The following is a 115,343-nucleotide window of genomic DNA, read 5'->3' on the forward strand; positions in this document are numbered from 1 at the left end:
TTTTTTCATCACCAACGGTAGCAACTACCTTTGATTTATTCATTGCTACGGCACCAATAGCTACTGCAGCAATAATGACAACGGCTGCAATAATCATAATTATTTTGTTTTTAGACATGGTTAAACTCCTTTTCCATTTCTCATTACTTACCTAAACTTAAACTTTTGCGCCTTGGTAACGGTTTAAGTTCAATTAAAGGTCTTGCAATAGTAGATACGTATTTACTCGACAACAACCACGCCACTCCACAAGCTCCAATTAGAAGGATACTGTATCCTTGTACACTTTCTATCCAGTCTCCAAAAGAAGATAGGCGAATATATTTAATCAGAAACCCATGTAGCAAATATACATAAAAGGTTTGAGCACCTCGAGATGTAAAGGACATCGTTTGTGTAGGGATCAAAGCTAGAAAGGAAATAGTCATTGCTAAGCTGATGCTATAAAATAGCGCACGAATGGTCATTCCCTCTAATTGATTTACACCTAAAGAGGCATAAGATTTTGAACCAAATAGCCACTCTTTCTCAAAATCCGGTACTATATACTGGATCCATAGAGCAATAATCAGCAAAGTGCCTCCAGCTACTTTCTTACAAGAAACAGACGTCAACTTTTTAAAATGTTCTTTTTTCATATAAAACCCTGCTAAGAAGAAGGGAAAGAACACAAAGGTTCTAGAAAGGCTTAACGTTGTTTCCAGCGGTTCACATAAGCCAATCATAATTCCTAAAACTGCCGCCACGGCTAAAGGATATTTGATTTTTGTAAAAATGAACAACATGGCGTTCCAACAAAATAAACTCAACAAAAACCATAGTGACCAAGCTGGCTGAAACACTGAAACTTCGAATGACGATTCATCATACAGCTTATAATCATATACCGCATAGATAAGTTGAAAAATAATATAAGGAAGTAATACTTTCTTCGCCATCTTCCACATGTATCCTTTTTTTCGGTATCCCTTTGCAAAATAGCCGCTTATTAAAATAAACGCTGGCATATGAAAGGTGTAAATAAATATGTATAACGTTCGTAGCCACTGTTCATCATTGATGAAGGGAGTTAACAAATGGCCAAACACTACTAATACAATTAAGATAAACTTTACGTTATCAAAATACGCATCCCGCTTAGCCATTTTACCTCCTCCTTTCTTTCGCGTTCTACGAATCTGTACGACGTGCTGCTGCGAATATCTTTTCTTTACATTCCTTACTATACATAGTAAAAATGAAAAAACAGTGAAAACCTTGCTTATTTCTATTTTTAAATAAGGCGCGGCTAAATAAGTTTGACAAATGGCTCCTCTTTCTCTACTATATAGATACGCACCCTATCCAATTCAATTTCGCTTGTTGCGGGACACTTAACCAGTACGGATGGATAGGGTGTTTTTGTATGCAAAAAAAGCAGAAGACCTAGGTCTTCTGCTTTTTATTTTGCTATAGGCTGATTTTCGTTTTTTCCGTTTGCTTTTTTACTTTTTAAATAATAAAACAAGTAACAAAAAAGGACAAACGGGATACCGCAGTATAATGCAATGCGCTGACTCTTATCAAAAGCCAGTCCTACACAAGCAGCAAAACATAACACGAATGCTAAAATAGGAACGAGAGGATATAAAGGTGCTTTGTAAACAAGCTTTGATACATCATTCCCTTCTTTAATATAGCGTTTTCTGAACATAAAATGAGAAGCTGCAATAGCCATCCATACAGCTACCACCGCAAATCCAGAAATAGAAACTAATACTAAGTAAACAGTTGTTGGTGCAACTACGCTTGACAGCAAGGACAGACATGCCACTCCCATGCTGATAAGTAACGAATTAAATGGAACTCCTTTAGACGTTACTTTCCCTAACCAAGTGCTGACCATTTTTTGATCAGATAATGACCATAGCATTCTCGAACATGCATATAATCCTGCATTAGCATTTGATAATAAAGCTGTTAAAATAACCAAGTTCATAATATCTGCCGCGTAAGGAATACCTATTTGATCAAATACCGTCACAAAAGGACTTTCTAACACTCCTGCTTGTTTCCATGAAATCAACCCAGATAGTACAAACATGGCGCCAATAAAGAAGAAGAACGTACGCCAAATAATATTTTTAATTGCTCGAGGTATGTTCTTTTCCGGATCCTCTGTTTCTCCTGCTGTAATACCAATTAATTCTGTTCCCGAAAAAGCAAAGCTAACGGAAACCATTGTAATTAATACAGGCATAAGTCCATTTGGAAATAAACCGCCCTCTCCTGTAAAGTGAGAAAGCATCGGCGCTTTTTCATGACCGCCAAGAGGAATGAATCCAAACATCGCTGCTGCGCCTAAAATAATAAATACAATAATCGTTAATACTTTAATACTTGAAAACCAAAATTCTGTTTCGCCGAAAAAACGTACAGATGTTGCATTTAAACCAAATAATAAAAGAGCAAACAGCGCGCTCCATATCCAAACCGAAACGTCAGGAAACCATCTTTGCATAAGCAATCCAGACGCTGTAAACTCCGAACCTACAGATACCACCCAAGTCAGCCAGTAGAGCCAACCAACCGCAAAACCAGTTCCCGGCCCGATAAACTTTGTAGCGTATACTTGAAATGATCCTGACACAGGCATTGCTACGCTTAGTTCCCCTAGACATATCATGACTAAATACATAATTAATCCACCGATTAAATAAGCAAGGAGTGTTCCCCCAGGACCTGCTGCATTAATTGTATAGCCTGAATTAAGAAACAGCCCCGTACCGATCACACCGCCAAGGGAAATCATAAATAAATGACGGCTTTTCATTTTTCTTTGTAACTGATTCATAGATGTTGTATTCTCACCCATTATGTACCTCCTTTTTATAGTAAACTCATCTAAAAACTTGGTTTTTTTACATATTCTCTATAGTCTCTTCTCTACAGGAGTAGGCTCTATTTCTTTGATATGTACGAATTTTGTATATTGTATACAATATACACTTCTTAAATCTTTTTACGATTATATCATTTTTCAGATTTTTTACAACAATGAATAGTAAAAAATATTTCAATAATTCTATTTTTTATATTCTAACTAAGATTAGACGAAGTGATATGATATGATTATTTTTACACCTGTACGTTCTTTCTTGCTATTTTTATACTCTTTCATCACCATGACATGAAGAGAAAGAACGGCTGATGCGATATTTATTTTAGGGGGAAACAATGAACAAGGGGCCTATGATTTATCATTCATTAAAAGATCATGTATATAACTACATAGCAAGTCAAATTCAAGACGGTACACTGCTGCCTAACGACAAAATAAATGAAGCCAGCATTTGTTCTCAGCTGAATGTCAGCCGAACGCCTGTAAGAGAAGCGCTTATTAAATTGGCTTCAGACAACCTATTAGAATACAGACCGCGCAGAGGGTTTACTGTAAAGAAAATTGATACACAAAAAAAACTAGAAGTATTTGAAATCGTCGGTGCTTTAGATGGTTTGGCAGCTGCCCTGTCGATTGATCACTTAACGGAAGAAGATTTTGCGAAGATGGATGAGCTTATTAAAAAAATCGATGTTTCGATCGAATTAGAAAATTATCAGGATTATCAAAAATATCAAACGTATTTTCATCGAGTCTATTTGAACCGATGCGGTAATGTGACCTTAAAAGAACAGCTTATATCTTTACAAGACGGATTCATCAGACAAACGTACTTTAGCGATGACAATAAAGAGCTGTACGCCATTTTGCATGTAATGAATGAACATCACCGCCATATTCTAAAACTTCTGAAGCAGAAAAAAAAGGCGGATATTCAGCTTTACCTTCAAAATGTCCACTGGAAAATCGAATATCCGGAAATGATTTGATCAAAAAAAAGCTCGAGACATAACTAAATCAATTTAATAAACAGCTAGAAGCACCGAAATACATCAAACCTACGTTTATCATACCCATGAAAAAATCCGAACGAAGTTGATTCTTCATTAAGAATCTCAATTCATCGTTCGGATTTTTCTTTAACTAAAACACTTTTGTCCCAACCTCTTTTATTTTGCTATAGCAGAACGCTGCTTTTCTTCTTTTACGTACCAAATGAATTTCCCTGTATATCCGTAAATAATCGCCAAAATAATAGAGACAAAACTGAGCCACATAAACGGCAGATAAGCGAATGTAGAAATCCCAAGCGTTGTAGCCAGAAATACACCATTGTCCGTCCACGGAACCATTCCAGAAGTTAAGGTTCCTCCTACTTCTGAGTTACGGGCAAGCACCAGACGCTGTATTCTTAACTTATCATAACTTTTCTCCATAATTTTCGGTGTTAAAATTAATGAAACATACATCGCACACCCAAATATATTCCCTAATAACCCAACGAAAATAGTAGAAGCCGTAACGTTTCCTGAATTGACAAGAATTTTTTCAAATTTAGATAGCAGGACTTCTAAGACGCCGAGCTCATCTAATAACCCGCCAAATCCTAGTCCAAAAATAATGACAATAATAGAACCGACCATGCTTAAAATTCCGCCACGATTTAAAAGCTCACTTAAAAATGTGTTGTCTGTATTAATTTTAAACCCTTCATAAGCCGTATTAAATGCGCCAGCCACATCCATATGTTGAAAGACAACTGCCCATATAATTCCTAATAATGAACCAATCGCAATTGCTGGAAGAGAAGGTTTCTTTAATGCTAAAAGGACAATGACAGCCAAAGCCGGAATTAGCATCCACCCGCTGATATGGAATGTATCCAACAGCGAAGATTTTAATTCTTCTACCCGTCCAGCATCAAAATCTTTTCCTCCATACATAAACCCTGTTACCGTAAATAATACTGCCGTAATGAGGTAAGCAGGAATATCCAACACTAACATTGCTTTTACGTGATCAATAACATTCACTCGAGCCATTGACGCAGATAAAATGGTACTGTCAGAAAGAGGAGAAAGCTTGTCTCCAAAATAAGCTCCTGAAATCACAGCTCCCGCTACTAAAGGAAGCGGCATACCTAAGCCTTGTCCGATTCCCATCATCGCGATTCCGGCTGTACCAACCGTTCCCCAAGATGTTCCTGTTGAAATCGAAGTAATAGAGCAAATGATAAGTGTAGCAAGTAAAAAGAATGTTGGATTAATAAACTCTAATCCAAAATAAATAAGAGAAGGAACAACTCCTCCGGCAATCCATGTTCCAATTAACGTACCGACGGCTAATAAAATTAAAATAGCTTCTAAGCCGTTTGATATTCCTCTTGTAATGGCCCCTTGCAGGTGATTATACGTATACCCAAGTCGTACTCCTAGCGCCATAACAATAAACCATGAAATAAATAAAGCGAGCTGAATAGGTAAATCAAAAACAGTTGCAAATGAAATAACAACAGCTAAAAATAAAGCAAGCACAATCATTATTTCCCACATAGATGGTAAACGGGTTGTGTTCAAACTAGCTCCTCCTAAACTGGTATGTAGATTCTGGAATGTGGTATCGTTTAAGAGCAAAACGTCCTTATTTTTTAATTGTTCCTCTTACTGCTCCAACGTATGTATTTCTATGAGTGCTTAAACAATAAACTGCATCTTTTTAAGAACATAAAATAAGGATACTCGCATAAACAATAAGCCATTTTTCTTTTATCCAGTGGTCATAATACCATAAGAGTGTGCTTTCTTACAAGGCTCATTATAAAGCGCTTTCTGTTTGTTTATACATTTTAATATATAAATATATTTTCATTTATTTTATTCAGCGAAAAGAGGAAAGTAACATGAAAGAATATGCAACGTTTGCGGGAGGATGCTTTTGGTGCATGGTCGCTCCTTTTGATCAGCTTACAGGAATCCTCAGTATCCGCTCGGGCTACGCTAGAGATGAACAAATCAGTTCTGAAGCTTCTGCTCTTGTAAAAAAGGAAAACGAGTACGTAGAGGCCGTGCAAATTGTATGGGATCCCTCTCACATTACGTTTGAAGAGCTGCTTAACCTGTATTGGCAGCAAATTGACCCTACGGATTCCGCGGGACAGTTTTCAGACCGCGGACCCTCGTATCGAGCCATTATTTTTTATCATAACGAAAAGCAAAAAGAAGCGGCTCTCGATTCTAAAAGAAAGCTCGCCCAAAGCGAACGTTTTAAGAACCCTATCGTCACACCTATTTTACCTTTTTCTTCTTTTTACGAAGCACAAGAGCAGCAGCAGGATTATTATCGAAAAAATGCATTTCACTATAAATTATACAAAGAAGGCTCGGGGCGAACTGATTTTCTGACGCAGCATTGGCCCAAGGACCGCTCTTACCTTAAAAAGATTCTAACGCCTATGCAATATTTTGTTACGCAGGAAAACGGAACCGAACCACCTTTTACGAATTTATATTGGAATAACAAAAAACAAGGAATTTACGTTGACCTTCTAACTGGAGAAGCACTGTTCAAAACGTCAGATCAGCTTCCTTCTCATACAGGCTGGCCCATTTTTAAGCGCCCTATCTTGTACGGAAACATAAAAAGAGTGCCGGCGCAGCATTCAACAGCGCTAAAAAGCAAAGAAGGAAATAACTATCTGGGTTTACTTTTAACAGAAGAAAACAGCGAATACTATCAAGTAAATTCGGCGGCTCTGCGCTTTATTCCAAAAGAGAAGCTTAAAGAAGAAGGCTATGAAGATTTTTTAATTTTGTTTTGATACCTATACTTTTTTAAAAGGGTAAAAATAAGCGGTTACTTTCTTTGCGTAGTGTACAGTTAAATCATGATGGTCCGCCGGACGCAAAAAAGGCTGAGTGATAGAATCATCTCTTATTTCACACTCTCCTTTTTGCAGTTCCCAAGGGTCATGATAAAGATCTCCTCTGTAGACATTTCCTTGATGAGTGGTAAATAAGCAGTAGCGCTCTGTAAGCCAATGAGCTAGCTCTCCTTTTTTACTGTGATAGGAGGGAGAAGTACCTCTATATGTAAGCTTTACTCGCTCTTTTTTTGAGTCTTTGTGCGTTCGAACTGACTGAAAAGAAATATAGTTCTGAGTCTTGCTGAATGTCATAGCAGCGTGGTAATAAGGCAAGTGAAAAAAGTGACGAGCAACCCATACTCCTAGTGGGTTGCTTGCGTCTAAGCTAAAAAAATAAACGCCTTTTTCCCTTTTATATGTAACGTATGTACGCACATTTAGCTCATATAACCTTGAAAAGACGGGCACGGCGGGCGTCCCTTTAAATCGAATGTCTGTCATCGTAAAAGGCACAAGGGCAATCCACGCTTGACCATTATAGGTGTCAGGCTCTAACTGATTCGGCAATAAAGAAGCCAGAAACGCTGGATCTACAGGCCAATGAATAAACAGTAAATCTTTCCACGTTTGCTTCATTATCCAATTGTTTTTCACTTCTTGTTCTCTCCTTTTTCTAGATGTTCTTTTCCATCAATTCAGCGGCTGCCGATTTCCCTGACAAATATGCGCTCTCTAACCGTGAGTGATTCGTCTTATCTTCCCTTCTTAAAAAAGCATCTCCTGCCACCAGTAGCGACGGCATAATTTCGGTAAAGGGCTGATGAAGAACTTGTTCAACCTCTGCATAGCGCCATTTTTTTAACTGAATGCTTTTAATATAATTTGCACCTACCGATTCTTTTATTTCATTTTTTATCGCTCGCAGCAACTCATGTTCAGGTTCATCAAAATGTTTTTCTGACCAGTCTTTATTCATATATACGCTAAGAACAGGCGTCTTTGATATTCCTTTTTGCTCATGATTAACGATTCTTTGGATTGTGCCAGATGGATTCGTGAGTTGACCATGATCACCATACAGCATCTCAGTGTAAAGCTCCACGATAGCAACCAAGCAGGGACTGAATTTCAGTGTGTTAAGGATAGATCGGTCCGCCTGTAACCTACTGTCATTAAGCACCTCAATAACCTGAGGAGACGGAGGTGTAAGAATGATATCAGTCGCTTCGAAAATCTCATTTTCTTCTGTATAAAGCTGATACCTCCCGTTTTGAAAATCAATGGTTTGAACTTTTCGATTCATATATACACATAGATCTTTTGCTAAATATTTAGCTAACGCATTCATGCCATTAATACTTTGATAACGAGGGTGATGGTCACCAAACCACTTCTTAACTTCTCTATCTCCTATCCATTTATTTACGGCTTGCTGAAATTCATCGGATCTCACTGTAAAAAATTGAGCTCCGTGATCTGCTTTTCCATCCCCTACTCTTCGGGTAGCCATTCGTCCCCCTACACTTTTACTCTTATCAAGAAGAAAGACCTCTATTCCTGCTTTTTGTAATTCAGCCGCTGCTGTAAGGCCCGCCATTCCAGCACCTACTACTCCTACTCGTCTCATTTTTTCCTCCTTATTTAACGCATTTACTTACAGTATAAAAAAAGCGGAATGATTGAGCTAATTTAAACTGTCTTTTTCATTTACCTTCGCTCCTGCTTGTCTCAAAAAAGTAGTCTACGATTCCTTTCAGCTGAGTATACTTGTTGTATACAAATATATCTTTACCTGCTAGCACGTCTATAGATAGGAGGACTGTCATATGATGCTCTATGATATTAAGCACAAAGTATATTACGAAGTATTTAATACAGCTCGCCCTAAAATGAAGGACTCTCACCAAGGCCGAAGCTGGGGATATGTTTATAAGAATCTCAATGGACAACCTACAAAGTTTTGGATTGACTTTACGCACGGTCGTTTTATGTACTTTCAAGTTGAAAACAAGTGGTATCGGGTGCAATATTTGCAGTCCAATGATAAGAAAAAAACAGCGGATGTCTTTAAAGGGGCTCTCATTGACTTGATTTTAGATGGAATGGATCTCAAGTTAGTACGAGGAAACTTTGAAAAGAGAAGACTCTTAGCTTTATAACACATAGAAAAACAGCCGTAAAAGCAGGACTGCTTTTACGGCTGTTTAATTGTACGAGGAGTAATCAATATTTCAACCCTTCTATTTTTCGCTTGCCCCTCTGCTGTATTGTTAGATGTCACCGGTTTGAACTCTCCAAATCCTTTTGCACTGAACATGCTTGGATTAAGCTTATCGTTTTTTAAGATAACTTTCATAAAGTTAACTGCTCTCATCACGCTTAACTCCCAGTTGGATTCAAAACCAGCGTTGCGAATGGGTACGTTATCAGTATGACCGCTAATAATGATATTACGAGGAGGATCAATCACCAAAAGTTCTGAAATATCATTGGCGATTTTTGTATCTTCACTTCGAACCTGTGCTCTTCCCGAATCAAACAATACATTATCTCGAATGGAAATTAAGAGACCTTCATCAGTTAGCGAAGTCTGTAATTGATTTGTTAAGTTTTTCTTTTGAATATACGCATTAATTTTAGATTGAATTTGCTGAAGCTCTTCTTGATCAGCTTCTCGTATGGTTTGCTCCTTTTGTTCACTCGTTAAAGATTGTGAAGAAGCAGGAGACTGATTAGGAGCTGTCTCCACTTCATTTGTTTTTTCCGTACTTTTAGCTGCAGGGGTGTTTGAAGGCTGAATCGCTTCTTCAGATTCCTCCAGAGATTGAAATTCCATCACGCCCGTTCCTCCAACAAACGCTTCATTAAATGCGCGAGAAAGGTTCTTAAATTTTTGCGCATCCACTGAGCTCATTGCAAACAATACAATGAATAAAGCAAGTAAAAGTGTAAGCAAATCTGAGTAAGGAAGCAGCCAGCTTTCGTCAACATGGTCCTCTTCATGCTTTCGTTTTCTGCGTCTACTCATTTATGCCCACTTCACTTTCTTGAAGAAGCTTTTTACGTTCCGCTGTGGGCAAATAAGAAGCCAGCTTTTGCTCAATTACTTTTGGTGTTTCTCCTTCTAGGAGTGAAAGCACTCCTTCGATCATCATATACTTTACCTTTACTTCATGTTTCGATTTACGCTTTAGTTTATTTGCAAACGGATGCCATAGTACATACCCAGTAAAAATACCAAGAAGCGTAGCAACAAACGCTGCGCTGATTGCATGTCCTAGCGTATCTGTATCTTCCATGTTCCCAAGCGCAGCAATTAACCCTATAACAGCTCCAAGTACACCCAGAGTTGGAGCATATGTACCAGCTAAAGCGAAAATACTTGCACCTGTTTGATGTCTTTCTTCCATAGCATCAATTTCTTCAGACAACACGTCTCGTATATAATCCGCACTTTGACCATCAATAGCTAAATTCAAACCATTTTTTAAGAAAGGGTCATCTACATCAATAATTTGGGCTTCAAGTGATAGTAACCCTTCTTTTCGAACAACTTGTCCCCACTCAGAAAACATGGATACTAAATCAACGGGCTGCAGCATTTTTTGTTCTTTAAACAGGACACCAAACAGTTTTGGGACTCTCTTGATTTCATTTGAAGGAAATGCAATCACTACTGCTCCGACGGTTCCGACAATAATAATTAAAATAGCAGCCGGATTTCCTAACACGGATGGATTAACCCCTTTGAAAAACATGCCTACAATAAGAGAGGCTATTCCTAAAATCAGTCCAATAAAAGATGTTTTATCCATATGTAATTCTCCTATCCTTAACTTCCTGTTCTTTCTTTTTGTGTATTTTATCCTCATCTTTTATTTCGACTATTTCATAAAATTTTTAAGCTTTTTATGAATCATATTTACAATTACAGCTTTTCTCTATTATAAAAACACTTTTTTCAACTTTTCATACAGAATATCTGAAGGTCCAGCTATAATCGCTACAATTTGATTTTCCACATAAATAGCAGCCGTCATCTTATTGTCTATATCAGCTAAAATGGCAAACCCGACGTTAATGTTCAAGTTTATTCACCCCTGTAACGTTCTTGTTTATTCAACATATAAAAAGAACAATCTTACCATTTATTTTTCAGTGTTTTATTGACATTTGTAAATTTTATATTAAGATTATGTAAATGAGTTGACAAAATGAAGGTGATATTATGCTATTAGAAAAATACTGTAAAGACACTGATTTAATGATTATCCAGTTTACAATCGAACTAACAAAAGACATTCACGCTAAAATCTCCGCACGTACTTTATTTTATGAAGAACAGGTGATACGTTATGCTGAAAAAAGAATACGTTCTTTCTTACACCCTCTTTCCCTTAAACATACGCTAAAATTTGTCTATCAATCTGAAATACTACAAACTGTTCTATTCAAATTAAAACCAACTTTTGAGCAGCAGCATGTACTGCGCTGTATTTCATCTTAAAAAGGAGTTTCCTTTAGCGGAAACTCCTTTTTGATTTGATTCTACGATATAGACGATATGCTTTTCTGATAACGTTTAAAAGCGGATATGGCAAGCGGATATGGTACTTATCAATAAACGGATAAAAGGTGTAATAAGCTTTTACAAGGTCTGTCCATTTTTTATCAATACCTTCCTTATAAAAGTCAGAAATATCCACTACATACCCTCTTCCATCTTTCATCATGACATTTTTGCCATGCACATCATAAGGGTTTAACCCCTGGCTTCTTGCATAGTCCAAAGCTTTGTTCACATCTTTTATGACTTGTTCTGGAATCTTTATTCCCCGCTGTACGGCATCATACAAGGTAACGCCTGTAAGTCTTTTTAAAATCAAGTACGTCTTTCCCTCATGGAAAAGTTGAGAATAAGCTGGGTGAACGCCCAGCTTTCTATACACTTGCGCTTCTTTTTTTACACCATAAACGTCTCTTCCGTATACTTTTACCACAAATTCAGGATAATTCTCGTGCGTAAACACACCGGCATAGTTTCCTTTACCAATAAGTACCCACTCTTTTGTTTTGTTCGTAACTTCAACTGGATCGTAGTCACTTTCACTTTGAATCATAACTTGCGTTAGTAATGATGTTTCAACTAGCGACACTAACTGTTTAATTGTTTTATCCATAGTCCCCTCTAAAAATCCTTCAGTAATCTCTATCAAATATTACCCTATGATAAATCTCAATGCAGGATGTGTCAATAAATTGACAGCCTGATATAAAGAGGGAAAGTATTTCCGTTCATTCAAGACTGCGTGTGAACTTTGTGGACATTCACATTCAGTTCTTCTTTCATATTCAACATCACGCCCGCCATCGGAGCAATAGACTCGGGCTTAGTCAGTTGAAATAAAAAGCGCTTTGTCATTTCTGACAGAAAAATAGTTACTATTTCAGTGATATAGTCCATGCCTCTTTCCGCTTGATGCTCAATCCCAAGCGGCATATACATATAGCTTGGGACATCAATGGACCCTCCTTTTTCAAAACGGTCAGGTAAAAATTCACTTGGCTCTAAAAAATAATCTTCATGGCGATGCATCATATAAGGGCTAATTAACATAATCTCCCCTTTTTTAATGCTGTAACCATCTATTTGTATATCTTCACGTGCTTGACGCCCAAATAGCCAAAGAGGCGGATACAGCCTCATGCTTTCAGCAATTATTTTGCGCATATAGGTCAGATTTTTGGTTGAAAGTGATTCACCGCTAGCATAGGCCTGAATTTCTTTATGCAGCTGAAGGTGCTCCCTAGTATTTTGAGACAGTAAATGAATAGACCAGCTGCATACGTGCGTAATCATTTCATACATCGAAAGGAATATAGCGTTTAGCTGTTCATATATTTCTCTTTCATCGATGTCTTCCCCGTGAGAATTTAATACATACTGTAGTAAATCATTTCCTTCAGTTTTGTTTTGAACACGCATTTGAACGCGTTCAAAAAGGAGTTGTTCTAGCTGCTCATCTGAGTCAGGCTGGTGCAAAGGTAGACGAATATAAATTTTTCCTAACTTTTCTTTTTTTCTCATAAGCGCTTGAACATAGTGAATTTTGTCTTTATCCTCAATCGAAATGCCAAATACAAGTTGAAGGAGTACAGCTACGACTATCTGTCTGATGTCTTTTACTATCATTCGAAGCTGCCCTTCTTCCCACGTTTCCATATGCTTTTCAATTATTTTTGCGATTGCTTCCTTATTATAAGTTAGATGTTGTTTAAGTTGTGAGGGCTGAATGGGGCTCATGTATAATGCTTCATCTGTCCATAACATTTCTTCACCTAGCAGCGTTTTAAACATATGCGTTAGTTTAATTTTTTGAAATGCCTTGCTGTTTGTAATGACTACATCTTTAATAAGTTGAGGGTCTCTCGTTACATAAAAGCGTTTGTGCGCAACTCTAAATGTTGCAATTTCTCCATACTGAGTCAAGTTTTCCAAAAAACCCAGTGGGTTCTCTCTAAACTTTTGCAGGTGACCGGTAAGCTTATACGACGAGGGGCCCTGTATAACCGGCAATGTTATCACTCCTTTTCTAAAAATGCGGGACTTAAACAAATAAAAGAGTAGTCCACTAAAGACTACTCTTTTTCACACAAAGATATGCTATTGATTTTCACAAAAAATCTTACTTCTTATTCCATATTGATCCATACACTTTTAACTTCAGTGTAATTATCAAGCGCATAGCTTCCCATTTCACGACCAATTCCCGACTGTTTATAACCTCCAAACGGGCTTGCTGCATCAAATACGTTGTAACAGTTCACCCAAACTGTACCCGCTTTAATACCATGAGCAATATAGTGTGCTTTCTTTAAATCCTGTGTCCAGACGCCTGCTGCTAGACCATATGCTGTATCATTTGCTTTGGCAATCAAATCATCAAGATCGTCAAATGGCATAGCAGCTACAACCGGACCGAAGATTTCTTCACGAGCAATCGTCATCGAATGATCAACATCTGCAAAGATAGTCGGTTCTACGAAATAGCCTTGATCAAACGGTATGTTTCCTCCTGCGAGTACTTCCGCTCCTTCTTCAATTCCTTTATCAATATAGGTTTTCACTCGTTTTTGCTGCTGCGCAGATACAAGCGGACCCATTGTTGTCTCATCAGCTAATCCATTTCCTTGTTTAATAGATTTCGTTTGAGAAACTAAATCAGCTACGACATTATCATATAAGCTTTTTTGGACATACAGACGACTTCCAGCACAACATACTTGTCCCTGGTTAAACATAATACCTGAAAGCGCACCAGGAACAGCTTTTGTTAAGTCTGCATCCGGGAGGATGATGTTTGGTGATTTTCCTCCAAGCTCTAACGTCACACGCTTTAAAGAGTCGCTAGCTTGTTTCATAATTGCTTTTCCGACAGCAGTAGATCCCGTAAAAGCAATTTTATCGACAAGATCATGATGAACAAGCGGTTCACCTGCTGTTTTCCCGTAGCCTGGCACAATGTTTAGCACGCCTTTTGGGAACCCTGCTTCATCGGCTAGTCGAGCTAAGTAAAGTGCAGAAAGCGGCGTTTGCTCGGCTGGCTTGAGCACAATTGTACATCCAGTTGCCAAAGCGGCTCCGAGCTTCCAAGCTGCCATTAAAAGCGGGAAGTTCCACGGAATAATTTGGCCAACAACTCCTACTGGTTCATATCTCGTATAGTTAAAATACGCTCCTTGCACAGGAATAGTTTGTCCAACCATTTTAGTCGACCACCCAGCAAAGTAGCGGAAATGTTCAATTGCTAATGGAATGTCTGCATTTGACGTTTCACGAATTGGTTTTCCGTTATCAAGCGTTTCAAGCTGCGCAAGTTCCAATTGATGTGTTTCCATTAAATCAGCTAATTTATAAATGAGTCGACTTCTTTCAGCTGCTGACATCTTTGTCCAAGGTCCATGATCAAAGGCTTCTCTAGCCGCTCTGACGGCACGATCAATATCCTCTGGATTTGCTTCAGCTACATCTGCCAACTTTTCACCCGTTGCTGGATTTACTGTTTCAAACGTTTTTCCTGAAACAGAGTCTACCCATTCGCCGTTAATGTATAGCTGTTTAACTCCTTTTAAAAACTCCACTACTTTCGGACTCATTTCAACTTTTTTCGCTCCAAGATTTTGCATCAAATACATACCTCCCCACGAATTTTGAAAACGCTAACAATGAATATTTTACCATGTTATCTAGTAAAATCAACAATTTCGCATACAATATTCTGAATTTTTCTGCATGTATTCTAGCTACCTAAAACTTATCTTACTAGTACAAATGTCGAAAGAGGCGAAACGTTTACTGTATTTCCTTTCACCGTACGGAGCGTTTTTGTTCCTGCCTGCTCGCCAACAAGTAATCTCCACGTTCTGTTAGAAGGCAAATGAACCGTTTGAGCTTGTTTATTTGCATTATGAATCACCATTATTTCGTTTGCTTTATCTTTGTTGGCTTTAGCATTTAACGTATAGCCTACTACGTTTGCTGGTGCATCAACAAAGCGTAAATTTTGATGAATAGCCTGTGCACTCGTCATTCTAAATGACGAATATTGCTTTCGAAGCGCAATAAGTCCTTTCATGTAATCTACTTCTTGGCTGAAAGCTGCTCGGCGTTTCCAATCTAGCTGATTGACAGAATCGGGTGACTGATAGCTGTTATGGTCTCCGCCTTTTGTTCTCATAAACTCTTGACCTGCATGTATAAAGTTCATTCCTTGAGATGTTAAAATAATAGAAGAAGCAAGCTTGTGCATTTGCTTTTTCGTTTGCTCGGTGTCAGCAGGGTTCGTCAGCTGAAGTTTATCCCATAACGTATGATTATCGTGCGCTTCTACATACGTAACAACTTGATCTGGATCTTCATACGTGGCAGTTGAACGATCATAATCAATTCCAGCTGCTATACTTTGCTGTATGAGCTTTTCTTGTCCCAGTTTTCCATTGACAAATCCGGTGTCACGATCAAAAAATACGCTGCCTTTAAGACCATCTCGCATACCGTCATTAAAGTGAGCGATGCGATTCATGTCCTGAGCGTTTTTCTGGTTAGCTTTGAGCTTAGCGTCAAGCTCGGTTCCTAGATCCCAGCCCTCTCCTAAGACGATAATGGAAGGATCAATTTCATCTAACTTCTTTCTCACTTCATTCATTGTTTTTGTATCGTGAATCCCCATTAAATCAAAACGAAACCCGTCAATATGGTACTCTTTTGCCCAATAAGCCACAGAATCTACAATAAACTTCCGAACCATCTTCCGTTCAGAAGCCGTGTCGTTTCCAACACCTGTTCCGTTGGATAGAGTTCCATCTTCTTTATAACGGAAGTAGTAGCCTGGAACTAGTTTATCAAAGCTATGCTCACTCACTGCATACACATGATTATAGACAACGTCCATTACCATACGAAGCTGCTTGTCATGAAGCGTTTGAATCATTTGTTTAAGCTCAATGATTCTCGTCTTAGGATTATATGGGTTTGTGGAATAGGAACCTTCTGGGACGTTATAATTTTTTGGATCGTACCCCCAGTTAAACTGCGGCTCATTTAATTTCGTTTCATCCACCGTGCGATAATCGTAAATAGGCAGGAACTGAACGTGCGTCACACCTAAATCTTTAATATGACTGAGTCCTGTTTTTACTCCATTTGGTCCTTTCGTATTCCACTCCGCTACGCCTAAATATTTTCCTTTATTTTTGATACCGCTCTCTTTTTGAGACGATAAATCTCGTACGTGCAGTTCATAGATAATCGCATCTTCTGGATTTTTAAATTTCGGCTTATCTGTACTCCACTTTCTCGGATTTGTCTTAGCCAAATCTACGACAACTCCGCGATCTCCATTCACCGTTGTTGCTCGTACATATGGATCAACCGCTTCGTTCCAGCTGTTCCCAATTTTTACTTTGTACGTGTAAATTAGTTCATCTTGATTTCCTTTTAACTCCGCTTTCCACGTTCCTTTTTCACTTTTATTCATAGAAATTTCTTTTACAGCTTTGGAATTCCATGACGAATAAATCACTAGCTTTGCTTCGCTTGCGGTTGGAGCCCACACGCGAAAATTTGTTTGTTTCTTAGAATACGTGTTTCCTAAATCGTTTCCGCTATATGCATACTTTTCGTCAAATTCTTTCGTGCGAACGACATTTCCATTGACTACCTCAGCTGAGCCTTAGCCTTTTTGCTTAACTCTATACGTTTTTGTAACGTCCAAAGGCTGTTTTGTTATGATTTTAACTTTAGTAGTAGTAGTAGCGTCTTCTCTCTCTTTATAAGGTATCACTTTCTCAATTTGAGCTCCGTCAATTTCAATGTCTCCTAAACTCTTAGAAGAGTCAAACGGCACGTTTGTTTCTAAGGTAATTTGGTTAAATGTATCCATCGTCGCTTTCGTGATTTTCCGAGTGATATCTACTCCAGCTCTATCATAATAAATTTGATTTTGTCCTTGAACAATCCATACTTCTACATTCCCACCTTTATCAACCTTGGTAATAAAGCGGTCTCCTCCGTCTTTATTTTCCCAATCGCTGTCACTAGTAGAATGGCGTACAATAAAACCAATTTTGTCAAATAAATTACCACTTCCACTGTTAATGGCGTAGGTCGCCCTCTTCCCAAAATTCGTGTCTTCCGTAAATTCGATTTGCTTCCCTTCTTTTTCATCACCTGGCCATGTCCAAATATTCCACCCGCTGTAATCTCCGTCGTACCGGTGATAATTTAAGGTAACGTTTACTTTATCGAACTTCGGTAAATCTCGGTATTCACCGTCAGGAGGAGACGTATATGTATGTTCATCTCCACTTTTCACCCATACTTCTCCTTCACCGTTCTCCACCGAAACGAAGCGGTCTCCTCCATCTTTTTCCCACGACTCTGTTCGAACAATAAAACCTACTTTGTCATAAGTACCGGGTAATTCAACTTCCGCTACTTTTCCAAATTGATCTTCCCCTGTAAACGCGTAAGGCTTCCCTTCTCCTCCTTCGGGAAAAACCCATAATCCCCATTCCTTTGTATCATTTGGAGCAGGCTGATAGTGAATCATGATTTTAGTTGAGTCTGCTGCAGATGCAAACGATTGCATAAATGGGCTAAAAAAAGAGCTTACTAGTAAGAGTAAAGCCATCAGTACCATTGTATATTTAGTCCAACTACGTTTCAATGAAAACCCTCCCGTAAAATAAAGTACGTACACATTTTTCACTATAACCTTTTTTGGAAGCGTTATCATAAGTATTTTTTCCTATTTTATGCGGTTGAAGAAAAAAAATCCATAGTTAACAATGTTAACTATGGATGCCTTATCTCGTTTACACTTCTGCTGTTTCAGGCGAGATGGTTTGATCGTTGTATACGTTTGTATCTAGCTCTTTTGTCAGTTTACTAGTTACGACTCCGGCTGTCATGCTTCCACTTACATTAAGTGCCGTACGTCCCATATCAATCAATGGTTCTACTGAAATTAATAACCCGGCTAGCGCTACGGGCAAATTCATAGAAGATAATACAAGTAAAGCGGCAAATGTCGCTCCTCCGCCAACCCCTGCTACGCCAAACGAACTAATTGCTACAATGGCAATCAACGTGAAAATAAATGAAGGTGTTAAAGGATTAATACCTACCGTTGGTGCAATCATAACAGCTAACATAGCTGGATATATTCCAGCGCATCCGTTTTGACCAATTGTAAGACCAAATGAACCTGCAAAATTCGCAATTCCTTCTGGAACCCCTAACTGTCTTGTTTGTGTGTTAACATTCAAAGGTAATGCTCCAGCACTTGTACGGGAAGTAAAGGCAAACGCCAATACAGGAAATACTTTCTTAACATATGTGATCGGATTTACACCGATGATTGTTAGAATAACTAAGTGAACAATAAACATAGCTGCCAATGCGACATATGATGCTACAACAAATTTTCCAAGTTTAACAATTGCATCAATATCACTCGTTGCTACTGTTTTGGTCATAATTGCAAGTACCCCATAAGGAGTTAAACGAAGAATTAGCGTCACTACACGCATGACAATTGCATAAAGCATATCAATAATTTTTGAAAATAACGCCGCTTCCTCAGCCTTTTTACGTTTCACGCCTAAATACGCAATTCCAACAAATGCCGCAAAGATGACAACGCCAATCGTAGAAGTTGAGCGTGCGCCTGTTAAATCAAGAAACGGGTTAGCAGGTAATAATTCTACTACTTGCTGCGGGATTGTTTTTGCTTCTAAACTAGATAAATTGCTTTCTAAGTCCTCTCCGCGCTGAAGTTCCGCTTCCCCTTTTGTGATTTGGACAGATTCTAAATTAAAGCTCGTTGTTGTAAAAATACCAATTGCAGCTGCTATCGCTGTTGTAACAAGCAAAATCCCAATAATTAAACTACTAATCTTTCCAATATTGCTCGTCAATTTTAAGCGAGTGAATGCCGCTACAATCGATACAAATACAAGCGGCATGACAATCATTTGCAGAAACTTCACATATCCGCTTCCTACAATGCTAAACCAATCGGCGGTCGTTATCGTTACTTCATGAGTCGGACCATACACCCACTGAAGAGCAAAGCCAAAAATAATTCCTAGTCCAAGCGCTGTAAACACACGCTTTGAAAATGATACATGTTTTTTCTGCATCATAAACAGCCCCGCAAGCAATGCCAGCATAATAAGGATGTTTAGAATGACCAATAAGTTATTCATAGATGTTCCCCCCGTAATTTTTCCATAAATTATGTCTCTATTACTTATAATATAACAATACCAATAAGTCAACTAGGTTTTATACTTTTCCTGAAGACAGTTTTTTTGAATAATTTCGACAAAACAAAAAAGCTAAGGATTTTCCTTAGCTTTCTATTTTACGCTTGTTGCTCCGTTACCAGAGATGGCCTTTCTTTCATCAGACCGGATGTACTACAATTCATATATAGGATTACATTTCATATAATTCATTTAGCCATTTTACAAACAAATGTCTAGGTAATTCTAGTTCGTGAAGCTCGACATATTGAATATCAGATAGCGTCGTTCCTCTAGCCATATAAAAGTACCACTGCCAGCCAATATCTTTAGCAATGGCATAGGATTTAGCTAGATCTTGCCTATTATCTGTCTGCTGCATATCATTCATCCACTGTGTTTCATCCGCTTCATACTCATAATAATGGAGAGTATATTTATCACACCAATACGCAAGGTCTTGATGAGAAAACGGATTTTCTCCGTCACATACTTGAAGCAATAGCATTCTTAAATTTTCCGGTGTATACGGTAATATAATTTTTTGATCTGCACGTCTCATTTTGCTACCTTCCTGACATGTTCGTTTCTTTTATTACATCATGTACGGCTGCGTTTAGCAATAAGAAATGGATGACGTTTTCATTACTTTTCGTTTACAACATTTCAATTGCTTGCAAAAACCGCCGTATCTTCGACATACAGAGGCAGTCGGATTTTAACAATCGTCCCTTTGTTCTGCTCACTCTTAATCTGCAGGGTACCGTGATGATCATGAATAATTTTGGAGCTGATTGTTAACCCAAGCCCCATTCCTTTTTCTTTTAAAGTAAAAAACGGTTCTCCTATATGTTCTAGACGGTCTTTAGAAATTCCTACTCCCTCATCTCTAACTTCTATAAAAATATGATTATCCTGCGCTGTTTTGATTGTAATGTAAATATTCCCAGGCTTATCCATTGCCTCAATTGCGTTTTTAAAAACATTAAGTAATACTTGAATAAGGTGATTCTTATTTCCATACACACTAGCGTTATTTGTTTGTTCATCGTATAAGAAGTCAATGTTTTTCAATAAAGCTTCATGGGAAGTTAAACTCATTACATACTTAACCGCTTCTGTAAGAGAAAACACGCGAAAATGCTCACTTTCAGGTTTTGACAAAAGGAGCATTTCACTAACAATACCATTAATTCGTTCCAGCTCATCAAGCATGATGTTAGCATACCCTACCGCGGATCGGTCTGTTTCTTTCATGAGCTGAACAAACCCTTTAATACTCGTAAGCGGATTTCTAATTTCATGGGCAATTCCAGCAGCTAATTCGCCTACTACAGAAAGCTTTTCCTTTTTTATCAGAAGCGCTTCTGCAAGCTTTTGCTGAGTGATATCCCGTCCAATTGTAATAAGAGCTTTTCTTGAGCCATCATCAAAAAACACAGGTACTTTAATAACATCAAATGTTTTGACCTCGCCGTTTGGTATTTCAAACGCTTCTTCCGTACGTACCTTTTCCTTTTTCCTCCAAGCTTCTTCATCCGATGAAATACAGTGTAAGAAAGCGGCTTGAAAGAAAGGCACAAGCTCCCCAAGTTCTGCATCGGTTTTACCCCTGTAATCAATACCCTTTAAATGATAAAGTTCTCTTCCAAAATCATTGACAGCCACCCATTTGCCAGTCCCATCTTTAAAACAAATAAAATCTGGCATTGAATTTATTAATGTAGCAAGCTGATATTGTTCATCAGACACCTGGGTATGAACCGAACGCATGTGAAGTAAATAAAACGTGCCAGCCGTTACGCCCACTAGTAAGCTATCTTTTATCAAACTGCTAAGAGCATATGCTCCTTTAAAAAATGCCATTGTTTGAAAGACGATGTACACCCCTACAAGCAGAAGACCCGCTACGGCCGCTGCTTTTCGTACACCCTCCCTATTTTTTATCAATATTTCCCACCAGCCTTTGTTTTTTACGTGAATACTCTCTATGTTTCATCAATTAAGTTCTGAATATTCTTCTTACTTTTAAACTAGTTTACCTTATTTTTTTATTCTTATCTAATACCTTTTTTTATTACTTTTGACACAGTTTCTTTTATCTTCTTTATTTGTTTCCGCATTTTCCTTTTATTTGAATTATTTTCTCTATTAAAATAGGAATTTAGATACGGAATATCATGGAACATTTAGGTAATAATACTCTTTTTTGTATTTTCTTAATATTGTAAATTCGAATAGTACCAACTACATCGATAAATTTAGGGGGATTTTAATGAGAAAAACCGTGATTTCTTTGGCTGTAGCAACAAGTTTGACTTTATCTTTTACAAGTGTACAAGCTTCTACTTCTGCAAATGCTTCTCACCATCAAAGTTCTGAACAAAAAGTATTAAAAAAAATCAATGCTGAGAAAATTTATCAAGACATTGCGTATCTCTCAAAAAAACCTCGTGTGGCAGGAACTGAAGCTGAACTCGAAGCTGCTACATTTGTTCAAAAGCGTTTGTCTAAACTAGGCTATGAGAGCGAAGTGGAGCCTTTTACCTTTACCGGTTACACACCAGCAGCTAGTTTTTCACTAAGCGTAAACGGTATCAGCTACTCTCCAACAACTTTTACTTATAGCACCAATGGAAATGTCACAGCTGAAATTGTCGATGGAGGGCTCGGTACAAAAGATAATTTAGCAAACAAAGATGTGACAGGTAAAATTGTATTAGTTCAGCGAGGCACTGTTACTTTTGGTGAAAAAGTATTAAATGCTGCTGAAAAAGGGGCTGCAGCCGTCATTATTTTTAATAATACAGACGGTGAGCTAAACGGAACGCTTGGCGGCGCTAATGATAACTACATTCCATCTCTTGCTGTTACCAAAGAAGCAGGTGAAAAGATTCTTACTTCTATTCAAAAAGGCGAAAAGCCTTCAGGTACAGTAAAAATTGAAGGAGCTGTCGTAAGTGAGCGAACATCTTATAATGTAACCGCTACTAAACCTTCTACTTTTAAGAAAAAAGGAACAAATGATATTATTGTAATAGGTGCTCATCATGATTCTGTGGCCGGAGCACCTGGGGCAAATGACGATGCTTCTGGAACAGCAATGGTGCTTGAATTAGCTCGCGTATTTAAAACTCTTCCTACTGATACAGAACTGCGATTTGTTACATTTGGAGCTGAAGAAGTAGGCTTACTAGGATCCGAGCATTATGTTGGTGAGCTCTCTGAAGATGAGAAAAATCGTATTGTTGGAATGTTTAATTTAGACATGGTAGGAAGTCGAGATGCAGGAGATTTGGTGATGAATACAGCTGATGGAACACCAAATCTTGTCACAGAATTAGCTCAAGCTTCAAGTACAAGATTAAATGGATCACCTACGCCATTCCAAGCTGGCGGCCGCAGTGATCACGTTCCTTTTGCAGAGGCAGGAATACCGGCTGCTCTATTTATTCACAGTCCGTCTGAACCTTGGTATCATACGCCTGAAGATACCCTTGATAAAATAAGCAAAGAAAAACTTCAAGATGTGGCTGAGATTGTTGGAACAGCTATTTACGATCGTTCCCGTCCCGACCAACAAGGTCCTTCCGTTAAAAAGAAAGCAACATTTAAAGCACCTCATCTTTATTACGAGCAAGATGTCAAATAAGAATCTATCCCTGTTATTCATACATGACCAAAAAAGAGATGTTTATGCATCTCTTTTTTTGATAAGCAGATTTCTCAAGGTTTTAAATTCGTTATGCTACAATTATTATAGAGGAACCTCACTTATTGCTTACATAAAAATTTTGACCAAAAGAGGTGTATTTTTTGGATTTTACGGTAGACCATTCAATTCTTTTATTATCTATTCTCCTTGTCATAGGGGTACTTACTGCCAAGTTCTCTACTCGCCTTGGCGTCCCTTCGCTTGTACTCTTTATTATTGTAGGAATGGTTGTTAGCCACTACATCTACTTTGACAATGCTCTTTTAACACAAGGATTCGGAATATTAGCGCTTATCATTATTCTTTTTGATGGGGGCGTGCAGACCAAATGGAAAGATGTCAAACGCGTTGTTCGCCCTTCCGTTTCATTAGCTACTTTCGGAGTCCTCATTACGACAGTTTTAACGGGTGTACTTGCCAAATATATTTTGGGCGTTACTTGGCTTGAAGGCTTTTTATTTGGGGCAATCGTTGGCTCTACAGATGCTGCAGCCGTGTTCTCTGTACTAGGGACACAGAACATCCGCCAAAAACTAAACTCCACGCTAGAAGCAGAATCTGGTTCCAATGATCCGATGGCCATTTTCTTAACCGTTTCTATTATTGAATTAATTCAACATCCAGACTCTCCTATCCTCTCATTAATCCTTAATTTCTTTTGGCAAATGGGAATCGGGCTGATACTTGGTTTAGTACTTGGAAAAGCATCCGTTTGGATTATTAATCGAATTAATTTGGATTCTTCAGGGCTTTACCCTGTGCTTACATTGTCATTGGCCGCCTTAACCTATGGAATTTCCACATTTGTAGACGCAAGCGGTCTACTTGCTGTATACGTAATGGCAGTGGTAGTAGGAAATGCAGATCTAACTTATCGTCACACAATTGTCCGCTTTAACGAAGGTTTTGCATGGATGATGCAAATTTTAATGTTTATTTTACTCGGCCTTCTTGTCTTTCCTAATCAACTGCTAGATATCATTTGGCAGGGTATACTGTTATCTCTTTTACTTATGTTTGTCGCTCGTCCACTCGGCGTATTTCTTTCGATGATGTTTGCTAAATACTCATCTCAAGAAAAACTGTTTATTTCTTGGGCCGGCTTAAAAGGAGCTGTTCCAATTGTATTGGCTACCTATCCTATGATGGCAGGTTTGGAGAACAGCACGCTGATTTTTAACGTCGTTTTCTTTGTTGTCTTAACTTCCGCTCTTCTTCAAGGAGCAACAATCGCTCCTTTAGCCAAATTTCTAAACCTTTCTCAAGGTGAAAAAGAGACGGTTCCTCACAGTCTCGAGCTTGTTTCGATGGGCAAAACCAAAAATGAAATGATTGAGTTGAAGCTCGTGGAACATGCAGATATATCAGGAAAATCGCTTGAAGAACTTCACCTCCCTGAAGACATTTTAGTGACTGCTGTTATTCGAGATGATAAATTACTTACACCTAGAGGAAATACACAAATTTTTGCAGGTGATACATTATATATTCTTATTTCGAAGAAAAAACGAGATAAAGTAAAAGCATTTTTCCAAAAAAATACGTCTGATGGAGATGAAAGAGAAGGAAAAACCAGTTAAAAAATTGGCTAAAGCTTTTACTAGAAAAACAGCACCCGCTTATTGAACGGTGTGCTGTTTTTGCTGCTGCATCAAATAAAGAGATTTATAATTGGGGTGATGTTTTAAAAGTTCTGACACCGTTACAAATTTATACCCCTCTTCCTTTAACTTTGGTAAAATTTGTTTTAATGCTTCAATGGTTTGGGTTCGATCTCCTCCAGTATCATGAAACAATACAATATCTCCTGACCTGGCATGGTTAAGCACTTGACTTACAATTTTACCTACGCCTGGATTTCTCCAATCAAATGTATCTTGATGCCAAGACCAAAGAATAATAGTATACTGCTGATTTTTAGCAGCTTTTACTACCTGATCGTCATAATAGCCAGTAGGTGGACGAAACAGGTACGGTTTTATTCCTGTAATAGCTTGTATACGTTCATCCGCTTTTTCAATTTCCTGTTCAATTCTTTCTACTTCCTGGCCCCTTACTTTCAAATGGCTATATGTATGATTAGCAAGTTCATGACCTTCACGAACTTCTCTTTGAGCAAGCTTGGGAAAAGACGTTATTCGATCGCCCACTACAAAAAAAGTTGCTTTGGCACCGTACTCTTGCAATAAATTCAAAATGGTCGGCGTATATTTAGGATCTGGTCCATCATCAAATGTAAGCGCAATTAACTTCTCATCTTTCATGGGAACTTCCCACACGATATCTCCTGTTTTTTCATAATAAAATCTGCTCTTCTTTGCAGCATCCGCCTGAATACCATAGAAATTAATGGAAACAATAATGATAATTGACAAGCACCATTTCACTCAATGACCTCCTTTTTTGTCTAGGTGTGATTCATGCGTATTGTCAATAAACGCTTTAATACCAACTGCAAATAATCGTTCATCACCCAAACACACGCGCTGTTGACGGCGATTAGCTGCAGAAGTTGATTTACGGTTTTTCATAGTCTTCTCTCCATTACTAATTGATTGTGTTTTTAGCTTTACCAAAAAGTCAAAAATAAACCTACAGCTTCTAACATGACGAAAACATTTTTATATAGTAATTACACGCTGTCTAGCGTTTTGAATAGGAGATATATACATGAGAAAATTTTATTTAGCGCTTCTGTTAATGATAAGCGGAACCATGGTTATACTGCCTTCTGTTAAAGCAATCAGTGAAAGCAACCAGAAACATCAGCAGCTCACCGTAAGCGAACAAGGATATTCTCTTTCATTGCCCGGTGAATATACGATTCAAAAAGAAGAAGAGGGAAAAGATATTCTTTTTTCAACCAAGACTCCCTATACGTGGATGCGAATTGAAGTCCTTTCCGAGAAAGAAAGTACAAGTAAATCATATCTAGATCGTTCAAAAGAATTGTTTGATGACCAGTTTGGAAAATCGTTAAAAATTTCTTCTACATCCCTATTTATTCAACCCGTTGGGTTTGCATCTACATCCGGGAGTAAAAAAGAAACGGCAAAGCTATATGTACTAAGAGAAACAAAAGGGCACCCTGCTTTAAAAATCACGATGGTTACGGCTAGAAATTCTGATGATGAAAAAAAGTTAATTTCAATTGTTAACTCAGTAAAAACGCATGAATGAAAATAGATAAGGAAGCCAGCTATGAAAAAAAAGATATTTCTTGTTTGTTTTATATGTTTGATGAGTGGCTGCTCAACTGCTTTTCGTGAAGAGCTTATCAACACACAAGAAGAAACTCCAAGAGAACGCTTGCCACAGCAAAACTTCACCTATCTTTACAAGGGAAGCAGCAGAACAGATGTGGGTTATCTTAAAAGAAGCAGTAATCAAAAATATACGCTTTACGTACTAGAAGGATACGAGTTTACAGAAGAAGAGCCCCGGAAAGATGTCATTTACAATAAAAAAAATGATGCTTTGTGGATGCGGATTGAAGTGTTTCCCTCAAATAAAAGTGTAGAGGAGCTTAAGAAAGAAACAAAAGACATTTTAAGAGCTGGCTTTTCGGAAGTGGCTTTCCTTGACACGCACCTCATTCACCATAGCTTAGAGATAGAAGCTGCGTACAAAGCTTCCGATGATAAAAGTAACGCATACGGTTTTCTTGTTCGAAAGCAAAATCAACACCCTACTTTCCGGTTAACGATCTTTGCTCCTAAATCCGAAAGGGATTTAACTCCGTTTTTAGAAATGGCGAGAACGCTTCAAAATGCATAAAACAGAGAAAAAGCCGGTTTACAAAGTGTGTAAACCGGCTTTTTCTTTATTTCATATCTAATAGTTTAGTTTTTAAATCTTTTTCCATTTGATATAGCTCTGATTCTGCCTCCGTACGCTTCGTACGTCCTTCTTCTTGTATCTTTAGTACTTCTTCTAACGTAGTAATCAAATCAGACTGCGTTTTTTTCAATGTTTCGATATCAACAATCCCCGCCTCATTTTCACGAGCTACTTCAATCGTATTCTGCTTGAGCAGCTCTGAATTTTTAGTAAGCAAGTCGTTTGTTGTCTTAGATACTTGCTTTTGGGCTTCCATTGCTTTCTTTTGGCGTAATAAAGTGGTTGCGATTACTACTTGATTTTTCCAAAGGGGAATAGCTGTTAAAATAGAACTTTGAATTTTTTCAACAAGGGTCTGATTGACTTCTTGAATTAATCGAATCTGCGGTGCACTTTGAATGGCAATTTGACGGCTCAGTTTTAAATCATGCACTCGTTTTTCTAGCCTATTAATAAACTGATTCAAATCATTGACCTCCTGAGCCATCAAGTAGTCATTTTTTTGAGAAGCTGTTTGCTGAAGCTGGGGCAGCGTTTCATTCTGCAGCCCCACTAACTTGTATTCTGCCGCTGCGATGTAGACGTTAAGCGCCTCGTAAAACTGTTTATTTTTATCATATAAGCTATCTAACATTGTAATGTCTCGATACAGCATTTGTTTTGATCGCTCTAACTTATCTGCGATTTTATCAATTTCAACATTAATGCTTTGATATTTTGTTAATAAATTTTGAATCGGCCTAGAGACTCCTGAAAACAATCGACCGATGACTCCCTTTTTCTTTACAGAAAAGTCATCAGGATTCACTTGGCGAATCTTACTCATCAAATCTCCTATAACGTCTCCTACTGGTCCCGTATCTTTCGTTTGAACATGCTGTAGTACAGATTGAGAAAACTGAGATAGTTCTGACTGAGCTGCCACCCCGTACTGTAAGATAGCCTGCTGATTTTTATAATCAATTTGATTTGCGATTTTCTGTGCTTTTTCCTGATATTCCGGCGTCAAATCATCGTATGTGCTTCTTTTTGCAGCGCGAGAATCCGGTTGTAACTGCGGGGTAGGCGACGCAAAAGGATCATCAAGCAGCGCATCTAACGATTGATTTTGATTATATTCTTTCATCATAAAATCCCATCCTTTGCATTTACATTACTTTGTGCGATTAGTAGCTGTCGGTATATACGGCTGCTCTTCTTCAAATGCTTGTTTTAGCACTTTAAGCTCTACATCTAATGTCAGCTTATCTTGTGAAAGGGCATTTGTTAATAAATGCTCATACTTCCCTGATAACCCGCGCAGCATGTCTTCCGCTTCATGAAGACTTTCTTTTACTTCTATGCTTTTCGTTGGTTTTGATAATAAAAACATATACCTTTCAATGACGGTAACCGTTGATTGTAAATAGTTTGTAAAAAAGGGCTGAACATCTTTATATCGTGCGGGCTCTTTTTCTACCATTTCAATGATGCTTTTGCCTACTTTGTATAGTTTAGAAAGTTCTGTCCACATATGAACAGACCGAATTTTAAAACGATAGCTTCCAATGGTTCTTAATTGCTTTCTTGCCTCTTTTACTTGATGACGAACGTATGCAATTTCTTCTCTATACGGATTTTGATAATGACGTCGAACACTGCTTATAATAAAAAGCAGGCTCATCACGACCATTACTCCTATACTAATGCCAAAGGATTGAATCATCGTGGTACTGAATCCGAAATAGCTGACCGGAACGGCTACTGCTCCTGTTACCCAAATGGCAAGAATCTTTTTTATGATTCGAACGACTTTCATCGCTTTCACTCCTATCTTAAATGTGACCGAACTTTTAAACGTATACATATTATACCATTGTCTTCCCATCTCTTAAAACGATTACTGTTATAATTTATATACGGATAAATCCCTTAAAGGTTTCACAAAACAAAAAAACAGGCAGCTTTTAAAGCTGCCTGTTTTTTATTGATCTTCGCGCTTGTTGTAATCATACTTCGAGCGTTCAATTGGTTTGAACCCTTCTGGTGTATGAAAGCGGAGTAAGTCTCCGTAAACAAGTTTATCTGATAGTTCTAGCTTTTTCTTAACTAGATCATCATACTTATCATACTGTTTCGCTTCCTTATCTGAAAGCTGCTTGCCCGTTGCGTTGTCATACACTTTCTGATCAACTTTTGTTACCTTCGGTGTAACAAAGTCACCGTTACGGAAAGGTACAACTTGCTGATGTTCTTTTGATAATAAGTCTGTACCAAAGTCAATATAGTCTTTTGTATCAAGACCTAATAAATGCATCACTGTTGGACGAACATCTACATCTCCACCATACGTATGATTTACGCCGCCTTTAAGGCCTGGTGAAGTAATAAATAATGGTACGCGCTGCAGTTGAGCTTGTTCAAAATCATTGATGTTTTTACCCATTACTTTGCCCATTGCACGCTTATGGTTTTCAGAAATACCGTAGTGGTCACCGTACATCACAACCATCGTATTGTCTGCTAAACCAGAGGCCTGTAAATCCTCAAAGAACTGCTTGATTGATTCATCTAAATAACGAGCCGTTTGGAAGTATTGGTCAACTGACTTATCTCCCGTATTGTGAGGCCCAATCGTTTGGTCTTCCTTATCTAGTGGATAAGGGAAGTGGTTTGATAACGTAATGAACTTCGCGCTAAATGGCTGCTTTAAGCCTTTTAGGTACGGCATTGATTCTTTAAAGAAAGGTTTATCTTTTAAACCATAGTTCAGCGTATCTTCGTCTGACATATTGTAATAAGCTGAATCAAAGAATTTTTCTACACCCATTGATTTATACATCTCATCACGATTCCAGAACGATTTTCCATTTCCGTGGAACACAGATGTTGTATAGCCTTGCTGATCTAGAATACCAGATAGCGACTGATAGGTGTTATTTGCTTTTGTTGTAAATACAGAACCTTGAGGTAAGCCGAATAATGAGTTCTCCATCATGAATTCAGCATCTGACGTTTTACCTTGCCCTGTTTGATGGAAGAAGTTATCGAAATACATTGTGTTCTGATCTTTTAATAGTGAATTTAAGAATGGCGTTACTTCTTCACCATTTAACTTATAACCAATCATAAATGACTGAAGTGACTCTAATGATATATAGATAACGTTTTTGCCTTTTGCTTGACCAAAATATTCTTTGTTCGGCTCAGCATACGTTGCTTTTGCATAGTTCTCTACCTCAGCCACATCACTGCTATCTGCTAGCGCGCGCTGTGCTGAAGATTTCGAGCTCTGGATGATGTCATAGATCGTATAGTTATACGTTCCTAAATATTTTACTAAATAGTTGCGGTCAAATGTTCTTGTTAATAGTTGAGGACGATCCATTTCCGCTAGTGCGATGTTGGCACTTAAGAATAAAATCCCTGATAAAAATACACCTGTCACAGTACGTCGACTAATTGTTGCTGGTAAGTCAACTTTTTTCCATAATACTAAAACTAAAAGAATAAAGAAATCTGTGAAGTATAAAATATCAGTTGGGCTAATTAAAGCCATAGCACTGCCGCCTAATTGACCAAAGTTGTTTGACTGAGTCAATACAGGGACAGTAATAAAATCATTAAAGAAGCGATAGTATACTACATTTGCGTAAAGGATGAATGAAAGTAAAAAATTCATTCCAAGCAGCGCTCGTACTTTTCCGCGCCCTTTAAATAGTAATGCAATGGCAAAAAAGAAAATTGCCGAACCAATTGGGTTTATGAAAAGTAAGAACTTTTGCATAAAATTATCTAGCCCTAAGTTAAATTCGATACGATAAACGGTATACGTTTTAATCCAAAACAACAAAACTGCAATTAGAAATAACGGCAGCTGTTTCGAAAAAATATTTTTACCGTTTGTCATGAGCTGTTTCATATTCCCACCTCTGTCTCTATTGAAATTTAAGCTCACTTTTATTTTTATAGTAAATGTAAAAAGAAATCTCCCTTACAAAAAATGTAAGAGAGCTAATCTGTTCTTTCACATTTTAACTCTTTAAAAAAAATTGTCAACACCGCTACGTATAATTTTCACCAAACGTGAGAAAATAACTACTTTCTTATTCCCAGCTCTATCGGCTTTCAAACACAAATGTATCCTGCTCTTTTTTCTTCTAACTATTTAATACGGACAGCTTCTCTTTAGGTTTCACTATTTTATATTTATTTTTTATTTTGTCCACTATACATATAAATTTAACACTTGCCTTAGTTTTCCTTCTACTTTACAAGAGAATGCATAAAAGCACTTGTGAATATTTGTTATATCAACACCTCATATTTTCTTTTCTTTCTACAGTAAACCACATATTTTGAGTTATTTCTTTCTTTAAATATGAAAAAAATGTGTCAATTTGCATCGAAAATTTTTATTTTTTTACCTTTTTGTTTATAATATAAATTATAAATATTATTTGAAATTTCAGATCTCTTTCATATCTGATCTAGAAAGTGCATTTTTTATATAAAATTGGAATGAGTGCAGGCTATGCAAACTTGTATACTTGGAAGTTTAAACGTCTTACATTTTTATAAAGGAGAAAAAATGAAAGAATGTATTGTTTTCATTACAAATATTATTAATGTATTGCACGATGGATTAATTTATATTTTTTATTTACTAGGATTTTCTCTTTCAGATAAAGAACTTCACTTCTGGATTATTGGCATTATTGGACTGCTCACGTTTTTAAGCGTTTATATGATCTTCAAATTATTGTCAAAATGGAAATTTAGTATTACAGCTATTTCTTTTATCTATACCCTTACCGTTATGCTTGTCTTAGTTTTTGCCATTGAAATTCAGCAAGGAATTACTACTCGAGGCAACATGGAATTTGATGATGCCATAGCAGGCTTATGGGGATTTTTAGTCTTTTTTAGTATTTATATCGCCTTTGCTTCTTTTTTTCTTTTATCCAAGAAATTATTGTCTTCGAATAAGGAGAAAAAAATAAAAAACGAGGCTCCTACTCGGAGCCAAAGGCACGTTAATTAATTTCGTTTGAGTTTCAAAACGACTTGATGAATCCGTATTCGATTATATCGTTGAACTAAAATAAACGGTACGTTTGCAATAATGGCATAAATAACCATCCAAACACCTATAAAAGGAGAGTTCCATATAAAAAAAAGAATAGAAGGAAGTATGCTGATCCAGTGAGTTAACTCTGCTCGATTTGTTTCAATTAAAAAAAGCTGTGCATATTCCTTCGTTCTGCTCTCCCATTTCTTTTTATAAAACCCCCGTTTAAATAGCTTTCCTGCATCAGGAAGCCACGTTTTCCATCGGTGTACCCCGAATTTTTTATATATTCCAACTGTTTCCCAGCTGTGAACCTTAAACAGCGCAAGGTCCTTTTTTAAATAAAAGTCAGAAATTTTTGTACACCTGTGGGCGATGAACATGTGAATCACAAACCATGCCATGATATTAATTAAGAGCTGAGCACCTGTCATTTTATCACTTTTTTCTTTTTTTCTTCCTCTATAGATATGCTGCGTTCTTTCCATTTAACTTGCTTTCTCACCGCTGTTTGGATGAAAGACCATACGAATAGACCCAGAAAAAACAGCACATGAATAGGAAATAAGCACAAAGAAAAAAAAGTAAACGAACCTATTTTTCTTAAGCTATTAAATAAGAGACTTACATAGCAAACATAACTGCTAATTGCCAAGCCTGCATGTTGATTCCATAGAGTAGGTAAAAAAAGGACATAATTAATCATGCTAGTAAGCCATAAACTTACTAGAAATAAATAAATGGCTTCCGTTTTCCCCGCACCTGAAGCAAAACTTTTACTCCACCCTCTTATAAGGCTTTTCATACCATTTGGATACATGCGCATGGAAAGAGCTCCTTGTCCACTCATACACGTAATAAATTCACCTTGTTTGTTCATTTTCTCAACCAGTGCCATATTTTCAACCACTTCTTTTTTTATCCCTTCGTGGCCGCCGCTTTGAAAGTAGGAGGCTGCGCTGCAAAGCAAGCACTGCCCGAAACCGACAGAAGGACTTTTCCAATTTTTAAAGGGGTGAAAAGCGCCAATCGATGCAAACGTAACATAGTGAAATAGAGCTGAAAACATTTCATAAGGCCTCTTAACAAGATGGTAAGGATGAACCGACAGCACACCCCCTTGCTGTTGATAGTAGAAAAATACTTTTTCAATTCCGTCTTTCTCTACTGTAATATCAGCATCTAAAAACAAAAACAACGAGCCTTTTGCTTCTCTTGCTCCATTCCAGCATGCCCATGACTTTCCTAGCCATCCAGCTGGAAGTGCCCCCGGGTGCACTACTTTTACGCCGAATGCTTTGGCTACCCGCTCAGTATTATCTGTTGAGTTGTCATCTACAACAATCACTTCAAAGTCAGCGTCCTGTAACTGGAGTGACTGCAATAAAAAGGTAAGGTTTCTTTCTTCATTTCTAGCTGGAATAATAACGGACAAACATGACATATCGTTTCTTACTATTTTTACACGTTTAAATGTAGGGATAGTGATGACAAGCGTACCTGTCAAGACAAGAGCAACCAGTAAAAAAGACATCCCTTTCTCCTTTCCTTCACGTATGAAAATTAGCGAACTGGACAAAATAAAAAGTTGTAAACCTATTTTTATTTTGCGTGAAGTCATTTTATACACATTGTTGACAACTCGCTTTTGTTTTATAAGGAGGAAAAAGATGAAAAAGAAAGTAATTGTTGTAGGCGCAGGTTTAGGTGGTCTGTCAGCTGCTATTCGTCTGTCAGCTGATGGATACGATGTAACAGTCGTTGAAAAAGGCGAGCGAATTGGCGGTAAGTTAAATATTCGCAGCGGCAAAGGATTTTCTTTCGATACAGGGCCTTCTATTTTAACAATGCCGTGGGTGCTAGAGCAGCTGTTTGAAAGTGCAGGCCGCAATATCCATGACTACTTAACAATAGAACGAATTGAGCCTCAGTGGAGAACTTTTTTCCAAGATGGAACACAAATTGATTTGACCAGTGACCTCCCCCGTATGCTTCAGCAGCTGCAAGAGCTTGCTCCAGAAGACATTGAAGGTTTTTTTGACTATTTATCTTATGCAAATAAAATGTACGAATCGAACTTAAAAAGTTTTTATAAAAAAAGTTTATCTGGACTGCATGATTTACGAACGATGCACACGGTAAAAGAACTGCTCCAAATGGATCCAATGAGATCTATGGATGCTACTACACGCAAATATTTTTCAAATCAACATCTGCGTCAATTGTTTAATTTTTTAATTATGTACATCGGTTCTTCTCCTTATCATGCACCGGCCGTATTAACACAGCTTGCTCACGTTCAGCTAGGATTGGGTATTTATTACGTAAAAGGCGGAATGTATAAAATTGCTGAAGCAATGGATAAGCTCCTTCAAGAACTTGACGTCACTGTGCATCTAAATATGCCAGTAAAAGAAATTACGACAAGCGGAGAAAAAGCAACTGGAGTTACACTGGAAAACGGTGAAAGCCTATCAGCGGATATTGTGGTATCTAATTTAGAAGCAATTCCAACTTACCGCTATTTATTAAAAAATCATGTGCAAGCAGCTAAGCAAACTCAGCAGCTTGCAAAATTTGAACCTACTGTTTCTGGCCTTGTTCTTTTATTAGGGGTTAACAAACAGTACAAGCAGCTTCAACATCATAATTTCTTCTTCTCAAAGGATCAGAAAGAAGAGTTTGATACAATCTTTAACAAAGGTCAACTAGCCATGGATCCGACAATTTACATTGGCGTATCGTCTAAATCAGACCCTACGCAAGCTCCTGAAGGAAAAGAAAACCTGTTCGTTCTGACTCATGTACCTGCTTTAAAAGAAGGAGACGACTGGGCTGCATTAAAAGACCGCTATCGTGATGTCGTATTGAAAAAACTTGAGGCAATGGGGTTGGAAGGATTACGTTCAAGCATTGAGTTTGAATATACGTTCACTCCTAATGATATCCAAGAACTTTACGGTGCTAATGGCGGGTCCATTTATGGCATAGCAACTGACCGCAAGAAAAATGGAGGTTTTAAAATCCCAGCAAGAAGTCAGCTTCTTTCTAACCTTTATTTTGTAGGCGGCTCTACACACCCTGGAGGCGGCGTGCCAATGGTGACATTATCAGGTCAGCTTACAGCCGACGCAATTAATGAAGATTTTCAGATTCCGCGTATGCAAAAAAAAGATATTGGATAATGAAAAAGTGCAGGAAATTCCTGCACTTTTTTTTAAAAGTTCATTTTGGACTGTCCGCCGTCTACGTTTAACGTCGCACCTACTATCCATGAAGCTCTGGAAGATGCTAAAAAAACAACGGCGTTTGCCACTTCTTCTGGCTCTCCAAAGCGCCCTGCTGGTATTTCATTTTCAACAAACTGCTTGATCTTATCCGGATTTTCCTCCATTCTCTTTTTCCAATTACCCGTCTCGTGCAAAATGCTTCCCGGCGCAACTCCGTTTACACGAATTCCTTTAGAAATCATTTCATCTGCAAACGACTTTGTAAAGCTGATGAGCGCTGCTTTTGCATTATTGTATGTGACTTTCCCTCCACTTTCCCTTCCAAAAATAGACGTAACATTTACGATTGCCGCATCTTTTGTCATATGCGCCGCTGCTAGCTTGCTCAAATGGACGGCTGAAAAGTAGTTTAGCTCCATCGCTTCTTTGAAAAGGGATAAATCTGTTTCCATTGCCTTGCTTCCATTACTTCCTCCAGCGTTATTAATTAAAATATCAATGCTTCCGAAGTCTTTAATGAACTTCTCAATTAACGCAACTCTGTCCGCTTCGTTTGTTAGATCTGCTGTATATGTACGTACGTTTTCTAATTCTGACTGTGCAAGCTGTAATGCTTCCTCTCCTCTTGCGGCGATTCCAACGTTTGCTCCTTCTTGAATAAACAAAGCAGCTATAGCTTTCCCAATTCCTTTTGACCCACCGGTAATGAGTACATTTTTACTTTGCAACTGTAAATCCACACGTATCCCTCCACGTTAAATGATAATTACTATACTTTCTATCATAACTCACTGCATGTCAAAATTAAAATCATATACTGTTACTGTTTTACCTTTTTATTCCTTTTAAATCGCTGCGTTTTATGGATACGTTCTTTGAATTTATTGTCAGAACTCTTAGCAAAAACAAGCCTTTGCGTGATATAATGCTTTTTGGTGTAAATGTTTTCAAATTGGGGGTTTTTTAATGCAACAAACGTTTTCAACGTCTCAAAAAGTTAAGCAGTTCGTTTTTATTTTATTTCCGATATTGGTTACCCAGTTTGGAATGTTTTCAATGACTTTTTTTGATACGATGATGTCAGGAAGAGTTAGTGCAGATGACTTGGCAGGGGTAGCAATTGGTTCGAGCTTATGGGTGCCTGTTTTTACAGGGCTAAGCGGAATTTTAATGTCTATTACGCCAATTGTTGCACAGCTTGTCGGAGCTAATCAAAAGAAAAAAGTTCCGTTCTCTGTCATCCAAGGGCTTTACGTCTCCATTTTAATGGCTGCCGTTATCATTTTAATCGGCTTTTTTGTTGTTGATCCTATTTTAAAAGGAATGAATTTAGAAGCAAACGTGATGCGCATTGCCAAACAGTATTTAGTTGCTTTATCTTTTGGTATTATTCCGCTTTTTATTTATACGGTTTTACGAAACTTCATTGATGCTTTAGGGCAAACTCGTACGTCTATGCTTATCACCATTTTAGGGCTTCCGATTAATGTGGCTTTAAACTATGTATTAATCTTCGGTAAGCTGGGCTTCCCTCACTTGGGTGGAGTAGGCTCTGGTTATGCAACGACCATCACATATTGGTGCATACTTGTCATATCAATTTTCATTATTCATAAAAAAGAGCCTTTTTCTAGCTTCGGTTTATTTAAAAAATTTCACCGTATCTCTTTTTCTGCTTGGAAAGAAATATTAAAAATTGGTTTACCTATCGGTTTTTCCGTATTTTTCGAAACAAGTATTTTTTCAGCCGTCACGCTGTTTATGAGCTCGTATAATACCATTACGATCGCTTCTCACCAGGCTGCTATTAATTTTGCCTCATTTCTCTATATGATTCCACTGAGTATTTCTATGGCTTTAACAATTGTTGTAGGGTTTGAAGCGGGTGCTAAACGGAATCAGGATGCACGAAGCTATAGCAGAATTGGTATAACAATTGCTGTTGGCATGGCCTTTGTGTGCGCAGGTCTTTTATTTACTCTTCGAGAATCAGTAGCATCTTTATATACAAAAGATGCAGATGTGCTTGTATTAACTTCTCACTTTTTGATTTATGCAATTTTCTTTCAGCTTTCTGATGCTCTTCAAGCTCCTATTCAAGGCGCTCTGCGAGGATATAAGGATGTAAATGTTACCTTTTTAATGTCCTTGGTATCTTATTGGGTAATTGGTCTACCTTTAGGTATTGTTTTAGCAAAATACACCGATTTGCAGGCGTTTGGCTATTGGGTTGGACTAATTGCGGGGCTCGCTGCAGGAGCTACAGGACTTGCGTATCGTTTGATAAAAATACAAAAAAAGCAGCTGCTAGAGGAGAATAAACCTTCTCGAACGGCTTAATCAAAAAAAGAACGTTCTCAAAAGAACGTTCTTTTTGGGTTAAAGATGGATTGATATTCTTCCTTATACATACTAAGACTTAAAACTTCTTATTTATTTAAGGTACGCTCTAACTCTTGTAAAAGCTGTTCCGCACCTTTTTTACTTAACACAACGTTCCCATTCCCAAAGGTTAAGTTTTCACGCGTAATTTCCCCAGTTACTAAGCAAGCACCATACGGGCTATACTTTTGTAAAATAATAATATCTTCATCAACATATATTTCTACTGGATCACCTGTGTTGATATTTAGAATACGACGCAATTCAATAGGAATTACTACGCGACCCAATTCATCTACTTTTCTTACAATTCCTGTAGACTTCATAAAATCCATTCCTTTCATAGTAAACAAATAATATCTTCTCGATACAAATCTAGTCAAATTCGTCAGAGTTGCTAAAACCAAAATGCTTGAATGATGGTCTGATAACGGTTTATAAGTTCTTAAAATATGGCAAATAACGTATTAAATAGATTTATATACACTTTGTATCATATCAATTCGTACACTATTTATGAATAGTGCATAATCTTTAAAATCGAATTCATCCATATATGTTAAAAGTGTGTATTTTATCCATAATATAACTATATATCCATCTTTTACACTACTTTGTACCCATTTTATAACTTTTATTCCGACATAAGACGACAAAATCAGCTATAGAAAAAACGTGTCTTTTCTAACTAAAGACACGTTCATTTGGACCCGAAGTTGTCACGAATAGCTTTTTGAATCATAGCTTCACACCGCTCCAGCTCTACTTTTAATTGTTTTTTATATAATTTAGCTTTCTCTTCTCCCTCATTTGTAAATGTATAATAAACCACTTCTTGAAGCTTCATTCCTTCTTTTTTACGCTTCACCTGTTTGAGAACACCGTCTTCAATCAAGTCATGAAGAGCTTTGTATACCTCAGAATGATTAGGTTTGAACCCAAAAGGGCGAAATTCATCTCTCAACACATCTAATAACCGAAGGCCATACAGACGCTCTTGCTCCGTCATTGTAATCATATATAATTTTAAGAAAGCACGTTGTTTTAATAGAAAACCACTGGATGTACGCTTTTCTCTCATCTCAACTTCCCCCTTCACATACTTGCTTTCATTCAGAATAATAGAAAGCTCTATACGTAATTATACTTTTTTTATTCTACATAATCCTTCTTTTTCACTCAAAATCTCTTTTTTTCCTCACATTTTTTCACTTATTTACGCATTTTTCTCATTCTTTGTAAGCAGGCATTGAATTTTCTTTTTTTCATATATATAGAAGGAATTTACGTGAATATAAGGAGGGGTTCCTTTGAGTAAAAAATATGAAGAGATTGATTGGGGTTCAATTCAGCATAAGGTAGAAGATATGCTTGGAAATCACTTTTGGAGCGATTTAAATCACATCTTGCCAAAACGATTTCCAAACGTTGATTTATATGAAACCGATAAAGAAGGCATTATCGTCGTTGAAGTTCCTGGACTACATTCCACTAACGACATTCAAATTAAGTTGGACGCAAATATATTAACAGTTGAAGGGAATGTTCCTTATGCTTATGAAGCATCTAAACAAAAGTTAAAGCTGAACGAACGCCATACAGGCGTATTTTCTCGCACGGTCAAACTTCCTTTTCACTACACAGACGAACCAGTTCGTGCTAAGTACAAAAATGGTTTATTGGAAATTCGACTGAATAAGATAGAAAATGATCAAACCATTGCTATACAGTTTGAAGATGATTAACTGCACGTAACAAAAACCCTTCTGTTAACAGAAGGGTTTTTGTTAGAGCGCTGAACTTAACACAACGTTTCCTTTTGGCGTCTTATTATTCGCATTCGGTTCTAAAGTAATGGCCATAACATCCCACTTTTCAGTCTGTTCTTTTTGGCTCATCGTATAGACCACTGTCCCATTTCCATTTTTATCTGTTACAAAAGCACCTGCCGGATGAGGCTTATCACCTTTTATGAGCCATACCTGATAGACTTCATTCCCCTTTACGTTTTTCAAGTTATTCGCTTGAATGACCACATTTAAATTTCCACCTTTTTTCGTAAGAGATGCTGTTGCTTCGCCAGAAACATTCGGCTCTGCCTGCAGCTTCATCGTTTTCTCAGATGTAAGAGGTTCATTTTGAGGAGCAACCGAAACATTTGGTTCTTGTTTGCCTTTGTCTCCATCTTTCAACAGAAAGTAGCTGTTTCCTGCAAGGGATAAAAGAAGTGCCGCAGCTAATCCAATAATGACGGATTTTTTATTTGATTTCTTAGACGCAGCATATTGTTTTTCATTTTTTAAAGCTATTGGTTCTCTCTTTGTCTCACCTTGATCTTCTTCGAATACATTCGCAAGTATTCGCTGTTTCATTTCTGGAGGAGGAGATTGTTCTGGTGTCAAATACGTTAGATCTCCAAGAACTTCCTCTAGTTCTTTTAGTTCATCTTGACAGCTTTGACAGTTTTTTAAGTGCATTTCAAACTCTTTTTTCTCATGGGAAGTCAACTGATCATTATAGTAATCAATGACTCCTTATTATATAATCAAACTATCTTTGAATTTGGATCACTTTGACATCTTTTAAACGTACCTTTGTTTTTCAAAAATGACAAGTAATTATACTTTTTTTATGGAATAGGAGCGAAATTGTTCAATGAAACATTTGATTCTTTTTGATGGCATATGTAATTTATGTAATGGCAGTGTTCAATTTATTATTAAACATGATGAACAAGCTTTGTTTTCTTTCGCTTCTCTTCAATCAGATTTCGGAAAGCAGCAGCTAGCTTCTCACGGCTTACTTCCTGAGCAATTACAATTAGATAGTATTGTATATATCCATGGAAAACAAAGATATATAAAATCAACGGCTGCTTTAAAAATTGCCAAGCGCTTAGATGGACCCGTTAAATTTTTATATGCACTTATTATCATTCCTGCGCCTATTCGAGATATAGTGTACAACTGGATCGCTCGCAACCGATATAAGTGGTTTGGCAAACTGCAGCACTGCATGCTCCCAACTCCTGATACGAAAAAGCGATTTGTCGATAACTAAAAAAGCTTGTCACATAGAGAAAAAACAGTTCCAAAGAGGCATATTTTTATGTTAAGAAAGTCTATTCATTAAAAAATCCGAACTGATTCAACATTCTAATGAAAGAATGCTGAACTATAGTTCGGATTTTTTAGCTAACATATGGTTGTACGAGCTTTTTTAGCTTTCACCCATTGCTTTTTTATTCGTTGCTTCAATTGCCTGCTTCATTATTAAGGCAAAGTCTTGTTCTTTCATCACTTTTAACCCTTCGGCAGTAGCGCCGCCTGGAGTTGTTACTTGCTCTCTTAAAGACGCAGGATCTTTGGTTTCTTGCAGCATTTGTACAGAGCCATACATCATTTGAATAACTAAATCTTTGGCTGTTTTTTCGTCCACACCGTAAGCAGCAGTTGCATCAATTAACGATTCTGCAAAATAATATAAAAACGCCGGTGCACTGCCAGTTACAGCCGTTAGCTCATGTACTTCTTTCTCTGAACACTCATGCGCTTCACCAATTCCTTTTAAAATCATTTGAAGCACTTCTTTATGCTCTTTTGTGGCAGAAGTTCCAAGTGTATACAGAGACATCGATTGTCCAATCATAGCAGCTGTATTAGGCATAATCCAAGCGACAGGCGTATCCTGCGGAAGATGACTTTCTAAGTAACTCGGACCAATTCCTGCAGCTAACGTTACAACAAATTGTTGATTTAAATGAGTCGAAAGTTCCTTAAGCACGGAAGGATGGGCCTGGGGAGGCATCGCTAAAATAATAACATCCGAATTGTCAACTTCTTGGCGCCAATTTTGCGTCGTTTGTACGCCGTACGTTTTTTCAACACGCTGTAATCGCTCAATGTCTCCATTGTTTGACATCACCACTGCCTCAATACTGTCGGCGCTGCTCGTAACCAAACCAGCCGCTACCGCTTCAGCCATTCGTCCTGCTCCAATAAATAAAATTCGCTGTTTTTTCATCTGTTACTCCCAGTTATATGTCCAGAATTCTTCTCTTGTTAATAAACGTTCCATTTGCGGATAGTCAGATAAGCGGTCGAAGTTAATTGCGTTCATCATTCCTTCTGTTTGAGAACGATGGGCTCTTAACGCTTCAATTTTTTTATCTTTCATCGCTGTTACATCAAAAATAACATCTGGTTCTCCAATATGTTCAATACGATCTTTTGAAAACGCATGACACCAAACAACCGGACGCTTTTCTTTTGGCATACGTTTTACCGCTTGAATCGTAGCTGCTCCCGTAGCATTATGATCAGGGTGTACCGCAAAGCCAGGGTAATGCGTTAAAATGTGAGTCGGCTTTACATCGTTAATGATTTCTTCAATTTTATCTGCAAAAACATCAATATCAAGAAATTCTAGCGTTTTATCACGAAGCCCTAGCATACGCAAGTCTTGAATATCTAAAACGTTCGCTAAATCTAAAAGTTCTTTTTTTCGGATTTGAGGTAGAGTTTCACGGTTAGCAAACAGCGGTCTACCCATGTTTCGTCCCATTTCACCTAGCGTAACACAAGCATATGTAACGGGCGTTCCTTTTTGTCTAGCTTGCGTGATCATTCCTGCTGCTCCATATGCTTCATCGTCAGGGTGCGGAAATACAATTAATAATCTTTCTTCCATGGTCTATTCTCCTCTCTTTTCTGTTATGAAAACGGATGTTCACTTAATTGAAGGGCAACTGCTAAACGACCTTCAAAGTCATGCCCAGCTAAAAGAAGTCTGCCTTCTTCATCGATTTCCCAATCTGTTAATCCCTCTGCATAAATCCATCCTAAATCAATTTGAAGACCTACACGATAAGGCCCTTCTCCCGTTATCTTTCCGTTTGAAATAGTGACTTTACCATTGCGAATAAAAGCCCCAACTGTCATTACTTTTTCATTTACGTGTGAAGCATATGCACCGTTTGTCGTTTCAAGGTGTACATATACGTCTTTATTTAAAAATGTTTGTATTTTTTTTTGAACTGTTTCTTTATGAATTGGTTGCACGCTTGTTACTCCTTTCTCATGTTCATAAATTGTATTGTACTAAAAATCAGGAGCGAATCCTAATGTTTAGTTCTAGACTTTGAATTTCTTTATTCCATCGTTCATAATCATACATAAATGTTAATTCTTCCCAACACAACATACTGATTTCTTGAATATCTATAATAATCTCAGCGAGTTCACGACTAAGCATACCTAGTTCTTTTCCTTCTGCCAGCTTTTTTTTATAACGATTAAAAGCTGGATCTAATTGTTCAATTTGTGCATAAATTTCATGGATAGAGCCATATTGTTGAATAAGAGGCAGTGCGGCTTTTTCTCCTACCCCTGGAACGCCCGGAATATTATCAGATTTGTCACCAAGCAATGCTTTTACGTCCACCCATTGACGAGGATGAATATTATATTCTTCTTGAAAGTGCTTAAAGCCATAAACAAGATCGCCAACCTGCTTTTTGGCAATAATTTGCGAAATATGTTGATCCAGGAGCTGAAACAAGTCTCGGTCGTTGCTATAGATGTACCCTGGACTTTGTTTTTCCTTACTCCACTTGCTTGCAAGTGCTCCAATTAAATCATCTGCTTCATAAGAAGACAATGACATTTGATAAATGCCTACTGTGTCAAAAAATTGCTTTAACGTTTCGTACTGCTGAATCAGTGGATCAGGCAGCTCTGCTCTTGTTTGCTTATATAGGGCGTATGTATCTTTACGTTTTGTATCCTCGCGCTTAACATCCCAAGCGACGAAAATATGGCTTGGCTCATATTGGTGAATCAATGCATGCATTTTTTGAATTGTTACTCTCAGGGCATTCGTAAATTGGCCCTTGCTGTTTCTGGTCAAGGCTGCTTCATCTCTGCCATAAGAAGTAGCAAAATAACAGCGGCTTAATAAATTAAATCCATCAATTACTAATAGTGTTTCGTTCACATAGTCACGTCCTTTGAAAACTTTGCTCCTTTAGCTTTTAGAGCAAACATACTATAGCACTTGTTCTTTGCACGCGTCAATGAAGTGCAAAGAGCTCAAAACGCGCCCATTTTTTTCTCTCAATGTAAATGTAGTATAAAGATGTTAAATTGTTGTTATGATTTATTCGTTTGACTTTTAGAACTTTTGACTATCCTATAAAATGAGGATGAAAGATCAATCCTACAAATGAAGGTGAAAAAAGTGAATAAAAACACGATGATTAAAACATTAAAAGTTATATCTGTTGTGTCGCTTCTCGCTTTGTTATTTATCATTGCTTATGACCGTTCCATGTCTACATCCATGATTATTTTGTTCAGTTCGCTCATTTTCTTTGTATTTGTACTTAGCAACTTTTTTTTCGATCGCAAGCCGTGGGGATTAAAAGGCCTTCAATTATATATATCACTGATGTTATTCATCATTGCCATTTTTGAAATGCATCAAGTTGTCAGTTCACTTTGCGTTATTTCCATTATGGCTCTACCAAAAGTTATTGACGAATTAGCTTAAGTGTGAATGATAAATGATAAAATCCATGATCACAATGATCATGGATTTTATTACGTTTTGAGTAATTTTTCAGAGATGCGAAGAGCTTCTTCTATGCCAAATTTACGCACTAAACTGATGGCTTCCTTTATTTCTCGCTTTTTTAAATCATGAGTCGGATTTAAATTTAACAACACTTGAATAACAACTAAATCTCGCATCGTAAACATCGTATTCTTTTTCATATCTCGCTGAAATGTATACTGTTCTTTTAAGAGCCGGTCACTTATTGCTAACACTTTCGGCTCCGGAAGATGTAGCTGCGCTCCTGCTTCTTGACAAGACCACAATTTTTTCACTCGATCTTCAGCATTCATATTTGCGACTCGTGCATATGTAATATCGCTGTTTTCTTGACGAATCTCTATCTCTTTTAACGTTGGCTTTAGAACAGTTTTTCGCTTGGAGACTTTTTTCTTATCAACTCCCGTATCCCTGAGGACTCTGCCGTGAACGGTGTAAATGTCGTATTCATTTTCTCTTTTTACATCTTGTTTATTGTATTTTGGAAAATAACCATTTACAAGCATCGTTCTCAGCATATCTAATTCTTTTTTTAATCCATGAACTTCAATATATCCAACGGCATGAATTTCTTTGTGGAATTTTTTTGTGTTGCTAACACCTTTTCCTGCAACGTGAGCTCTTACTCTTTCTGATAGAGAACCCGTCGTAGTTCCGATATACAAAAGCCTTCCGGGTTCATCAAAGAAAAAATAAATGCCAGGAGCGGAAGGCAATTGTCCCATTTCTGCTGTACTTAGCAGCTTTTGCAATACTTGCATGACTGCTAAATCAATTTTTGCTGTCATTATTTTTGATAACCTTTTAACATTTCTTCATATACTTTTAGATGCGTATGTACAGTTTGAAGAAGCGGTACGTGTATAGACGATTTTTCAGCTAACTTCAGCAAATATCCTTGAAGATGGTCTCCTTCAATTTGAGAGCTTTTTTCCATGTCACGCTGCATCGATGACTTCATGTCATACGTCATTTTGTCCATCGTATTCATATGCTGTTCAATGATTCCTTCGGCTAATGGTGCATCGTAGGCCATCATAATATTTTCAACTTCTTTAAAAAGCTCTTGCACAAATTGACGCCCGCCTTTTGCCGCTAAAACTGGGCCAACAGGTGCGCGCATAAGAGTAGTCATGCCTGACATAACCGTAATAAACAAGTACTTATGCCACATATCCTGTTCAATATATGAACTTTTCACAAACGAAGCTTTTGTACCACTGAACGCTTGCTCAATCAGTTGTAATCGTTCTGTGTCCTTCTGCTTAAATTCACCAAATACAAGTCTGTGCACAGGACTCGTCTGGACGACATCTCCATCTTGGTTTAAAGTAGTTTCAATAAAGCACAGCCCTCCAATGACTTTCTCTTCCCCAAAAGCTTCCTGCAGTGGAGCGACGTGAGCCATACCGTTTAACAAAGGTATTACAACTGTCTGATTCCCTACAAAAGGACGGACATCCTCAATTGCTTGTGTAAGATGATAAGCCTTCGTTGTAAATAAAATAACATCATAAGGTCCTTTTACCTCAGATTTTGTAATAGCTTGTACAGGTGAAGTGAAGTCACCGTGTGCGCTTTTAATCACAAGTCCGTTTTGTTCCAGCTCTTTTTTTCTGCGTTCTCTGACAAGGAAAGTAACATCTTCCCCTTTTTCCACGAGCCTGCCTCCAAAATAACCGCCAACGCCGCCTGCGCCTAAAACTAATATTCGCATAACTTTTGCTCCCCTTTTCTTTTTCTTTTATTGTAGCACAGCTAGTTTGAAATTTTACAATATTCTTATTTCGTTGTTTTTTGAGTTTTCTACAAAAGATAGCCATAGCGCTTTTAAAGTTGTTATAATGAATACAAAAAAGCATAAAAGTTTATGTTTAGACATTTCCCCCCTCTTGGATACACTATTTACCAATCCATAATCGGAAAAATTCCGATTTAAACAATGTTATTTACATAGGAGAGACTCAAATGAAAACAGAAATCTACATTTTATCTGGATTTTTAGGCAGTGGAAAAACAACGTTGCTTAAACAGCTGCTTCAGCAAGAAAAAGATCGTAATCGCAATATTGCTGTTGTGATGAATGAACTTGGCCAAGTTTCGATTGATTCAAATGAAGTAGAAGAAGACACGCCGTTAAAAGAATTGCTAAACGGCTGCGTGTGCTGTACTATTCAAGGTCAATTTGAAACGCAGCTTCATTCACTTTTACAGGAGAACACATTGGATGCTATCTATATAGAAACAACGGGAGTTGCCCATCCAATTGAAGTACTAGATGCTTGTATGTCTCCTCTTTTTGCGCATCAAGTTACGATTAAAAGTATTATCACCACACTTGACGCAACAAGATGGAAAGAACGTGGTTCCTTAAGCATTCAACTTCAAAAACTTCTTCAAGAACAAGTAAAACACGGGGATGTAATTTTATTAAATAAAACGGACATGCTTTCTGAGTCAGAAAAGTCTTCCCTGCTTTTTGAGATTCAATCCATTAACGCTAGTGCAAGGACGTTATTAACGACATTTTCCCGCGTGAAGCTTGATGTGATTCAAAAAGCTCAGCTGTCTCAAAAACAGCCGCACCATAAGGCTCATGTTGAAGATCATCTTCATTTGAAGACATTTGTATATGAGTTTACAAAAAAAGTGGATCTTGAATTATTTGAAAATTGGCTGCGCCAAATGCCAGATACCATTTATCGCATTAAAGGCTATATGCGCTTTACTCATTCGAACGATACGTATTCGTTTCAATATTCATACGGCATGCCTCTATATATGAAAGAAATGATGAAGCTGCCCACCACTCTTGTCTTTATAGGGGAAAACCTCAATCACGCTAAGATGAAACAAGAATTATTTAATCTTGAACAGCAATCTCATTAAAAATCCCGCTCTAGGCGGGATTTTTTTATTACTTATAAACAGGCATTTTGTACTCTGCGCAAAATTTCATATGCACGATTTCCGGCTAACTCTGTCAATTCTTCAAATTTTTCATCTCTTTTCAAATCGAGTTCAATAATTTCTTTCGCCAGCTCAATAATCTCTTCTTTTTTTAATTGTTGCACAGCCATATAAAACGCCCTTCCCTTTTAGAATTTATGTATATTCTCACATTTATTTTCTATTCATCATTTTGAAAGCAAGTGATTAACCACAAGGCTTTATCCTGTATGGTTAACCACTTGGGATCGAGTTAATCATTAGTTTATAGGACTCTTTTCCCTATTTCATTATTTATGTCACTTTTTCTCACATAGTAATTCAAAAACATAACACAAATATGTTAGAATATATTACATGTTATTTTTTTGTATTTTTTTCCTTTGTAACAATAATATACTACTACGTACTCAGGGGTGAGGGAGATTGTCTACGAATGAAGCGTCATATCGAGATAAGAAAGTCATGTCTATTGGGATTGTAAAAGAATTAACTGGTTTATCAGAAAGGCAAATTCGCTATTACGAAAAAAGAAGCCTGCTCTTTCCGGACCGAACCAATACGGGTATTCGGAAATATTCGTTTTCAGATGTCGAACGATTAATGGATATTGCTGATCGTATAGAAGAAGGAGTTCAAACGAGTGAAATACGAACAGAACTGGCTAAAAAAGATGAGGCGAGAAAAATGAAAGAAGTAAAAAACCAAATGCTTCAAGGTCAGTTGAACGCTCATTTCAAGCGGAAGCTATAAAGTATACATACGGTGACGTTTCCGTCTCCGTTTTTATTTCTTTACGGCAGACAAAAAAGCGCATATCTAAAGATATCCGCTTTTTTGTCTGTTAAGCTGAACGCCCTTTAAAAAACTTCGGCTGATGAGAACTCATGAATTTAGTTTTAGATAAAATGAACATAACCGATCCGCCCCAAATGAACAAAAAGGCAATCATCTCCACGCTAGAAAACGGTTCGTGATAGACAAACACTCCTAATAAAAGCGTCATGGTAGGAGCGATGTACTGTAAAAAACCGACCATCGATAGCGGAATAAGAGGGGCCCCTTTAGCGAAATACAATAGTGGCATAGCTGTAGCAACACCGCCTCCAATTAAAAGAGCGCTCAGATCAAGCGACTCAAGGGAAAAACTTGAAGATCCTTTCACTAAAAGAAAAATAAAATAAATAACCGCAATAGGTGCAACCATCATCGTTTCAATCGTTAATCCTACTTTTGCTTCTAATTGAATGGTCTTTTTTACAAGACCGTACAAACCAAAGCTAAACGCTAAGCTTAATGATACCCATGGGATATGCCCGTATGTAACTGTCATAACGATAACACCTATAGCAGCCAATCCAACAGAAGCACCCTGCCAAAAATTAAGCTTCTCTTTTAAAACGACTATACCAAGCAAAATGCTGACGAGCGGATTGATGTAGTAACCTAAACTTGTTTCAATAATATGATTATGGTTAACCGCCCAAATGTAAACGAACCAGTTGATACTGATAAGCACTGAAGCCACAAATAAAATGACCGCTTGTTTCGTATTACGAAATAATAAACCAAGCGTCTTCTTTAAAGCACTCATTTGCTTGGTCACAAGCAAAAGTAAAAGCATAAAAACAAATGACCATATGATACGGTGAGCGAGTATTTCATTCGCATTCACTTCGCCAAGAAGCTTCCAGTAAAGCGGAAAAAGCCCCCACATAACGTAAGCGCTGGCTGTATAAACAATACCCGCTCGTTTAGAATCTTGATTCATTTCTCAACCTCTTTTCTTTATCTCTCTGTCTCTTATCATTATAGATGCATTTACCTCTTTTTTATAGCTTTATTTTTACTATCGAAACAGCTCATAAAAAAACGATCGCTTTTAGCTCGACCGTTTTTTATACCTTATTTTTTAGGCTGTTTAAATACTTTGGCACTGCGAATATACTCTACATCCTGTACATTTTCTCGCGCGTTAGCGATTCGAGCCGCAGCAAAGAAATAATCAGATAAACGATTTAAATACTGAAGCACCGCCACATTAATTTTATGCTCACGCTGCACGCCAACAACAAGCCGTTCTGCGCGGCGCGTAATCGTCCGGCAAATATGAAGCGTTGTCGCTGCAGGTGTGCCTCCAGGTAAAATAAAACGCTCAATGGCCGGCGCTTCTGACATATAGACATCAATGCGTTTTTCAAGTACTGATATCATGTCGTTTGTTACTTTGTACGGATGATCATCTTTTGCAAATGCTAAATCACTTCCACAGTCAAAAAGCTCATGTTGAATCGTAATTAGCTCTTCTTTTACATCTTTTAATGTTGTTTCATCCAGCTGATAAATCGCTTGACCTACAAAGCCATTTAGCTCATCAATCGTACCGTACGCTTCCACTCGAATATCATCTTTATTTACTCTTCCTCCAATTAAGCTTGTCTGCCCTTTGTCCCCTGTTTTTGTGTAAATGTTCATTGTATTTCCTCCTTCAATCGATTAGCAATTCCGTACCAAATGTGATCTACTTTCCGGGCATGTGCTGCTAAATACTGATACGAATACCCGCATTCATCTCTCCACTGCCGCTCTGTTGCATCTAAAGGAACAATCCCTTTGCCGACTTCAGTTCCAATCACTACTAACTGTTCCCATACACCGCTGTCTCTCCACTTCTGTATTAACTTTTTAATAACAAGGTGCGGAGACTCCAGCTCGCTATGTATTAATTCCTTAACATAGTGCTCAAATCCTTCTAGCACAATGTAACTTTCTTCGAACTCAAACGCTGGTAAAACAGGGTCTTCATACAAACAATGCCATTTTATCGACTCACTGGCATAATGCTGCTTCACCCATTTTCTTTTGCCGGTAAATGCACCGCCGAATACGAAATGCATGCTCTTCTCTCCTTTGCCTGTTTGTATGTACATGTTACTGAAAAACCTTCTCCGTAAGAAAAAGAAACATCCCAAAGCGACGCTGTCTGTTTAAAATGGGATGCAAGTAAACGCAGTGGTCCGCCGTGTGAAACAATAGCAATGTGATGCAATTGCTGACTGGCCGCCAAATCCACCGCTTCTTCCCACGCTTCCCAAACTCGGTTTGAAAAACCTGAGAAGCTTTCACCATTCGGAGGCGTATGTTCTGTCCAGTGGTCAATCCAATCTCTATACGCCTGTATGCTTTTTAAATCTTCATACGTCTTCTCTTCCCAATCTCCAAAATGCAGCTCACGCCAATTTTTACTTTTAACCACCTGAGATTTAGGAAAAACAACTGAACTTGTTTCTAGCGCTCTTTTTAAGTCACTGGAAATAACGAGCTGAGGTTCTAGAAAAAGCTCTTTTAATTCATTTTTCCCTTCGGTACTTAAAGGCGGATCACTCCACCCTATATATTTTTTCTGTTGATTTTCAATCGTCATGCCGTGACGAATACATGTGATAACCAAAGAATTATCCATAAAAACGTTTCTCCTCCTTCAATGGTTGCCCCTATAACATCTCCTGTTACGCCCCCAAACTGGGAACGATAAAAGCGTATCCACAGCCATAAAAAACCGGCAAAGAAAAGAATAATGAATTTATTCTCTATAAAAACAGCGAAAATAGCAACTAAGAATAGGCTCATGACGATAAATGCATAAGTAGACCGTTTGTTGACTCCTTTTTGAAAATAAGCAGCAAGACCCGTATCTTTAGCCGGCTTATCTCTCATCAATAAGAAAGCTGCTCCAATTCTTGGAAGTGTAAAGACAACTAAGCATGTCCAAATTGATAAAGAAGAAAGAGACGCTAATTCATATATCGCACTAAAACGCAGCAGCAGGAGAACCATAAGAGAAAGAATAGCAAAAGACCCAACGTGCGGATCACTTAAAATCTGCAGTTTTTTTTCCTTTGACTGATGAGAAAAATACGCATCGCTTACGTCCATCCAGCCGTCTAAATGAAGACCACCCGTTAAGATAAGCGGTAAAAGCAAAACTAAAATACTATCAACAATCGTAGTAATAGGTGAAGATTGAAGCAGCTGTAAAAAGCTATAAAACATCAAGCCTAGTAACATACCAATCCACGGCAGCACAAAAAGTGAGCGAGCCGTTCTTTTTTCAGTCCATTGAACAGTTTTAGCTAGCGGTAAAATTGTAAAAAACTGGAGAGAAATTCGTAGTATGGCTATCCATTCTTTCATATATCTACACATTCCTTTCCTTTTTTAAAACGATAAATTCCCGCTTCTACACAAATAGCCACATCTGCTTTTTCTACAATATACTGATGTAATTTTCCTAACATCTTCATATAGCTATATGTCGGCTCTTCTAATACGCCCGCTTCAAACAGTTCATTAGATACTAGCACAACCGTCTGAGACTGCGCAAACAGCTTATCGAGCGCTTGTATCATATGACGAAAAACCTCTTGTTTGCCCTCTTTTGTTTGCCACCTTTTTTCTGTTAAAAAAAGCTCATTGGCAAGCCAGTTCGTGACACAATCCAAAAGTATAGCATCATCACTTTGAAGATTTGGCAGAATTTGTTGTAAATCTACAGACTGTTCGATCGTTACCCAAGGCGTATTCGCTGCTTGGCGTTCTGTTTGATGAAGCTGAATGCGTTTTTTCATTTCCTTATCTGTTTGCCGACTTGTGGCAATATAAACAGCGCGCTTTGTACAAAAGGTTTGAATCATGTTCTCTGCTGCACGTGATTTGCCGCTTCGAACGCCTCCGCTAATAAAGATGATCATATTCCGTCGAGTCCTTGCTTGATTACGTTAAGTAAATAGTCATTTTCTTCTTTCGTTTTCACAGCCAAACGGATATAGCGTCCATTTAAAAATGGGAAGTTTTCAGTATGCCGGGCTACCACACCGTGGCTTGCTAAATAGCCAAGCCATTCACGCGTTTTAATAGGAGGCGGAACGCTGCAAAGATAATAGTTTGTTTGAGAAGGAGAAACCAAAAGCCCCCATTCCTCTAGTTGACTCAAGATTCGTTTTCGTTCTTGTTTAATATAATGTACGGTGTTTTTCACAAAGTCTTTTTCATCTAAACATATCATCCCTACTTGCTGCGACAATCCATTTACACTCCAAGGAGGCTGCTTTTTAGACATCTCGCTAATGATTTTTTCATTTGCCAAAATATAGCCAAGGCGAAGCCCGGCAATATTAAACATCTTTGTCATAGAACGCACAATAATGATATGTTCATAATCCAGAATAAGAGAATCAAATGAAGGCTGATGTTCGACAAAATCAATAAATGCCTCATCAATCATTAAGTATGTACCATGATGAGCAGCAGCTTTTACTACTTTCATCCATTCCTCATGACTATACATAACGCCTGTTGGGTTGTTTGGGTGACAAATCCAAAGTACTTTTATATCCGGAAGGATGCTCATAATTAACTCTATATCCCAGCTCCAGCCATTTTCTTCAGCTAAAGGAACGTATGTCACTTCACATCCATAAGCTTTACTTGCCTGTTCATATTCAACGAAAGTCGGCTGTACAATCCCTACTTTCTCTTTTGAAAATAAAGAAGCAATAAGAAAAAACGCTTCAGCAGCACCATTTGTAGGAAGCACTTGAGCAGTTGAAACGCGATGGTCAGCTGCTAGTTTATTTTTCAGATCTGTTACTTGAGGGTCAGGATAGCTAAACGCAGCATCCTTGAATTCGTTCCACTTTTCGTGAAGCGCAGGGGGAGCCCCTAAAGGATTTGTGTTCACACTAAAATCTTTTATATGTGACAAATTCTCGGCCCCTATTGCTTTTAAAAAGACATCGGGGTTAGCTCCATGTGTAGGTAATAACACTAATAACTCCTCCTAACAAAAGATATAATAACCAAGTAGCATAGACCGTCCTTTTCATAATGAAAACAGCTTGTTCAATATGAACGGCTTGCAGAGGAATGAGTGGTTCGCCCATTTTTGCACGATTAGATTCTATGCCTTTATATGTATTAAGCCCGCCGAGTTGAATACCTAAAAGCGCAGCCACTGCGCTTTCCCCGTATCCGCTATTTGGACTTGGATGCTTTTTAGCATCGCGCTTAATCAAACTCGTTACATGCCAAAGAGAATATTGGCTTTTTGCTACATTAACAGCGGTCATCACCACTGCAGTTAACCGACTTGGAATATAGTTTAATACGTCATCGGTTTTTGCACTAAAATAGCCGAACAGAAAGTAGCGGTCATTTTTGTACCCAACCATTGAATCACATGTGTTAATAGCTCGATAAAAAAAGGCTAGGGCTCCTCCCCCTATAAATGCATAAAAAAGCGGAGCTGTAATACCATCACTTGTATTTTCAGCCACGGTCTCTACCGTCGCTCTGGCAATTTCTCCTTCTGACAAACGATCTGTATCTCGTCCCACAATCATGCTTACTTCATATCTAGCTTTCTCCATATCTCCTAGCTGAAGCGGCTTTTGTACCTTATAAGCAGCTTCGCTTAAAGAACGAGTGGATATAGTAGTCGCAATCATTACACCCTCTACTAAAACACCTAGCATAAAATGAACTCCGTACAAAGCATGGAGGAATAAGAAAGGAACAACTCCTGCTAGCACAGCCATACTTATCACAAGAAGCAATCCTTTGAATCGTTTTCCAGCACCTTTATTTAATCTGGAATCCATCCAATAAATCCACTTGCCAAACCAGCGAACGGGATGCGGCCAATTTTCGGGGTCGCCTATAATTCGGTCAATTACTAAAGCAATCGTCATAGCCGTCATATGTGCAATTATCGCTTGTGTAATACTCATTTCTTCACCTCTTTCCCTTAAGTCCCTGCTCTAAGCTTATTTTCACCAGCTTGGCTACCGCTTGACCTAAAGCGGTCATAGAGCCTGCATATTCATATAATGGCCCTTGCTGAGACGCTGCAACTGAGATGCTGTCCGTAGATGTTCCTGTAGCAATCGTCTTTGTAGCTGGATCTATGATACCCAGCTGTGACAGCGTTTTTGTTTTGGCTTCTGTGGCCGCAATAAAAAGCTGTAAAAACGCAGCATCCGTAAGCGTACCTTCAACGAAAAAAAACATATTAATTGTACCGGGAGAGGAATAGAACGGGACAGCTTCGTCAGCTGTAATATCTACTGCGTTTCCTACTCCAGCCGTTATCACGGAAGCTACTCTTACTCCGTAGCCTTCATAACAGTAAATCGCTCTTTCTTTTAACCAAACGGCTGTCATCAACCCTACGATTTGTTCATGGCGCACATTTTCTTTCATCAAATATTGCTCATACTCTAAAGAAGGAGTGTCTGAATAATAGTCTTTATGAACAAATCGATTGTAAAAGGTGTCCGTTTCCGTAATGCCTGTTCCTAAAACCCCTGAGCTGTATGTTTTACAAGAAGTCTCGGTTTTCATGATTAAAAGCTCAGGCCGTTCTTCGATTTTAAGATGTGAAAAGGGACCAATCCCCTTTTCAATTCGAACTGGAATATGGTCCCTCTTTTTATTTATTGTACACCTCAGGGTATACTGCTTTTGCTAAGTCCTCTAAGCCATCTACAATACGAGGTCCTAAGCGGTTGATTTTGTTTTGATCAACCTTCTCGATGTTACCCTCTTTTACAGCAGTCATGCTGCTCCAAGCGGGACGCTTCATAATCTCATTTTTGTCTGCATCATACGTTGCGATAATAACGTCAGGGTTTAACTTAACAACTTGCTCTTCAGAAAACTTAACCCAACCCTTTTCACTAGCCGCTACGTTATCAGCACCGATCATAGTAAGCATTTCGTTCATGAACGTACCTTTTCCTGTTGTATAAATCTCAGGAGCTCCTGATACTTCTATCCATACTTTTTTACGATCTTCTTTTGAAATCGTTTTTGCTTTTTTCTCAATTGAAGCTACTTTTTCTTTCATGTCTTTAATTGTTTGATTAGCTTCTTTTGTTTTACCCGTTAATTTACCGATTTGCGTAATAGAATCATAAACCGTATCAAACGTTGTTGAATCTTTTACAACAAATACCGGAATACCCGCACTTTCAATTTGTTTAAATACTTCATCCGAAACGCCCATACTTGAAGCGTGTGCCAGCACTAAATCAGGATTTAAAGCAATAACTTTTTCTGCATTAACGTTCATATCTCCCACCTGCGCTTTTTTCTTTACGCTTTTAGGATAATCATCGTTGCTTGTGACACCGACTAATGCTTTTTCAAGGCCAAGGGCATATACAATCTCCGTATTACTTGGCATTAATGAAACAATTTTCTTAGGCTGTTTTTTCAACGTAATTTCTTTATCACGCGCGTCTTTTACCTTCACTGGAAACGCAGCTTGTGACGTTTGTGCTGTATCTTGCTTCGTTTTTTTATCACTGTTGCTTTGGCTGCCTGCACCGCATGCAGCAAGTACGATGACTAACAGAGCAATAATGGAATACGAAAGCCATTTTTTCATCTAAATACTCCCCCTATATATTGTTCATTGTGAATACGAAACCTCCACGTTAAAGAAAAAGCAAATGATCATGCAAAAAGTAGCGCTATCCCGTTTTTTCCGCTTTGACTATGTATACTGCTCGCCGGCAGCTTCAAAATAAAAAAGCTTTACTTTCAATTGAAAGCAAAGCAGGTAACGTCAAGATAAGCAGGAAAAGAATCCGTTCACTATACTTGATATGTATGTTCATTACCCTGCTTCACCCTTCCTCGAAGGTTTCACAGCTAACAATAAGGCAGGTCTCCTGACTTACGCACAAAGCGCTTACAGTGGCGGGACCGCGCTGGTTTTTCACCAGACTTCCCTTTTCACTCAATCTTTAAATTGAGACCTTATTGCTCTACGATTATTCACTTGTCCTAGTATACCCCACTCATGGAAAAATGGAAATAGTCATTCTCACAAAAAAAGCTGCGAGAATGCTCTCGCAGCTTAAGGAATTAAAGAGTTGCTAAAAATTCACGGACCGCTTCAGGCGTTTTAGCATTTGCACTGTGCAGGTGCGCAATTTTTTCACCGTTTTTATATACAAGAAGAGAAGGAATACCCATTACATTGTTTTCAGCAGAAAGTTCTTCAAACTCATCCTTGTCAATTTTAAACCATGCTTTATCTGTATTTTCGTCAACGATTTCATCAATGAACATATCCAAACGTTTGCAATCAGGACACCACGTTGTCGTAAAAATCCCAACGCTTAGTGTTTCATTCTTAATTTGTTCGCGAAATTGTTTTTCTTCCGTAAATTGTTTCATTGTGTTACCTCCAGCGTCTATTCGTTCCTTCCTACAATTCTATAGCAAGAAGTCTGACTTCATTATAAACGATTTTTTTATCGTTGTGCTAATGTTTCAGCTTATTTAGACTATAACGGTTTTAGACGTAAAAAAATGCTAGCTTAAAAAAGCTAACATTTCGAAATTGTAGAATGTTGTGTCTATTATCAGCTGAACCACTTAGGCGGCATGTTTCGGTTCCAATAAATTTTCCCTAAATCATAATGCTTTTGAAAATTATCTGCAGCCGCATGATAGTGAAAATTAAACCAATATCCATCTTTTGGAGGATTTTCACGCCGTACATGAAACCGTATTAAGTCCTGACCGGTTTCCCGGTCATATACATGGAAAATCTTTTCACCGTAGCCAGCAGCAGGATGCTCGCTTATCTCGAGATTCTGAATTGACTGTTCACGTTCAGTGCCAATGTCGGTCAGCACTTCTTCAATTTTAGGTAACACTGCTTGACGAAATTCATCTTCAATAACAGGCCCAATTTTTGCTCCGAACTTTTCCACTGACTGTTTTTCAGCTGATTCCATTGCATACGTAACAAATGATGAAACGTCTTCATATTTTGGTTCTTCATATGGCAAATGAATATCTTCTATAACAGCTGTGACAGGAGTTGTTTCTCTTACATACCCTGCTTTATGTTGCTTGTCCGCTTTTGCATCATCAACGTATAAATATTCTGGTGGAGTGACAAGCCCAAATGTAAATACTGTAATAAATACAACTAGCATTCTTTTTATCCATCTAGGCATTCGTATCTTTCCTTTCTCATCTTTTCCCATATGGTCTTTTCATATCGTAAAATTCATTATCATAACTCAATCATAACTCACTAGGTATTGTAACATAATTATTAATTTTTTACCTATATTTGCTTATTCATTTATGCTGCCTACGAGCATTCGACGACTTTTTAGTTAGCACCTTCCTTCTTCTGTTTGAGGTTGTCACACCGAGCGGAAACCTATACAAGATATTCCTTTTTTGCTGGATGCTTAAACACAAAAGTATTTTTATGTTCAAAAATATATCATACTTTTATGAACTTTAGATGAAATTCATAAAAAAAACTTCCAAAACTTTTTAATTCCTAAAAGGTTTTGGAAGTCTTTTCAATGATCAGGATTCATTTTACTTTTTTGTTTATCATTGTATATCAATTGTCCCGTAATGAAATTTTGATGTTTTTCGTTTTTGTACGGTAAATCCATGTTCTTCAAAACGACTGCTTTTCCAATGATCTTTTAGCACGATCTTTTGTTTGGCTACTCTTTTTGCTTCTTGTATAGCCATTGGCGTCAGCGTAGTATACAGTGCTATTGCTTTAATACCGTTAATTCCATTCGATTCATCAATTTGCTCTTGAAACATAGGATCAAAATAGACAACATCAAAAGAATTATCTTCACAACACGCCAAAAACGATTCGAAATTTTGATGAACTACGTTTATACGCTTCATTGCATCGTTCAACTCTTGTACGTCACTTTCCCAATTTAAAAGTCCTTGTTTGACTAAATAAGCTACATAGCGGTTGCCTTCTAGTCCGACAACTTTCCCGCTTTTCCCTACCGCTGCGCTCGCCATCATACTATCCGATGCAAGACCAAGTGTACAGTCAAGCACACTCATCCCTTTTTCCAAACTAGCAGCTTCAATAAACGGATCACGTTCTCCTCGCAGCCATCTCTTCACTCTAAACATAGCGGAATTTGGATGAAAAAAAATAGGTTCCTCTTCATTTTGGACGTGCAATTCTACTCTATTCTTACCGACAACCAGCACGTCTGCAGCTTGAAGATTCTGAAGATCTGCAACGGATTTCTTCTCTCTTACTACAAAAGGTATACTTAAATCAGCGGCTACTTGTTTGGCCTTTACAATCATCTGTTCATTTGTTCGACCAGCAGTCGTAACAATCACTTTCATAATTCCCCCTACACTGTTTGGCTATTTACATAAAGAAAAAGGATGCCGATAGACATCCTTTTTCTTATAAAGTATATGCGATTTTTCTCTAAAAATCTATATACTAGATGTGACAAAAGCAGGACATTTTATGAACAGTGCTGCTTAAAGCCATTTAAAATGTTTTCAAAAATAACTTCTAAAGGCTGACCTTCAATTTCATGTCGAGGAATAAAATGAACGACTTCTTTTCCTTTTAAAAGCGCCATAGACGGTGATGAAGGCTCAATGTCCCCAAAATATTCACGCATTTTAGCTGTTGCTTCCTTATCTTGTCCGGCAAAAACAGTTACCACTTGATCTGGTTTTTGCTCAGACTGTAAGTACGCTTGCGTTGCTGCAGGACGTGCTAAACCAGCAGCGCATCCACAAACTGAATTAACGACAACAAAAGTTGTTCCTTCTACGTTTTCCATAAAATCAACTACGGCTTCCTCTGTTGTTAATTCTTCATAACCAGCTTGAGTTAATTCTTGACGCATTGGTTTAACTAACTGACGCATATATTCTTCATATGCCATTGACATATTAACATTCCTCCTAACAATCATTCACGCTAAAAGCATACTATAAAAACCAGGAAAAATCTAGCTACTCACTCTTCAAATCCTTCTCGTTGTCCCATTCTTCTTCTCTATTTGACAAAAAAAGATTAAAACCGGGTCATATCATCTAATTTTTTTCCATAAAAATGTCGATTTTTACTATTAATATTCCATTTTTTGTACTATAGTAGTAAATAGTAGTTTAGTAGAAAGGATTTTCAAATTGAACCAGCGATTTAAACCGAACAAACGATTTTATGCATTTCTGTCTTTATTGTTAGTGATTGTCGCTTCTTTGTTTTTTATTACAGAAGCCAAAGGAAGTGAATCCGCTGCATCTCAGCAAGTATTAGCATCTACTGCGTTGCCGCTGAAAGAAGCTGCATCTTCAGCACAGCCTGAGAAGCTGCTTAATACACTTCATCATAATATGTATATAGTAAATACGGTGAACGATCAAAATCAAGCTCTTACACAGCCTGTTTACCTTACGTTTGACGATGGCCCAACACCTGATACTCTTCATATTTTAGATGCTTTGCGTCAATATAACGTAAAAGCAACTTTTTTTATGTTAAAGCATCAAATTGACGCTTACCCTGAAATTGCTAAAAAAGTAGCACAGGAAGGACATGCCATCGGCTGTCACGGCGTCTCTCATGATATTCATGTCATGTATAGTGAAGACGGCGCAGCGTTAAAAGAAATGCAGGAGTGTCAAGCGACCGTTAAGAAAGTAACCGGTGTTGACAGTAAGTTAATCCGCGTTCCTTACGGCAGCGTTCCTTATTTAAAAGAGCCTCACCGTACAGAGTTGCTAAGCCACTTTAAATTATGGGACTGGAATGTAGACAGCGAAGACTGGGCACTTCGTTCTGCACCTAGAATTATTCAGGGCCTTGAACCTCATATTCAAGGGGTTAACTCCAATGGAAGAACACCCGTCATTTTATTTCATGACAAATCCTTTACTGCACAGTCTCTGCCGACTATTTTGACTTACTTAAAACAGTCCGGCTATCAGCCTATCAAAATTGATAACACCATGCAGCCTATGCAGTTTCCAACTGCTGCTGCAAAACAGTCATAAAAAAAGATCATTCAAGTGAATGATCTTTTTTTATGCTTTTCTGCTTTCTGTCATTTGTTTCCAAACAGAACCTTTTGCTTCTTCTCCGCCTTCAATACGTTCAATTGCTAGCTTGATTTGTAAGTCTACCTCAAATTCTTTATCATTCTCTGCTGCTTTTAATGCAGGAAGAGCCGTCTCGTCCCCTACTTCGTATAAATACATAGCTGCACGCCAGCGCACAAGCTTGTTTTTATCACTAAGAGCTTCACACATTGCCGAAATACCTTCTTCAAAGCCTAAATCTGACATGCAGTCTCCGGCAGTACGGCGCACAGTGACTGATTTATCTTTTAATGCTTTGTATAAATAAGGTAGTACTGTTTTTGATTCAATCATTCCTAAATAGACGGTAGCTAAGCGGCGAATAGATGCTTTTTCATCATCAAGCGCTTTATTTAAAACGTCTAAATCAGCTTCTGTTGGATCCATTTGTTCTAAATGGGCATAGCGCACTGACCAATCTTTGTCTTCTAGCATCTCTTCTGTAACTTTATAGGTTTTACGCGGCTGTACGGTTTTTCCGCCTTCTTTTTCTTCCTGTGCATTAGCTACAAGGCGAGTTAATCTTTCTTGAGGATATGCTGCTGCTAATTCTTCGACTACTTCGTCTCCGATAGCCGCTAACTCTCCGTAACGAACGCCTTGTTCTTTCCATTTCCGTTCTAACACTACATTATCTGAAAAGCTTTGAAGCTCTGCTACCGCTTTTGCGAATCGTTCGGGCAGGCCAAAGCGCTTTTCTTCATTTCCGTCCGTTAATTTGACTTGCATCGGTACATTTTTGAACATTTGGACGGACACATTGACTTCACCAAAATGCTCATTCATTTTATGTTGTTCACTGTTACTTTGCAAATCTTCACCAAATGCTGCACGAACTTGCGGCAAAATTTGCTTCCAATCATATTTGGCATTTCGTTCTACTGCTAAGAAGTCCGCTACGTGGTATACTCCTTTTACCCCTTCTACTTTTAAAATATCTTGAACAACTTCCGGGGCCGCTTCAGCATTCTTTTTCGTATAGTTATTGCTTTTTCCGCCTGATAACACTTCGTCTAAATTAATTTTCATTGTATTCGGACTTGGCGTTGGCTCAATTGATTTAATGTTCATGTCGTATCGTACTCCTCTCATTAAAATTGTAGCATGTGGCTTATACTCAGTCTAACGACTTGTTTACGCGTTTTCAATTTCTTCAATCAGCTCTGAAAGCTCTGCCCAGCGATCAAGCAGTGTACTTAATTCTTCATTTGCTTTTTCTTGTTCTAACGATAGGTTATGCGCTTTTGTATAATCGCTGCCCACCTGTTCAATTTCACTTGTTAAGCGTTCAATTTCTTCTTCTTTTGCTGCAATATTACCTTCGATTTCTTCCCATTCTTTTTGTTCTTTATACGTTAAGCGACGCTTTTTCGTTTTCTCCGGCTGTTTTGGCTTTTCTTCTTTCACTTTAGCCTGCTGAACCACTGCCTGCTTCTTCTTCATCGCTTCTTCCAATTGATCCGTATAAGCGCCAAAATAAATCGAAATGTTTCCTTCTCCTTCAAAAACTAGTAAGTAATCTGCTACTTTATCCAAGAAATAGCGATCATGTGATACGGTTATAACGACACCTGGAAATTCTTCGAGGTAGTCTTCAAGCACCGTTAGCGTTTGAGTATCCAAATCATTAGTCGGCTCATCTAGAAGCAAAACATTTGGCGATGTCATTAATAATTTCAATAAGTATAAACGACGGCGCTCTCCTCCGGACAACTTTTGAATTGGTGTTCCGTGCGTATGTGAAGGAAATAGAAATCTTTCGAGCATTTGCGACGCAGAGATCATTTTTCCATCCGTCGTATGCACAACTTCTGCCGATTCTTTAATATAATCAAGCATGCGTTGATTTAAGTCCATATCGTCGCTTTCTTGGGTATAGTAAGCAACTTTAACCGTTTGTCCTCTGTCAATTTCACCGCTATCCGGCTCAATTCGCCCTGCAATCATATTCAAAAGTGTAGACTTTCCGCTTCCATTTTTTCCGACAATTCCAATCCGGTCTTGTTTTTTCACAATGTGCGTAAAGTCTGAAAGAATGATTTTATTTTCATACGTCTTAGACACATCTTTTAATTCAAACACTTTTTTCCCAAGGCGGCTGCCTGCTAAACTTAAATCCAGTGATTCTTTTTCAGAAGAATCGAGCTTCCCTTCTAATTCATCAAATCGTTGAATACGCGCTTTTTGCTTAGTCGTACGCGCTTTTGCTCCTCGGCGAATCCAAGCCAATTCATTGCGATATAAGTTGCTTAATTTTGCTTGAGTTGCCTTTTCCTGCTCTTCTCGAATCGCTTTTCCTTCTAGAAAAGCAGCATAGTTTCCTTTATAGCTATATAAATTCCCACCGTCTAACTCAAAAATTCGATTTGTAACAGCATCCAAGAAATAGCGATCATGAGTAACAAGCAATACGGCTCCTTGATATTTGGATAAATATTCTTCGAGCCATTTAACCGTCTCATAATCCAAGTGGTTAGTCGGCTCATCTAAAATTAATAAATCAGGTGTTTGAATTAGGCTTTGCGCAATTGACACGCGCTTTTTCTGTCCACCTGAAAGCTCACCGATTTTTGTACTCATATTTGAAATCCCCAGCTTCGTCAAGATCGACTGTGCGTTAGAATTGGCTTCCCACGCGTTCATCGCATCCATTTTCTGCTGTAAATCGTACAATGTTTGCTGGTTTTTCTCGTTTGCAGAATCTTGCTCTAACGCAAACAGAGCTAGCTCATAGTTTTTTAATAAGTTAAGAAGAGGCGTATCTCCGCTGAAAACTTGCTCCAAAACCGTTAAGTCTTCATCAAAATCTGGATGCTGCGGTAAATACGTCACGCTGTAGTCTTTAGCATGAACAATATCCCCTTCATCTCCAAGCTCTAAACCTGCGATAATTTTAAGAAGCGTTGATTTCCCTGTTCCGTTTACACCGATTAAGCCGATTCGCTCATTTTCCGTAATGGTAAATGTTAGCTGATGAAACAGCTCTTTTTCTCCATATGTTTTTGTTAAGTTTTCAACAGTCAGCATTTTCATAATGATAATTCCACTCTTTCTTAAATTGAACTAAAAATTCTTTCATATATGTATGTCGCTCTTGCGCTAGAGACCGTGCTGTTCGAGTATTCATTAACGCAGTCAGCTTTAATAACTTTTCATAAAAATGAGCAATAGCCGTTGACTTCCCGTGCCTGTATTCTTCTTCCGTCATCTCACTTCGTACAGCACCGTTTTCATCATACAGAGCCGTGCCTTTAGAACCTGCATACATAAACGTACGTGCGATACCAATTGCACCGATCGCATCTAAACGATCTGCATCTTGAACAATTTGACCTTCAAGCGTGGCCATAGCCGGACGGTTTCCGCCTTTAAATGACATCGTTTGTAAAATGTGAACGATATGCTTGCAGTTCTCTTCTTCTACCTGTTGACTCTTAAGCCACTCCCACACTTCTTCGTACGCCTTTTCAACATCTTCCACTAGCTTATCATCTACCACATCGTGTAAAAGCGCGGCTAGTTCGATAACTTCTCGATTGCCGCCTTCTTTTTTATATAAAAGCACTGCATTTCGACGCACGCGATCAATATGCTGCCAGTCATGACCCGTCGTGTCGTGCGCAAGCTTTGCTTGAACCCACTTTTCCGTTTCCGCTATTTTATTCATTTGCTCACCTCAATTATATCCACCATTATTTTAGCACAAAGTAAGGCGCTCGTCTCACTGACAGCTAAGCACCCTCTGAAAACCCTTGCTGAAAATAAAAAACAGATGGAAATCCACCTGCTTTTACAGCAATTCTTTTATATCTTTTTGAATATCTTTTGGTGCAGTTTGAGGTGCGTATCGCTTCACAACTTCACCTTGACGATTCACTAAAAACTTTGTGAAATTCCACTTTATCCCTTTGGAACCTAGCAGGCCCGGTGCTTGTTCTGCTAAGTATGTAAATAACGGGTGTGCGTGCTCCCCTTTTACATCTACTTTTGCAAACATCGGAAACGAAACGCCATAGTTTAACTCGCAAAATTGTTCAATATCATTTGAACTTCCTGGCTCTTGACCACCGAACTGATTGCAAGGAAAACCTAGAACCGTTAGACCGTTTTCTTTTTCTTCTTCGTACAGCGCCTGCAAATCTTTATATTGAGGGGTGAAGCCGCATTTGCTAGCTGTATTCACAATCAACAGCACGTCACCTTGATAGTTAGATAGCGATACGTTTTCGTCTTTAATTGTTTTTGCCGAGTATTCATACACGCTCATCAAAACGCCTCCTTTTCCCTATTGTAATTCACTTTATTTCGGAAGTACAACTGAAACGCTCTTATGATTTGTCGTAAAGAACCTTTAGCTGATCAGTCGTTTGCAGCATATAATCAATCATCTCGATTAAATCTCCTACTTGATCTTCGTAAATAAATCGGTTAAAGGTTACCGCAATATTGTTTTCATATTCCCTTCCTCCAACTTCATGAGTAATACGCTGCTTAACAACTCTTGTTGTTCCCCAGATCCTCTCACACATTTCCTGTATATTTCGAAACTCAGCTTCTTCAAACGGTTTTTGTTTTTTTAGCTGAAAATGAATATAAACTGTACACCCTGGTTTTTCTACACGGGAAGGCGTTAATTCCGCATGAATGTTGTCTAAGTCGGTTGATAAAGTTAGCGACGCGGTACAGCAAAAATGCTGTTGAAAAGAAATGCGGTACGTTCGAGTAAACTGAGCTAAGTCTACAAAATCTTCGCGATTCGTAACAGATACTTGCCCAGACAAGTCAAGATCATAGATCTCTCCTTCTACAACCACTTTTAAATTATCAAATACAATTGGATCAAACATTTCAACTACTTCCTTTTTTTATAAAATGCGAACAGTCAGCTCTTCTTCTTTCTTACCAAATTAATTCATAACATACCTGTTATTTTGTTTTATATCATAAGAAAAGCGATGCCTCGGCATCGCTTTTCTCTTAAAAAATACCTAATGCATGTCCATTTTCGTCAATATCCATATTGAGCGCAGCAGGTTTTTTTGGAAGTCCAGGCATTGTCATAATTGAACCTGTTAGCGCCACGAGAAAGCCAGCTCCGAGCGAAGGACGGAATTCCCTTACCGTAATCTTAAAATCAGTTGGTCGCCCAAGCTTCGTCTGATCATCACTTAACGAATACTGTGTTTTGGCCATACAGATTGGCAGGTGATCCCATCCGTTTGCTTCAAATTGCTGTATTTGTTTTAACGCTTTTGGAGCAAAATCTACGCCTTGTGCTCCGTATACGGTTTTAGCAATAGCTTCTACTTTTTCTGGAATCGAAGCTGACACATCGTAAAGAGGAGAAAACTGACTTTCCGTCTCGTTCATGACTTCAAGAATTTTTTCAGCAAGCATGATTCCGCCTTCTCCACCTTTTTCCCATACTTCTGTTAAAGCAACTGGAACATTCTTTGAAGCACACCAACTCATAAGCGCTTCTACTTCACCTTTTGAATCTGTTATAAAACGGTTCACGGCTACAACATAAGGAACGCCGAATGCCTGAATCGTTTCAATATGTTTTTCAAGATTTTCAATTCCCGCTTCTAAAGCCTCAATGCTTTCTTCATTTAAACGCTCTTTAGGAACGCCCCCATGCATTTTCAGAGCGCGAATTGTCGCAACGATTACTACCGTTTCTGGTTTAATATCTGCCATACGAGCTTTAATATTTAGGAATTTTTCTGCGCCTAAATCTGCCCCAAATCCCGCTTCTGTTACTACATAGTCGCCTAGTTTTGCAGCCATTTTTGTTGCAATGACGCTATTGCAGCCGTGGGCAATATTAGCAAAAGGACCTCCGTGAATGAGGGCTGGAGTATGTTCCAATGTCTGTACAAGGTTTGGTTTAATCGCATCTTTTAAAAGAAGAGTAAGCGCTCCTTGTGCACCTAAATCTGCCACCGTTACAGGCTCATTGTCTATGTTATAAGCTACCACAATAGACGCTAAGCGACGCTTTAAATCTTGTAAATCTGACGCTAAGCAGAAAATAGCCATAATTTCTGATGCAACCGTAATATCAAATCCATCTTCTCGAGGAACACCTTGCATCGGACCACCTAATCCAACAACAACCTGACGCAGCGCGCGGTCGTTTAAATCCACCACTCGTTTCCACGTGATTTTACGTGTATCAATACGCAATTCATTGCCTTGATGTATATGGTTATCTAAAATAGCTGCCAGCGCATTGTTAGCTGTTGTGATGGCATGCAGGTCTCCAGTAAAGTGCAAGTTAATATCCTCCATTGGAAGCACTTGAGCATAACCGCCTCCAGCGGCACCTCCTTTAATTCCCATTACCGGACCAAGAGATGGTTCACGCATGGCTACAATCGCTTTTTTACCTAATCTATGTAATGCCTGAGCTAAGCCAACTGTCACTGTCGACTTCCCTTCTCCTGCTGGAGTTGGATTAATAGCTGTAACTAAAATCACTTTTCCATCTTGTTTTGTGTGTAAACGTTCCATAACGGACAAAGAAAGCTTGGCTTTATAATGTCCGTACGGCTCTAACTCGGCCTCTAAAATATCTAGCTGCTCGGCAATTTCTTTAACCGGTTTAATCGTTGCCTCTTGTGCAATTTGCAAATCACTTTTTATTTGCTTCTTAGTTGTCATATAATAACCCCTTTTCTGCTGAGAATTCTTTTTAAACACTTCATCAAGAAAGGATAAAATCCGTTTTCTGGGGGAGATATGAAGTTTAATAAATACAGGAACGACTGCGCTATAAGTTTTACTGAGTTTCAGTCACGCTAAAAAAGCATAGCAGCGCTCCAGTTTAACCTTATTGTACCATTTCATTTTAGCCATTACGCATATTAATGCTCTTTTTTTTCAAAATTCAATTGCTTAATATTCTGTATATTCCTATAATAGTATATTGTACATAAATGTTGAACCTCATCTTCACGTGAGAAAGAACATTTATACGCGTCATTACTTCGAAATCGAATAGGAGGAATTTTATTGCCTATTAATATTCCACGTGATCTTCCGGCAAAAGAAATTTTAGAAAAAGAGAGAATTTTTATTATGGACGACGTGCGCGCGGTTAACCAAGAAATTCGCCCGCTTAATATTGTTATCCTAAACTTAATGCCGGAAAAAGAAAAAGCTGAAACGCAATTATTACGTTTACTCGGGAACTCACCCCTGCAAGTGCATATTACACTTCTTTACACGGCAAGCCATAAAGCAAAAACAACGAGTAAAAATCACCTAGATCAGTTTTATAAAACGTTTGAACAAATTAAAGAACGGAAATATGACGGAATGATTATTACAGGAGCACCTGTCGAACATATACCATTTGAAGAAGTAAACTACTGGAAAGAACTTCAAGAAATTATGGATTGGTGTAAAACAAATGTGACTTCTACCCTTCATATCTGTTGGGGAGCTCAAGCCGGACTTTATCATCACTTTGGCATTGACAAGCGACCTCTTTCTGATAAATGTACGGGTGTATTTACACATGTTGTATCGAGTGAAGAACCAATTAAGCTGCTGCGAGGATTTGATGATGTCTTTTATTCTCCTCATTCCCGTCACACTGATGTAGACATGAATGAAGTACAAAATCATCCTGGCCTTGAGCTTCTTTCCTATTCTGAAGAAGCTGGTGTGTATATGGCGATGTCTAAAGACGAAAAGTTTGTTTTCGTTACAGGGCACCCAGAGTACGACGTTCAAACACTGCAAGAAGAATTTCTTCGAGATACAGAAAAAGGACTAGAGCCAAAGCTTCCGGAACACTATTTCCCAAACAATGATCCCGACAAAAAACCTTTAAAAACTTGGCGCTCTCATGCCAACCTATTGTTTATGAATTGGTTGAACTATTATGTTTACCAAGAGACTCCTTATCTGTGGGAATGAAAGAATCGAGCGGCCGTATTTCAAACATAAAAAACGACAAGTCCTTATATGGATTTGTCGTTTTTTATGTCCTGCTGTTCTCTTTTTAACGTGGATAATTATATGTATGTTCTTCTCGCAACCCGCTATAAAGAAGTATTTTCCTCCTCCAGATTCAACATTTCTTTTTTGTAAATAGCTATGTTTTCTTTTTGTATTTTTCATTTAGAACATAGTTTTATCAAATAAATAAAACACAATCTCCTAACAGATTGTGTTTTACAGTTCTTTAATATATTCAATGACCGAATCTGGAAATTTGTTTCGAATTCCGCAATTCCCACAATAAAATCCGCTATATTCGTCTGTCGCAACGTACTGTCTTAAAAGAAACAATGTTAACCTGTTTGGGAGACCGCATTCTGTGCAAAACGCCAGGTATTTGCTGCGCTGTCTGTTTGCTGACATACGTTTCATCCTTTCGATTAAACATAGAAAGCGTTTTCTTATTTATATGGAGCTTTCTTATTAGTTTATGACAGCAATTACGGTCTATCTCCAATTATTGTCGCGACGAGAAGGGCGGAATAAACGCAGAATTAAATTAATTACAAGTACAATAGCCAAAATGTTAATTAATAACCCAAAAATTCCGCCCAGTGCACCCATATGACCAAGCAAACCGCCAAATAACATTCCTGCCAGACCGCCATAAAGCAGTCCACGGGCGAACCCTCCTCGTTTTGAACGGGTAACGCCTCGATTTACAGTTCCATTTCTGCGGTTGGAAAAATTAGATCTCGGCTCATTTTGTCTAACGCTCGGCTGTCTATTAAACGACCGCTTCCCCGAACGATACGACCTTGCACTTACCTTATAGTCATCGTGATAGGAAATATATTCAGCTAAGGGAGATAAACTTAGCGAAAAAATCAATGCTACGGCAATCATTATTTTTTTCATCTTCTTTTTCCTTTCTTCACCTAATAGTAACTGTTTATTATAGTGCGCTGTTTCATGCATATCATACGTTTTGACAGAAAAGGGAAACTCAGCTTCATACAAAATTTTTAATCGGGTATCATAACGTTATACTTTGCCCTAGAAAGGAGCGTGCATGTACATGATACGAAGAATTAGTATACTGCTTTTCATACTGTGCTTCTTATTTAATGGAGTCCTTCCTGCACTATGTAAAGCGGAACAAGTAAAAAATGTAGCTGTGCGTGACCGTTTGCTTTATCAAGGTAATAACCACCTAAAGCAAACCGCCCTAACATTTGATGATGGACCGGATCCGCGCTTTACTCCACATGTATTGGACCAATTGAAAAAGCATGGTATTAAAGCAACCTTTTTTCTTATTGGGGCAAAAGCTCACGAACATCCTGAGCTGGTGAAGAGAATGGTAGCTGAAGGTCATGCTGTTGGGATTCATACCTATTGGCACCCCAATTTATTAAAAGAATCGACTGAAAAGTTTCACTGGGAAATTGCCAAAACTCAGGCTATTATTAAAAACATTACCGGGTTTGAAACACAGCTGTTTCGTCCTCCATATGGAAATTTAACGCAAGAAATGATCAGCGAGCTGCCAAATGAAAATGTCTATGCGATTAACTGGTCTTCTGATTCATTAGACTGGAAGCAAATCCCAGAAGCGGAAATCACCAAGAATGTATTTAAGAACATGCACGCTGGAACAATTGTTTTGATGCACGACGGCGGCCATTGGACCATGGACCTTTCCAACACCGCAAAGTCGCTGGATACCATCATTCCTAGACTTAAACAAGAAGGATATCATTTTGTGACCGTTCCAGAACTTTTGCACATCCCTTATCCAAAAAATTAAGCTCCAACGAGTTTCTGATTTAGAAACTCGTTGGAGCTTTACGATTTCCCTTAATAGAAAGTAAATGTGCCCCTACAAAAAGCACGTGTCAAAAGATCTAATTCAAATCCATCTTAAAACTCAAAAATATGCCTTATTCCTTCAAAACGTTATCATACTAAAGATATAAAATGAGGCATTCTTTTTTTTGTTCCATCGCTCTACAATAAAGGGAATTTACGAATAACCTCTAAAATAGGTTTTAAGTTGCATGATTAGGAGTAAATATTACTATAACTACTCTCATATTTTTAGACAAGCTGCATATGTATAAAATGAGAGAGTCGAACGCATTCCACATATCCCTAAATTTCTTATTCTCACAAAAAAATTGACGAACTTTTTTTGTCAACAGGTGCGTATAGATATGATAGAATTCCTATATAATGACCTGGATTCATTTCTAAACAAGGAGTTTTGACTATGATTAATGAACAAGAGACGTTGTTATTTATTAAAGAACTTGGCCGCTTGTTGAAAGACTATCAAAACTGTTCAAACGCCTCTGTAAAAAGTGAAATATATAAAGATATCGTGTTGTTGAGCAATGTTATCCAGTTAGATCACGTGAACGTTTCTTATGCTTAGAAAATCCTTTTTATTTCTTTATAAATTTCAGTTTTTCTACTATAACTACAGAAAAGGAAGAAAGGAGACGATTTCCATCCATCTCTTTTCTTCCTTTTCTCGTTTTCGTGTTTTTATGGTTATTTAGAACATAGTTTTATTAAAATTTCCGTAGAGTTTTTCGAGTGTCTTCGGTCCAACTATTCCATCTACCTGCAGATAAAGGGCTTGTTGAAAAGCTTTTACCGCTTTGAAAGTGGAAGACCCGAATATACCGTCTGCTCCTCCAAAAAGAGAATAACCTAAGTGAATAAGCATACGCTGAATTAACTGTACTTGATTTCCTCGATCTCCGTATTTAATTAGCACTCTTGAAGCCTTTTCCGTCTGTTTCTCGGGTGTTTTTCCACTTCGAAGCTCCGACAAAGATAAACCGAATGTATATTGAAAATGAGGATAATCTTTTAAACTTTTCCAATCTCCTCCCCATTCCAACCCGATCCTTTTTCCTACCTCTCCCGCTTTGTTCCACCTTCGACCAATGGTCCAGTCAACTTCTCCGTTGTTATCAAGCAGCGCAATATCAAAAGCTAGTCCATAATTATGATAAGAATAGCCGCCTTTGGCATTAGTCACGATAATTCCTGGTGTTGTTCGGCCTTGTGAATATAGTTTATGCTGCTGCTCTATCGATCTAAATCCTTCAGTGATCACAACAAATATGCTTTCTTTATATGCTTGCCTAATGAGCTCGTACGATTTTTCTTGCACCATTTCATGTACATTCTGCAACTTATTTTCTGCTTTTTTTAACAGCTTGTCTAATGATAAATCGCTCATACTCCCCACTCCTTAACTAGATGGCTTCTCCTTATATATACGTATAAGACGAACTCTAAGGGAGCATCCAGTATCGGTTTATGCGGGAAGTAGTTAAGTAGTGCAACAGTGCCGCCTGCTGTGTAGAGCTACTCTTATTTCAGTACCCAGTGGCTAATAGCCTTCGCTACTCCACTATTGACATTTGTATCTGTCACCCAGTCCGCTGCTTCTTTTACAGCTTCCTGAGCATTTCCCATGGCTATTCCACAACCTGCCGCTTCAATCATAGCCATATCATTTAAGCTGTCTCCCATTGCAATGACTTCATCCATTGAAATGCCCAAACGGTCACATACGGTCATGATTCCTTTTGCTTTGTTAATACCAAGTGCATTAATTTCTAAATTCGTTAAACTAGAGTTGCTGATTTCAAAATCTGAAATGCCTGCTATTTGTTTCAGCACTTCTTCTCGTAAAGCATCATCTGGAATATCGTAGCCAAACTTCAGCCATTCCTGTGAAGCAATATCTTCTGGAAATTCATCTCTCCATACTTTATCCGTAGTCACAGCCCAAAAGTTAAGCTTATGATTTTGCGTTAAATTCCACATTTTCTCAATGTGTGAAGCATCAATTAACTTTCGTTCTACAAGCTGTCCAGATTCATCCCAAATTTCACTTCCGTTTACTGTAATAAGGTAAGAAGACAGCTGAAGAGACTGCGCGTATTCACGGCATGTTAAAAGAGATCGCCCCGTGCTTAATACCACATGAACACCTTGTTCTTGAGCTTTAGCAATGGCCGCACGATTTTCTTCAGAAATTTCTTGCTGATTGTTCAGCAGGGTTCCATCCATATCTAGTGCAATCAGTTTAAATTCTTTCTTTTCATTTGTGTGCATCTTTCTCTCTCCTTCTCATCAGTAGTAAGTATGACAACATTACGCTGAGCATTTGGCTTATACTATGTAACTCTTACTATAACTGTAGCACAAGAGCATTTCACTCTGCATCAGATAAGCGCTAAAATGGTCAATTATTCTATGGGGAATAATTGAAGGAAAGCAGCATACCTTTGCCGTAATTTATATTTAACGCTTTTCATTTTTATTTATTTCAACTAGAATTTTGGTAAAAGGATGTGAATGTTATGAACACTATTATTTCACCAGCTGACTTACATATTGCATTACAGCAACCCCAACACTCTATTGTGTTGCTTGACTGCCGATTTACCCTTGGAAATCCTGAGGCAGGAGCAGATGCTTATCAAAATGGGCACCTCCCGGATGCTCATTATTTGGATTTAGAAAAAGATTTGTCCTCTGTGGCTACTTCTCATGGAGGCAGACACCCGCTGCCTGATGTTCAAAAGCTAGCTCAGAAGCTCGGCAGCTTAGGAATTAATGCTGATTCCAGAGTCGTCGTTTATGATGAACAAAACGGAATGATGGCTTCAAGAGCATGGTGGCTACTGCGATATATAGGAATTGAATACGTACAAATTTTAAATGGAGGTTTTAACAACTGGAAACAATCAGGATATAAAACAACTAAGAGCGTTCCAGCAGCTTCTCCTCAAACTTTTGTACCTTTCGTTCAACAAGATTGGGGACTTGCAGGAGTTGAATACGTAAAAGAGAATCTTCATAATCCTAATGTTGTTCTTGTCGACTCTCGTGAAAAAAAGAGATATCTCGGCTTAGAAGAACCCATTGATTTTGTAGCAGGACATATCCCAGGCGCCATTCATTCTTTCTGGCAAGATGTGTTAACTTCAGAAGGCTTATGGAAAACAGATAAAGAGTGGCAGGAAATGTTTTCAGCTATTGATTCTCACGCTGAAATCATTGTATACTGCGGATCGGGTGTATCTGCCTGCCCTAACGTTTTAGCTTTAAAATCAGCAGGTTTTCCAAATGTAAAATTATATGCCGGCAGCTGGAGCGATTGGATTAGCTATCGTGACAATCCCATTGAGAAAAACAGCTAGCCAAAGAAGGCTCAGTCTCACCAAAAGTATAGGGACTGAACCTTCTTTTTTGTATTTTTCTTATTAGCCGCATGCTATTTACTGAGCCTCAACATAAAATCATGAAGCCGATCTAAGGTAAGCAAGTTTTGATTACATGCTTCGCTATCTTGACAAATATAATTTCCTCGTTGGGTAAATGTTCCTTGAACAGTTCCTTTGATTTCAGCAGTGAACATACCGACTTCCTCGTAGCTGTGGCAAAGTGTGCATATTCCCTTCTGGTTGATAGGTTTAAACGTTCCTTGAATACCTTTTAGCTTCTGAGTATAGAGATCCTGAGCTATGATAAACTTTTTGTTTGAGCCTTTATCGATCCAGCTAATATAGGAAATGCTCGTTAGATCAATGCTATCAGCAGAAGGGGCTTTTAATTTTTTCACTTTTGGAAACAACTTTTTTACGCCAGCTTCTGTAAAAGATTTGAATGGAATCACGTAAGGCTTTATCGTTTCTAAAAACACCTCTGCTTGCTCCTTATTTCTAACTTCAGCAACTGGTAGCAGCAATTCTTCCTGTTCCGCGCTAAGAACATCAAACGCATGTAAGACTTTTTCTTTTGCAAGAGCTTTTAAGGCCAGCAGCACATCGGAATTATTCACTGTTCCATGCCCGTTGGTAAGGATTTGCGTTTGGCTTTTGATAAAGTTATATTGATCATTTCTTATAAACGCTTCCACTTTCTTCACTCCTTCTTCATTTAATCAGCTACTTTTTACTTTACCGTATGGATTACTTTTACGAAATGTAAAAAATAAATCAGAATTAAACTATACCTAAAAAAGCGCGGGCATTCAGTCGCCAGCGCTTGATTTTTACCGTTGCTTTTTATATACAATTTTTTTGATGGTTTCGGTTGATAAAAAGTATTCACGGGCTAGTTCTTCAATTGAAGTTCCTTTTTTAAACAACTTTTTAATCCGTTCGTTTCGCTCGTCAATCAACTTTCTTCCACCAGAGCAAGTTCCCCATTTTCTTTTTGCCTTCTGCGGCTTTGGAATATAAATGGTTTCTCCTTGAATGTATTTTTGAATTTCACTAATCAGCTCTTCAGGTAAAATATTTGTTGCTTTTACATACGTCATTTCTGCCAGCTCCTTATGTGATTTTGCTTATACAATAAGGGGCAAAGCCGTATATATTAGAAATGAGATATGCTCGGTTAGGCGATGTATCTTACTAAACCGTCCACCCCATGCAAAGTATCGCCTCTCTAATATCAGGCTTTGCATGAGACGCTGCAGTATCCGGTAAATATCTTTTATTTACCATTTATTACACCTCCGCTTTACATCGAATGTAAACCATACTTGTAGAAAATTACAATTATTGGCTCATGTTTTATTATAAGCTATCTATAATCTTGCACACAACATCTTCTTACTTATAAAGATGACACAATAAACAAAACGAACTTGCAGTGAGCTCGTTGTTCTCCCTGCAAGTTCGTTTTGTTTTTGTTATGAACGCTTCTGTTTTTTATTAGCTGAACTGCTTTGAACACCTTGTTCAGAAGTGGTCGTCCCTTGTCCTTCTACATTAGGTGAACCTAGCTCTGATTTTGAGCGGTCTTTTTTAATTTTACTCATGTCACTCACCTCCAGTTTGTAGTGTACCCTTTGTACAGCTACATATAAGGAGACGTGTGCTGTTTTTATTGTTTCTTGAGCATAAATAACCATAGAAACGTCAAGGCTTGTTTTAATTCGTGTGAAAGCTGTCCAATCAGCTTATCTGTAACGTTTCGCTTATATACACCTTCGCCATCGATTACTTCCCATCCATTTTCTTTTGCAAGCTGTTCAAACTCCCACGGCATCATCGTATTGCAAATAACGTCTTCCCCATATAGTCTTTGATAACTATTAGTACGTGGCTGAGCAGTTGGCCCAAGGATACCTACACATGCATATCCTCCTCGTTTTACAACTCTGTGCAATTCCTTCAGAGCTAATCGCGGGTGCTCAGTCCATTCTAGGGCGTTTATTACCATAACCCCTTCTACTGATTCAGAAGACAGCGGGAGCTTCATAATATCAGCTTGAGCGAACGACAAGTTTTCACTTTTATGCAGCTCGGATGCTTTTTGAACCATTTCTTCTGATAAATCAAGACCGATTGCTTTATATCCAGAAGCGGCTAGAAGTGATGTCCCAAACCCATCACCACAGCCGACGTCTGCTAGCAAAGCGCCTTTTTTAAGATGTTTTTGAATGAATGGAATCACTGTTTTCCGGCTTCCGTTTTTCCACATTTCTTCACTTCGGCTATTCCAAAATGATACTTTTTGGTTCCACTCGTCTTGAGCTTGATCATGCCAATTAAATGTTGTCATTTTTTATCCCCTTTGCACTCTTTTCTTTACCTTATCACTTTTTACAATGAATAAAAACGACTATTTCAGCAACCATATAGATGTAAAGGAAGGTGTTTATGTGTATGAAAGAACGTTTCGTTGCAGTACGTAAAAATGCAGACGGTGACCTCTTAGAATTCCAAACGGCTTCAGGAGACGTTTTAACCTATGAAGAAGCGTTAAAGAAAGTAGAAGCCGGGGACGTTGAGCATGTGAGTACCTTTGTAGGGAAAGACGGCGGTACGTATATTCGCAGCATTCCTGATCATGACAAAACAAATAATCTCGATGCATTGCCATCGTTTTAAAGGAGAATGAAGATGACTAAAAAGAATAACAAAGGAAGCGCTAATCAAAGTAATCCAAAAACACAGCACCACCTTGTAGAAATGGGTGAAGAAATTTCAAGCGGGGATAATTCAAAGGGAAACAAACGCAACAAAGATCAGTCAAGTAAAACACAATAAGAAAAAAGCCGTGCTTCTTAGCACGGCTTTTTCTTATTAATGTTGGCTAGGAAGACCTAATGTTGAAAAATCTCCTGTTGCTACGCTTGTTCCAACTGAAGCAACACCTGCTACTAATGTAAACGCTAATGCCATACCGACTAATACTTTTTTCATAATTATTTCCTCCTCTTTCTTTGATTTGACTCTAGTGTATCACAGGATAAAAGTAGATGAATTCCTTTCTATCAGCATTTATCACCTTAAAACCATGGATTTTCTCCATTTTGATAGAAATTTCTCAAAAATTATAATGATAGGAATATTTCAAACAAATAGAGCTTCAAGTTCTTTTTCTACTAGCTTGACGAATCGCTCGTTTCGTTGCAAGGTAAAAATGGTCATAGACTTTTCCATATATTCTTTACCTTGTTCAATTTTTCCTAATTTGATTAAGCTCTCTCCTGCTTGGTAATGAAGTTCTCCAAATAAATACATTGATTCATTACTAATGCACAAATCGATTCCTCGGTTGCTATATATTAATGATTCATCATAGTTACTCATATCTCCAAGCGTTTTGGCAAGTGCATTTAAAATTCTGATTTTTATATTTTCGTCTTTTGTTTGGGGCAGCTCATTTAAGCTTTTGAGTGCTGTTTGATATGTATCTAGAGCCTGTTCATACTCTTTCTCTTCATAAAGAATAATCCCAATGCTATTTAAAATTTCAATTTCTCTTTCTTTATAAAACGTTGCCGATTGCTTAGTAAGCTCGATCGCTTGGTACAATTTAGACAGCGCATCTTCTTTATTATGATGAATGTAATACACGCAAATACCTTCGTGCCACATTAAAAATTGCTTGTTCAGCGGATTTTGAAACAGGGGACTTTCTTTTTCTTTTACAATGATATTATGAATAGCATCATAATCTCTCTGACGAATATATTGACGAATTAACGATTGAACCGCATCTACGTAATCAAGTCGAGGTGATTCTACACTATCAAAAAAGTAGTTAACATCTACGCCAAGGCGCTTAGAAATTTTATAGAGGGTAATGCTTGATGGATATTCTTCACCATTTTCAATTTTGCTGATTTGCGCTTGTGTACAAATGTCTCTTGATAATTCTTGTTGTGTCAACCCTGCCATTTTGCGAAGGTCTCTCATAACACTCCCAATTCTATACTCTCTCATCTCTTTTCTCACCCTTACTTTCACATAATATATTCTCTCTATAAACATATAGTGCTTTTATTTAGATAGTCAACTGTAAACACGTTAAAAATTTATGCAATGTTTCGAAATTGACCATTCCCTATAATAGCAAATTAATCTATAAGAGTAAAATAGTGTATTATTTCTCTTCTCTAAAAAATCCTGCCAAAAAATGAGATTGAGACATAGCTACATCGATCCAATCTAAAGACGAACACATGGGATAAATGATCTGAACTGCTTGTGATACCATAGTTGATTTCCGTGCAAGACTTCGCTTTCCGCGGGCGAGCGCTGAGCCTCCTCGTCGCTTGCGCTTTATGCGGGGTCTCATCTGTTCCGCTTTTCCCGCAGGAGTCTTCGCCTTGCCCTCCAATCAACTGCTAGAAGCACCTGCATACATGAAACCTACGTTCACCATAACAGCAAAAGATCCGAACGATAAATCGTTCGGATCTTCCTTCAACTAACATATTTTTGTTCCAGCCTCATTCACATTTTTTGTTTATAAACAGGATATCCAACAAATTTAAAATCTTTGCCGATTGAAGTGACAGAAAGACGCTCCACGTCCACTGCGTCCCACATTTTTTCTACGCCTTTTCCTTCTAGGAAAGTAGGAGCTTCTTTTCCTCCTGAAAGCTTTGGTGCCATATATAGTACCAATTTGTCAATTAAGCGATTTTCCAGGAATGCGGCATTCACTTCCCCGCCTCCTTCAATTAAAAGAGACGAAACGAATTTCTCACCTAGTATAGAAAGCATATCCTCAAGATTTACTTTGTCCTCACCGCTTGTGACAAATACTTCGACGCCTTGCTTTTCGAGCTGTTCTTTTTTTTCTTTTGAATAGCTCTGACTTGTAAATACCCATGTTGGGGCTAAAGAATCCGTTGCTAACTTGGAATCAAGGGGCATACGCAGCTTCGAATCCATCACAATACGAATTGGGCTTCGGCCACCTTCGATGCGAGTTGTCAGCTCGGGGTTGTCCTTAATGACCGTGTTCACCCCTACTAAGATACCCGCCGTTTCATGACGCAGCTGATGTACATCCAAACGAGCTTCCTCAGACGTAATCCACTTGCTGTGAGAAGAAGCGGTTGCTATTTTACCGTCTAACGTAATCGCTGACTTTAATGAAACAAACGGTTTCTTCATTACAATATACTTATTGAAGACCTCATTCATTTGACGTGACTCTTCTTCACATACACCTGTTATGACCTCAATGCCTGCGGTTTCTAAAATTTCAACTCCATTACCTGCTACTAAAGGATTGGGGTCTAAAGTTGCTATGACCACTTTTTTTACACCGGCTTCAACTAGCGCTTCAGCACAAGGACCTGTACGTCCGTGGTGTGAACAAGGCTCTAGCGTTACGTAAGCAGTCGCTCCTTTTGCTTGTTCACCAGCCATTCGCAGCGCGTGAATCTCAGCGTGTGGTTCGCCAGCTTTTAAATGCGTACCAATTCCAACGATTCGATTATCGTTTACAATGACCGACCCTACAAGCGGATTTGGCTCTGTTTGTCCTTTTGTTGCTTTTGCGTTTTGTAAAGCTATATTCATATAAAATTCGTGATTGATCAAAGAAGAACCTCCTCTTTTAAGTGTCCTGAACGTTTGACTTTAGTATCTAAATACTTTTCATTAAACTGAGATACATCTCCCCAAAGTGGAACGCGCCCTGATAAAAGTGCGCCGTTTTTCTCAAGCGCGATTAGCTTTTTCGGATTATTCGTAATCAGCGTAACCGGTTTTTGACGCAGCACTTTTAACACGCTGATTGCATCACTGTAGCTGCGAGTATCATCTTCAAATCCTAACCCTTCGTTCGCCTCTACCGTATCAAATCCGTTTTCTTGAAGAACGTATGCCATTGCTTTGCTGAATAGGCCAATGCCGCGTCCCTCGTGATTTGCTAAATAAAATAGCGCTCCGCTTCCATTTTCGACGATCATTTTCATAGACTGTTTTAATTGAAAACCGCAGTCGCAGCGTTTGCTTCCGAATATATCTCCCGTATGGCAGATGCTGTGCATACGAATGAGTGCCCCATGCGATTCTTGAAAATCTCCGTACACAAGAACACTGGATTGCTGCATGTCAGCTAAATTGGCGCCTTGCATTTTTTCAATAAGCTCTTTCGTACTTAAAGATCCTTCTTTTACATTATCAGAACGCAGCCATGAATACCAACTAAATACTTGTGTCTCGCCATCTAGATTCACAGGAAGCGTGATAGGTCCTACTATATAAATAAAATGATCATCATTTTTTACTACGTTAATTTTATCTTTTAAAATTGAAACAACTTTTTCGTTAATCACAGTCATTTCCTCCTCTTATGTGTCTTTCACTTATCTACTATTTGTTCATGTGCTCAATCTCTCACATGAACAAATAGTTTTTCTAGCACTTCACTATATTTATCTTTTTTAATTGATGTATCAGCTTACTAAAAGTAAGTGACTTTACTTGCTTAAAGTATTATATGACGATACATTTATCTTGTAAAGCTTTTATGCTCTTTTGGTTACTTTTAGTAATTAACTTCCTTAATTATATAAATTATATAATTAAAACGTAAAAACGTAAAGTAATTTATATTCTTTAAGTAATTAAATTACACAACACTAGATAAAATAGTGACTTTGCTTTATACTATAGGAAGAGAATGGAGGTAATAACATGGACGGTTTAGCACTCTGCCCGCGTTTTGAAAAGGCTGTTACTATACTAACGAAACGTTGGACGAGTTTGATCATTTTTCAGCTGCTTTCCGGCTCACAACGGTTTTCTCAAATGCAAGAAGCACTTCCCGTAAGCGGAAGGCTCTTATCCGAGCGCTTAAAAGAATTAGAACATGAAGGAATCGTCATTCGTACGGTTATTCCGGAAACTCCTGTTCGAATCGAGTATTCGTTATCCGACAAAGGATTAGCACTGGCGCCGGTAATTCAGGAAATTCAGACATGGTCCAGTGAGTGGATTACAAAAGAAGAAGTGGAATAAAAGAAATCTCTAAAGACATCAGGAGGGCTTCTATATCGATATGCTCACAGCCGTTTTCTTTAGAGCTCCATAAATAAAAAAGGCATACTCCCCGTGAGCACGCCTTTTTTTATTTATGTTATTTTCCTAATGACTCATTTTGAGAAATAATGCGCTGTTTCTGGCTTTTTCGACCGTGCAATACAAGGTATACTGCTATAGCTAAAAGAGCAATAATGGAACAGAACATATACATTCCTTTGTACCCGGCTGCTGTGGACAGAATGCCTAGCAAAAAGGATCCTAAGCCCATTCCAGAGTCAAAAAACACAAAAAACGTAGCTGTGGCAACACCTCGGCGATGAGGAGAAGCTTTTTTTACAGCAATGGATTGAAAACTCGATGTAATCGTTCCAAAGCCTAATCCAATAAACGCTCCAGCTAATAAAAATACCCAGCTTGTTGTCGCTTGGCTAAGCAAAAAGATACCGATAGCTAGAGATAAAATTGATGGGTATACCACGCTGTTTTCTCCGTATTGGTCAAACCATTTTCCAGTAAAAGGTCTAGAAGCTAATAAGCACACCGCGTATACAACAAAGAAAAAGCTTGAAGCTTGCGTAAAGCCCATTTCTTTTGCATAAATAGACACAAACGAAATAACACTTGCATATGAAAAAGCTACCACAAGGCCAGCAACAGAAATAGGCAGCGAACGGTATTCAAAAAACGCCGCAAGACCTTTAGCTGGCTGTATTTCATTTGTTGCAGAAGAAGCTTGCACCTCAGGTACACGAAGTACTAGACTGCATACTACTGCTAACACAGAAGATACAACCGCAACGGTAAAGACCGCTGTATGACCCAAAGTATTTGTTAACGTTAAGCCTACAAACGGACCCACTACCATCGCTAAGTTCATAAACGTCGCATAGTATCCCATCCCTTCTCCTTTTCTCTGTTCTGGGATTACATTTGCAACAATTGCTCCTGTAGCAGTTGTGCTCATTCCAAAACCAATACCATGAAGCACACGCAGCAGCAGCAGCGCTGATAATGAGTGGATATTCATATATAAAATAGAACCAATTAAAAAGATTAAGACACCTATTAACAGGACCTTCTTTTGTCCTAATGTTGTCATCCACTTACCGGCTAGCGGCCTGAACACAATGCCGGACACTAAAAAGATTGTCACAATTAGCCCTAGGCTTTGTTTACTTGCATGAAGTTCATCCGTTGCAAACAGCGGCAATGTGACAGTTAACATATAAAAAATGACAAAAACAAAAAAGCTAGTCAGTGAGACCGCTAAAAAATCTTTTGTCCATAATTTCGATTTCTGCATGATTTTCCTCCTTTTATTTGTTTATTCGTATCTATTTATTAAAACAAACTAAATCATAGTCCATAAATAATATGTATACGAATTATCTCAACTCAAACTATTATAGGGTTCATATATGTAAGTGTCAACATGTATTTATCGATTTCATTTTTCTATAGAAATAAATCGATAAATGAAACCTACATTCACCATCACAATAAAAAAATCCGAACGATTAATCGTTCGGACTTTCCTTCAACTAAATTACTTTTACCCCAGCCTCTTTTGTAAGCGTCACTTTTTTAAATGAGAAATAATTTGATCCGTTACTTCACTAGTAGTTGCGCTGCCTCCAACATCTGGTGTAATGATGCCCGACTCCGTCACTTGTTCAATACCCTCTAACAAATGACTGCCTAATTCTTGTTCACCGAAATGATCCAACATCATTTTAGCCGTCCAAATCTGTCCGATTGGGTTTGCAATTCCTTTTCCGACAATATCAGGAGCAGACCCGTGCACCGGTTCAAACATTGAAGGATATTTTCCGTTCACATTAATATTTGCAGCAGGAGCAACGCCAATACTCCCCATAATAGCAGCCCCGATATCTGTTAAAATATCTCCAAATAAATTGCTTGCCACAATGACATCAAAACGACTTGGATTTGTGACGAAAAAAGCTGCCAGCGCATCGATGTGCTGTGAGTCTGTTTCAATATGAGGATAACTTTTTGCAACATCTTGAAACACTTCGTCCCAAAACGGCATAGAATGAACAATTCCATTTGACTTCGTTGCGCTTGTAACCCTTGCTTTTCTTTTAGAAGCTAATTCAAATGCATAGCGCATCGCTCGTTCTGTTCCTTTTCGAGAAAAAACCGCATTTTGAATCGAAATTTGATTTTCTCCTTGATAAATCCGGCCTCCTACTTCACTGTATTCCCCTTCACTATTTTCACGAACAACGATTAAATCAAAGTCTTTTGGGTTCATTAGTGGAGATGCGATGCCTTTTAGCCTCTTGGCCGGACGAATATTAATTACCTGCTGAAATTCTCGACGAATCTTAATGAGCAGACCCCATAGCGACACGTGGTCTGGCACAAGATTTAAATTTCCTACGGCTCCTAAAAAAATTCCGTCAAAATCTTGAAGCTGTTTTAGCCCATCTTCAGGCATCATTTGTCCATACTTCAAATAATAATCACAGCTCCAAGGAAATTCTGTAAATTCAAATTTTAATCCCCCGTGAAGATCTGCAATCGTATGAAGGACCTTAACCGCCTCGGGCACAACTTCTTTCCCTACTCCATCTCCTGGTATGTTAGCTATTTTTAACGTTTTCATTAAAAATCCCCCTGCGTCTTTTATGTAAAAACTATCGGTCGACCGTCGACTGATATTATCTATTTGATTATACGTAAAAATAACGCTTTCATCAAGAAAATTCTGAATATATTCATTCTCTTCAAAAATTCAAAATTATTATGACTCTTATGAACAAGCGTATTATAATTAGGAAATAAATGATTATAACTAAACGAGGTATATCAATGAATAATTTTGATTTACATAAGCCGTTACCATACTATCTTCAATTTTATGAAAAAATTAAGCAAATGATTGTGAACGGTGAATATGAACCGGGTCAGCGAATCAATGAAACCCAGCTAGCTAAAGCATTTGGGGTCAGCCGCTCTCCCATAAGAGAAGCAATGCGTTTATTAGAAAAAGACGGCCTTTTAGTTGCCGATCAGAAAACAGGCTTTATTGTTTATTCACTGTCTACTGAAGACGTAGAAGAAATTTATCAAATCCGTACAGCTTTAGAGTCTTTAGCTGTTGAGCTATGTATCATTCGCGCTTCCGATGAAGAGCTTCTTTTCATTGAGCAGCTGTTAGAAAGAACGGCTGAAGAAATAAAGCAAGGAGCCGAAGATTCTAGGCTTATTGAACTAAATGAACGTTTTCATCAGCTGATCCTTCAATACAGTCATAATAAACATTTAAAAAAACAGCTTGATAGCGTAAATGTATTGATTTATTTTTGCCGTGTACTTAATTTTAAAGGCAAAGGACGAGCTGCTGAGATTTTAGATGAGCATCAGCAAGTGTTCACCTTTATGAAAAAACGCAGTTTAAAAGCTGTTGAACATATGCAAAAACATTTACATCATGATCTTGTTCATTTACAAAAGCGATTAACTATCAAAAGCGCCTCTTTAAAATAAGAGGCGCTTTTTTCAAATCGGCAAAAACACTCCAGGTGCTTCTCCATGTTCATCGTCATCGAGCCACCATTTAAAGCCTTCTTGTGCAACTAATTTTTGCGCTTCTTCAGGGCCTTGTGAACCGGATGGATATTCATAAAGCGGCAACATGTCAGCCTCAAATGCATCTAATACAGGCTGCACCCATTGCCAAGATAGCTCAACTTCTTTCCAATGCGCAAAAAATGTGGAGTCGCCAATTAATGCGTCGTAAATGATTCGTTCATATGCCTCCGGCACACTTTCTTCTTCTCTTGAAAACGTAATACGAACCGGTTCAATAACGCCATTTTTTAATGGATTTTTGCTGTTAAGCTGCAAAGCGACGTTTTCACTTGGGCTAATTTCAATAATAAATAAGTTTGGTGCTACTTTATCATAAGGAGTTTCATACAGACCTTTTAAAGAATCTTTAAATTCTATGACGATACGAGTTGATTTTTCTTTCATTCGCTTGCCCGTTCGAATATAAAAAGGAACACCTTTCCAAAATGGATTATCAATCCATAAGCGAGCTGCTACGAACGTGTCATTTTTAGAGTCTGCTTCTACGCCGGGCTCTTCTTTGTATCCTCTAACAGGTTTATGATCAATTTCTCCGCTTCCATATTGTCCTCGCACAACATCGCGAGCTACTTCTTCCGCTTGGATTTTTCTTAGTGACTCCATTACTTTTTGCTTTTCTTCTAAAATGTTTTCTGAGCAAATTCGTTTTGGAAGATGCATAGCTGTCATCATGAGAACCTGCAGCATATGATTTTGAATCATGTCGCGTATGGCCCCCGTATGATCATAATACCCTGCACGATTTTCAACACCGACTGTTTCACTTGCCGTAATTTGGACATTCGCAATGTGTTTGTTATTCCACAGCGATTGCAGTACAGGGTTCGTAAACTCAAGCGCTTCTAAATTTTGCACCATCGGTTTACCTAAATAATGATCTATTCGATAAATTTCTTCTTCGTTAAACGTACTGCTTAGCTTTTCATTAAGCTCTCTTGCTGAAGCAAGATCATGTCCAAACGGCTTTTCAATCATCAGACGCTTCCAGCCTCCAGTTTGATCCAAGCCGCTTTTTTTTATATGCAGAGCAATTACATCGAAGTATTCTGGTGCTACGGACAAATAAAACAAACGATTTCCTTTACTTCCTTGATTTGTTTCTTGTTCGTCCACAATCTTTAATAGCTGTTCGTAATCTTCTGTTTTGCTTGCGTCCACTGCTTGATAATGAAACAGCGACAAAAAATCTTCTTCGTTACTTTCCATTTTCCGTCTCGAAAAAGCGTTTATAGATTGCTTTACACGCTCTTTAAAATCCTCATGAGACAGCTGCTCGTACCCTGATCCAATAATAGAAATAGCATCAGGGAGCTTTTTGTCTGTAAATAAATTATAAAGAGCGGGAAAGATTTTTCTTTTTGCTAAATCACCCGTTGCGCCAAATAAAACAAAAGTTAAGGACTCCACGTTTTTTCCTCCCGTCAGGTTGTATGTAAGATGGATTTTCTCTTCTCCTAGCTTACCTCTGTTTATTTGGGAATATCCTTTTTTCATCAAAAAGAACGCTCACAAGTGCGAGCGTCCTTTGTTATTCACATTAAAATATTTGTCATTCCCCACAGCAGCAAAAAGCTCAGCAAAATGGTCATATTTGAAACGGTTCCGACAAATTTTTGATCGTATTTGAATTCTACTGCGTAAGGTAAAACTGATCCCGCTACGGGTAGAATGAAGCAAACTAAGATTGTATACCGGAACATATCTTCAAATGGAAGTAAGAAAAACAGCGCAATTCCTACGCCAAGTCCGATTACGTAGCGAATGCTTAAAAACATGATAATTTTTTTCAAGTAGCTTTTTTGGAACGAAAAATTTAAATATACGCCTAAAAGTAAAAGAGAAAGCGGCATATTCGCTTTGGAGATAATACCTGAGACGTCTAATACATATGATGGTAAATGAATGCCTATAATCGCAAAAAGACAAATAATTACATAGGTAAGAAGCGGCATCGATTTTAATACTTTGTATAAAATCTTTTTAAATTCAATGTCAATATCATCCCCTGAATAGTAGCTGCCAATTACATAGCATAAAACAAAAATAACAAAAGCATTTCCGACATCAAACATACCAAAGTATTTAAGCCCTTCTTTTCCCCAAATGCCTTCTACTAATGGATAGGCAAACATTCCAATATTAAACCCTGGAATCATCATCGTCAGCATGCCTTTCACTTTTCGCTCATCTTTTCGAAAAACAAAAACTCCAACAGCAGCTAACAGCAAGCCATAGACAATCCCAATAACTAATAGTAAAATAAGCGATCCATCAATTTTAATACTGCTGAATGTAACGATAATCAAGCAAGGCATTGTGATATTAAAAATAATTCTTGCTAAAGCTTCCCCGTCTTTTTGCTGAAGGAGGTTTGTTCGTTTTAGTATGTATCCTAATAGAATAATGGTAATGGAATACAAAAACTGACTGTTAAAGCTGCTCATAGACCTACTCCCTTGCCCTCTTGTATACTTATTTAATCGATTGTTTTACCCTGCGTTTTTTAATCCTTGTTTCATTATAATATAAGCAGCCTAAAAAGAAACTAGAGAATTGAATGCAGTTTACCTATTTGTCAGACAAAAACAGCTTAGTAACCAACGAAAAAACTTTCTTCTAAACTGATTTTAAAACAGGACATTTTTCTTTTTTATGGAATTTACTTAAAAGGTATGAGTATTTTCATAAGGAGGAAGAAACGTGAAACGAAAAATGATAGCGCTTACTTTTTCTGCTGCTCTTTGTTTTTCCGCTTCAGGATCTCTTGCTGAAGCTGCTAACAAAACAGATGTCATTCCAAATGCTGATCAATCAGCAGAAACCTATTTTGACGGAGCGAACGGGAACTGGCTGACGACTAAAAACCCTGCTCAATATCAGCAGGCTACGCTCTATGGAAACATCGGGCTTACTCCTTATAACTGGGGAAAAGCTGAAAATGAATCAGGCTGGTATCGAATCAATCAGCCCGCTGCGGTTAAAGGGACGCAAGTAAATGGAATTTTTGAAGACGCTCAGTTCGTCATCCGGGTTCCTGATAACTGGAATGGAAAACTTGTGGTAGCCGGCATTCCTGCTACGCGCAACGAAACGTCCACCGATTTATTATTCAGCGATTACGTTCTTAAAAAAGGCTATGCGTTTGCTGCAATTGATAAAGGAACGCAAGGAGAAAGTGACCCTACCGATCCTTTTGCTAAAGTAAAAAATGCACTTGCTAATGAAGACGACAGCGTAGCAGAATGGAATATGCGCTATCGTCAAATGACAAAAGCAGCTCAGCAATACTTGACTACTCATTACTCAGACAAACTAATCAATCCGGCTAATCGAAAAAACCCTGCAAGCGATTTGATTCGAAACGATCATAAAGTACCCACGTATGCAATTGGCATTTCAAACGGCGGATACGTTGTCAGATACGCACTTGAGCACGATGATCCAAAGCAAACCAAAGAGTCTCGTTTATTTGATGGAGGCGTCGATTGGGAAGGCGTATTGTGGAGTGCAAAAGCGCCAAATTTAATCAGCTCACTAACACCTGTTGTAAACAACGCGGAGGAAGCGCTGTACGGAACGGGAAAAGAGCAAAAAAAAGCTATTAAACAAATGTATAAAGCTGGCCTTCCGAAAGGATCAGAAAAATTGTGGAGTTATCATGATCAAGTGTACTGGGCGGTCACTTTAAACATTTACCGTGACCACTTTGATCCGACAGCTCCAGGAAGAACAAACTGGCACAACTATTTAAACTTTACTTCATCAGGCCTTCGCGACCGTTCATGGGACTACATCTTTGAAAATTATCGCTATCAAACCCGTCCAAAAAGCGTAAAAGAAAATGTAGCAAAAGTAGAAAATACGGGTGATATCGATGTGCCTCTTATCAGTATGACCGGCTCTCTTGACTCACTTATCTTCCCGTCTATTCACGCCGAAGGCTATGAAAAACTCGTTAAAAAAGCTGGTAAAGCAAACCTTCACCGTCTCTATACTGTCAAAAACGGAAATCACGTTGATAGCTTAGTGTGGAATAAACAAACGGATCCAAATCAAGAGCTTCAGCCCCTGCTTCCATATGCTCATCAATCTTTTGATTTATTAGTAGACTGGGTAGAAAATAAAAAAGCAGCGCCTGCAAGTAAAGATATTAAAGCACCTCAAAATAACCTTAAAGTAATCGACATAAAATCCGGTGAAGAAGTAGATCCTCGCTAAGCAAAAACAGAAAGCAAGTTTTACTTGCTTTCTGTTTTCTTTTCATCTTCATAATAATCAAGATACAAATGGCCTGTTGAGTCTGCTTGCCCTAAAAATACCTTATCGACTTCGGCACCTTTCTTTTTAAGCTGCTCTTTAACCCACGCTACGCTATATCCCAGCTCATGAACCGCTTCTTTCATTATATTTCCGTCCATGATAATCGTTTGAGGTAATCGTGTCGCCTCTCCTTTTATTAATAAATCTTCTCTCGTAACGTTCTGCTTTTCTTTTTTTAACAGCACGCTTAATTCGCCGTTTGTTTCCAGCATAGCAAAAGCGACGTCTTCCACATAAAAGATGTCTTTTTTGCGAAGCTGCTCCATGAGCTCATCTACTGTATATTTTTCTTTTTTTACATTTTCCTCAAGAATTTTTCCTTCTTTAATGAGGATTGTTGTTGTCCCTTCCACCGCTTTTCGAAAGCTTATACTTTTTAACGATACGTTTGATACAAAAATAAGAAACGATGCCCACACTAAAATCGCTACTACACCATGACTTGCCTGTAAATCTACATCCATTGAAATTGTTCCCGCAATATCTCCAATCGTAATGCCAACGATATATTCAAAAAAAGAAAGTTTGGATAACTGTTTTTTCCCTAACAGCTTTGTAATAAAAAACAAGCCAAGTAAAATCAACACTGAACGAAGTACCACTTCCATCCAATGATTCAACGCATGCACCTTCTTTACTAAAATTAATGTATCCTCTATTTTGTGCATATTTTTATCTATAAACACGTTTTTTATCTTCCATTATTTACATACCCTTCATGAAAGGTTAGAGTAGAAAGCAGTAGGAAACAAATTGGGGGAATCATGATGAACGATGAAGTGTTAACCATATTTAACGACCAACAGCAGCGCATAGGAACAGCGTCTCGCAAAGAAGTTCATGAAAAAGGCTATTGGCACGAAGCGTTTCACTGCTGGTTTATCAGCCGCGAAAATGATACAGACTATATTTACTTCCAAATTCGCAGCGAACAAAAACAGGATTATCCCGGCGCGCTTGATATCACAGCTGCCGGACATTTGCTTCATACAGAAGCCGCTGAGGACGGTGTAAGAGAAATTCACGAAGAGCTCGGCGTCAACATTTCATTTGATGAATTGCTTCCTTTAGATGTGTTTAAATACGAAGTATCTCAGCCACATTATATTGATAAAGAATTCGCACACGTATTTTTATACTACAGCTCTCATTCTCTTAGTGCTTTTACTTTGCAGCAAGAAGAGGTATCAGGACTTGTAAAAGCTCCGTTTTCTCACTTTTGCGAACTGTGGCTTGGAAATCAAAAAGAACTGATCATTGAAGGGATAACAAATGAAAAAGAGCAAATTCACCGTACGGCACGTAAAAGTGAATTTGCTCCCCATCCCGAAGCTTACTATGAAACGATTATTTCATTCATTAGGCAACAGCTGCATTCAGCAGAAAAAGCTTAGAATCCTAAGCTTTTTCTGCTGAAAAAATCATATAAGTTGCACTGCCAAGCGCAACAAGTTTACCGTTGCTGTCTTCAATTTTCACTTCTCCAACTGCAAGCGTTTTGCCGCGATGAGACAGTGTAGACTTTGCAACTAAATATTTGCCTATACCCGGCCTTGTGTAATTTACTTTTAACTCAACTGTGCTGGCATTTTCCTCCTCGGAAAGAGAAGAACGCACAGCCGAACCAACCGCCGCGTCGATAAGCGTGGCAATAACGCCTCCATGAACCGTTCCTCTTCCTTGCTGAAGCTGCGGCTGAATCGTAATTTTCAACTCTGCATACCCTCTTTCAAGCAGCGTTTCTTCAATACCAATATAATCCCAAAACGGAATCATCCCTTTACTCGTTCGTTTCATTAATCTCATCCTTTACATAAATAAGCTATGTAAGAGCTTCTAGAAAAGCTGGAAAACTCCTGTTTTTACATACAAAAAGCGCCTGCTCTTTATCTTTAGCAAGCGCTTTTTATTTCTCTACTTTTCAAATAAAAACTGTACTTTGTTTTCTTTCCATTCTAACTTGGCATTAAAGGTTTTATCGCCTTTTTTAAAGCCTTCAATCAAATCCGTCTGTTCTTCACTTAACAGCTTTTTTAAATTAGTCTGCGTGACTGTTTTACCTAAAATCTTTTTCGATACGGTAAACGTGCATTTTGTTTTTGCATAGTTTGAGCATCCGTAAAAGGAGCCTTTATCGACTACTTTTCCGTCGCAAAGCTTACATGAACCAAACGATTTAGAAGAAAAACCTTTACCTTTGCCTTTTCCTTTTCGCTGAATGGATTCAGTGTCGTATCCGCTGAAGTTCCACTTGCTTTCGGCTTCGACAGCATCTTCGATAATTTTAGCGGAAAGCTTCTTGGTTTGTTCCATAAAGGCAGCTGCTGATGCTGCTCCTTCTCCAATTTCAGCTAGACGCTGCTCCCACTTAGCCGTCATTTCTGGTGAAGCTAAAATTTTATCGCCAATCGCGTCAATCAATACCTTTCCTTTATCAGTCGCAAACACTTGGTTTTTTTTCACATCAATATATTTACGATCTTTAAGCATTGTAATAATTCCAGCACGCGTTGCTTCCGTCCCTAAGCCTTCTGACTTTGCTAAAATTTTCTCCAGCTCATCATTATCTAAATGCTTACCCGCTGTCTTCATCAGTGTAATCAACTGACCTTCGGTGTAGCGTTTTGGAGGCTGTGTTTTACCTTCTTTTACATCTACCTTAATAACTTTACCTTCTTCGCCTTCTTGAACATTCGGAAGAATGACATCGTCGTCTTTCTCATTTTGAAAAATCACCTTACGCCAGCCTTCTTGGATTTGTTGCTTTCCTTTTGAAATAAAAGCGGCTCGCTTTTCCACGAGTGTCGTAATCGTTGTATAGTCAAAAATCGCTTTTTCATAGTGTGCCGCAATTAGACGCCTTACGATTAAGTCGTAAATTTTCTGTTCGTCTCCTGACAGTTTGCTCGGGTCCTTCACTTGTTCCGTTGGAATGATCGCATAGTGATCACTCACTTTTTTTGCATTTACATAGCGTTTATTTCCTAGAATTGAAGAGTAAGGAAGCGGAAATAAATGTTCATATTCAGAAAAAGCACTCAGCTTTTCTAAAATCTCAGGAAACGTTTCCGCTTCTCCTTCCGTTACATAGTTCGAGTCTGATCTTGGATAAGAAACAATTCCTTTCTGATACAGCCCTTGCAGCACATCAAGCGTCTTTTTAGGAGAAAACTTAAACGCTTTATTCGCCGTTGCTTGAAGTGATGATAAGTTAAATAATAAAGGCGGCTGGAACTCTTTTCGCTCCGTTACGAGTTCATGAACTTCCGCGTCTTTTCCTTCGCAAAACTGAGCAATTTTATACGCCATTTCTTTTTCTTTGAGACGTGATTCTCCGTCTTGATGCCATTTGCCTTCATATTTTTTTCCTTCAATATCAAACTTAGCAAGCACTTCCCAAAAAGGCTCTGATTTAAAATTATCAATTTCCTTTTCACGCTTTACAATTAAAGCAAGCGTTGGCGTCTGCACGCGTCCTGCTGAAAAAACATCTGACATGCCATGCTTTTTCAATAAGATGCTATACACGCGTGAAGCATTCATCCCAACGACCCAATCCGCGCATGCTCTTGTATATGCTTCATAATAAAGGTTGCGCGTGTCGCTTTCATCTTTTAACTGTTGAAATCCATCATAAATGGCTTTTGGCGTTAAAGAAGAAATCCACAATCGCTTCATCGGCTTATGAACACCTGACAGCTGAATGATATTACGAACGATTAATTCTCCTTCACGCCCCGCATCTCCCGCATGTATAATTTCTGTGACCGTCGGCTTTTTAAGCAGTTTTTTTACCACTTGAAACTGCTTCGCTTTTGAGCGCGTCACTTCATATTGAAAACGGTCTGGAATCATCGGCAGCGTGTCAATTGACCACTTTTTCCACTCCGGCTTATAATCTTCCGGACTCACAAGCTGACATAAATGCCCCACTGCCCACGTTACATACGCTCCGTCTGTAAACACTTCATTCGGTGGAATCTCTAAATAGCCGTCGTGACGCTTCGGCTTAAACTGTGAAGCGAGCGTCGACCCTTGATCCGGCTTTTCTGCAATAATTAACTTCATGTATTTAATCACCTTACATTTCAAATTTCCATGTGAAACTTAGTCAGTTTTATTATTTTATCATAGAAAGAGCTGTTGGAGTATGAATGGGGAGAAAAGTAGTTTCAATGAGAAATACATATTCCATTTTAAAAGCGTGTCAGTGCCCGTTATAATTTTCCAACAAAAAAGCTGTAGATTAGTTTCTACAGCTTCGATACACATCTGAATTTTTCTGGCACAGTCATTATCATATCGACTAAAACAAATCTCCTTTAGCACGCGTTATGAAATAATCAATAACCAAATATACAAACCAACAAGCGTAATAAACAATGTCGGAATCGTTAAAATAATACCCGTTTTAAGATACGTTCCCCAGGAAATTTTCACGCCTTTTGTTGACAGAACATGAAGCCATAAAAGCGTTGCTAAAGAACCAATCGGAGTAATTTTCGGACCTAAATCCGATCCAATGACGTTTGCATAAACGAGCGCTTCCTTGATTGTGCCAGCTGCGTGTGTTGCATCGATTGCTAGTGCATCAATCATAACGGTTGGCATATTGTTCATAATCGATGAAAGAATAGCCGCAATGAATCCCATACCGATTGTTGCTGCAAACAGTCCATGGCTGGCCGTTGCTTGTATCACGTCAGCCAGAATTTCTGTTAAACCAGCATTACGCAAGCCATATACAACGACATACATGCCGATAGAGAAAAAGACAATCGCCCACGGAGCTCCCTTTAGCACTTTTTTTGTATGAACCGCTCGGCTTTTTTTGCCATTATCAAAAATAGGATAGCGATAACACCTGCGATGATCGAAACAGGGATGCTAAAGAATTCTCCAATTAAATAGCCTAGTACTAACAAAACTAAGACAATTCCAGATAGCCGGAACATCTTTTCATCTTTGATGGCATCCACTGGCTTCTGCAAATCTGCTACATTGTATTTCTTAGGGATTCTTTTGCGAAAATATACATACAAGACCATAATACTTGCAAACAGAGAAACTAAATCTGGAACAATCATGCGTGATGCAAATTCAGAAAAGCTAATACCAAAGAAGTCGGCCGATACGATATTCACTAAGTTACTAACAACAAGCGGCAGCGAAGTTGTATCCGCAATAAATCCACTTGCGATGATAAACGGAAAAACCATTTTATCGTCGAACTTTAATGCCCGAACCATGGCTAAAACAATGGGTGTTAAAATCAAAGCTGCCCCGTCATTAGCAAATAGCGCTGCTACAACGGATCCAAGAAGAGACACGTAAACAAACATACGCACGCCGTTCCCTCCTGCAGCTCTAGCCATATGAAGCGCTGCCCATTCAAAGAAACCTATTTCATCTAAAATTAAAGAAATAATGATAATAGCAATAAACGTAAGAGTCGCATTCCACACAATGCTGGTTACCTCAAGCACGTCTTGAAAATCAACAACGCCTGCCAGTAAAGCAAGAATAGCTCCCCCGCAAGCCGACCAGCCGATTGATAAATTCTTCGGCTGCCAAATGACAAAAATTAATGTTACTAAAAAAATCAATGATGCTAGTACAACTGATGCCACTTTTTAAACCTCCAATTATTCACAACAACTAATACGCAGTCCTTGTTTTTCCAGCTCTTTTAAACGTTCGTCCTGACTTGGTACAGATTCAAGTATACCCAGAACAAATTCATAGTACTGGCTTTCTTTATTAAGAGAATAAAAAACCCGTTGCCCTTTTCTTCTTTCCTTCACAAGCTCAGCATCTCTTAATTTTCGTAAATGTTGACTAATTGAAGGTTGGCTAGCTTGATAGATATCTACGAACTCACACACACAGCATTCATTGCTCTCTATTAATTTCACCATCGAAAGCCTTGTTTTATCCCCCAACAATTTTAAGATGTGGGCTGCCTTTTCAATACTATCTATAGATTTTGTACTCATTAATGAACACCTCCTACTCCCCTTCAGCTGATGTATAATAATGGGCTTATGTATTAATGCTTCATTACTATAATTGATTTCTAACTCATTTACAATTTTTTGGTGAACTAAAAGTGATTTAGTAGTTGTTTAAGGATTTGATTTAAAGAAGTTATTTTCCCCTACTAATTTAAGTCAAATCTAGCATACGATAATACAGGTATGTTTTCTCGTAAAAATGCTACTAATATCCTTGGACAAACATACATACTTATTTTGTCTATCTGAATAAAATATAGAGAAAAATAAGAAAGGATGATTACGATTTAAAAACATTATTCCTATTATAATCCGCAAGATGGTAAATATTATGTAGACAAGCCTTACTCTCTTAGAGACAATAAAGTATCCCCCTCTGCTTCCCCTAAAATCCCTTAAAAAAATACAGCCGACAGAGCTTATAAAATCCCTGTATTCCTCAGCCACCCGTCTATGCTTAATACTACTCAAACAAGATTTCTTAATCGCTTAATCGATGAAATTGAACGTGCTCTTCTTTTCCCTCTCACACTGCCTGATACAGAGCAATATCCTAATAAAACGATAACAAGCGTTCGCCGAATGATACTCTCTAGCTATGGGTTGATCGCGGTGAATATGCAGCAAGTCTTCGCCAATTATACCATGACGAATATTCCCGGCGGTACACCTCCGCCAACATCATGGGAAGGTGCTCCATTTTTACAAATAGAGCCAAGCATGGGTTACCAACGAGGCCTGCCTTTACTTCTTATCAAAGAATCAGGTGTCAATAGTATAGGCGTATGGAATCCATCAGTAGTTCCATTCTTTATCATTGAATGGGATTCTTCAAAGCCGTTTGATGAGTTTTTTAACCGTGTTGAATGGAGAGAAATATTTCAAAACTGGGTAGCTCAAGTACGAAATGGCTATTTTATTCAAACACAGCCTTCCTATCGATATGGCCCGGATGATCTATAGAAATCACGTCAAACGAAGAGTACTTTCGAAAGCTATTTCTATAAACAACGTTGAAATGTGAGGTGAATATAATTGACTCTAATTAATAGTGGGACATGCGTAGGAGTTCTGTATTGAGCTAATGCCGGTGCATCATGCAGAAACGGGTACTGTGTTCATAATGGAAGATTAATAGGCGGCGTCATAAGCTCAAATGCCGGTACCTTAACGGTTACAAGAAGCATTGATAACACAAAGTTACAGACCTATAATGGTATTCTTCTAAGTCACCGAGCTGTAAACAAAACGACAGGGCAAGTCACGCAGCAATATTTGTATTTTAGAAAAAATCAATTGGAAAAGGTAGAAGTCACACCTTATACACAATATAGTGACCCTAGTTGCCAAAGAGAAAATCATTACAACATCCCTGATATTATCTACCCCGGTAAATGTGTAGGAATCAGATATCGGGCAGGAGATGAATGGCATATAGGAAACGGGAGATATCTATATTGGACAAGCCAAGTGAATCACTGTATATTTGATGAACGTCCGCAAAGTACAAATAGACAATTTTTACGTCAGATTTGGTACGTACACTGGATACTTGACCCAAAAAATGAACGAAATATTATACCTCAAAAGACCTCTCGAGGACGTGGATCTCCAAGAGGTGAACGTAGAATTTATGCTTTTAAGAATCTACTTCCAGCTAATGGTGAGACCGTTCTTGTAAAAGCTGCTTCTCCTGTAAATTCTGCTTCCTGGCCTTTTCGCATTATCTATCAGTGAGAAAAACAGATTGTAATCCTTAATGCTATTACAACTCCCATCCTCCACCTAGTTTCCTCTCAAAATCCCACAAATAGGTCAAGGTCAACTTGAACTGCCCCTCTAATGGTTAACATTGGAGGGGCAGTTTCTTATGACTTTCTGTTTTTATTTGTTCATACGCTTCTCTACTTTATTTCCTTGTACTGCTTCCCTTTTTCTCTTTTTTGTAAGAAAATAGAAGCGCTAATCCAAGAAGTAATCGGAATAATAATGGCTACACCAATGCCTCCGCTTAAAATAGAAATGACTTCTGCACAAAAGGTTTTTGAATTGATAATGTCTCCAAACGAATACGACAATCTCTTAAACCAGATAATTAACGTCAAATACCCGCCTACAAAGGCAAAATACAGTGTATTGGTTGTGGTGCCCAAAATATCTCTTCCGATTTTTAAACCAGAATTGAAGAGATTTTTTTTAGTTACGGACGGATCATGAACAAATAACTCATTCATAGAAGACGAAATAGATAGCGAAATATCAATGATCGCTCCTATGGCACCCATAATAATTGTACAAATGGCTATTTTAGCAAAATCAATTCCAACATAAAGTGAAAAAGCGTTAATTTCTTCTTCCTGTTCTTCTCCAAATCCTTGAATCATTGAATGATGTTCAATAATAAAAATAAAGAACACTAAAACAGCTAAGGTAATAATCGTTGAAACAAACGCAGCAAGCGTTTTATGATTGAATTTATTGATATAAAATAAATTAATGCAGCTAATGATTGTACAAGCTATCAACGTAACAATAATCGTATTTTTTATAGATAGCATAAAGAGAATGGTTAGAAAAATAACGCCAAAATTCAAGAACAAAGCAAGGAAAGATCTAATTCCTTTTTTTCCGCCCACAATACTCATCAGAATAAATAAAATAAGAGCAAGCAATAGTAAAACGTTCACTTTCTGTTCCCCTTCCTAAAAATAAAAAGACTCGAAAGATAGAGTGTAATTGGAATCGTTAAAACAATGCCAATGCTGCCAGTAAGAGCACGAATTAACTCCAAGGAGAAATTCATCGAAAACGTATATCCTAAAGGAGAGCCATTCTTTAAATAAAGAAGAACCATCGGGATTGTTCCGCTTATATACGAAAAAAATAAAATATTCGTCATAGCTCCCATAATGTCTCCGCCAATTTCCTTGCCTGATTTCAGTAAATCTTTGTGCGCTATCTCTTTATTCTTTTCATATAGTTCATAGACAGAAGAAGTAATCGTAATCGCTACATCCATAACAGCTCCTAAAGATCCGATTAATACCTCACTCATAAATATTTTTTGAGGAGGAATCGTCACAAACTCCATTCCTTCATAATGAAGGCCATTAGAATCTGTCAGTTGCATGACACCATACGCGATTAAAAGAGAAACAAATGTACCTATTAAAGTTGAAATAATCGCTACATGCGTTTTTTCTTTATTACCGCTTACTAATAACAAAGAAATAACCGTAAAAAGAACGACAGCTACAATACATACAGCTAGCAAGCTCACATTCCCTAGTGCTAAATATACATTTAAGGCCCCGATTAAAAGGACAATATTAATAAATAAGCTAATGATTGAATAAAAACCTTGCTTTCTTCCAATAGCCAGCAAAATTAATATAAATAAACCAGCGACAGCGGTAACCTGCTTGTCCCGCTTCACTCCTTCAATCGTTCCATTTAGAACATGCTGTGAATTCTTTTCTAAGGAGACAAAAAGATCTGTTCCAACAGTATATTTTTGATCATAAGCACCTGAGTATGAGTACGTATTCTCTAAATGGATAAGCCTTCCTTTATATTTCCCATTCATGATTTTAGCAACAATTTTTTGAGAATATACGGCATCTTTGTTGTGATTTAAATCAGTAGATTTGTTTTGTTCTACAACATTCGCCTTCACTACCTCGGCTATCGTTTTTTTATAAAGCGAATAATTATGGTTCGTTACTATTAGCGCTATACACAAACAGCAAATTCCTAGTATATAGAGAAAGATTTGTTTACGCGATAATTTATTAGACTTTTGCTTCGAAAAAAGATTCCTTATATGCTGGGAATACAGAGGTGACATCACATAATTCCTTTCTGGTTATTATTTGAACGCAGGGCTTTTGAACATGAAGAGACTGCAAAGAGATTTAAAGTCCCTTTGCAGTCTTTTCATTCGTTTATTATGAGCATTATAGAGCAAGACATACTCCAGGTACACAAGACGCTCAAACCTGCTGTTTTTTCCTTCCGTACTGTACCAGAGAAAAATGAAATTATAGTGAAAACATAGAACGATTTATCTACTTCACTAGTTTTTTATGACTATCTTATATAATCATAGGAATATAAAAACAAATAGAAAACTGCCTGCGCTATAATAAATTGACTTTATAGCTACTAATTAGTTATAAAGCTCATGAAAAGCGACAAATAGTTGCTAAAAACAAGGAGGTTATTTCATGTTAACGAAAAAAACACTTGTCACGCTTTCTACTCTTACGCTTGCAACAACATGCGTAGCATTCAGCACTCCAACTAGTGAAGCAGCTGCTAAAGATACCTACTCAAAAAAAATTGAAGCTAAAGCAGAAACGAGGCCTACGCTTCGTAAAGGTTCTCACTCTAGCTACGTAAGAGACTTACAGCAAAGCTTAAAGGATGTGAAGTATAACACATCCGTTGATGGCATTTTCGGTACGCGAACGCAAAATGTAGTAAAAGAATTTCAAACCGATCACCGCCTGTCTCCAGATGGTATTGTTGGCCCCTTAACATGGGCAGCTTTAGATGAGAACAAGGTAGAAAGAAAGCAATTTCCTGTCAGCACGGCTATTACATTCGGTAAAAAAGAACTCGGTGACAACATTGTCTTCAGTACAGACGACCGCTTACGGAAAGATAACAACGATAAAGCTTACTATAGATTCGTAGCAAAAAATAAAGACTGGATGGATCAAGGGGGATCAGGTACCATAGGCTGGTATCATATTTACAAAAGTGGAGATGTGATTGAAGAATCCAATTAAATCTATTTACAGATAACGGTTCGAAAAAAGCCTTTATAATCACTCTTTTGAGTGATTTACTTCCCGCCTTACAGAATGCTAAAATTTAAAGGAATCATTCCGTAGGTATTTTACTTGAACAAGAACAGCTGTTACTCCCTGTCGCTGTTCTTGTTATTTTCTTAGATAAAAATACAAGAAACAGCATGTGAATATTCCACGCGCTGCTTTTTGCAATTACATGACTACTCTGCGGGTCGAGGTCCTGCTTCTTGTCCTGAGCTTTCTACCGTTAGTATTGGCCGAACGGTGACATCTTCATTTACACGGATTTGGCAAGATAAGCGCAAATGATCTTCAATTGAACTTTCTGAGTATGCATTTTTCTCTGCGGTTGTTAAATCGCAATATTCTCCTTCGAGTACTTCTACTCTGCAAGTCGTGCATTTAGCTTTCCCGCCGCATCGATGAAGAATATTTATACCGTTGTCTTCGAGTGCCAAGACAAGCTTTTTTCCTTTTGCCACTTCAAAACTTCCGTATCCTAAAACGGTTACTCTTGGCATATATATCCCTCTTTCCCTCTACTGTATCCAAGCGATTTGAATTACACTATATGCAGTTTCTTTTTATTGCATACCTAAGCTGCAATCCATTATTTCTACTGATTACGACGTCTGTTTGTACGTTACAGACTCCTTGTACATGCCTAAATCCAATTAAGAAGACCATCGTTTTGTAATACAGCAACCAAAACGACAAGCCCAAGTATAATAACAGGTATTAGTGCCTTTAAAATTTGATACTTAGATAATTCTATGCGCTGAGGCTCCTTTAACAAATGACTCTGATTTAACTCAGTATTGTTTTCACTTTCTTTATGGTTCATGTTCCTCTGCCTTTCTATTTTTTATAGTACGGTTCATATCTACTTCTGCTGAAATAACAAAACTAGACACAAGGTTTCTTCATAAAAATCATCTTAACCTTTTTAAGAACATGCTATACTAACAATTCTATTTTAAAATAAGTCTCTATCATATGTTTCAAACAAATTCACCTTATTTCCCTTCTTAATAGCGTTTCTCACATCACTAGACGCACAGCAAGGTCGTTATTTATAATCAAAAGTAAAACCCCAGAACGAGTCATGGAGTTTTACTTCGTACGCTGGTTTTTTGGAATTTTAATTTGTTTAATATCTCCCAGCACATAAATATAAAAAATTAAGCCTAGCAACAAGACAATTCCCGCTACAATAAAGCTTAGATTAAAAGAACCTGTTTTATCTAAGAGATATCCCGTTAAAGCTGTAGCTATAATTCCTCCAAACAAGTTATTAGCTAAATTAACGATAGAACTGAGAAGGGAAATAGACCCTGCAGGCGCAATTTCTGCAGAAATAGACCAGCCGATTGGTGCCGTTGCAGATATACCTGCCAGTCCAATCGAGATACAAATCATCGCTACGACGACACTATTGGTGAAAATAGAGCCTAAAAAAACAAATCCTAAGCATAATCCCACAACAATGATCGTGCGATATACTTTTTGACTGTTATATCCTTTTTTTATAAAGTAATCAACAAGCCACCCCCCAACTAAAATGCCAGCAAATGTAGCAATTAGCCAAGGTACTGCCGTAAGCAGGCCCGATGACATGATATCCATACCGTATTTTTCTTTTTAAAAAGTTGGCAGCCACGTTAACAGTAAATTAAACGTATATCCATAGCCTGTAAACCCAATCATTAGCCCCCAAACTTTTCGATTCGTAAATAATACTTTCAAGGTATGTAAAAATTTTGATGTTTGCTCATCGTTTGCATTTAGATTATTTTCTTGAATATACTTCAACTCATCATCTGATATGCGTCTATGCTTTTCTGGCTTTTCGTAATAAAACCAAAACAGCAGCGTAAACAGCACGTTTATAATTCCAATGGATAAAAATGCTGTGCGCCAATCAAATTTGGTGATGAGAAACGCTACAAGAGGCGCGCCAAGTACATTTGAAAATTTGGCTGCTGAATCAAACAAAGAATTTGGTAAGCTTCTTTCGTTTGGAGGAAACCATAGCGACGTAGCTTTTGATGCTGCCGGAAATGCGGAAGCACTCATTATTCCTATTAAAAACCGGACAATATAGAGAAGAAGTTTTCCTTGCAAAAAAGCCATTGACATCGTTAATAAACTCCAAATCACCATACCGACTCTTGTTACCCATGCTACTCCAAACCGATCAAGCAAGCTCCCGGCAGGTATTTGCATGATCGTATAAGAATATGTATAAATAGAAAAGACAATTCCGAGCTCTGTTCCCGTTAAGTGAAATGCATCTTGTATTGCAGGAGCGGCCACTGACACCGCTACACGATCAAAATAGTTTAAAATAATCATACTGCTTAACAAAGATGAAATGAACCATCGTGTGCGTCCTGTTCGCTTTACTGTATGTTCACTCATAGCTAGCTCCTTTCATCAGTAGTTTGTTCGTTTTATTACCGTAGCATTCTACTTAATACCACAACTTCTTTTGAAAGAAATATGAGTTTTCTTCATACATCGTGTAAGAAATTTATCATTATAAAGCATAAAAAAAGAAGCAAACAAAAAAAGCCTAAGAATACATCTATTCTTGGGCTTTTCTTGCTAATAGTCTATTTTGCTGAAAGTTCATCTTCGGTTACCCACTTGTGGTTTTTCACTTTCTCTCCGCCTGTAGGCGTGTAGTCTACCATATATACCGTTGTTTTTTCGGCTGAATCAATCGTTGCTTTTGCCCCTTTCATACCTTTCATATGGTCTGCTTCAAGCGTTACTTCGCTACCTGGCTTTAACTGCTTGTTACCCGCATCTTTTATTTCTTCTTGAATAACCCACTTATGATTTTCCACTTTTTTTCCGCCGGTCTTTGGCGTATACGAAACGGTATAGGCGGTAGTGTCGTAAGCACCAACAATCGTTGCTTCAGCCCCGTTCATGCCTTTCATATGATCAGCTTTCATAACGGCTTTATCTCCAACTTTATATGTTGGATTCTCAGCTTGCTTTAATCCTTTTGGAACCTCTCCTGAACTAGAGTGATTCATCTCTGAGTGATCGTGCATGGATTCATTTTTTTCAGCTGAAGGCTTTTCATGACTAGAATCGTTTCCGCATCCGCTTAGTCCAATAATGACAGATGCACCAAGAATAAATAGCTGTTTTTTCATGACAGTCCCTCTTTTCCACCTAATAAATTTTAAAATAAAAATCATTTAACCCTTAGAAACAACTTATCTATGCATACTCTTCTTCTTTTCTTTATTGTAGCGAGACTTTGTGCAGATTTTGTGAAGATAAAGGTAGTTAGGTACGAAAAATTCCTGTGCCTAAAAAAGGCCTTCGTATGAAACACTTACCACAAGGAAAAAGTATAAAAATAAAAGGAGGAAAGAAACATGCTAAAAATACGCTTTGCTCTATCCTCACTCATACTTGCAGTTAGCTTGGTGATGGGAGCTACCTTTGCTTCCGCGCACTCCAAGCCCCCCTCTAACGTACAAAAGGTAGAAGTAACATCCATTAAAATGAAAACGAAAACGCTCAAAACGTTTATCGATGAACAAGATATGAATGCATTCACCAATAGTATAAAAAAGGCAGAGCGCATGAAACTTCTATTGGATGAAGAATCTGCTGGGAGTATTGATTGCAAAATGACCATTACCTATGGAGATGGTTCCAGCCGTCATTATTTCATTTGGATTATGGATGACGGACGCGATGTGTTAATTGCTCATCAAAAACATCCCGAGGACCTTCATCTTAAAGGGTATGAATTAAGCCAAAAAAATTCCTTGCACCTAACAAAGCTGCTAAAGAATATTCTTTAGCAGCTTTGTTTTATACATCACTTTCACCGAAAATGGCTTGGTGACTCCAATATTTTTCACTTTATATTTCCCACACAGCATATACTGCTATGACTGCAAGCACGTACAAAATAGCTGAGATGATCCACTTTTTCATACCTTATAGCCTCACTCTCTGCAATCGCAGTGCATTTAATACAACCGATACAGAACTAAAAGCCATCGCGGCTCCAGCAACCCAAGGAGCCAACAGCCCGACTGCTGCAATGGGAATACCGAGCGTGTTATAACCCATCGCCCAGAATAAGTTTTGCTTAATATTAGAAATCGTTTTTCTGCTCATTTCAATCGCATCTGCAATACTCATCAAGTCTCCTCGCATCAGCGTAATATCAGCGGCTTCCATCGCTACATCCGTTCCTGTTCCAATGGCCATTCCAATATCAGCTAACGCAAGTGCAGGAGCATCATTAATGCCATCTCCTACCATTGCGACTTTTTTACCTTGCTGCTGAAGCTTTTTCACTTCTTCTGCTTTGCCTTCTGGCAACACTTCTGCGATAACGTGATCAATACCCGCTTGCATCGCAATAGCCTGAGCTGTTTGACGATTATCTCCTGTAATCATCATCACTTCTAAGCCCATTTCTTTTAACCTAGAAACTGCTTCTTTAGAAGTCACTTTAATGGTGTCTGCAACAGCAAGCATGCCGGCATATTTTCCGTCAAGAGCAACGAGCATGACCGTTTTTCCTTCTCGTTCTAAATTTGTCATTCCTTCTAAAGCTGCATCAATATTCACTTTATGTTGGTTCATAAGCTTTCTTGTTCCCACTAACAGCTCTCGTTCTTGTACAGTTGCTTTTACTCCATACCCTGGAATAGCTTCAAAAGATAACGGGTCTTGAATTTCTATACCTTTATTTTTTATACCTGCTACGAGGGCTTGAGCTAGAGGGTGCTCTGATAAACGCTCAGCCGATGCGACTAACTGCAATAGCTCATTTTCTTCGTAGCCTTGTGCAATACGTACATCGGTTAGCACGGGAGTTCCATTTGTAACAGTTCCCGTTTTATCTAAAAGAATCGTATCGATTTTATGAGTCGCTTCTAAATGCTCGCCGCCTTTGAACAAAATACCAAATTCTGCTGCGCGGCCCGACCCGGCCATAATGGAAGTTGGAGTAGCTAAACCTAACGCGCATGGACAAGCAATCACTAATACGGCAATAAGCTTCTCTAAAGCCGGTGCAAATTCGCCAGGCACAATCCAGATATACCAAACAAAGAAAGTAAGAAGAGCAATTCCCACCACAATTGGCACGAATATACCTGAAATATAATCAGCTAATCGCTGAATAGGCGCTTTAGACCCTTGCGCTTCTTCTACTACTTTAATAATTTGCGCAAGCGCCGTCTCTTTTCCAACGTTTGTAGCTTTTATTTTTAAAAAACCATTTTTATTGAGTGTAGCTCCAATTACTTTATCTCCAATGTTTTTATCTACCGGTACGCTTTCACCTGTCAGCATAGACTCATCTATAGCCGATTGCCCTTCAATAATCTCTCCGTCTACAGGTACTTTTTCACCGGGTTTAATAAAAATAACTTCGCCTTTTTTCACTTCTTCCACTGGAATTTTAACTTCCGCTCCGTCTCTTACTACAACAGCCGTTTTAGCTTGTAAACCCATCATCTTTTTAATTGCTTCTGAAGAACGGCCTTTGGCATTGGCTTCAAATAATTTCCCTAAAAGAATCAGCGTAATTAATATAGCGCTCGTTTCATAGTAAAGCTGAGCTGTATGAACAGACGAGCCAAGCGATTTAAGAGAAGAGTATAAACTATAGAAATAAGCTGCGCTTGTGCCTAGTGCTACTAAAACATCCATGTTGGCACTTTTGTTACGCAGAGCTTTAAATGCGCCTACATAAAATTGCTTCCCTACCACGAATTGAACAGGCGTAGCTAAAGCGAGCTGAACCCATGGATTCATCAGCATATGAGGTAAAGGAATAAACGACGTAAACGTAAAATGACTAACCATTGCCCATAATAACGGTACGCTTAAAATAAACGAAAACCAAAACTTCCCTTTTTGTTTACTCAGTTCTTTTTCTCTATAGCTTTGCTCTTCTTCTTTTTCTTCCGACTTTAGCTTTGCTCCGTATCCAAGTTTTTCAACTCGCTGCGTTATATCTTGCGGAGCTATTTGAGAAGGGCTGTATTCAACAGAAGCCGTTTCTAAAGCAAGGTTAACACTTGCCTTTGTCACGCCTTCTAATTTGTTTAACCCTTTTTCAATACGGGTCGAACAAGCGGCGCATGTCATACCAGTAATAGCAAATTCGGCTTTTTCATTTACAACTCCGTATCCAAGCTTTTCGATTTTTTCTTCAAAGGCCTGTGGACTTGTTTTAGACGGATCAAATATGACAGTAGATCTTTCTAAAGCCAAATTCACGTTTGCTTCTTTTACACCTTCTATTTTTTTTAATCCTTTTTCAATTCGATTTGAACACGCTGCACATGTCATACCGGTAATTTGCAAGGTGGATTCTTTTTGTTTGCCACTCACCGCGTTTCGCCTCCTGTTATATACCTACAAGGGGTATATTTTTCTCTTAAATCAAGCGTGCGAAGATATTCGCACGCGATGCTGTTTATGCTACGTCATAACCTTGGTCATCAATAGCTTCTTTAATAGCTTCGATCGTTACTTGACTTGGATCAAATGCAACCGTTACTTTTGCATCTTCTAAGCTTACTTCCACGCTTTTAACGCCATTAAGTTCGCCTACGCCTCCTTCAACAGCTTTGACACAATGACCGCAAGACATTCCTTGTACTGATAATGTTACGTTTTCCATTTTTAGCATCTCCTTTATTTCATTAATCGTTTAATTGTTGTTAATAATTCATCCACTACTTCTTCATCACCAGCTTGCACACGTTCTACAATGCAATGCTTCAAGTGACCTTCAAGCAAAATTTTACTTACACTATTTAAAGCAGACTGCGCAGCTGCGATTTGAGTAATCACGTCGTCACAATACGTATCTTTTTCAATTAATCCTTTAATTCCTCGAATTTGTCCTTCAATTCGATTTAATCGGCTTGTTAGATTTTTTTTCACTTCTGGAGAATGGTGACTTTTTCTTTCACTATTTATCGTACAACATTTTTCTTCACTATTCATGTGATTCGCTTCGACCATCTAGCATCCTCCCTTCATAACTTTATGGTACTATACCCCCCTACCCTATGTAAAGAGAAAAGTTCGCTTCTGCTTACTTTATCTTTTCACCAATTTCAACAGCTATGCTCATATCATTTTCAACTAACATCAACCCACTTATAGCCTATTCCCCATACGGTTTGCAAGTATTCGTCTACAGGAAAGCCCGCTTTTCTAAGCTTATCCCGAACATTTCGTACATGAGAGTCAATAGTACGGTCTCCAATCTCCGCCTCATATCCCCACACTAACACAAGCAAGTCGTCTCGGCTGAACACACGATTTAAATGCTGAAGAAGTAATCCCACTAATTCAAACTCTTTAGGCGTTACTTGAATCTGCTGATTTTTATATTGTAATACATGATTTTCCTTGCTCCATACTAACCCTTTGTAGGTGATTTCATGTTTTTCCTTTAACGAACGTCTAAGGACCGCACGGATGCGTGCAACCAATTCTTCTTCGCTAAACGGTTTAGTAATATAGTCGTCTGACCCTATATTTAATCCTTTTACTACATCTAACGTTTGACTGCGGGCTGTGAGCATAATGACCGGTAGATCAGACATTTTCCTTACTTCTTGGCAAATCTCCCACCCGTCTCTGCTTGGCATCATAATATCTAATAACATCAAATCTGCTTTGTTACCTTGAGAAAGATAGCGTAGCGCTTCAGTGCCACTTTCAAATTTTATACATGTAAATCCGTTTGGCCGTAGATAAAGTTCTAGTAAATCTAGCATTCTTACTTCATCATCGACTAATAAAATGGTTGTCATTCTACCCATCCTCTCTTATTACAATCTCTACAGTCGTTCCTTTTCCCATCTCGCTTGTGATTGTTATTTCTCCTCCGTGAGCTTCTACAATCTCTTTTACAATGGATAAGCCTAATCCGTAGCCTCCGCTTTTTCTCGAGCGAGATTTCTCTACTCGATATAGCTTATCAAATATGTAAGGCAGATCTTTTTCTGGAATACCTATTCCTTGATCTTTAAGGGTTATGGTTACTAATTTAGCTGATTTTTTTACGACTACATCAATTTTGGTCTCTTCTTTTGAATAGTTCATTGCATTATCAAGTAAATTGATAATTACTTGCTGAAATCTTTCAGGATCTAGTGAAATGTAAAGTCCTTGAGGACAGCTTATGTCCAGCTTCATGCCTTTTTCTTTCAAAGCTAAATGAAAGTGCGCGCATATGGTGTGCAAATATGCAGCTAGCTCTACTTTTTGTTTTTGAATAAAAAATGTATGCTGATCCAGCTGCGCCAGCTGAAACAAATCTTTAACTAACTGTGAAATTCTTTCCGCTTCTTCTTGCACAATAGCAAGATATTTATCCCTTTCTTCCGGTGTATTAGAAGGCCTTCTTGCTACGTCCGCATAGCCCTTTAAATACATTAAAGGAGTTTGAAGTTCATGTGAAATGCTGCTTAAAAATTCATTTCTCTCTTTTCGTAACCGCTGCAGCTCATTCGCTAGCGACTGAATCGACATTCCTAATTGTCCAAGTTCATCTCTTGAATGAGCGCCAAGTTTCACAGACAAATCTCCTTGACTCAGCTTCTCTGTTGCTTTTTTCATTTTGATTAAAGGAGCCGTTATAAATTTAGACAGGGCAAAAATAGTCACAATGGAAAATAAAACGGAAACAGCTCCCGCTACGTAAAAATGATGCTGTAGTCTCGCAATCATTTCGTGAATATCATTTGTGTTCTTGAACATATAAACCGTTCCGAACTGCTGATGGTCTTTTTTAATAGGTGATGCTGTGGCGATATAAGGTTTGCTTTTCCAGTCGCCTTGCATGATTTCACCTTTGTATGTAAGAGATTTTCCTTTCCATTTCTCTACAGCTTTTCTTGCACCTTGAATTAAAGGCCTAGACGAACTGATAATTTTTCCTGTTTTATCTGTGATAACAACGTCGGTTTCTGCCTCAGATTCCATCAGTGCAACATGGTTAAGCGTAGCTGAATCATGATGCTTCTCTAATACTTCTCGGTGACTGTTTCCTCTTAGACGCAAGCTTTGCAACTCCTCTGAAATTCTTGTATTGGCAAGACCGCTATATAAATAGAAAAAGAGAGCGGCTTCAACTAGTAAAATGAACATTAAAAACAAGAGTCCAAGCTTAATAGAAAGTCTATTCATTTATTCACATCCCTTGCTTTCATTATAGAAGTAATAATTGAAGAAACTGTGCAGAATAAAACATACCTAATTAAATAACGATTATTCTTTGACATTTTACCACAGGTATCTGACAGCTTAGCGTATGAAGTAAGTTTATCATACAGCAAATTTCGAACTTACGAAGCGTGCAGCAATACATAATCCAAAAGCAAAAAGAGATTGAGACATAACAAAATCACTCTAATCTAAAGACGAAAAAATTGGATAAAGGAGCTAGTATAAATTACTGGTCACACCGCAGTTGATTTCGGTGCAAGACTTCGCTTTCCGCGGGCGGCCGCTGAGCCTCCTCGTTGCTTCCGCTCCTGCGAGGTCTCACCTGTTCCGCTTTCCCCGCAGGAGTCTTCGTCTTGCCCTCCAATCAACTGCTAGAAGCAACTACATACATGAAACCTACGTTCACCATATCAATAAAAAAACCCGAACGAGTTGGATTCTTCATCAAGAATCTCGATTCATCGTTCGGATTTTTCTTTAACTAAACTACTTTTGTCTCAGCCTCTTTTTATTTAACAATGATAACAGGACATTCTGCGGATTGAGCAACTTCGTGACTTACACTTCCTAAAAATGTCTCTTTAACAAAGCCCTTTCCTCGGCTTCCTATTACAATGATGTCTTGTTGATTATCACGTGCGTATTCGATAATTTTCTTTGAAGCGGTGCCTTCTAAACCATATGCCTCATATGGAATACCTGATTGAGTTAAATGATTGTGAGCTTCAGATAAAATATCACGGTTTTCTTCTTCTATCAGTGCGTCTAAGTCAACGCTAAAAACAGGCTGCTGCAAGTGAATTCTTTCCTTAATATGTACAATTGTCAGCTTATTAGCATTTACGCTTTTAGCTAGTTTACTTGCATGTTGAAGAGCACGAATAGAAGGTGCGGAGCCATCAAAGGCGACTAAAATTTTGTTATACATATAAAGAACCCTCTCTCTTTTTGTTCTTTCGTGATGTATTACTATCTAGATGCTGTAGATGATAAAGCAAAAAATAATAAAGTAAGAGACTTCTTGATTTTTGCTTTATCATCCATACTATACTTTTACCGCTTTCAGAAAAAACAAAACATTTATCCGTTTTTTTCCATATAAAAAGCCTTTGCTCACTAGAAGCAAAGGCTGATTGTTTATGTTAGTAGGTTATTTAACAAACTTCTTTTAACTCTTCAGTTAAACGTAAAAAAGTTTCTTTATCTCTTTTTTCTAAAGACTGATCGATTTGCAGTAAAAGCTGTGCTTTTTTAAAGTCACGAAGAGATTTGTTTAGCACTAATTGAGCTGCTGTCGCGTCTGATACTTTTACTTCTTCTCGTGTCATTTTGCGGGACGTATAGTTTTCCATTACAAGTCAACTCCTCATCCTTTTCGCTATTATATAAGAAATCATATAATTATTCAAATATTTTTTCTTATTTTTCATTTTAAATTTGACCCCCAAAAACCGAGATTAACACATAACGAAATCAATTCAATCTAAAGACAAACAAATTGGATACATGAGCTGAACCGCTTGTGACACCGCTGTTGATTTCCGTGCAAGGCTTCGCTTTCCGCGGGCGGCCGGTGGGCCTCCTCGTCGCTTGCACTCCAATTAACCGCTAGAAGCACCTACCCACATAAACGAAACCTACGTTCATCACAATAACAAAAAATCCGAACGAGTTGGATCCTTTATCAAGAATCTCGATTCATCGTTCGGATTTTCTTTCAACTAAAATACTTTTGTCTCAGCCTCTTGTTATCACAACCACTCTGGTCGTGAAGAACCTCGAGGAACCAGAACCGTCTTATATTCCCCTGGAGTTTCCGACATTTCGATTTGTTCTGTAAGCCCTTGGTACAGTCCTAAAGGTGTTTGGGCTGTAAAGAGATCCGGTGCAATGTACTCATGCTTCTCTGACGAACCAGCTGTTTGATGCGCATAGGTCTTGTCATAGATGCCCATCGATAAAATCCATAAAGATACGCGATCTAATGATACACGCACGCGGTAGCTGCCTCCTTCTTTTGCTCTTCTTTCTAGTGCCATTAAAGCACCGACTTCAAGCAGCCAAGAAACTGCATAATCGTTTACCACTACAATAGGAGGCAGCTTAGGATTTTCTAGGGACCCTTCTAATGCCATGACTCCCGTTACACTTCCCGCTGTTTGGTCAAATCCATTTCTTTTCGCCCAATCTCCTTGCGTTCCATGCAGGTTAACGGTGCAGTGGATGATGCCTGGTTTTAGTTCGGCACACTCTTCAGCTGTTAGACCGTATCTCTCTAGAAATCCGTATCGACGGTTCGCAAAAAAGATATCGGCTCCTTGTAGCAGTTCAACCATTTTTTCTTTTCCTTCTTTTTCACCGATATCCAGCGTTGAAGAACGCATTCCGACATTAGACGTAGCGTAAATCGTATCATGCTCCCAGTCCGTTGGCTTCCAAATATTTAAAACGTCGGCACCGTGTAAGGCGAGAGCTCGCCCAACTCCTGCTCCTGCAATAACATGACCAAGACCTAATGCTCGAATACCGTCTAGCGGCGTTTTAGGATTCTTTGAAAAAGGAATCGGCTCACTTTCTCCAATCTTTTCAATTTCAATTAAAGGAAGCTGCGCTACTTCTTCATACACGGGTTCTTTCATAAACTCTTCAATTGTCCGCACAACAGGCATGATAACTCCTCGCTCCGCTGCAGCTTTCTCTAATTCTTCTGCATTCCAACCGAAAATTGCTTTTGCTACTGCATCAGGGTCTTCTATACAATTTAACAGCTTTAACGTTTCATGCTTAGAGCGTGGATACGGATTCAGTGGCATTACCCATTTGTCATCTTTTGTTTGATAAAAGCGAAAGCCTAATGGATTATAAGGATCACTGGCTTTACTTGGTGCATACCCGTTAAGCTTTTCCCATTTTTTATCGTAAAAAGGTGATAATCTTCGGATGGCTTTTCGCAAATCCATGTGAATATCTTGACCTTTTCCGCCTCGTATTCTCCAAATTTTTGAGACAGCTACTGATTTAGCAACTAGTGCAATAGCTGCTGCTGAAGCCAGGCGCAGCGTACTAGGAACAATCGGATCTTCTCCGTAAAACGTAATCTTTCCTCCGCTGTCTTTTGCTGATAAGCCGACTCCTTGAAGCACATTTTCCAGCTCTTGATAAATATCAAAATCACTATTATCCGTTAAACGGTTTTCACTTGCTTTCATAATAGATTTTGTTAGCTGATCTTTCGTAATGTTGCTCACGTATAGTCCCTTCTTCCCTAACATAATTTCTTCATTATGTCCCCGTTTTCTGAGGTTATGCCCGCGTCGAATTAAATTAAAACACTCTAAACATAACCTTTACGTCAACGTTAATATTATCTTAAAATGAATGTATCATATATCACTTATGCGAACAAATAATTTGTTTCATAGACAAACGAAAGCGCTCTATGTTACTGTACATAAAGCGCTTTTGTCCTTCTTCATATTTTCTTTTTTGACCTACTTGTCGATTGGCTTTTTTAATGCATGCAGATTTTCTTCCGCTGAAAGCATGACTTGGTTCATAATATCTTCTGCATCTTTAATGGCTTGGTTATAAAAATGAGGACCAATATGTTCTTTAATAAACTCTAATACATTTTCCGCTGCAAATTCACTGATTTCTTCATCTCGTTCGTTATAAAAAAACGTTTGAATTTCACTCAGCATTTTATCTTTATCTTCTTTTGAAAAATTAATAAACATAACTAAAACTCCTCTTTACATTGATATCTTTCTACCTGACATCATAGCAAGAGGAGCTGAGAAAATGCAGTCTTTTTTTCTCGTTGTTTTTGTGTACAATGCTTATGCTAATTTTTAATTAGCTAGACACCTTCATAGCCGGTTTTTCTTTTATGCGGCTTGAGCGCTTTTTCATATCTTGTAAAATTTCTAGATATCTCTTTTCCGTTAATTCATATTTTGCCAGTGGGACAAGTGATAACAAGCAAAGAATACCTGGAATGATCGTAAAGATTAAAGCAATCCAAATGAGCGTGCTGTGTGACTGAATTTGATTTGGCACGTACCCTACTGCTGAAAGGATGTACCCTCCTACTGCTCCACCCAGTGCTGAAGCAACCTTTGTTTTAAAAATATTCGTAGAAAACACCATTCCTTCGGCTCGGTTCCCCGTTTTCCACTCGCCGTATTCTACACAGTCAGCAAGCATAGATGTTTGAGCAATGTTGCTAACTCCACCTCCGAAAGAAGCTAAAAAGCTTAAAATCATTACCGGCATAACGTGAAAACCGGTTACAAACATTGTAAGAGTGGCTACGGCATTTAGCGCAATTCCCCCTATTGCTGCGCGTTTCTTTCCAAATTTATTTGAAATGAAAGGAGACGCAATCGCTCCTACAATTTGTGCTGTAAAAAATAAGGTTAAATAAAGAGACGCGATATTCTCTGCATTTAAATTGTATTTAAAATAGTAAATAGAAAACGTAGTTCGAATCGTTAAAATCGTTTCAACTAAAAGCATCGAGAAAATTAGATAACGCAGCGGTTTATTTTGAATAAATAAGTTCCAAACTGCTTTTGGCGTCTGCTTTTCCTGTCTTTTTACGGTATAGTTTTCTTTTACTCCTGAAAATGTAATAATCATTGTAATCATTAAGATACACGCATAAATAAGACTAAGCATAAACCAGTTTCCAAAATAATGAGCTAGTGGAAGAGTTAATAAACTAGCAAATAAAGACCCTACTGCTGCAATGGTTCTAGGAAAGGCCACTACTTTATTTCGTTCTTTTACATCTTGTGTAATCGTTGCTGAAAGCGACCAATAGGGAATATCCATAATAGCAAAGCTTGTTCCCCATGCGATATAAGTGATATAAGCGTAAATTAATTTTCCTGTATGAGAAAGATCAGGACTAATAAAACACGCGACTGTAGCAACAGCTGCAAAAAATCCTCCTATTAAAAGATAAGGCCTAAACTTACCAAATCTCGTTTCTGTATTATCAACAATCATTCCGATAATAATGTCTGCAATCCCATCCCATATTCTCGCAATAAGAAATAAAGTTCCTACAGCTGCGGCATTTAATCCTACGCTGTCCGTATAAAAAATCATTAAATATGTACTTGTTAATGCATAAATAATATTGTTTCCAAAGCTTCCCATTCCGTATGATAATACGGTTTTCAGAGAAACTTTTGACTGTACCCCCATGCTCATATACCCTAACTCCCTTCTCCTATAAAACGCTTTCATATTATATTATGAGTGACTAGAATCTCATTGCTTTATGAGATTCTAGTCTCCTGTTGCTACTATATGTTTTCTACAATACGACTTTCATAAGGCTGAAGAACATTACCTTTAAACACTTTTACTTCTTGCGTATGATTCATTAGAAAGTAGTAGCTCTTCTCTCCCAGCTTTCGAGGATATACTTCAACTCCTTCTTCACTTTCTGTATGGTCAATATGCTGTTGTTTCACAATATCAAGCGCAATTTTTTCGAAAGTCTGTTCCTCAATTCCACAGCCTACATAATAAACCGTTCCACGGCCAAACTGATTTTTTGTTACAGCCGCTTGATTATAAAATGGATCATCATACTCATACAGCACTTCAGCTGTTACAGGCGTGATAATGTCTCTCCACACGGATGCACTTGCTTGTTCTCCTTCATACGGTCCTTTTCCTTTAATCGATGCTTTTTGGGTAGAAGACAGTGCTTCCACTTCATGAATTTCAATTCCTGTTATTTCTTTTACATATCCGGGCAGCGTCTGTTTAAAGTGAATATTATTTTGTTTGTCTTTAATGCCGGTTCTAAACGTAAAAACGATGACGCCTCCGTTTTCAGTAAATTCAGTAAATCTTTTACCTAGTTCTTCATCAATGATTTGCAAAGCCGGAACCACCAGTACTTTATAGCTTGAAAAATCTCTCTCAGCAGGAATAACATCAATAGGTGTATTCAACTTATAAAACGGTGTATACCCTCGAAGAAGCTCTTGCGTAAAGTCAAACCCTTCACTTTGCTGCTGAAAGCGCCACGACCATATATTTTCATAATCATATAAAACGGCAACATCAGACTTAATATCACACTCAAGTACATGTTCGTACTTAACGATTTCACTAAATAACGACTGTACTTCTTTGTAGCGTTTTCCATAGTGATTATCGTGACCTACAATTCCGTAGCAGTATTGCTCGGCTCCTCTTGTCATCCCGCGCCAACGGAAATACAGCATATTCGTGCATCCATGAGCAAAAGCTTGATAAGACCACATTTTTGCCTGATTAGGTCGCGGTAGATAACCGATGATATCATGACCTTGAGCACCCATTAATTCCTCTACAATCCAGAAGTTTTTATGTAACAAGCCTCTATTAAAATCATGTCCTAATGCAATATGAGCCGGGGTAATTGGCTCTGTTTGACCGCCCCATACCGGATAATTATCATAGGATACAAAGTCCATTACTTCTAGGTTTTCTTCATGATCGAACCATTTATCAAAAAAGCCTCCTGATACGTTCGTTGTCAACAGCTGGTGATCACCTTTATATTTCTTCACAATTGCTGTTTGTTCGTGAGCATATCTGTTTAACGAAAAAGAGCGAAAGCGGGCCCAGTCTAGCTTTAACGAAGGGCTGTGTGTCGTAATTGTTTTTACAGGCATAGGCACTTCGGTAAAGTAGTTATACGTTTGTCCCCAGAAAATAGTGCC

120 protein-coding genes, 4 pseudogenes and 1 riboswitch (2 of these 125 cut by a window edge) are annotated in these 115,343 nt (G+C 38.1%); of the genes and pseudogenes, 30 read left to right on the top strand and 94 right to left on the bottom strand.

The genetic code is table 11. The features are described from left to right. From SB717_RS13105 to SB717_RS13115, 3 genes are all read right to left on the bottom strand, one after another. Positions 1-118, bottom strand: the beginning of a protein-coding gene (locus tag SB717_RS13105; RefSeq protein WP_057237069.1) for a peptidylprolyl isomerase. Its footprint begins 758 nt before the window's first position; 118 of the gene's 876 nt are visible here — the first part of the coding sequence; its start codon is at positions 116-118; its stop codon lies beyond the left edge, outside the window. Between the two features lie 25 nt (positions 119-143). Further along, positions 144-1,145 (bottom strand): acyltransferase family protein, encoded by a 1,002-nt coding sequence (locus SB717_RS13110; protein ID WP_029714112.1) that lies wholly within the window; start codon positions 1,143-1,145, stop codon positions 144-146. A 296-nt stretch (positions 1,146-1,441) separates the two neighbouring features. Further along, complete coding sequence (locus SB717_RS13115; RefSeq protein ID WP_029714113.1) at positions 1,442-2,854, bottom strand: amino acid permease; 1,413 nt, start codon at positions 2,852-2,854, stop codon at positions 1,442-1,444. A 362-nt stretch (positions 2,855-3,216) separates the two neighbouring features. Between SB717_RS13115 and SB717_RS13120 the strand changes: the two genes are divergently transcribed. Further along, positions 3,217-3,870, top strand: a complete 654-nt coding sequence (locus tag SB717_RS13120) for a GntR family transcriptional regulator (RefSeq protein WP_029714115.1) — start codon at positions 3,217-3,219, stop codon at positions 3,868-3,870. A 180-nt stretch (positions 3,871-4,050) separates the two neighbouring features. Here SB717_RS13120 and nhaC read toward each other — a convergent pair whose 3' ends face one another. Further along, on the bottom strand, positions 4,051-5,457 hold the full coding sequence (gene nhaC, locus SB717_RS13125; RefSeq protein ID WP_029714116.1) for a Na+/H+ antiporter NhaC: 1,407 nt from the start codon (positions 5,455-5,457) through the stop codon (positions 4,051-4,053). A gap of 323 nt (positions 5,458-5,780) precedes the next feature. Between nhaC and msrA the strand changes: the two genes are divergently transcribed. Beyond that, entirely contained in the window at positions 5,781-6,698 is a 918-nt protein-coding gene (msrA, locus tag SB717_RS13130) for a peptide-methionine (S)-S-oxide reductase MsrA (protein WP_410903884.1), read from the top strand. A gap of 3 nt (positions 6,699-6,701) precedes the next feature. Here msrA and SB717_RS13135 read toward each other — a convergent pair whose 3' ends face one another. Together SB717_RS13135 and SB717_RS13140 are read right to left on the bottom strand one after the other, a co-directional pair. Next, positions 6,702-7,397: a YqjF family protein gene (locus SB717_RS13135; RefSeq protein ID WP_410903885.1), complete on the bottom strand. Its 696-nt coding sequence runs from the start codon at positions 7,395-7,397 to the stop codon at positions 6,702-6,704. A gap of 19 nt (positions 7,398-7,416) precedes the next feature. After that, positions 7,417-8,370 carry an NAD(P)/FAD-dependent oxidoreductase gene (locus SB717_RS13140; RefSeq protein ID WP_074681984.1) on the bottom strand — a complete coding sequence of 318 codons (954 nt, stop codon included), beginning with the start codon at positions 8,368-8,370 and terminating at the stop codon, positions 7,417-7,419. A 199-nt stretch (positions 8,371-8,569) separates the two neighbouring features. Between SB717_RS13140 and SB717_RS13145 the strand changes: the two genes are divergently transcribed. Beyond that, entirely contained in the window at positions 8,570-8,902 is a 333-nt protein-coding gene (locus tag SB717_RS13145; protein WP_074681986.1) for a hypothetical protein, read from the top strand. Positions 8,903-8,937: 35 nt separating this feature from the next. On the opposite strand, the gene SB717_RS13150 is transcribed toward SB717_RS13145, so the two are convergent. From SB717_RS13150 to SB717_RS13160, 3 genes are all read right to left on the bottom strand, one after another. Then, positions 8,938-9,771, bottom strand: a complete 834-nt coding sequence (locus SB717_RS13150) for a flagellar motor protein MotB (RefSeq protein WP_029714123.1) — start codon at positions 9,769-9,771, stop codon at positions 8,938-8,940. Further along, positions 9,764-10,558, bottom strand: coding sequence for a flagellar motor stator protein MotA (motA, locus tag SB717_RS13155; protein WP_013056745.1), 795 nt, complete (start codon positions 10,556-10,558; stop codon positions 9,764-9,766). The genes SB717_RS13150 and motA overlap by 8 nt, the downstream gene beginning before the upstream one ends. Before the next feature lie 129 nt (positions 10,559-10,687). Then, positions 10,688-10,831 carry a hypothetical protein gene (locus SB717_RS13160; protein ID WP_014460421.1) on the bottom strand — a complete coding sequence of 48 codons (144 nt, stop codon included), beginning with the start codon at positions 10,829-10,831 and terminating at the stop codon, positions 10,688-10,690. 140 nt (positions 10,832-10,971) lie between these two features. Between SB717_RS13160 and SB717_RS13165 the strand changes: the two genes are divergently transcribed. After that, positions 10,972-11,250, top strand: coding sequence for a hypothetical protein (locus SB717_RS13165; RefSeq protein ID WP_029714124.1), 279 nt, complete (start codon positions 10,972-10,974; stop codon positions 11,248-11,250). 13 nt (positions 11,251-11,263) lie between these two features. On the opposite strand, the gene SB717_RS13170 is transcribed toward SB717_RS13165, so the two are convergent. From SB717_RS13170 to SB717_RS13200, 7 genes and pseudogenes are all read right to left on the bottom strand, one after another. Further along, positions 11,264-11,923 (bottom strand): serine/threonine-protein kinase, encoded by a 660-nt coding sequence (locus SB717_RS13170; protein WP_029714125.1) that lies wholly within the window; start codon positions 11,921-11,923, stop codon positions 11,264-11,266. Positions 11,924-12,042: 119 nt separating this feature from the next. Further along, positions 12,043-13,329, bottom strand: a complete 1,287-nt coding sequence (locus SB717_RS13175; RefSeq protein WP_074682217.1) for a cytochrome P450 — start codon at positions 13,327-13,329, stop codon at positions 12,043-12,045. Positions 13,330-13,436: 107 nt separating this feature from the next. Then, complete coding sequence (locus tag SB717_RS13180) at positions 13,437-14,930, bottom strand: aldehyde dehydrogenase family protein (protein WP_013082880.1); 1,494 nt, start codon at positions 14,928-14,930, stop codon at positions 13,437-13,439. Positions 14,931-15,058: 128 nt separating this feature from the next. Beyond that, positions 15,059-18,040, bottom strand: a pseudogene (gene pulA, locus SB717_RS13185) (type I pullulanase). Positions 18,041-18,119: 79 nt separating this feature from the next. After that, on the bottom strand, positions 18,120-19,514 hold the full coding sequence (locus SB717_RS13190) for an L-cystine transporter (RefSeq protein ID WP_410903886.1): 1,395 nt from the start codon (positions 19,512-19,514) through the stop codon (positions 18,120-18,122). A 232-nt stretch (positions 19,515-19,746) separates the two neighbouring features. Beyond that, on the bottom strand, positions 19,747-20,115 hold the full coding sequence (locus tag SB717_RS13195; protein ID WP_013056739.1) for a hypothetical protein: 369 nt from the start codon (positions 20,113-20,115) through the stop codon (positions 19,747-19,749). Between the two features lie 104 nt (positions 20,116-20,219). Beyond that, on the bottom strand, positions 20,220-21,503 hold the full coding sequence (locus tag SB717_RS13200) for an ATP-binding protein (RefSeq protein WP_410903887.1): 1,284 nt from the start codon (positions 21,501-21,503) through the stop codon (positions 20,220-20,222). A 325-nt stretch (positions 21,504-21,828) separates the two neighbouring features. Here SB717_RS13200 and SB717_RS13205 point away from each other — a divergent pair, with 325 nt between their 5' ends. Together SB717_RS13205 and SB717_RS13210 are read left to right on the top strand one after the other, a co-directional pair. Continuing rightward, positions 21,829-23,205, top strand: a complete 1,377-nt coding sequence (locus tag SB717_RS13205) for a M28 family peptidase (protein ID WP_410903888.1) — start codon at positions 21,829-21,831, stop codon at positions 23,203-23,205. 164 nt (positions 23,206-23,369) lie between these two features. Next, positions 23,370-24,848, top strand: a complete 1,479-nt coding sequence (locus SB717_RS13210) for a potassium/proton antiporter (protein WP_098620921.1) — start codon at positions 23,370-23,372, stop codon at positions 24,846-24,848. Positions 24,849-24,887: 39 nt separating this feature from the next. On the opposite strand, the gene SB717_RS13215 is transcribed toward SB717_RS13210, so the two are convergent. Next, positions 24,888-25,655 (bottom strand): polysaccharide deacetylase family protein, encoded by a 768-nt coding sequence (locus SB717_RS13215; protein ID WP_029714999.1) that lies wholly within the window; start codon positions 25,653-25,655, stop codon positions 24,888-24,890. Then, positions 25,656-25,799, bottom strand: coding sequence for a hypothetical protein (locus tag SB717_RS13220; protein WP_013056734.1), 144 nt, complete (start codon positions 25,797-25,799; stop codon positions 25,656-25,658). A 139-nt stretch (positions 25,800-25,938) separates the two neighbouring features. Between SB717_RS13220 and SB717_RS13225 the strand changes: the two genes are divergently transcribed. Together SB717_RS13225 and SB717_RS13230 are read left to right on the top strand one after the other, a co-directional pair. Next, positions 25,939-26,448 (top strand): hypothetical protein, encoded by a 510-nt coding sequence (locus tag SB717_RS13225; protein ID WP_410903889.1) that lies wholly within the window; start codon positions 25,939-25,941, stop codon positions 26,446-26,448. Between the two features lie 21 nt (positions 26,449-26,469). Continuing rightward, positions 26,470-27,045 carry a hypothetical protein gene (locus tag SB717_RS13230; RefSeq protein ID WP_410903890.1) on the top strand — a complete coding sequence of 192 codons (576 nt, stop codon included), beginning with the start codon at positions 26,470-26,472 and terminating at the stop codon, positions 27,043-27,045. Positions 27,046-27,091: 46 nt separating this feature from the next. On the opposite strand, the gene SB717_RS13235 is transcribed toward SB717_RS13230, so the two are convergent. From SB717_RS13235 to ltaS, 3 genes are all read right to left on the bottom strand, one after another. Beyond that, positions 27,092-28,237 carry a toxic anion resistance protein gene (locus tag SB717_RS13235; protein ID WP_410903891.1) on the bottom strand — a complete coding sequence of 382 codons (1,146 nt, stop codon included), beginning with the start codon at positions 28,235-28,237 and terminating at the stop codon, positions 27,092-27,094. 24 nt (positions 28,238-28,261) lie between these two features. Then, positions 28,262-28,906: a 5-bromo-4-chloroindolyl phosphate hydrolysis family protein gene (locus tag SB717_RS13240; protein WP_074682006.1), complete on the bottom strand. Its 645-nt coding sequence runs from the start codon at positions 28,904-28,906 to the stop codon at positions 28,262-28,264. Between the two features lie 165 nt (positions 28,907-29,071). Continuing rightward, positions 29,072-31,009, bottom strand: coding sequence for a lipoteichoic acid synthase (gene ltaS / locus SB717_RS13245; RefSeq protein ID WP_029714994.1), 1,938 nt, complete (start codon positions 31,007-31,009; stop codon positions 29,072-29,074). A gap of 669 nt (positions 31,010-31,678) precedes the next feature. Here ltaS and SB717_RS13250 point away from each other — a divergent pair. Next, entirely contained in the window at positions 31,679-32,131 is a 453-nt protein-coding gene (locus SB717_RS13250; protein WP_028408776.1) for a hypothetical protein, read from the top strand. On the opposite strand, the gene SB717_RS13255 is transcribed toward SB717_RS13250, so the two are convergent. Then, positions 32,128-32,646: a glycosyl-4,4'-diaponeurosporenoate acyltransferase CrtO family protein gene (locus tag SB717_RS13255; protein ID WP_312036178.1), complete on the bottom strand. Its 519-nt coding sequence runs from the start codon at positions 32,644-32,646 to the stop codon at positions 32,128-32,130. The genes SB717_RS13250 and SB717_RS13255 overlap by 4 nt on opposite strands. Then, positions 32,589-33,692 carry a glycosyltransferase gene (locus tag SB717_RS13260; RefSeq protein ID WP_029714459.1) on the bottom strand — a complete coding sequence of 368 codons (1,104 nt, stop codon included), beginning with the start codon at positions 33,690-33,692 and terminating at the stop codon, positions 32,589-32,591. Before SB717_RS13260 ends, SB717_RS13255 begins: the two co-directional genes overlap by 58 nt. A 136-nt stretch (positions 33,693-33,828) precedes the next feature. On the opposite strand from SB717_RS13260, the gene SB717_RS13265 reads away from it, so the two are divergent. Next, on the top strand, positions 33,829-35,343 hold the full coding sequence (locus tag SB717_RS13265; protein ID WP_410903893.1) for a phytoene desaturase family protein: 1,515 nt from the start codon (positions 33,829-33,831) through the stop codon (positions 35,341-35,343). A gap of 32 nt (positions 35,344-35,375) precedes the next feature. On the opposite strand, the gene SB717_RS13270 is transcribed toward SB717_RS13265, so the two are convergent. Then, the gene (locus tag SB717_RS13270; RefSeq protein ID WP_029714461.1) at positions 35,376-36,128 is read right to left on the bottom strand and encodes an SDR family NAD(P)-dependent oxidoreductase; all 753 of its coding nucleotides are present in this window, start codon (positions 36,126-36,128) and stop codon (positions 35,376-35,378) included. Between the two features lie 226 nt (positions 36,129-36,354). Here SB717_RS13270 and SB717_RS13275 point away from each other — a divergent pair, with 226 nt between their 5' ends. Then, on the top strand, positions 36,355-37,728 hold the full coding sequence (locus SB717_RS13275) for an MATE family efflux transporter (protein ID WP_410903894.1): 1,374 nt from the start codon (positions 36,355-36,357) through the stop codon (positions 37,726-37,728). Between the two features lie 89 nt (positions 37,729-37,817). Here SB717_RS13275 and SB717_RS13280 read toward each other — a convergent pair whose 3' ends face one another. Both SB717_RS13280 and SB717_RS13285 read right to left on the bottom strand, forming a co-directional pair. Beyond that, entirely contained in the window at positions 37,818-38,096 is a 279-nt protein-coding gene (locus SB717_RS13280; RefSeq protein WP_025752053.1) for an AbrB/MazE/SpoVT family DNA-binding domain-containing protein, read from the bottom strand. A 374-nt stretch (positions 38,097-38,470) separates the two neighbouring features. After that, positions 38,471-38,851 carry a replication termination protein gene (locus SB717_RS13285; protein WP_013056721.1) on the bottom strand — a complete coding sequence of 127 codons (381 nt, stop codon included), beginning with the start codon at positions 38,849-38,851 and terminating at the stop codon, positions 38,471-38,473. Between the two features lie 229 nt (positions 38,852-39,080). On the opposite strand from SB717_RS13285, the gene SB717_RS13290 reads away from it, so the two are divergent. Further along, positions 39,081-39,515 (top strand): Hsp20/alpha crystallin family protein, encoded by a 435-nt coding sequence (locus tag SB717_RS13290; protein ID WP_013082862.1) that lies wholly within the window; start codon positions 39,081-39,083, stop codon positions 39,513-39,515. 42 nt (positions 39,516-39,557) lie between these two features. On the opposite strand, the gene SB717_RS13295 is transcribed toward SB717_RS13290, so the two are convergent. Beyond that, a complete protein-coding gene (locus SB717_RS13295) occupies positions 39,558-40,298 on the bottom strand; it encodes an anti-sigma factor (protein WP_483591750.1) in 741 nt (246 codons plus the stop codon). Between the two features lie 127 nt (positions 40,299-40,425). Here SB717_RS13295 and SB717_RS13300 point away from each other — a divergent pair, with 127 nt between their 5' ends. Further along, the gene (locus SB717_RS13300) at positions 40,426-40,830 is read left to right on the top strand and encodes a thiol-disulfide oxidoreductase DCC family protein (protein WP_410903897.1); all 405 of its coding nucleotides are present in this window, start codon (positions 40,426-40,428) and stop codon (positions 40,828-40,830) included. 159 nt (positions 40,831-40,989) lie between these two features. On the opposite strand, the gene proC is transcribed toward SB717_RS13300, so the two are convergent. Genes proC through SB717_RS13320 form a run of 4 tightly spaced genes read right to left on the bottom strand, consistent with a single transcriptional unit; the run spans position 40,990 to position 43,764 of the window. Next, complete coding sequence (proC, locus tag SB717_RS13305) at positions 40,990-41,793, bottom strand: pyrroline-5-carboxylate reductase (RefSeq protein ID WP_410903898.1); 804 nt, start codon at positions 41,791-41,793, stop codon at positions 40,990-40,992. 3 nt (positions 41,794-41,796) lie between these two features. Further along, complete coding sequence (gene bshB2, locus SB717_RS13310; RefSeq protein WP_410903899.1) at positions 41,797-42,459, bottom strand: bacillithiol biosynthesis deacetylase BshB2; 663 nt, start codon at positions 42,457-42,459, stop codon at positions 41,797-41,799. Positions 42,460-42,482: 23 nt separating this feature from the next. Then, positions 42,483-42,830: a YojF family protein gene (locus tag SB717_RS13315; RefSeq protein WP_013056714.1), complete on the bottom strand. Its 348-nt coding sequence runs from the start codon at positions 42,828-42,830 to the stop codon at positions 42,483-42,485. 46 nt (positions 42,831-42,876) lie between these two features. Continuing rightward, the gene (locus tag SB717_RS13320) at positions 42,877-43,764 is read right to left on the bottom strand and encodes a 5'-3' exonuclease (RefSeq protein ID WP_410903900.1); all 888 of its coding nucleotides are present in this window, start codon (positions 43,762-43,764) and stop codon (positions 42,877-42,879) included. A 243-nt stretch (positions 43,765-44,007) separates the two neighbouring features. Between SB717_RS13320 and SB717_RS13325 the strand changes: the two genes are divergently transcribed. Beyond that, on the top strand, positions 44,008-44,319 hold the full coding sequence (locus tag SB717_RS13325; RefSeq protein ID WP_410903901.1) for a hypothetical protein: 312 nt from the start codon (positions 44,008-44,010) through the stop codon (positions 44,317-44,319). A 50-nt stretch (positions 44,320-44,369) separates the two neighbouring features. On the opposite strand, the gene SB717_RS13330 is transcribed toward SB717_RS13325, so the two are convergent. Together SB717_RS13330 and panE are read right to left on the bottom strand one after the other, a co-directional pair. Next, positions 44,370-45,170 (bottom strand): GIY-YIG nuclease family protein, encoded by an 801-nt coding sequence (locus SB717_RS13330; RefSeq protein ID WP_029714468.1) that lies wholly within the window; start codon positions 45,168-45,170, stop codon positions 44,370-44,372. Next, complete coding sequence (gene panE / locus SB717_RS13335) at positions 45,170-46,099, bottom strand: 2-dehydropantoate 2-reductase (protein ID WP_029714469.1); 930 nt, start codon at positions 46,097-46,099, stop codon at positions 45,170-45,172. Before panE ends, SB717_RS13330 begins: the two co-directional genes overlap by 1 nt. 251 nt (positions 46,100-46,350) lie before the next feature. Between panE and SB717_RS13340 the strand changes: the two genes are divergently transcribed. Then, on the top strand, positions 46,351-47,271 hold the full coding sequence (locus SB717_RS13340) for a CobW family GTP-binding protein (protein ID WP_074682028.1): 921 nt from the start codon (positions 46,351-46,353) through the stop codon (positions 47,269-47,271). A 32-nt stretch (positions 47,272-47,303) separates the two neighbouring features. Here the strand turns inward: SB717_RS13340 and SB717_RS13345 are convergent, their stop codons facing one another. Continuing rightward, the gene (locus tag SB717_RS13345) at positions 47,304-47,462 is read right to left on the bottom strand and encodes a hypothetical protein (RefSeq protein ID WP_013056708.1); all 159 of its coding nucleotides are present in this window, start codon (positions 47,460-47,462) and stop codon (positions 47,304-47,306) included. A gap of 295 nt (positions 47,463-47,757) precedes the next feature. Between SB717_RS13345 and SB717_RS13350 the strand changes: the two genes are divergently transcribed. Beyond that, the gene (locus SB717_RS13350; RefSeq protein WP_013082852.1) at positions 47,758-48,084 is read left to right on the top strand and encodes a MerR family transcriptional regulator; all 327 of its coding nucleotides are present in this window, start codon (positions 47,758-47,760) and stop codon (positions 48,082-48,084) included. Between the two features lie 91 nt (positions 48,085-48,175). Here SB717_RS13350 and rarD read toward each other — a convergent pair whose 3' ends face one another. The 14 genes from rarD to SB717_RS13420 all read right to left on the bottom strand — a co-directional run bounded on the left by rarD (position 48,176) and on the right by SB717_RS13420 (position 59,111). After that, entirely contained in the window at positions 48,176-49,102 is a 927-nt protein-coding gene (rarD, locus tag SB717_RS13355; RefSeq protein WP_410903902.1) for an EamA family transporter RarD, read from the bottom strand. A 134-nt stretch (positions 49,103-49,236) separates the two neighbouring features. After that, positions 49,237-49,806, bottom strand: a complete 570-nt coding sequence (locus SB717_RS13360; RefSeq protein WP_029714471.1) for a cob(I)yrinic acid a,c-diamide adenosyltransferase — start codon at positions 49,804-49,806, stop codon at positions 49,237-49,239. After that, positions 49,803-50,228 carry a bifunctional adenosylcobinamide kinase/adenosylcobinamide-phosphate guanylyltransferase gene (locus tag SB717_RS13365; protein ID WP_029714472.1) on the bottom strand — a complete coding sequence of 142 codons (426 nt, stop codon included), beginning with the start codon at positions 50,226-50,228 and terminating at the stop codon, positions 49,803-49,805. Before SB717_RS13365 ends, SB717_RS13360 begins: the two co-directional genes overlap by 4 nt. Beyond that, a complete protein-coding gene (locus SB717_RS13370; protein WP_029714473.1) occupies positions 50,180-50,794 on the bottom strand; it encodes a histidine phosphatase family protein in 615 nt (204 codons plus the stop codon). The genes SB717_RS13365 and SB717_RS13370 overlap by 49 nt, the downstream gene beginning before the upstream one ends. Further along, entirely contained in the window at positions 50,752-51,525 is a 774-nt protein-coding gene (cobS, locus tag SB717_RS13375; RefSeq protein WP_074682030.1) for an adenosylcobinamide-GDP ribazoletransferase, read from the bottom strand. The genes SB717_RS13370 and cobS overlap by 43 nt, the downstream gene beginning before the upstream one ends. Then, complete coding sequence (locus tag SB717_RS13380) at positions 51,522-52,082, bottom strand: bifunctional adenosylcobinamide kinase/adenosylcobinamide-phosphate guanylyltransferase (RefSeq protein ID WP_029714475.1); 561 nt, start codon at positions 52,080-52,082, stop codon at positions 51,522-51,524. The genes cobS and SB717_RS13380 overlap by 4 nt, the downstream gene beginning before the upstream one ends. After that, on the bottom strand, positions 52,079-53,158 hold the full coding sequence (cobD, locus tag SB717_RS13385; RefSeq protein WP_410903903.1) for a threonine-phosphate decarboxylase CobD: 1,080 nt from the start codon (positions 53,156-53,158) through the stop codon (positions 52,079-52,081). The genes SB717_RS13380 and cobD overlap by 4 nt, the downstream gene beginning before the upstream one ends. Next, positions 53,133-54,119, bottom strand: a complete 987-nt coding sequence (gene cbiB / locus SB717_RS13390; protein WP_182005608.1) for an adenosylcobinamide-phosphate synthase CbiB — start codon at positions 54,117-54,119, stop codon at positions 53,133-53,135. The genes cobD and cbiB overlap by 26 nt, the downstream gene beginning before the upstream one ends. A 4-nt stretch (positions 54,120-54,123) precedes the next feature. Beyond that, the gene (locus SB717_RS13395; RefSeq protein ID WP_029714478.1) at positions 54,124-54,732 is read right to left on the bottom strand and encodes an adenosylcobinamide amidohydrolase; all 609 of its coding nucleotides are present in this window, start codon (positions 54,730-54,732) and stop codon (positions 54,124-54,126) included. A gap of 88 nt (positions 54,733-54,820) precedes the next feature. Further along, on the bottom strand, positions 54,821-55,780 hold the full coding sequence (locus tag SB717_RS13400; RefSeq protein WP_410903905.1) for an ABC transporter substrate-binding protein: 960 nt from the start codon (positions 55,778-55,780) through the stop codon (positions 54,821-54,823). A gap of 259 nt (positions 55,781-56,039) precedes the next feature. Next, positions 56,040-56,172: riboswitch (cobalamin riboswitch) on the bottom strand. Between the two features lie 90 nt (positions 56,173-56,262). Further along, complete coding sequence (locus SB717_RS13405; RefSeq protein ID WP_013056696.1) at positions 56,263-56,577, bottom strand: thioredoxin family protein; 315 nt, start codon at positions 56,575-56,577, stop codon at positions 56,263-56,265. A 188-nt stretch (positions 56,578-56,765) separates the two neighbouring features. Further along, the gene (locus SB717_RS13410; RefSeq protein WP_029714480.1) at positions 56,766-57,368 is read right to left on the bottom strand and encodes a YpjP family protein; all 603 of its coding nucleotides are present in this window, start codon (positions 57,366-57,368) and stop codon (positions 56,766-56,768) included. A gap of 394 nt (positions 57,369-57,762) precedes the next feature. Further along, on the bottom strand, positions 57,763-58,539 hold the full coding sequence (locus SB717_RS13415) for a class I SAM-dependent methyltransferase (RefSeq protein WP_074682219.1): 777 nt from the start codon (positions 58,537-58,539) through the stop codon (positions 57,763-57,765). A 134-nt stretch (positions 58,540-58,673) separates the two neighbouring features. After that, positions 58,674-59,111, bottom strand: coding sequence for a BrxA/BrxB family bacilliredoxin (locus SB717_RS13420; protein WP_013056693.1), 438 nt, complete (start codon positions 59,109-59,111; stop codon positions 58,674-58,676). Between the two features lie 241 nt (positions 59,112-59,352). Here SB717_RS13420 and SB717_RS13425 point away from each other — a divergent pair, with 241 nt between their 5' ends. After that, the gene (locus SB717_RS13425; protein WP_410903906.1) at positions 59,353-60,219 is read left to right on the top strand and encodes a polysaccharide deacetylase family protein; all 867 of its coding nucleotides are present in this window, start codon (positions 59,353-59,355) and stop codon (positions 60,217-60,219) included. A gap of 30 nt (positions 60,220-60,249) precedes the next feature. On the opposite strand, the gene SB717_RS13430 is transcribed toward SB717_RS13425, so the two are convergent. The 6 genes from SB717_RS13430 to SB717_RS13455 form a co-directional block, all read right to left on the bottom strand. Beyond that, positions 60,250-61,374, bottom strand: coding sequence for a conserved virulence factor C family protein (locus SB717_RS13430; RefSeq protein WP_074682040.1), 1,125 nt, complete (start codon positions 61,372-61,374; stop codon positions 60,250-60,252). A 63-nt stretch (positions 61,375-61,437) separates the two neighbouring features. Further along, positions 61,438-63,336, bottom strand: a complete 1,899-nt coding sequence (locus SB717_RS13435) for an ABC-F family ATP-binding cassette domain-containing protein (protein ID WP_410903907.1) — start codon at positions 63,334-63,336, stop codon at positions 61,438-61,440. Then, positions 63,317-63,970 (bottom strand): HD domain-containing protein, encoded by a 654-nt coding sequence (locus tag SB717_RS13440; RefSeq protein ID WP_074682044.1) that lies wholly within the window; start codon positions 63,968-63,970, stop codon positions 63,317-63,319. Before SB717_RS13440 ends, SB717_RS13435 begins: the two co-directional genes overlap by 20 nt. A 123-nt stretch (positions 63,971-64,093) precedes the next feature. Continuing rightward, the gene (locus SB717_RS13445; protein ID WP_029714486.1) at positions 64,094-64,570 is read right to left on the bottom strand and encodes a glutathione peroxidase; all 477 of its coding nucleotides are present in this window, start codon (positions 64,568-64,570) and stop codon (positions 64,094-64,096) included. Between the two features lie 61 nt (positions 64,571-64,631). Continuing rightward, positions 64,632-65,150 (bottom strand): hypothetical protein, encoded by a 519-nt coding sequence (locus SB717_RS13450; protein ID WP_410903908.1) that lies wholly within the window; start codon positions 65,148-65,150, stop codon positions 64,632-64,634. Positions 65,151-65,280: 130 nt separating this feature from the next. Next, positions 65,281-66,969 (bottom strand): formate--tetrahydrofolate ligase, encoded by a 1,689-nt coding sequence (locus SB717_RS13455; RefSeq protein WP_410903909.1) that lies wholly within the window; start codon positions 66,967-66,969, stop codon positions 65,281-65,283. A gap of 351 nt (positions 66,970-67,320) precedes the next feature. Here SB717_RS13455 and metA point away from each other — a divergent pair, with 351 nt between their 5' ends. Continuing rightward, positions 67,321-68,232: a homoserine O-acetyltransferase MetA gene (metA, locus tag SB717_RS13460; protein WP_016763824.1), complete on the top strand. Its 912-nt coding sequence runs from the start codon at positions 67,321-67,323 to the stop codon at positions 68,230-68,232. A gap of 258 nt (positions 68,233-68,490) precedes the next feature. On the opposite strand, the gene SB717_RS13465 is transcribed toward metA, so the two are convergent. Then, complete coding sequence (locus SB717_RS13465) at positions 68,491-68,679, bottom strand: hypothetical protein (RefSeq protein WP_074682048.1); 189 nt, start codon at positions 68,677-68,679, stop codon at positions 68,491-68,493. Between the two features lie 84 nt (positions 68,680-68,763). Next, on the bottom strand, positions 68,764-69,174 hold the full coding sequence (locus SB717_RS13470; RefSeq protein ID WP_074682221.1) for a hypothetical protein: 411 nt from the start codon (positions 69,172-69,174) through the stop codon (positions 68,764-68,766). 160 nt (positions 69,175-69,334) lie between these two features. On the opposite strand from SB717_RS13470, the gene SB717_RS13475 reads away from it, so the two are divergent. Together SB717_RS13475 and SB717_RS13480 are read left to right on the top strand one after the other, a co-directional pair. Then, positions 69,335-70,066: a polysaccharide deacetylase family protein gene (locus SB717_RS13475; protein WP_029714490.1), complete on the top strand. Its 732-nt coding sequence runs from the start codon at positions 69,335-69,337 to the stop codon at positions 70,064-70,066. 462 nt (positions 70,067-70,528) lie between these two features. After that, positions 70,529-70,693, top strand: coding sequence for a hypothetical protein (locus SB717_RS13480; RefSeq protein ID WP_013056680.1), 165 nt, complete (start codon positions 70,529-70,531; stop codon positions 70,691-70,693). 123 nt (positions 70,694-70,816) lie between these two features. On the opposite strand, the gene SB717_RS13485 is transcribed toward SB717_RS13480, so the two are convergent. Both SB717_RS13485 and SB717_RS13490 read right to left on the bottom strand, forming a co-directional pair. Continuing rightward, a complete protein-coding gene (locus SB717_RS13485) occupies positions 70,817-71,512 on the bottom strand; it encodes a peptidoglycan-binding protein (RefSeq protein ID WP_410903911.1) in 696 nt (231 codons plus the stop codon). 134 nt (positions 71,513-71,646) lie between these two features. Further along, a complete protein-coding gene (locus SB717_RS13490) occupies positions 71,647-72,396 on the bottom strand; it encodes a Cof-type HAD-IIB family hydrolase (protein ID WP_410903912.1) in 750 nt (249 codons plus the stop codon). Between the two features lie 248 nt (positions 72,397-72,644). On the opposite strand from SB717_RS13490, the gene SB717_RS13495 reads away from it, so the two are divergent. Continuing rightward, entirely contained in the window at positions 72,645-73,487 is an 843-nt protein-coding gene (locus tag SB717_RS13495; protein ID WP_410903913.1) for a sulfurtransferase, read from the top strand. Positions 73,488-73,561: 74 nt separating this feature from the next. Here the strand turns inward: SB717_RS13495 and SB717_RS13500 are convergent, their stop codons facing one another. The 4 genes from SB717_RS13500 to SB717_RS13515 all read right to left on the bottom strand — a co-directional run bounded on the left by SB717_RS13500 (position 73,562) and on the right by SB717_RS13515 (position 75,861). Continuing rightward, positions 73,562-74,206: a FusB/FusC family EF-G-binding protein gene (locus SB717_RS13500; protein WP_029714872.1), complete on the bottom strand. Its 645-nt coding sequence runs from the start codon at positions 74,204-74,206 to the stop codon at positions 73,562-73,564. A gap of 135 nt (positions 74,207-74,341) precedes the next feature. Beyond that, the gene (locus SB717_RS13505) at positions 74,342-74,620 is read right to left on the bottom strand and encodes a CD3324 family protein (RefSeq protein ID WP_285843091.1); all 279 of its coding nucleotides are present in this window, start codon (positions 74,618-74,620) and stop codon (positions 74,342-74,344) included. 366 nt (positions 74,621-74,986) lie between these two features. Then, entirely contained in the window at positions 74,987-75,115 is a 129-nt protein-coding gene (locus SB717_RS13510) for a YuzL family protein (protein WP_013056674.1), read from the bottom strand. A 65-nt stretch (positions 75,116-75,180) separates the two neighbouring features. Next, positions 75,181-75,861 (bottom strand): class I SAM-dependent methyltransferase, encoded by a 681-nt coding sequence (locus SB717_RS13515; protein WP_074682056.1) that lies wholly within the window; start codon positions 75,859-75,861, stop codon positions 75,181-75,183. Positions 75,862-75,965: 104 nt separating this feature from the next. Here SB717_RS13515 and SB717_RS13520 point away from each other — a divergent pair, with 104 nt between their 5' ends. Together SB717_RS13520 and SB717_RS13525 are read left to right on the top strand one after the other, a co-directional pair. Continuing rightward, entirely contained in the window at positions 75,966-76,190 is a 225-nt protein-coding gene (locus tag SB717_RS13520; protein WP_013056672.1) for a DUF3892 domain-containing protein, read from the top strand. 12 nt (positions 76,191-76,202) lie between these two features. Next, positions 76,203-76,349, top strand: a complete 147-nt coding sequence (locus SB717_RS13525; protein WP_013056671.1) for a hypothetical protein — start codon at positions 76,203-76,205, stop codon at positions 76,347-76,349. Positions 76,350-76,655: 306 nt separating this feature from the next. On the opposite strand, the gene SB717_RS13530 is transcribed toward SB717_RS13525, so the two are convergent. The 4 genes and pseudogenes from SB717_RS13530 to SB717_RS13545 form a co-directional block, all read right to left on the bottom strand. After that, positions 76,656-77,531 carry a helix-turn-helix domain-containing protein gene (locus SB717_RS13530; protein WP_074682058.1) on the bottom strand — a complete coding sequence of 292 codons (876 nt, stop codon included), beginning with the start codon at positions 77,529-77,531 and terminating at the stop codon, positions 76,656-76,658. Positions 77,532-77,691: 160 nt separating this feature from the next. Then, positions 77,692-77,932: pseudogene (locus SB717_RS13535) on the bottom strand (hypothetical protein). 112 nt (positions 77,933-78,044) lie between these two features. Further along, positions 78,045-79,145: a bifunctional diaminohydroxyphosphoribosylaminopyrimidine deaminase/5-amino-6-(5-phosphoribosylamino)uracil reductase RibD gene (ribD, locus tag SB717_RS13540; protein WP_410903914.1), complete on the bottom strand. Its 1,101-nt coding sequence runs from the start codon at positions 79,143-79,145 to the stop codon at positions 78,045-78,047. Further along, a complete protein-coding gene (locus SB717_RS13545; protein WP_074682062.1) occupies positions 79,142-79,885 on the bottom strand; it encodes a GTP cyclohydrolase II in 744 nt (247 codons plus the stop codon). Before SB717_RS13545 ends, ribD begins: the two co-directional genes overlap by 4 nt. A gap of 361 nt (positions 79,886-80,246) precedes the next feature. Here SB717_RS13545 and SB717_RS13550 point away from each other — a divergent pair, with 361 nt between their 5' ends. Next, a complete protein-coding gene (locus SB717_RS13550; protein WP_014460492.1) occupies positions 80,247-80,570 on the top strand; it encodes a winged helix-turn-helix transcriptional regulator in 324 nt (107 codons plus the stop codon). Between the two features lie 118 nt (positions 80,571-80,688). Here the strand turns inward: SB717_RS13550 and SB717_RS13555 are convergent, their stop codons facing one another. Both SB717_RS13555 and SB717_RS13560 read right to left on the bottom strand, forming a co-directional pair. Continuing rightward, a complete protein-coding gene (locus SB717_RS13555; RefSeq protein WP_029714866.1) occupies positions 80,689-81,897 on the bottom strand; it encodes an MFS transporter in 1,209 nt (402 codons plus the stop codon). Positions 81,898-82,170: 273 nt separating this feature from the next. After that, complete coding sequence (locus SB717_RS13560; protein ID WP_410903915.1) at positions 82,171-83,226, bottom strand: tartrate dehydrogenase; 1,056 nt, start codon at positions 83,224-83,226, stop codon at positions 82,171-82,173. Positions 83,227-83,432: 206 nt separating this feature from the next. Here SB717_RS13560 and SB717_RS13565 point away from each other — a divergent pair, with 206 nt between their 5' ends. Next, entirely contained in the window at positions 83,433-84,110 is a 678-nt protein-coding gene (locus SB717_RS13565) for a GntR family transcriptional regulator (RefSeq protein ID WP_074682068.1), read from the top strand. A gap of 12 nt (positions 84,111-84,122) precedes the next feature. Here the strand turns inward: SB717_RS13565 and zwf are convergent, their stop codons facing one another. After that, positions 84,123-85,622 (bottom strand): glucose-6-phosphate dehydrogenase, encoded by a 1,500-nt coding sequence (gene zwf / locus SB717_RS13570; protein WP_074682071.1) that lies wholly within the window; start codon positions 85,620-85,622, stop codon positions 84,123-84,125. Between the two features lie 125 nt (positions 85,623-85,747). Continuing rightward, positions 85,748-86,659: an AEC family transporter gene (locus SB717_RS13575; RefSeq protein ID WP_074682073.1), complete on the bottom strand. Its 912-nt coding sequence runs from the start codon at positions 86,657-86,659 to the stop codon at positions 85,748-85,750. Between the two features lie 256 nt (positions 86,660-86,915). Here SB717_RS13575 and SB717_RS13580 point away from each other — a divergent pair, with 256 nt between their 5' ends. Beyond that, positions 86,916-88,433, top strand: a complete 1,518-nt coding sequence (locus tag SB717_RS13580) for an alpha/beta hydrolase (RefSeq protein WP_410903916.1) — start codon at positions 86,916-86,918, stop codon at positions 88,431-88,433. Between the two features lie 20 nt (positions 88,434-88,453). Here SB717_RS13580 and SB717_RS13585 read toward each other — a convergent pair whose 3' ends face one another. Beyond that, a complete protein-coding gene (locus SB717_RS13585; protein WP_235915223.1) occupies positions 88,454-89,164 on the bottom strand; it encodes a DUF421 domain-containing protein in 711 nt (236 codons plus the stop codon). A 135-nt stretch (positions 89,165-89,299) separates the two neighbouring features. On the opposite strand from SB717_RS13585, the gene SB717_RS13590 reads away from it, so the two are divergent. Further along, on the top strand, positions 89,300-89,929 hold the full coding sequence (locus tag SB717_RS13590) for an NUDIX hydrolase (protein ID WP_410903917.1): 630 nt from the start codon (positions 89,300-89,302) through the stop codon (positions 89,927-89,929). A gap of 4 nt (positions 89,930-89,933) precedes the next feature. Here SB717_RS13590 and SB717_RS13595 read toward each other — a convergent pair whose 3' ends face one another. The 4 genes and pseudogenes from SB717_RS13595 to SB717_RS13610 all read right to left on the bottom strand — a co-directional run bounded on the left by SB717_RS13595 (position 89,934) and on the right by SB717_RS13610 (position 94,531). Beyond that, complete coding sequence (locus SB717_RS13595; RefSeq protein WP_410903918.1) at positions 89,934-90,332, bottom strand: PaaI family thioesterase; 399 nt, start codon at positions 90,330-90,332, stop codon at positions 89,934-89,936. Positions 90,333-90,449: 117 nt separating this feature from the next. Continuing rightward, the gene (locus SB717_RS13600) at positions 90,450-92,603 is read right to left on the bottom strand and encodes a DNA topoisomerase III (RefSeq protein WP_410903919.1); all 2,154 of its coding nucleotides are present in this window, start codon (positions 92,601-92,603) and stop codon (positions 90,450-90,452) included. Between the two features lie 339 nt (positions 92,604-92,942). Beyond that, positions 92,943-94,165: pseudogene (locus tag SB717_RS13605) on the bottom strand (arsenic transporter); the annotation flags it as partial. Positions 94,166-94,180: 15 nt separating this feature from the next. Next, a complete protein-coding gene (locus SB717_RS13610) occupies positions 94,181-94,531 on the bottom strand; it encodes an ArsR/SmtB family transcription factor (RefSeq protein WP_410903920.1) in 351 nt (116 codons plus the stop codon). A gap of 471 nt (positions 94,532-95,002) precedes the next feature. On the opposite strand from SB717_RS13610, the gene SB717_RS13615 reads away from it, so the two are divergent. Beyond that, complete coding sequence (locus SB717_RS13615) at positions 95,003-95,512, top strand: hypothetical protein (protein ID WP_074682087.1); 510 nt, start codon at positions 95,003-95,005, stop codon at positions 95,510-95,512. A 941-nt stretch (positions 95,513-96,453) separates the two neighbouring features. On the opposite strand, the gene SB717_RS13620 is transcribed toward SB717_RS13615, so the two are convergent. Next, positions 96,454-97,236 carry a YibE/F family protein gene (locus tag SB717_RS13620; RefSeq protein WP_029714559.1) on the bottom strand — a complete coding sequence of 261 codons (783 nt, stop codon included), beginning with the start codon at positions 97,234-97,236 and terminating at the stop codon, positions 96,454-96,456. Next, positions 97,233-98,225, bottom strand: coding sequence for a YibE/F family protein (locus tag SB717_RS13625; protein WP_182005732.1), 993 nt, complete (start codon positions 98,223-98,225; stop codon positions 97,233-97,235). The genes SB717_RS13620 and SB717_RS13625 overlap by 4 nt, the downstream gene beginning before the upstream one ends. Before the next feature lie 550 nt (positions 98,226-98,775). Between SB717_RS13625 and SB717_RS13630 the strand changes: the two genes are divergently transcribed. Continuing rightward, positions 98,776-99,342 (top strand): peptidoglycan-binding domain-containing protein, encoded by a 567-nt coding sequence (locus tag SB717_RS13630; protein ID WP_410903921.1) that lies wholly within the window; start codon positions 98,776-98,778, stop codon positions 99,340-99,342. 224 nt (positions 99,343-99,566) lie between these two features. Here SB717_RS13630 and SB717_RS13635 read toward each other — a convergent pair whose 3' ends face one another. The 4 genes and pseudogenes from SB717_RS13635 to SB717_RS13650 all read right to left on the bottom strand — a co-directional run bounded on the left by SB717_RS13635 (position 99,567) and on the right by SB717_RS13650 (position 102,536). Beyond that, the gene (locus SB717_RS13635) at positions 99,567-99,887 is read right to left on the bottom strand and encodes a 2Fe-2S iron-sulfur cluster-binding protein (protein WP_029714556.1); all 321 of its coding nucleotides are present in this window, start codon (positions 99,885-99,887) and stop codon (positions 99,567-99,569) included. A 143-nt stretch (positions 99,888-100,030) separates the two neighbouring features. Next, positions 100,031-100,210: a hypothetical protein gene (locus SB717_RS13640; RefSeq protein ID WP_029714555.1), complete on the bottom strand. Its 180-nt coding sequence runs from the start codon at positions 100,208-100,210 to the stop codon at positions 100,031-100,033. A gap of 269 nt (positions 100,211-100,479) precedes the next feature. Continuing rightward, positions 100,480-101,787: pseudogene (locus SB717_RS13645) on the bottom strand (MFS transporter). A gap of 194 nt (positions 101,788-101,981) precedes the next feature. Then, positions 101,982-102,536, bottom strand: a complete 555-nt coding sequence (locus tag SB717_RS13650) for a YdhK family protein (RefSeq protein WP_074682097.1) — start codon at positions 102,534-102,536, stop codon at positions 101,982-101,984. A gap of 228 nt (positions 102,537-102,764) precedes the next feature. On the opposite strand from SB717_RS13650, the gene SB717_RS13655 reads away from it, so the two are divergent. Next, positions 102,765-103,199 (top strand): YhfM domain-containing protein, encoded by a 435-nt coding sequence (locus SB717_RS13655; protein WP_410903922.1) that lies wholly within the window; start codon positions 102,765-102,767, stop codon positions 103,197-103,199. A gap of 139 nt (positions 103,200-103,338) precedes the next feature. Here SB717_RS13655 and SB717_RS13660 read toward each other — a convergent pair whose 3' ends face one another. From SB717_RS13660 to SB717_RS13720, 13 genes are all read right to left on the bottom strand, one after another. Next, positions 103,339-105,756, bottom strand: a complete 2,418-nt coding sequence (locus SB717_RS13660; RefSeq protein WP_410903923.1) for a heavy metal translocating P-type ATPase — start codon at positions 105,754-105,756, stop codon at positions 103,339-103,341. A gap of 85 nt (positions 105,757-105,841) precedes the next feature. Further along, positions 105,842-106,048 carry a copper chaperone CopZ gene (gene copZ / locus SB717_RS13665; RefSeq protein WP_029714551.1) on the bottom strand — a complete coding sequence of 69 codons (207 nt, stop codon included), beginning with the start codon at positions 106,046-106,048 and terminating at the stop codon, positions 105,842-105,844. A gap of 14 nt (positions 106,049-106,062) precedes the next feature. After that, positions 106,063-106,395 carry a metal-sensitive transcriptional regulator gene (locus SB717_RS13670; RefSeq protein WP_014460516.1) on the bottom strand — a complete coding sequence of 111 codons (333 nt, stop codon included), beginning with the start codon at positions 106,393-106,395 and terminating at the stop codon, positions 106,063-106,065. A gap of 119 nt (positions 106,396-106,514) precedes the next feature. After that, on the bottom strand, positions 106,515-107,195 hold the full coding sequence (locus tag SB717_RS13675) for a response regulator transcription factor (protein ID WP_074682103.1): 681 nt from the start codon (positions 107,193-107,195) through the stop codon (positions 106,515-106,517). Between the two features lies 1 nt (position 107,196). Then, positions 107,197-108,573, bottom strand: a complete 1,377-nt coding sequence (locus SB717_RS13680) for a sensor histidine kinase (RefSeq protein WP_410903924.1) — start codon at positions 108,571-108,573, stop codon at positions 107,197-107,199. A gap of 272 nt (positions 108,574-108,845) precedes the next feature. Further along, the gene (locus tag SB717_RS13685; RefSeq protein WP_255285374.1) at positions 108,846-108,980 is read right to left on the bottom strand and encodes a hypothetical protein; all 135 of its coding nucleotides are present in this window, start codon (positions 108,978-108,980) and stop codon (positions 108,846-108,848) included. A 140-nt stretch (positions 108,981-109,120) separates the two neighbouring features. Continuing rightward, positions 109,121-109,540: a universal stress protein gene (locus SB717_RS13690; protein ID WP_029714548.1), complete on the bottom strand. Its 420-nt coding sequence runs from the start codon at positions 109,538-109,540 to the stop codon at positions 109,121-109,123. 226 nt (positions 109,541-109,766) lie between these two features. Further along, on the bottom strand, positions 109,767-109,964 hold the full coding sequence (locus SB717_RS13695) for an IDEAL domain-containing protein (RefSeq protein ID WP_013082792.1): 198 nt from the start codon (positions 109,962-109,964) through the stop codon (positions 109,767-109,769). Between the two features lie 126 nt (positions 109,965-110,090). Beyond that, the gene (locus SB717_RS13700; RefSeq protein WP_255285381.1) at positions 110,091-110,213 is read right to left on the bottom strand and encodes a hypothetical protein; all 123 of its coding nucleotides are present in this window, start codon (positions 110,211-110,213) and stop codon (positions 110,091-110,093) included. Between the two features lie 150 nt (positions 110,214-110,363). Continuing rightward, positions 110,364-111,860, bottom strand: a complete 1,497-nt coding sequence (locus tag SB717_RS13705) for a CoA transferase (RefSeq protein ID WP_410903925.1) — start codon at positions 111,858-111,860, stop codon at positions 110,364-110,366. A 243-nt stretch (positions 111,861-112,103) separates the two neighbouring features. Beyond that, positions 112,104-112,349, bottom strand: a complete 246-nt coding sequence (locus SB717_RS13710; RefSeq protein WP_074682105.1) for a DUF2164 domain-containing protein — start codon at positions 112,347-112,349, stop codon at positions 112,104-112,106. Positions 112,350-112,467: 118 nt separating this feature from the next. Beyond that, positions 112,468-113,832 (bottom strand): glycoside-pentoside-hexuronide (GPH):cation symporter, encoded by a 1,365-nt coding sequence (locus SB717_RS13715; protein ID WP_098620952.1) that lies wholly within the window; start codon positions 113,830-113,832, stop codon positions 112,468-112,470. Between the two features lie 95 nt (positions 113,833-113,927). After that, positions 113,928-115,343 carry the 3' portion of a beta-galactosidase gene (locus tag SB717_RS13720; RefSeq protein WP_410903926.1) on the bottom strand. 534 nt of this gene lie beyond the right edge of the window, so only the last 1,416 of its 1,950 coding nucleotides appear in the window; the start codon falls outside the window, past its right edge; it ends in the stop codon at positions 113,928-113,930.

Origin of the sequence: Priestia sp. SIMBA_032 (assembly GCF_046535215.1) — a bacterium.
GTDB lineage: Bacteria > Bacillota > Bacilli > Bacillales > Bacillaceae_H > Priestia > Priestia aryabhattai.

What these genes read in the sequence shown, in the direction of transcription:
- SB717_RS13650 (WP_074682097.1), bottom strand. Translation starts at nt 102,536, where the DNA reads ATGAAAAAACAGCTATTTATTCTTGGTGCATCTGTCATTATTGGACTA.
- SB717_RS13675 (WP_074682103.1), bottom strand. Translation starts at nt 107,195, where the DNA reads ATGACAACCATTTTATTAGTCGATGATGAAGTAAGAATGCTAGATTTA.
- SB717_RS13615 (WP_074682087.1), top strand. Translation starts at nt 95,003, where the DNA reads ATGCTTAATACTACTCAAACAAGATTTCTTAATCGCTTAATCGATGAA.
- SB717_RS13170 (WP_029714125.1), bottom strand. Translation starts at nt 11,923, where the DNA reads ATGGATAAAACAATTAAACAGTTAGTGTCGCTAGTTGAAACATCATTA.
- SB717_RS13190 (WP_410903886.1), bottom strand. Translation starts at nt 19,514, where the DNA reads ATGAATAACTTATTGGTCATTCTAAACATCCTTATTATGCTGGCATTG.
- cbiB (WP_182005608.1), bottom strand. Translation starts at nt 54,119, where the DNA reads ATGAGTATTACACAAGCGATAATTGCACATATGACGGCTATGACGATT.
- SB717_RS13140 (WP_074681984.1), bottom strand. Translation starts at nt 8,370, where the DNA reads ATGAGACGAGTAGGAGTAGTAGGTGCTGGAATGGCGGGCCTTACAGCA.
- SB717_RS13560 (WP_410903915.1), bottom strand. Translation starts at nt 83,226, where the DNA reads ATGAAAACGTTAAAAATAGCTAACATACCAGGAGATGGAGTAGGGAAA.
- SB717_RS13345 (WP_013056708.1), bottom strand. Translation starts at nt 47,462, where the DNA reads ATGGCTGTGCAACAATTAAAAAAAGAAGAGATTATTGAGCTGGCGAAA.
- SB717_RS13180 (WP_013082880.1), bottom strand. Translation starts at nt 14,930, where the DNA reads ATGCAAAATCTTGGAGCGAAAAAAGTTGAAATGAGTCCGAAAGTAGTG.
- SB717_RS13330 (WP_029714468.1), bottom strand. Translation starts at nt 45,170, where the DNA reads ATGACAGCAAAAATTGATTTAGCAGTCATGCAAGTATTGCAAAAGCTG.
- SB717_RS13220 (WP_013056734.1), bottom strand. Translation starts at nt 25,799, where the DNA reads ATGAAAAACCGTAAATCAACTTCTGCAGCTAATCGCCGTCAACAGCGC.
- SB717_RS13565 (WP_074682068.1), top strand. Translation starts at nt 83,433, where the DNA reads ATGAATAATTTTGATTTACATAAGCCGTTACCATACTATCTTCAATTT.
- SB717_RS13510 (WP_013056674.1), bottom strand. Translation starts at nt 75,115, where the DNA reads ATGAGTAAAATTAAAAAAGACCGCTCAAAATCAGAGCTAGGTTCACCT.
- SB717_RS13250 (WP_028408776.1), top strand. Translation starts at nt 31,679, where the DNA reads ATGAAAGAATGTATTGTTTTCATTACAAATATTATTAATGTATTGCAC.
- SB717_RS13410 (WP_029714480.1), bottom strand. Translation starts at nt 57,368, where the DNA reads ATGCCTAGATGGATAAAAAGAATGCTAGTTGTATTTATTACAGTATTT.
- SB717_RS13240 (WP_074682006.1), bottom strand. Translation starts at nt 28,906, where the DNA reads ATGAAAGTCGTTCGAATCATAAAAAAGATTCTTGCCATTTGGGTAACA.
- SB717_RS13120 (WP_029714115.1), top strand. Translation starts at nt 3,217, where the DNA reads ATGAACAAGGGGCCTATGATTTATCATTCATTAAAAGATCATGTATAT.
- SB717_RS13680 (WP_410903924.1), bottom strand. Translation starts at nt 108,573, where the DNA reads ATGAATAGACTTTCTATTAAGCTTGGACTCTTGTTTTTAATGTTCATT.
- SB717_RS13600 (WP_410903919.1), bottom strand. Translation starts at nt 92,603, where the DNA reads ATGAAGTTAATTATTGCAGAAAAGCCGGATCAAGGGTCGACGCTCGCT.
- SB717_RS13230 (WP_410903890.1), top strand. Translation starts at nt 26,470, where the DNA reads ATGAAAAAAAAGATATTTCTTGTTTGTTTTATATGTTTGATGAGTGGC.
- SB717_RS13450 (WP_410903908.1), bottom strand. Translation starts at nt 65,150, where the DNA reads ATGTTTGATCCAATTGTATTTGATAATTTAAAAGTGGTTGTAGAAGGA.
- ltaS (WP_029714994.1), bottom strand. Translation starts at nt 31,009, where the DNA reads ATGAAACAGCTCATGACAAACGGTAAAAATATTTTTTCGAAACAGCTG.
- SB717_RS13530 (WP_074682058.1), bottom strand. Translation starts at nt 77,531, where the DNA reads ATGAGAGAGTATAGAATTGGGAGTGTTATGAGAGACCTTCGCAAAATG.
- SB717_RS13225 (WP_410903889.1), top strand. Translation starts at nt 25,939, where the DNA reads ATGAGAAAATTTTATTTAGCGCTTCTGTTAATGATAAGCGGAACCATG.
- SB717_RS13690 (WP_029714548.1), bottom strand. Translation starts at nt 109,540, where the DNA reads ATGTATAACAAAATTTTAGTCGCCTTTGATGGCTCCGCACCTTCTATT.
- SB717_RS13255 (WP_312036178.1), bottom strand. Translation starts at nt 32,646, where the DNA reads ATGGAAAGAACGCAGCATATCTATAGAGGAAGAAAAAAAGAAAAAAGT.
- SB717_RS13235 (WP_410903891.1), bottom strand. Translation starts at nt 28,237, where the DNA reads ATGATGAAAGAATATAATCAAAATCAATCGTTAGATGCGCTGCTTGAT.
- SB717_RS13115 (WP_029714113.1), bottom strand. Translation starts at nt 2,854, where the DNA reads ATGGGTGAGAATACAACATCTATGAATCAGTTACAAAGAAAAATGAAA.
- SB717_RS13360 (WP_029714471.1), bottom strand. Translation starts at nt 49,806, where the DNA reads ATGAACATTTACACAAAAACAGGGGACAAAGGGCAGACAAGCTTAATT.
- SB717_RS13205 (WP_410903888.1), top strand. Translation starts at nt 21,829, where the DNA reads ATGAGAAAAACCGTGATTTCTTTGGCTGTAGCAACAAGTTTGACTTTA.
- SB717_RS13110 (WP_029714112.1), bottom strand. Translation starts at nt 1,145, where the DNA reads ATGGCTAAGCGGGATGCGTATTTTGATAACGTAAAGTTTATCTTAATT.
- bshB2 (WP_410903899.1), bottom strand. Translation starts at nt 42,459, where the DNA reads ATGGAAGAAAGATTATTAATTGTATTTCCGCACCCTGACGATGAAGCA.
- SB717_RS13455 (WP_410903909.1), bottom strand. Translation starts at nt 66,969, where the DNA reads ATGACAACTAAGAAGCAAATAAAAAGTGATTTGCAAATTGCACAAGAG.
- SB717_RS13590 (WP_410903917.1), top strand. Translation starts at nt 89,300, where the DNA reads ATGATGAACGATGAAGTGTTAACCATATTTAACGACCAACAGCAGCGC.
- SB717_RS13300 (WP_410903897.1), top strand. Translation starts at nt 40,426, where the DNA reads ATGAAACATTTGATTCTTTTTGATGGCATATGTAATTTATGTAATGGC.
- copZ (WP_029714551.1), bottom strand. Translation starts at nt 106,048, where the DNA reads ATGGAAAACGTAACATTATCAGTACAAGGAATGTCTTGCGGTCATTGT.
- SB717_RS13480 (WP_013056680.1), top strand. Translation starts at nt 70,529, where the DNA reads ATGATTAATGAACAAGAGACGTTGTTATTTATTAAAGAACTTGGCCGC.
- SB717_RS13465 (WP_074682048.1), bottom strand. Translation starts at nt 68,679, where the DNA reads ATGTCAGCAAACAGACAGCGCAGCAAATACCTGGCGTTTTGCACAGAA.
- SB717_RS13640 (WP_029714555.1), bottom strand. Translation starts at nt 100,210, where the DNA reads ATGAACCATAAAGAAAGTGAAAACAATACTGAGTTAAATCAGAGTCAT.
- SB717_RS13610 (WP_410903920.1), bottom strand. Translation starts at nt 94,531, where the DNA reads ATGAGTACAAAATCTATAGATAGTATTGAAAAGGCAGCCCACATCTTA.
- SB717_RS13575 (WP_074682073.1), bottom strand. Translation starts at nt 86,659, where the DNA reads ATGAGCAGCTTTAACAGTCAGTTTTTGTATTCCATTACCATTATTCTA.
- panE (WP_029714469.1), bottom strand. Translation starts at nt 46,099, where the DNA reads ATGCGAATATTAGTTTTAGGCGCAGGCGGCGTTGGCGGTTATTTTGGA.
- SB717_RS13150 (WP_029714123.1), bottom strand. Translation starts at nt 9,771, where the DNA reads ATGAGTAGACGCAGAAAACGAAAGCATGAAGAGGACCATGTTGACGAA.
- SB717_RS13340 (WP_074682028.1), top strand. Translation starts at nt 46,351, where the DNA reads ATGAAAACAGAAATCTACATTTTATCTGGATTTTTAGGCAGTGGAAAA.
- SB717_RS13195 (WP_013056739.1), bottom strand. Translation starts at nt 20,115, where the DNA reads ATGAGACGTGCAGATCAAAAAATTATATTACCGTATACACCGGAAAAT.
- SB717_RS13630 (WP_410903921.1), top strand. Translation starts at nt 98,776, where the DNA reads ATGTTAACGAAAAAAACACTTGTCACGCTTTCTACTCTTACGCTTGCA.
- SB717_RS13515 (WP_074682056.1), bottom strand. Translation starts at nt 75,861, where the DNA reads ATGACAACATTTAATTGGCATGATCAAGCTCAAGACGAGTGGAACCAA.
- rarD (WP_410903902.1), bottom strand. Translation starts at nt 49,102, where the DNA reads ATGAATCAAGATTCTAAACGAGCGGGTATTGTTTATACAGCCAGCGCT.
- SB717_RS13370 (WP_029714473.1), bottom strand. Translation starts at nt 50,794, where the DNA reads ATGGATAATTCTTTGGTTATCACATGTATTCGTCACGGCATGACGATT.
- SB717_RS13400 (WP_410903905.1), bottom strand. Translation starts at nt 55,780, where the DNA reads ATGAAAAAATGGCTTTCGTATTCCATTATTGCTCTGTTAGTCATCGTA.
- SB717_RS13715 (WP_098620952.1), bottom strand. Translation starts at nt 113,832, where the DNA reads ATGAGCATGGGGGTACAGTCAAAAGTTTCTCTGAAAACCGTATTATCA.
- SB717_RS13420 (WP_013056693.1), bottom strand. Translation starts at nt 59,111, where the DNA reads ATGTCAATGGCATATGAAGAATATATGCGTCAGTTAGTTAAACCAATG.
- SB717_RS13520 (WP_013056672.1), top strand. Translation starts at nt 75,966, where the DNA reads ATGAAAGAACGTTTCGTTGCAGTACGTAAAAATGCAGACGGTGACCTC.
- proC (WP_410903898.1), bottom strand. Translation starts at nt 41,793, where the DNA reads ATGAAAAAACAGCGAATTTTATTTATTGGAGCAGGACGAATGGCTGAA.
- SB717_RS13265 (WP_410903893.1), top strand. Translation starts at nt 33,829, where the DNA reads ATGAAAAAGAAAGTAATTGTTGTAGGCGCAGGTTTAGGTGGTCTGTCA.
- SB717_RS13490 (WP_410903912.1), bottom strand. Translation starts at nt 72,396, where the DNA reads ATGCACACAAATGAAAAGAAAGAATTTAAACTGATTGCACTAGATATG.
- SB717_RS13395 (WP_029714478.1), bottom strand. Translation starts at nt 54,732, where the DNA reads ATGAAAACCGAGACTTCTTGTAAAACATACAGCTCAGGGGTTTTAGGA.
- SB717_RS13145 (WP_074681986.1), top strand. Translation starts at nt 8,570, where the DNA reads ATGATGCTCTATGATATTAAGCACAAAGTATATTACGAAGTATTTAAT.
- SB717_RS13710 (WP_074682105.1), bottom strand. Translation starts at nt 112,349, where the DNA reads ATGTTTATTAATTTTTCAAAAGAAGATAAAGATAAAATGCTGAGTGAA.
- SB717_RS13445 (WP_029714486.1), bottom strand. Translation starts at nt 64,570, where the DNA reads ATGAGCGTGTATGAATACTCGGCAAAAACAATTAAAGACGAAAACGTA.
- SB717_RS13470 (WP_074682221.1), bottom strand. Translation starts at nt 69,174, where the DNA reads ATGAAAAAAATAATGATTGCCGTAGCATTGATTTTTTCGCTAAGTTTA.
- SB717_RS13695 (WP_013082792.1), bottom strand. Translation starts at nt 109,964, where the DNA reads ATGGAAAACTATACGTCCCGCAAAATGACACGAGAAGAAGTAAAAGTA.
- SB717_RS13275 (WP_410903894.1), top strand. Translation starts at nt 36,355, where the DNA reads ATGCAACAAACGTTTTCAACGTCTCAAAAAGTTAAGCAGTTCGTTTTT.
- SB717_RS13485 (WP_410903911.1), bottom strand. Translation starts at nt 71,512, where the DNA reads ATGAGCGATTTATCATTAGACAAGCTGTTAAAAAAAGCAGAAAATAAG.
- motA (WP_013056745.1), bottom strand. Translation starts at nt 10,558, where the DNA reads ATGGATAAAACATCTTTTATTGGACTGATTTTAGGAATAGCCTCTCTT.
- SB717_RS13495 (WP_410903913.1), top strand. Translation starts at nt 72,645, where the DNA reads ATGAACACTATTATTTCACCAGCTGACTTACATATTGCATTACAGCAA.
- SB717_RS13435 (WP_410903907.1), bottom strand. Translation starts at nt 63,336, where the DNA reads ATGAAAATGCTGACTGTTGAAAACTTAACAAAAACATATGGAGAAAAA.
- SB717_RS13285 (WP_013056721.1), bottom strand. Translation starts at nt 38,851, where the DNA reads ATGAGAGAAAAGCGTACATCCAGTGGTTTTCTATTAAAACAACGTGCT.
- SB717_RS13380 (WP_029714475.1), bottom strand. Translation starts at nt 52,082, where the DNA reads ATGATCATCTTTATTAGCGGAGGCGTTCGAAGCGGCAAATCACGTGCA.
- SB717_RS13165 (WP_029714124.1), top strand. Translation starts at nt 10,972, where the DNA reads ATGCTATTAGAAAAATACTGTAAAGACACTGATTTAATGATTATCCAG.
- SB717_RS13260 (WP_029714459.1), bottom strand. Translation starts at nt 33,692, where the DNA reads ATGTCTTTTTTACTGGTTGCTCTTGTCTTGACAGGTACGCTTGTCATC.
- cobS (WP_074682030.1), bottom strand. Translation starts at nt 51,525, where the DNA reads ATGAAAGAATGGATAGCCATACTACGAATTTCTCTCCAGTTTTTTACA.
- SB717_RS13430 (WP_074682040.1), bottom strand. Translation starts at nt 61,374, where the DNA reads ATGAACATTAAATCAATTGAGCCAACGCCAAGTCCGAATACAATGAAA.
- SB717_RS13670 (WP_014460516.1), bottom strand. Translation starts at nt 106,395, where the DNA reads ATGGTCGAAGCGAATCACATGAATAGTGAAGAAAAATGTTGTACGATA.
- SB717_RS13655 (WP_410903922.1), top strand. Translation starts at nt 102,765, where the DNA reads ATGCTAAAAATACGCTTTGCTCTATCCTCACTCATACTTGCAGTTAGC.
- SB717_RS13555 (WP_029714866.1), bottom strand. Translation starts at nt 81,897, where the DNA reads ATGCAGAAATCGAAATTATGGACAAAAGATTTTTTAGCGGTCTCACTG.
- msrA (WP_410903884.1), top strand. Translation starts at nt 5,781, where the DNA reads ATGAAAGAATATGCAACGTTTGCGGGAGGATGCTTTTGGTGCATGGTC.
- SB717_RS13635 (WP_029714556.1), bottom strand. Translation starts at nt 99,887, where the DNA reads ATGCCAAGAGTAACCGTTTTAGGATACGGAAGTTTTGAAGTGGCAAAA.
- SB717_RS13525 (WP_013056671.1), top strand. Translation starts at nt 76,203, where the DNA reads ATGACTAAAAAGAATAACAAAGGAAGCGCTAATCAAAGTAATCCAAAA.
- SB717_RS13550 (WP_014460492.1), top strand. Translation starts at nt 80,247, where the DNA reads ATGGACGGTTTAGCACTCTGCCCGCGTTTTGAAAAGGCTGTTACTATA.
- SB717_RS13405 (WP_013056696.1), bottom strand. Translation starts at nt 56,577, where the DNA reads ATGAAACAATTTACGGAAGAAAAACAATTTCGCGAACAAATTAAGAAT.
- SB717_RS13365 (WP_029714472.1), bottom strand. Translation starts at nt 50,228, where the DNA reads ATGCATTTCGTATTCGGCGGTGCATTTACCGGCAAAAGAAAATGGGTG.
- SB717_RS13595 (WP_410903918.1), bottom strand. Translation starts at nt 90,332, where the DNA reads ATGAAACGAACGAGTAAAGGGATGATTCCGTTTTGGGATTATATTGGT.
- SB717_RS13280 (WP_025752053.1), bottom strand. Translation starts at nt 38,096, where the DNA reads ATGAAGTCTACAGGAATTGTAAGAAAAGTAGATGAATTGGGTCGCGTA.
- SB717_RS13440 (WP_074682044.1), bottom strand. Translation starts at nt 63,970, where the DNA reads ATGAATAAAATAGCGGAAACGGAAAAGTGGGTTCAAGCAAAGCTTGCG.
- SB717_RS13475 (WP_029714490.1), top strand. Translation starts at nt 69,335, where the DNA reads ATGATACGAAGAATTAGTATACTGCTTTTCATACTGTGCTTCTTATTT.